The 113,216-nt window shown below is 68.2% G+C and carries 102 protein-coding genes, 3 tRNA genes and 1 riboswitch (2 of these 106 cut by a window edge); of the genes, 43 read left to right on the top strand and 62 right to left on the bottom strand.

What is annotated here, in order from left to right; all coding sequences use genetic code 11:
• The 4 genes from CH42_RS00990 to CH42_RS00975 all read right to left on the bottom strand — a co-directional run.
• Positions 1 to 854 carry the 5' end (the start) of an ABC transporter ATP-binding protein gene (locus CH42_RS00990; protein ID WP_053351335.1) on the bottom strand. Its footprint begins 976 nt before the window's first position, so the window shows 854 of its 1,830 coding nt (coding positions 1-854); its start codon is at positions 852 to 854; its stop codon lies beyond the left edge, outside the window.
• Positions 851 to 2,737 (bottom strand): ABC transporter ATP-binding protein, encoded by a 1,887-nt coding sequence (locus tag CH42_RS00985; RefSeq protein WP_082309208.1) that lies wholly within the window; start codon positions 2,735 to 2,737, stop codon positions 851 to 853. The genes CH42_RS00990 and CH42_RS00985 overlap by 4 nt, the downstream gene beginning before the upstream one ends.
• Positions 2,738 to 3,043: 306 nt before the next feature.
• Positions 3,044 to 4,000, bottom strand: a complete 957-nt coding sequence (locus CH42_RS00980) for a 1,4-dihydroxy-2-naphthoate polyprenyltransferase (protein WP_053351334.1) — start codon at positions 3,998 to 4,000, stop codon at positions 3,044 to 3,046.
• Positions 3,997 to 5,256, bottom strand: a complete 1,260-nt coding sequence (locus CH42_RS00975; protein ID WP_239683893.1) for an AMP-binding protein — start codon at positions 5,254 to 5,256, stop codon at positions 3,997 to 3,999. The genes CH42_RS00980 and CH42_RS00975 overlap by 4 nt, the downstream gene beginning before the upstream one ends.
• A 338-nt stretch (positions 5,257 to 5,594) precedes the next feature.
• On the opposite strand from CH42_RS00975, the gene CH42_RS00970 reads away from it, so the two are divergent.
• Positions 5,595 to 6,293 carry a HutD family protein gene (locus tag CH42_RS00970; RefSeq protein ID WP_053351332.1) on the top strand — a complete coding sequence of 233 codons (699 nt, stop codon included), beginning with the start codon at positions 5,595 to 5,597 and terminating at the stop codon, positions 6,291 to 6,293.
• Positions 6,294 to 6,318: 25 nt separating this feature from the next.
• Here CH42_RS00970 and CH42_RS00965 read toward each other — a convergent pair whose 3' ends face one another.
• Positions 6,319 to 7,233, bottom strand: a complete 915-nt coding sequence (locus tag CH42_RS00965) for a 1,4-dihydroxy-2-naphthoyl-CoA synthase (protein WP_053351331.1) — start codon at positions 7,231 to 7,233, stop codon at positions 6,319 to 6,321.
• Positions 7,234 to 7,311: 78 nt separating this feature from the next.
• On the opposite strand from CH42_RS00965, the gene CH42_RS00960 reads away from it, so the two are divergent.
• Positions 7,312 to 8,331 carry an o-succinylbenzoate synthase gene (locus tag CH42_RS00960; protein WP_053351330.1) on the top strand — a complete coding sequence of 340 codons (1,020 nt, stop codon included), beginning with the start codon at positions 7,312 to 7,314 and terminating at the stop codon, positions 8,329 to 8,331.
• 27 nt (positions 8,332 to 8,358) lie between these two features.
• Here the strand turns inward: CH42_RS00960 and CH42_RS00955 are convergent, their stop codons facing one another.
• The 3 genes from CH42_RS00955 to CH42_RS00945 are packed head-to-tail and all read right to left on the bottom strand — an operon-like array spanning position 8,359 to position 13,830.
• Positions 8,359 to 10,092 (bottom strand): AMP-binding protein, encoded by a 1,734-nt coding sequence (locus CH42_RS00955; protein ID WP_053351329.1) that lies wholly within the window; start codon positions 10,090 to 10,092, stop codon positions 8,359 to 8,361.
• 4 nt (positions 10,093 to 10,096) lie between these two features.
• A complete protein-coding gene (locus tag CH42_RS00950; RefSeq protein WP_053351328.1) occupies positions 10,097 to 13,267 on the bottom strand; it encodes a DUF2207 domain-containing protein in 3,171 nt (1,056 codons plus the stop codon).
• A 35-nt stretch (positions 13,268 to 13,302) separates the two neighbouring features.
• A complete protein-coding gene (locus CH42_RS00945; protein WP_053351327.1) occupies positions 13,303 to 13,830 on the bottom strand; it encodes an adenine phosphoribosyltransferase in 528 nt (175 codons plus the stop codon).
• Positions 13,831 to 13,943: 113 nt separating this feature from the next.
• Between CH42_RS00945 and CH42_RS00940 the strand changes: the two genes are divergently transcribed.
• From CH42_RS00940 to CH42_RS00930, 3 genes are all read left to right on the top strand, one after another.
• Positions 13,944 to 14,017 (top strand) — tRNA-Arg (locus tag CH42_RS00940).
• Positions 14,018 to 14,208: 191 nt separating this feature from the next.
• Positions 14,209 to 14,856, top strand: coding sequence for a hypothetical protein (locus CH42_RS00935; protein ID WP_053351326.1), 648 nt, complete (start codon positions 14,209 to 14,211; stop codon positions 14,854 to 14,856).
• 95 nt (positions 14,857 to 14,951) lie between these two features.
• The gene (locus tag CH42_RS00930) at positions 14,952 to 15,722 is read left to right on the top strand and encodes a GntR family transcriptional regulator (protein ID WP_053351325.1); all 771 of its coding nucleotides are present in this window, start codon (positions 14,952 to 14,954) and stop codon (positions 15,720 to 15,722) included.
• On the opposite strand, the gene bla is transcribed toward CH42_RS00930, so the two are convergent.
• Positions 15,680 to 16,585, bottom strand: a complete 906-nt coding sequence (bla, locus tag CH42_RS00925; RefSeq protein WP_053351324.1) for a class A beta-lactamase — start codon at positions 16,583 to 16,585, stop codon at positions 15,680 to 15,682. The two genes, CH42_RS00930 and bla, sit on opposite strands and share 43 nt — an antisense overlap.
• Before the next feature lie 276 nt (positions 16,586 to 16,861).
• Between bla and CH42_RS00920 the strand changes: the two genes are divergently transcribed.
• Positions 16,862 to 17,071, top strand: a complete 210-nt coding sequence (locus CH42_RS00920; RefSeq protein WP_053351323.1) for an Rv0909 family putative TA system antitoxin — start codon at positions 16,862 to 16,864, stop codon at positions 17,069 to 17,071.
• A 60-nt stretch (positions 17,072 to 17,131) separates the two neighbouring features.
• On the opposite strand, the gene CH42_RS00915 is transcribed toward CH42_RS00920, so the two are convergent.
• Together CH42_RS00915 and CH42_RS00910 are read right to left on the bottom strand one after the other, a co-directional pair.
• Positions 17,132 to 17,815: a hypothetical protein gene (locus CH42_RS00915; protein ID WP_053351322.1), complete on the bottom strand. Its 684-nt coding sequence runs from the start codon at positions 17,813 to 17,815 to the stop codon at positions 17,132 to 17,134.
• The gene (locus CH42_RS00910; RefSeq protein WP_053351321.1) at positions 17,805 to 18,116 is read right to left on the bottom strand and encodes a metalloregulator ArsR/SmtB family transcription factor; all 312 of its coding nucleotides are present in this window, start codon (positions 18,114 to 18,116) and stop codon (positions 17,805 to 17,807) included. The genes CH42_RS00915 and CH42_RS00910 overlap by 11 nt, the downstream gene beginning before the upstream one ends.
• 65 nt (positions 18,117 to 18,181) lie before the next feature.
• Between CH42_RS00910 and CH42_RS00905 the strand changes: the two genes are divergently transcribed.
• Complete coding sequence (locus tag CH42_RS00905; RefSeq protein WP_053351320.1) at positions 18,182 to 19,081, top strand: NAD-dependent epimerase/dehydratase family protein; 900 nt, start codon at positions 18,182 to 18,184, stop codon at positions 19,079 to 19,081.
• A gap of 55 nt (positions 19,082 to 19,136) precedes the next feature.
• Here CH42_RS00905 and CH42_RS00900 read toward each other — a convergent pair whose 3' ends face one another.
• From CH42_RS00900 to CH42_RS00890, 3 genes are all read right to left on the bottom strand, one after another.
• On the bottom strand, positions 19,137 to 20,873 hold the full coding sequence (locus tag CH42_RS00900; RefSeq protein ID WP_053351319.1) for a S1 family peptidase: 1,737 nt from the start codon (positions 20,871 to 20,873) through the stop codon (positions 19,137 to 19,139).
• Between the two features lie 112 nt (positions 20,874 to 20,985).
• Entirely contained in the window at positions 20,986 to 22,614 is a 1,629-nt protein-coding gene (locus CH42_RS17060; protein WP_075205168.1) for a DUF1295 domain-containing protein, read from the bottom strand.
• A gap of 44 nt (positions 22,615 to 22,658) precedes the next feature.
• Entirely contained in the window at positions 22,659 to 24,560 is a 1,902-nt protein-coding gene (locus CH42_RS00890) for an AMP-dependent synthetase/ligase (protein ID WP_053351381.1), read from the bottom strand.
• A gap of 170 nt (positions 24,561 to 24,730) precedes the next feature.
• On the opposite strand from CH42_RS00890, the gene CH42_RS00885 reads away from it, so the two are divergent.
• Complete coding sequence (locus tag CH42_RS00885) at positions 24,731 to 25,099, top strand: hypothetical protein (RefSeq protein ID WP_053351380.1); 369 nt, start codon at positions 24,731 to 24,733, stop codon at positions 25,097 to 25,099.
• Positions 25,100 to 25,141: 42 nt separating this feature from the next.
• Here the strand turns inward: CH42_RS00885 and CH42_RS00880 are convergent, their stop codons facing one another.
• The 4 genes from CH42_RS00880 to CH42_RS00865 are packed head-to-tail and all read right to left on the bottom strand — an operon-like array spanning position 25,142 to position 29,611.
• A complete protein-coding gene (locus tag CH42_RS00880) occupies positions 25,142 to 25,942 on the bottom strand; it encodes an SDR family NAD(P)-dependent oxidoreductase (protein ID WP_053351318.1) in 801 nt (266 codons plus the stop codon).
• Positions 25,939 to 26,835, bottom strand: coding sequence for an SMP-30/gluconolactonase/LRE family protein (locus tag CH42_RS00875; protein WP_053351317.1), 897 nt, complete (start codon positions 26,833 to 26,835; stop codon positions 25,939 to 25,941). Before CH42_RS00875 ends, CH42_RS00880 begins: the two co-directional genes overlap by 4 nt.
• 5 nt (positions 26,836 to 26,840) lie before the next feature.
• On the bottom strand, positions 26,841 to 27,737 hold the full coding sequence (locus CH42_RS00870; protein ID WP_053351316.1) for an SDR family oxidoreductase: 897 nt from the start codon (positions 27,735 to 27,737) through the stop codon (positions 26,841 to 26,843).
• A gap of 44 nt (positions 27,738 to 27,781) precedes the next feature.
• Positions 27,782 to 29,611: a glycoside hydrolase family 15 protein gene (locus tag CH42_RS00865; RefSeq protein WP_053351315.1), complete on the bottom strand. Its 1,830-nt coding sequence runs from the start codon at positions 29,609 to 29,611 to the stop codon at positions 27,782 to 27,784.
• A gap of 163 nt (positions 29,612 to 29,774) precedes the next feature.
• On the opposite strand from CH42_RS00865, the gene CH42_RS00860 reads away from it, so the two are divergent.
• Both CH42_RS00860 and CH42_RS00855 read left to right on the top strand, forming a co-directional pair.
• Positions 29,775 to 30,338 (top strand): TspO/MBR family protein, encoded by a 564-nt coding sequence (locus tag CH42_RS00860; RefSeq protein WP_082309203.1) that lies wholly within the window; start codon positions 29,775 to 29,777, stop codon positions 30,336 to 30,338.
• A 214-nt stretch (positions 30,339 to 30,552) separates the two neighbouring features.
• Positions 30,553 to 31,056, top strand: coding sequence for a CarD family transcriptional regulator (locus CH42_RS00855; protein WP_053351314.1), 504 nt, complete (start codon positions 30,553 to 30,555; stop codon positions 31,054 to 31,056).
• 245 nt (positions 31,057 to 31,301) lie between these two features.
• On the opposite strand, the gene CH42_RS00850 is transcribed toward CH42_RS00855, so the two are convergent.
• Positions 31,302 to 32,159 carry an SDR family oxidoreductase gene (locus CH42_RS00850; protein WP_053351378.1) on the bottom strand — a complete coding sequence of 286 codons (858 nt, stop codon included), beginning with the start codon at positions 32,157 to 32,159 and terminating at the stop codon, positions 31,302 to 31,304.
• Between the two features lie 99 nt (positions 32,160 to 32,258).
• Between CH42_RS00850 and CH42_RS00845 the strand changes: the two genes are divergently transcribed.
• Positions 32,259 to 32,660, top strand: a complete 402-nt coding sequence (locus CH42_RS00845; RefSeq protein ID WP_053351313.1) for a winged helix-turn-helix transcriptional regulator — start codon at positions 32,259 to 32,261, stop codon at positions 32,658 to 32,660.
• Here CH42_RS00845 and CH42_RS00840 read toward each other — a convergent pair.
• From CH42_RS00840 to CH42_RS00830, 3 genes are read right to left on the bottom strand one after another with little or no spacing between them, the layout of a single operon-like run.
• Entirely contained in the window at positions 32,644 to 33,090 is a 447-nt protein-coding gene (locus CH42_RS00840; protein WP_239683892.1) for a GNAT family N-acetyltransferase, read from the bottom strand. The genes CH42_RS00845 and CH42_RS00840 overlap by 17 nt on opposite strands.
• A 5-nt stretch (positions 33,091 to 33,095) precedes the next feature.
• On the bottom strand, positions 33,096 to 33,734 hold the full coding sequence (locus CH42_RS00835) for a DUF1349 domain-containing protein (protein WP_075205167.1): 639 nt from the start codon (positions 33,732 to 33,734) through the stop codon (positions 33,096 to 33,098).
• A 44-nt stretch (positions 33,735 to 33,778) separates the two neighbouring features.
• A complete protein-coding gene (locus CH42_RS00830; RefSeq protein WP_053351312.1) occupies positions 33,779 to 34,510 on the bottom strand; it encodes a TetR/AcrR family transcriptional regulator in 732 nt (243 codons plus the stop codon).
• A gap of 88 nt (positions 34,511 to 34,598) precedes the next feature.
• Between CH42_RS00830 and CH42_RS00825 the strand changes: the two genes are divergently transcribed.
• Positions 34,599 to 35,348: an SDR family oxidoreductase gene (locus CH42_RS00825; RefSeq protein WP_053351311.1), complete on the top strand. Its 750-nt coding sequence runs from the start codon at positions 34,599 to 34,601 to the stop codon at positions 35,346 to 35,348.
• A 207-nt stretch (positions 35,349 to 35,555) separates the two neighbouring features.
• On the opposite strand, the gene CH42_RS00820 is transcribed toward CH42_RS00825, so the two are convergent.
• The 4 genes from CH42_RS00820 to CH42_RS00805 all read right to left on the bottom strand — a co-directional run bounded on the left by CH42_RS00820 (position 35,556) and on the right by CH42_RS00805 (position 37,715).
• Positions 35,556 to 36,407 (bottom strand): aldo/keto reductase, encoded by an 852-nt coding sequence (locus tag CH42_RS00820; protein ID WP_053351310.1) that lies wholly within the window; start codon positions 36,405 to 36,407, stop codon positions 35,556 to 35,558.
• Between the two features lie 59 nt (positions 36,408 to 36,466).
• Positions 36,467 to 37,117 carry a LysE family translocator gene (locus CH42_RS00815; RefSeq protein WP_053351309.1) on the bottom strand — a complete coding sequence of 217 codons (651 nt, stop codon included), beginning with the start codon at positions 37,115 to 37,117 and terminating at the stop codon, positions 36,467 to 36,469.
• A 119-nt stretch (positions 37,118 to 37,236) separates the two neighbouring features.
• Positions 37,237 to 37,539 (bottom strand): hypothetical protein, encoded by a 303-nt coding sequence (locus CH42_RS00810; RefSeq protein WP_053351308.1) that lies wholly within the window; start codon positions 37,537 to 37,539, stop codon positions 37,237 to 37,239.
• On the bottom strand, positions 37,536 to 37,715 hold the full coding sequence (locus CH42_RS00805) for a hypothetical protein (RefSeq protein WP_053351307.1): 180 nt from the start codon (positions 37,713 to 37,715) through the stop codon (positions 37,536 to 37,538). The genes CH42_RS00810 and CH42_RS00805 overlap by 4 nt, the downstream gene beginning before the upstream one ends.
• A 157-nt stretch (positions 37,716 to 37,872) precedes the next feature.
• Here CH42_RS00805 and CH42_RS00800 point away from each other — a divergent pair, with 157 nt between their 5' ends.
• Positions 37,873 to 38,127: a hypothetical protein gene (locus CH42_RS00800; RefSeq protein ID WP_053351306.1), complete on the top strand. Its 255-nt coding sequence runs from the start codon at positions 37,873 to 37,875 to the stop codon at positions 38,125 to 38,127.
• Positions 38,128 to 38,144: 17 nt separating this feature from the next.
• Here CH42_RS00800 and CH42_RS00795 read toward each other — a convergent pair whose 3' ends face one another.
• The 3 genes from CH42_RS00795 to CH42_RS00785 all read right to left on the bottom strand — a co-directional run bounded on the left by CH42_RS00795 (position 38,145) and on the right by CH42_RS00785 (position 40,691).
• Complete coding sequence (locus CH42_RS00795; protein WP_053351305.1) at positions 38,145 to 38,594, bottom strand: DoxX family protein; 450 nt, start codon at positions 38,592 to 38,594, stop codon at positions 38,145 to 38,147.
• Positions 38,595 to 38,802: 208 nt separating this feature from the next.
• The gene (gene alr, locus CH42_RS00790) at positions 38,803 to 39,939 is read right to left on the bottom strand and encodes an alanine racemase (protein ID WP_306455188.1); all 1,137 of its coding nucleotides are present in this window, start codon (positions 39,937 to 39,939) and stop codon (positions 38,803 to 38,805) included.
• A 74-nt stretch (positions 39,940 to 40,013) separates the two neighbouring features.
• Positions 40,014 to 40,691 (bottom strand): ATP-binding cassette domain-containing protein, encoded by a 678-nt coding sequence (locus CH42_RS00785; RefSeq protein WP_075205166.1) that lies wholly within the window; start codon positions 40,689 to 40,691, stop codon positions 40,014 to 40,016.
• A 73-nt stretch (positions 40,692 to 40,764) separates the two neighbouring features.
• Between CH42_RS00785 and aztB the strand changes: the two genes are divergently transcribed.
• From aztB to aztD, 4 genes are read left to right on the top strand one after another with little or no spacing between them, the layout of a single operon-like run.
• Positions 40,765 to 41,652 carry a zinc ABC transporter permease AztB gene (aztB, locus tag CH42_RS00780; protein WP_053351374.1) on the top strand — a complete coding sequence of 296 codons (888 nt, stop codon included), beginning with the start codon at positions 40,765 to 40,767 and terminating at the stop codon, positions 41,650 to 41,652.
• A 5-nt stretch (positions 41,653 to 41,657) separates the two neighbouring features.
• Positions 41,658 to 42,953, top strand: coding sequence for a hypothetical protein (locus CH42_RS00775; protein WP_053351304.1), 1,296 nt, complete (start codon positions 41,658 to 41,660; stop codon positions 42,951 to 42,953).
• Entirely contained in the window at positions 42,950 to 43,918 is a 969-nt protein-coding gene (aztC, locus tag CH42_RS00770; RefSeq protein ID WP_082309202.1) for a zinc ABC transporter substrate-binding protein AztC, read from the top strand. Before CH42_RS00775 ends, aztC begins: the two co-directional genes overlap by 4 nt.
• 41 nt (positions 43,919 to 43,959) lie before the next feature.
• Positions 43,960 to 45,186 carry a zinc metallochaperone AztD gene (gene aztD / locus CH42_RS00765; RefSeq protein ID WP_053351303.1) on the top strand — a complete coding sequence of 409 codons (1,227 nt, stop codon included), beginning with the start codon at positions 43,960 to 43,962 and terminating at the stop codon, positions 45,184 to 45,186.
• A 165-nt stretch (positions 45,187 to 45,351) separates the two neighbouring features.
• On the opposite strand, the gene CH42_RS00760 is transcribed toward aztD, so the two are convergent.
• A complete protein-coding gene (locus CH42_RS00760; RefSeq protein WP_053351302.1) occupies positions 45,352 to 45,951 on the bottom strand; it encodes a MarR family winged helix-turn-helix transcriptional regulator in 600 nt (199 codons plus the stop codon).
• A 72-nt stretch (positions 45,952 to 46,023) separates the two neighbouring features.
• Between CH42_RS00760 and CH42_RS00755 the strand changes: the two genes are divergently transcribed.
• From CH42_RS00755 to CH42_RS00720, 8 genes are all read left to right on the top strand, one after another.
• On the top strand, positions 46,024 to 47,157 hold the full coding sequence (locus CH42_RS00755; RefSeq protein ID WP_053351301.1) for a polyprenyl synthetase family protein: 1,134 nt from the start codon (positions 46,024 to 46,026) through the stop codon (positions 47,155 to 47,157).
• Positions 47,154 to 48,113 (top strand): phytoene/squalene synthase family protein, encoded by a 960-nt coding sequence (locus CH42_RS00750; protein ID WP_053351300.1) that lies wholly within the window; start codon positions 47,154 to 47,156, stop codon positions 48,111 to 48,113. Before CH42_RS00755 ends, CH42_RS00750 begins: the two co-directional genes overlap by 4 nt.
• Positions 48,110 to 49,831, top strand: coding sequence for a phytoene desaturase family protein (gene crtI / locus CH42_RS00745; RefSeq protein ID WP_082309201.1), 1,722 nt, complete (start codon positions 48,110 to 48,112; stop codon positions 49,829 to 49,831). The genes CH42_RS00750 and crtI overlap by 4 nt, the downstream gene beginning before the upstream one ends.
• A 2-nt stretch (positions 49,832 to 49,833) precedes the next feature.
• A complete protein-coding gene (locus CH42_RS00740) occupies positions 49,834 to 50,241 on the top strand; it encodes a lycopene cyclase domain-containing protein (protein ID WP_082309200.1) in 408 nt (135 codons plus the stop codon).
• Entirely contained in the window at positions 50,238 to 50,567 is a 330-nt protein-coding gene (locus CH42_RS00735; protein WP_053351299.1) for a lycopene cyclase domain-containing protein, read from the top strand. Before CH42_RS00740 ends, CH42_RS00735 begins: the two co-directional genes overlap by 4 nt.
• A complete protein-coding gene (locus CH42_RS00730) occupies positions 50,554 to 51,450 on the top strand; it encodes a prenyltransferase (RefSeq protein ID WP_053351298.1) in 897 nt (298 codons plus the stop codon). The genes CH42_RS00735 and CH42_RS00730 overlap by 14 nt, the downstream gene beginning before the upstream one ends.
• A 234-nt stretch (positions 51,451 to 51,684) precedes the next feature.
• A complete protein-coding gene (locus CH42_RS00725; protein WP_082309199.1) occupies positions 51,685 to 52,908 on the top strand; it encodes a glutamate--cysteine ligase in 1,224 nt (407 codons plus the stop codon).
• Positions 52,909 to 52,915: 7 nt separating this feature from the next.
• Positions 52,916 to 53,239: a hypothetical protein gene (locus CH42_RS00720; RefSeq protein ID WP_156322419.1), complete on the top strand. Its 324-nt coding sequence runs from the start codon at positions 52,916 to 52,918 to the stop codon at positions 53,237 to 53,239.
• Here the strand turns inward: CH42_RS00720 and CH42_RS00715 are convergent.
• Complete coding sequence (locus CH42_RS00715) at positions 53,204 to 53,893, bottom strand: GntR family transcriptional regulator (RefSeq protein ID WP_053351296.1); 690 nt, start codon at positions 53,891 to 53,893, stop codon at positions 53,204 to 53,206. The genes CH42_RS00720 and CH42_RS00715 overlap by 36 nt on opposite strands.
• Before the next feature lie 68 nt (positions 53,894 to 53,961).
• Here CH42_RS00715 and CH42_RS00710 point away from each other — a divergent pair, with 68 nt between their 5' ends.
• Positions 53,962 to 55,218, top strand: a complete 1,257-nt coding sequence (locus CH42_RS00710; protein WP_053351295.1) for an MFS transporter — start codon at positions 53,962 to 53,964, stop codon at positions 55,216 to 55,218.
• 78 nt (positions 55,219 to 55,296) lie between these two features.
• Positions 55,297 to 55,632 carry a hypothetical protein gene (locus tag CH42_RS00705; protein WP_053351294.1) on the top strand — a complete coding sequence of 112 codons (336 nt, stop codon included), beginning with the start codon at positions 55,297 to 55,299 and terminating at the stop codon, positions 55,630 to 55,632.
• Between the two features lie 48 nt (positions 55,633 to 55,680).
• Here CH42_RS00705 and CH42_RS00700 read toward each other — a convergent pair whose 3' ends face one another.
• From CH42_RS00700 to CH42_RS00690, 3 genes are all read right to left on the bottom strand, one after another.
• A complete protein-coding gene (locus tag CH42_RS00700; protein WP_053351293.1) occupies positions 55,681 to 56,190 on the bottom strand; it encodes a DUF6328 family protein in 510 nt (169 codons plus the stop codon).
• 70 nt (positions 56,191 to 56,260) lie between these two features.
• Entirely contained in the window at positions 56,261 to 56,932 is a 672-nt protein-coding gene (locus tag CH42_RS00695; RefSeq protein WP_053351292.1) for a response regulator transcription factor, read from the bottom strand.
• Positions 56,929 to 59,433, bottom strand: a complete 2,505-nt coding sequence (locus CH42_RS00690; RefSeq protein ID WP_053351291.1) for a sensor histidine kinase — start codon at positions 59,431 to 59,433, stop codon at positions 56,929 to 56,931. Before CH42_RS00690 ends, CH42_RS00695 begins: the two co-directional genes overlap by 4 nt.
• A gap of 218 nt (positions 59,434 to 59,651) precedes the next feature.
• On the opposite strand from CH42_RS00690, the gene CH42_RS00685 reads away from it, so the two are divergent.
• The 3 genes from CH42_RS00685 (at position 59,652) to CH42_RS00675 (ending at position 62,154) form a co-directional block, all read left to right on the top strand.
• Complete coding sequence (locus tag CH42_RS00685) at positions 59,652 to 59,984, top strand: nuclear transport factor 2 family protein (RefSeq protein WP_053351290.1); 333 nt, start codon at positions 59,652 to 59,654, stop codon at positions 59,982 to 59,984.
• The gene (locus tag CH42_RS00680) at positions 59,981 to 61,156 is read left to right on the top strand and encodes a low temperature requirement protein A (RefSeq protein ID WP_239683891.1); all 1,176 of its coding nucleotides are present in this window, start codon (positions 59,981 to 59,983) and stop codon (positions 61,154 to 61,156) included. The genes CH42_RS00685 and CH42_RS00680 overlap by 4 nt, the downstream gene beginning before the upstream one ends.
• A gap of 338 nt (positions 61,157 to 61,494) precedes the next feature.
• On the top strand, positions 61,495 to 62,154 hold the full coding sequence (locus CH42_RS00675) for a TMEM175 family protein (RefSeq protein WP_053351289.1): 660 nt from the start codon (positions 61,495 to 61,497) through the stop codon (positions 62,152 to 62,154).
• A 43-nt stretch (positions 62,155 to 62,197) separates the two neighbouring features.
• Here the strand turns inward: CH42_RS00675 and CH42_RS00670 are convergent.
• From CH42_RS00670 to CH42_RS00660, 3 genes are all read right to left on the bottom strand, one after another.
• Positions 62,198 to 62,288: transfer RNA gene (locus tag CH42_RS00670), tRNA-Ser, on the bottom strand.
• 96 nt (positions 62,289 to 62,384) lie between these two features.
• Positions 62,385 to 63,770, bottom strand: coding sequence for an LCP family protein (locus CH42_RS00665; RefSeq protein WP_053351288.1), 1,386 nt, complete (start codon positions 63,768 to 63,770; stop codon positions 62,385 to 62,387).
• Between the two features lie 140 nt (positions 63,771 to 63,910).
• Positions 63,911 to 66,541, bottom strand: coding sequence for a LuxR C-terminal-related transcriptional regulator (locus CH42_RS00660; protein ID WP_053351287.1), 2,631 nt, complete (start codon positions 66,539 to 66,541; stop codon positions 63,911 to 63,913).
• Positions 66,542 to 66,652: 111 nt separating this feature from the next.
• Here CH42_RS00660 and CH42_RS00655 point away from each other — a divergent pair, with 111 nt between their 5' ends.
• Complete coding sequence (locus CH42_RS00655; RefSeq protein ID WP_053351286.1) at positions 66,653 to 67,531, top strand: exodeoxyribonuclease III; 879 nt, start codon at positions 66,653 to 66,655, stop codon at positions 67,529 to 67,531.
• A 58-nt stretch (positions 67,532 to 67,589) separates the two neighbouring features.
• Here the strand turns inward: CH42_RS00655 and CH42_RS00650 are convergent, their stop codons facing one another.
• The 8 genes from CH42_RS00650 to CH42_RS00615 all read right to left on the bottom strand — a co-directional run bounded on the left by CH42_RS00650 (position 67,590) and on the right by CH42_RS00615 (position 77,991).
• The gene (locus CH42_RS00650; protein WP_053351285.1) at positions 67,590 to 68,897 is read right to left on the bottom strand and encodes a M20 metallopeptidase family protein; all 1,308 of its coding nucleotides are present in this window, start codon (positions 68,895 to 68,897) and stop codon (positions 67,590 to 67,592) included.
• Positions 68,894 to 69,844, bottom strand: a complete 951-nt coding sequence (locus CH42_RS00645; RefSeq protein ID WP_053351284.1) for an aldo/keto reductase — start codon at positions 69,842 to 69,844, stop codon at positions 68,894 to 68,896. The genes CH42_RS00650 and CH42_RS00645 overlap by 4 nt, the downstream gene beginning before the upstream one ends.
• An 83-nt stretch (positions 69,845 to 69,927) precedes the next feature.
• Entirely contained in the window at positions 69,928 to 71,607 is a 1,680-nt protein-coding gene (locus tag CH42_RS00640; RefSeq protein WP_053351283.1) for an ABC transporter substrate-binding protein, read from the bottom strand.
• A 57-nt stretch (positions 71,608 to 71,664) separates the two neighbouring features.
• Positions 71,665 to 73,437 (bottom strand): dipeptide ABC transporter ATP-binding protein, encoded by a 1,773-nt coding sequence (locus tag CH42_RS00635; RefSeq protein WP_082309198.1) that lies wholly within the window; start codon positions 73,435 to 73,437, stop codon positions 71,665 to 71,667.
• Between the two features lie 2 nt (positions 73,438 to 73,439).
• Positions 73,440 to 74,426: an ABC transporter permease gene (locus tag CH42_RS00630; protein WP_082309197.1), complete on the bottom strand. Its 987-nt coding sequence runs from the start codon at positions 74,424 to 74,426 to the stop codon at positions 73,440 to 73,442.
• Positions 74,426 to 75,424, bottom strand: coding sequence for an ABC transporter permease (locus CH42_RS00625; protein WP_053351282.1), 999 nt, complete (start codon positions 75,422 to 75,424; stop codon positions 74,426 to 74,428). Before CH42_RS00625 ends, CH42_RS00630 begins: the two co-directional genes overlap by 1 nt.
• Positions 75,421 to 76,773, bottom strand: a complete 1,353-nt coding sequence (locus CH42_RS00620; RefSeq protein WP_053351281.1) for an NtaA/DmoA family FMN-dependent monooxygenase — start codon at positions 76,771 to 76,773, stop codon at positions 75,421 to 75,423. The genes CH42_RS00625 and CH42_RS00620 overlap by 4 nt, the downstream gene beginning before the upstream one ends.
• A gap of 54 nt (positions 76,774 to 76,827) precedes the next feature.
• On the bottom strand, positions 76,828 to 77,991 hold the full coding sequence (locus CH42_RS00615; protein WP_053351280.1) for an LLM class flavin-dependent oxidoreductase: 1,164 nt from the start codon (positions 77,989 to 77,991) through the stop codon (positions 76,828 to 76,830).
• A gap of 393 nt (positions 77,992 to 78,384) precedes the next feature.
• Here CH42_RS00615 and CH42_RS00610 point away from each other — a divergent pair, with 393 nt between their 5' ends.
• Positions 78,385 to 79,242 (top strand): exodeoxyribonuclease III, encoded by an 858-nt coding sequence (locus CH42_RS00610; protein WP_053351279.1) that lies wholly within the window; start codon positions 78,385 to 78,387, stop codon positions 79,240 to 79,242.
• Between the two features lie 124 nt (positions 79,243 to 79,366).
• Positions 79,367 to 80,374 (top strand): tryptophan--tRNA ligase, encoded by a 1,008-nt coding sequence (gene trpS, locus CH42_RS00605; RefSeq protein WP_053351278.1) that lies wholly within the window; start codon positions 79,367 to 79,369, stop codon positions 80,372 to 80,374.
• An 83-nt stretch (positions 80,375 to 80,457) separates the two neighbouring features.
• Here trpS and CH42_RS00600 read toward each other — a convergent pair whose 3' ends face one another.
• From CH42_RS00600 to CH42_RS00580, 5 genes are all read right to left on the bottom strand, one after another.
• The gene (locus tag CH42_RS00600) at positions 80,458 to 80,799 is read right to left on the bottom strand and encodes a P-II family nitrogen regulator (RefSeq protein ID WP_053351277.1); all 342 of its coding nucleotides are present in this window, start codon (positions 80,797 to 80,799) and stop codon (positions 80,458 to 80,460) included.
• Between the two features lie 59 nt (positions 80,800 to 80,858).
• Positions 80,859 to 82,130 carry an ammonium transporter gene (locus CH42_RS00595; RefSeq protein ID WP_053351276.1) on the bottom strand — a complete coding sequence of 424 codons (1,272 nt, stop codon included), beginning with the start codon at positions 82,128 to 82,130 and terminating at the stop codon, positions 80,859 to 80,861.
• A gap of 75 nt (positions 82,131 to 82,205) precedes the next feature.
• Positions 82,206 to 83,438, bottom strand: a complete 1,233-nt coding sequence (locus tag CH42_RS00590; RefSeq protein ID WP_053351275.1) for an allantoate amidohydrolase — start codon at positions 83,436 to 83,438, stop codon at positions 82,206 to 82,208.
• Position 83,439: 1 nt separating this feature from the next.
• On the bottom strand, positions 83,440 to 84,618 hold the full coding sequence (locus tag CH42_RS00585) for an FAD-dependent oxidoreductase (protein ID WP_053351274.1): 1,179 nt from the start codon (positions 84,616 to 84,618) through the stop codon (positions 83,440 to 83,442).
• Positions 84,615 to 85,778, bottom strand: coding sequence for a tyramine oxidase subunit B (locus CH42_RS00580; protein ID WP_239683890.1), 1,164 nt, complete (start codon positions 85,776 to 85,778; stop codon positions 84,615 to 84,617). The genes CH42_RS00585 and CH42_RS00580 overlap by 4 nt, the downstream gene beginning before the upstream one ends.
• Before the next feature lie 148 nt (positions 85,779 to 85,926).
• Here CH42_RS00580 and CH42_RS00575 point away from each other — a divergent pair, with 148 nt between their 5' ends.
• Positions 85,927 to 86,856, top strand: a complete 930-nt coding sequence (locus tag CH42_RS00575; RefSeq protein ID WP_053351273.1) for a LysR family transcriptional regulator — start codon at positions 85,927 to 85,929, stop codon at positions 86,854 to 86,856.
• A 39-nt stretch (positions 86,857 to 86,895) separates the two neighbouring features.
• On the opposite strand, the gene CH42_RS00570 is transcribed toward CH42_RS00575, so the two are convergent.
• Entirely contained in the window at positions 86,896 to 87,936 is a 1,041-nt protein-coding gene (locus CH42_RS00570; protein ID WP_053351366.1) for an alcohol dehydrogenase catalytic domain-containing protein, read from the bottom strand.
• Positions 87,937 to 88,047: 111 nt separating this feature from the next.
• Between CH42_RS00570 and CH42_RS00565 the strand changes: the two genes are divergently transcribed.
• From CH42_RS00565 to CH42_RS00535, 7 genes are all read left to right on the top strand, one after another.
• Positions 88,048 to 90,183 carry a DUF2156 domain-containing protein gene (locus CH42_RS00565; RefSeq protein ID WP_053351272.1) on the top strand — a complete coding sequence of 712 codons (2,136 nt, stop codon included), beginning with the start codon at positions 88,048 to 88,050 and terminating at the stop codon, positions 90,181 to 90,183.
• Complete coding sequence (locus CH42_RS00560) at positions 90,176 to 90,913, top strand: DUF1345 domain-containing protein (protein WP_053351365.1); 738 nt, start codon at positions 90,176 to 90,178, stop codon at positions 90,911 to 90,913. The genes CH42_RS00565 and CH42_RS00560 overlap by 8 nt, the downstream gene beginning before the upstream one ends.
• Before the next feature lie 108 nt (positions 90,914 to 91,021).
• Positions 91,022 to 91,163: riboswitch (FMN riboswitch) on the top strand.
• A 59-nt stretch (positions 91,164 to 91,222) separates the two neighbouring features.
• Complete coding sequence (locus tag CH42_RS00555) at positions 91,223 to 92,428, top strand: bifunctional diaminohydroxyphosphoribosylaminopyrimidine deaminase/5-amino-6-(5-phosphoribosylamino)uracil reductase RibD (protein WP_082309195.1); 1,206 nt, start codon at positions 91,223 to 91,225, stop codon at positions 92,426 to 92,428.
• Positions 92,428 to 93,117, top strand: a complete 690-nt coding sequence (locus tag CH42_RS00550; RefSeq protein ID WP_053351271.1) for a riboflavin synthase — start codon at positions 92,428 to 92,430, stop codon at positions 93,115 to 93,117. Before CH42_RS00555 ends, CH42_RS00550 begins: the two co-directional genes overlap by 1 nt.
• Positions 93,114 to 94,409 carry a bifunctional 3,4-dihydroxy-2-butanone-4-phosphate synthase/GTP cyclohydrolase II gene (locus CH42_RS00545; RefSeq protein ID WP_053351270.1) on the top strand — a complete coding sequence of 432 codons (1,296 nt, stop codon included), beginning with the start codon at positions 93,114 to 93,116 and terminating at the stop codon, positions 94,407 to 94,409. The genes CH42_RS00550 and CH42_RS00545 overlap by 4 nt, the downstream gene beginning before the upstream one ends.
• A 46-nt stretch (positions 94,410 to 94,455) precedes the next feature.
• Positions 94,456 to 94,944 (top strand): 6,7-dimethyl-8-ribityllumazine synthase, encoded by a 489-nt coding sequence (ribH, locus tag CH42_RS00540; protein WP_053351269.1) that lies wholly within the window; start codon positions 94,456 to 94,458, stop codon positions 94,942 to 94,944.
• Between the two features lie 205 nt (positions 94,945 to 95,149).
• Positions 95,150 to 97,156: an ABC transporter ATP-binding protein gene (locus tag CH42_RS00535; RefSeq protein WP_053351268.1), complete on the top strand. Its 2,007-nt coding sequence runs from the start codon at positions 95,150 to 95,152 to the stop codon at positions 97,154 to 97,156.
• Between the two features lie 70 nt (positions 97,157 to 97,226).
• Here CH42_RS00535 and CH42_RS00530 read toward each other — a convergent pair whose 3' ends face one another.
• The 3 genes from CH42_RS00530 to CH42_RS00520 form a co-directional block, all read right to left on the bottom strand.
• On the bottom strand, positions 97,227 to 97,874 hold the full coding sequence (locus CH42_RS00530; protein WP_053351267.1) for a hypothetical protein: 648 nt from the start codon (positions 97,872 to 97,874) through the stop codon (positions 97,227 to 97,229).
• Complete coding sequence (locus tag CH42_RS16155; protein WP_053351266.1) at positions 97,871 to 99,520, bottom strand: polysaccharide deacetylase family protein; 1,650 nt, start codon at positions 99,518 to 99,520, stop codon at positions 97,871 to 97,873. The genes CH42_RS00530 and CH42_RS16155 overlap by 4 nt, the downstream gene beginning before the upstream one ends.
• Before the next feature lie 61 nt (positions 99,521 to 99,581).
• The gene (locus CH42_RS00520) at positions 99,582 to 100,721 is read right to left on the bottom strand and encodes an acyltransferase family protein (protein ID WP_053351265.1); all 1,140 of its coding nucleotides are present in this window, start codon (positions 100,719 to 100,721) and stop codon (positions 99,582 to 99,584) included.
• 42 nt (positions 100,722 to 100,763) lie between these two features.
• Here CH42_RS00520 and CH42_RS00515 point away from each other — a divergent pair, with 42 nt between their 5' ends.
• Positions 100,764 to 101,372 (top strand): SOS response-associated peptidase family protein, encoded by a 609-nt coding sequence (locus CH42_RS00515; protein WP_053351264.1) that lies wholly within the window; start codon positions 100,764 to 100,766, stop codon positions 101,370 to 101,372.
• A gap of 32 nt (positions 101,373 to 101,404) precedes the next feature.
• Here CH42_RS00515 and CH42_RS00510 read toward each other — a convergent pair whose 3' ends face one another.
• The 7 genes from CH42_RS00510 to CH42_RS00480 form a co-directional block, all read right to left on the bottom strand.
• On the bottom strand, positions 101,405 to 101,731 hold the full coding sequence (locus CH42_RS00510; protein WP_053351263.1) for a DUF7882 family protein: 327 nt from the start codon (positions 101,729 to 101,731) through the stop codon (positions 101,405 to 101,407).
• Positions 101,732 to 101,804: 73 nt separating this feature from the next.
• Complete coding sequence (locus CH42_RS00505) at positions 101,805 to 102,032, bottom strand: hypothetical protein (RefSeq protein WP_053351262.1); 228 nt, start codon at positions 102,030 to 102,032, stop codon at positions 101,805 to 101,807.
• A 9-nt stretch (positions 102,033 to 102,041) separates the two neighbouring features.
• Positions 102,042 to 102,374 carry a DUF7882 family protein gene (locus tag CH42_RS00500; protein WP_053351261.1) on the bottom strand — a complete coding sequence of 111 codons (333 nt, stop codon included), beginning with the start codon at positions 102,372 to 102,374 and terminating at the stop codon, positions 102,042 to 102,044.
• A 358-nt stretch (positions 102,375 to 102,732) separates the two neighbouring features.
• A tRNA-Thr gene (locus tag CH42_RS00495) sits at positions 102,733 to 102,804 on the bottom strand.
• A gap of 96 nt (positions 102,805 to 102,900) precedes the next feature.
• The gene (locus CH42_RS00490) at positions 102,901 to 104,466 is read right to left on the bottom strand and encodes an alpha/beta hydrolase (RefSeq protein ID WP_053351260.1); all 1,566 of its coding nucleotides are present in this window, start codon (positions 104,464 to 104,466) and stop codon (positions 102,901 to 102,903) included.
• Positions 104,463 to 105,617: a DNA polymerase III subunit delta' gene (locus CH42_RS00485; RefSeq protein ID WP_075205165.1), complete on the bottom strand. Its 1,155-nt coding sequence runs from the start codon at positions 105,615 to 105,617 to the stop codon at positions 104,463 to 104,465. Before CH42_RS00485 ends, CH42_RS00490 begins: the two co-directional genes overlap by 4 nt.
• Positions 105,618 to 105,910: 293 nt before the next feature.
• Positions 105,911 to 106,555 (bottom strand): YigZ family protein, encoded by a 645-nt coding sequence (locus CH42_RS00480; RefSeq protein WP_053351259.1) that lies wholly within the window; start codon positions 106,553 to 106,555, stop codon positions 105,911 to 105,913.
• Positions 106,556 to 106,606: 51 nt separating this feature from the next.
• Between CH42_RS00480 and CH42_RS00475 the strand changes: the two genes are divergently transcribed.
• The gene (locus tag CH42_RS00475; protein ID WP_053351258.1) at positions 106,607 to 106,987 is read left to right on the top strand and encodes an RNA-binding S4 domain-containing protein; all 381 of its coding nucleotides are present in this window, start codon (positions 106,607 to 106,609) and stop codon (positions 106,985 to 106,987) included.
• On the opposite strand, the gene CH42_RS00470 is transcribed toward CH42_RS00475, so the two are convergent.
• Positions 106,984 to 113,216, bottom strand: the 3' portion of a protein-coding gene (locus CH42_RS00470; RefSeq protein WP_162231047.1) for an isopeptide-forming domain-containing fimbrial protein. It continues 5,617 nt past the right edge of the window; 6,233 of the gene's 11,850 nt are visible here — the last part of the coding sequence; the start codon falls outside the window, past its right edge; it ends in the stop codon at positions 106,984 to 106,986. The two genes, CH42_RS00475 and CH42_RS00470, sit on opposite strands and share 4 nt — an antisense overlap.

Below are 113,216 nucleotides of genomic sequence, written 5' to 3'. Positions count from 1 at the left end.
GCAATGGTGATGTTGGCGAGCAGGATCAGCCCCGGGTCGAGCGTGCCGAAGAGTCGAATCACGCGCAGGTTCGCACGCCGGTACTGGTCGGAGACCTCGCCGAAGTCGGCGTCGCCCTTGCGCTCGCGACGGAACGCCTGCACCGCGCGAATGCCCGTCATCGTTTCAACGAACTGCACGATGAGCCGCGCGCTCACGACGCGCGTCGAGCGGAAACCCTTCTGCGATTCGACGACGAACCACCGCATCAGCAGCGCGAGCGGAATGCCCATGAAGAGCAGCACCAGACCGCTCTTCCAGTCGAGCAGGAAGAGCATGACGAGCGTGAAGGTGCCGATGAGCACGGCGTCGACGAGCTCATTCAGGCTGCCGTCCATGAGCTCCTGAATCGATTCGAGGTCGCTCGTCTGCCGCGAGATAATGCGGCCTGACGTATACCCCTCATGGAATTCAAGACTCAGGCGCTGCGTGTGACGGAATATGCGGGTGCGCAGCTCGATCATGACCGCCTGCGTCAGGCGTGCAATCAGCACGACGTACCAGCCGACCAGCAACGAACCGATCGCGCCCGTGACGAGGAACGCGAGTGCCACGCCCACCGCGGGCACCCAGTCGCCGGCCTGCACAGCACGTGGCAGTGCCGTATCGATGCCGTAGGCGATGAGCGACGGACCGATGGCGCGCATCGCCGACGAGATGATGACAACAACGGCCGTCAGCAGAATCAGCCGACGCAGGGGGCGCAGGATCGACCCCAGCAGGCGCAACGATCGCCGGCGAATCGCGCGGCTCTCCGCCTTCGTGTAGGTGTCGCGGTCTTCACCGCTCGTGCCGTGCACGCTCTCGGGGCTCATGGTCGCACCTCCTCGGTGCTGGTGTCGTCGGGGCTGGTCGGGGTTTCGGTGCCGGTATCGATACTGGCGATCAGGTGCCGGTAGTGCTCACTCGTGCGCAGCAGCTCGGAGTGCGTGCCCACGGCATCAATGCGCCCGTCGCGCATCACCGCGACGCGGTCGGCAAGCGCCACCGTCGAGGGGCGATGCGCCACGATTAACGCGGTCGTGTCGGCGAGCACCCGCCGCAGCGCGGCCTCGACGAGGGCCTCGGTATCGACGTCGAGCGCTGAGAGCGGGTCGTCGAGCACGAGCACATCGGGATCGGCGGCGACCACTCGCGCAAGCGCGAGCCGCTGGCGCTGGCCGCCTGACAGGCTCAGCCCTTCTTCGCCGACCTCGGTGTCGAGCCCCTGCGGCAGGTCGTTCACGAAGCCCGCCTGTGCCACGGCGAGCGCATCTTGGAGTACGCGCTCGGACTCGGCGCTGCCGGGTTCGAGATCATGGCGGCCGAGCAGCACGTTCTCACGCACGGACGCCGAGAACAGGATCGGCTCCTCGAATGCGACACCAATGCGTCGGCGCAGTTCTTCGAGTCGCAGTTCGCGCACGTCGATGCCGTCGAGCTCGACCGCACCTGCCGTCACGTCGTACAGACGCGTCGGCAGGGTCGTGATGCTCGTCTTGCCGCTGCCGGTCGACCCGACGAGCGCCAGCGTCTCGCCCGGACGCAGGGCGAGATCGAAGCCGTCGACGAGGTCGCGCTCCTCGGGCGCAGCATCGGGGTAGCGAAAATGCACATTGCGGAATACGAGCTCGCCGCGACCGTGCTCGATGGTCTTCGGATGTTCCGGATCCGTCACCGTCTGCTCGGCGTCGAACACCTCGAACACGCGATCGGTGGCGGTGCGGGTGTCGATGAGGAACGAGAACAGGAAGCCCAGTGACCCCATCGGCCAGCGCAACGCGGCAGCCATCGCGAAGAACGCGACGAGCTCGCCGGTCGTGAGCATGCCGTGGGCCGCGAGCCAGACACCGGTGATGAAGCAGGCGCCCATCGCGAGGATCGGCACGAGCTCATACCAGAACCACAACCCGCCGACCTCGCGCGCCTTGCGCATCTCGGTGTCGCGCAGCGTCTCCGCACGGCGCGTGAACTGCGACAGCGCGTGCCCGCCGCGACCGAATGCCTTCAGCACGCGAATGCCGTGCACACTCTCTTCGACGGAGGTCGCGAGATCGCCGGTCTGATCCTGACTGCGCCGCGAAAGCACACCATAGACCTGTTCGAACCGGTACCCGACCACCCAGATCGGAATCGAGCAGAGGATGAAGACGACACCGAGCGCCCAGTGCCAGCGGAAGAGCAGGCCCATGCCGATGAAGATCGTCAGCAGGTTGACGAGCAGCAGAATCGAGCCGAACGCGAGCCAGCGGCGGATCGAGCTGATGTCTTGCATCATGCGACTCAGCAGCTGGCCCGACTGCCAACGGTCATGGAACGCGACGGGCAGACGCTGCAGACGCTCGTAGAAACCCTGGCGCACGGCGTACTCCACCGACGCAGCGGGGGCGAGCACCAGTCGGCGTCGCAAGAACACGAGCAGCGCTTCGGCGACGCCGAGTGCGAGCACGAAAAGGGTCGCCCAGATGATCTGCACGCGATCTCCCGAGATGATCGGGCCGTCGACCGCCCACTGCAGCACGAGCGGAATGATGAGGCTCGCCACCGCGGCGCCGAGGCCGAGGAAGATGCCGCCGATGAGCTTGGGCAGCGCCGGGCGGGCGAAAGGCAGCAGTCGCGCGAGTGCACGGAGCGTGGAGACGCGGCCAGGATGAGCCTGCGCGGGAGTGGCCCCGGAGTCTTGGGGGTCGGGATGCTGGGATGCAGCGGTGTGATTCATGATGCCTGACGGTGTCGGCGTCACCGATGCACGGGGCGCGAAAGCCCGGGTGCGCGGCAGCGCGAAGACGGATGCGGAAGCTGGGGTGGTGCGGCGGTGTGCGATTCGCTCAGCGCACGAGCCGCGTCGACCTAATGCCCGGACTTCGGGGTGCCCGGAAAGTACGTCGCCGACGGCTGTTCGATGATCGCCATGGGTCGCTCCTCTCCGGGGTCAGGGTTTCCGTCGATCAGCCTAGCCAGGTTGCGCACCTCGGGGCAAGCAGTTCTTGGGCGGCCGGGTGATCCAGCACCGCGTCACCCGAGGTTAGAACGCGAACGCGATGCCGAGCAGCACACCATATGCGAGCGCGGCGAAGCTCGTGAGCTGCAGCACGATGATGAGTTCGCGCGGCGTCTTCGCGGTCAGCGTGATGATGATCGCCGGAATGACGAGCAGCAGCACGAACCACACCAGAATCATGCCCGGCTGGGCGACCGTGTACAGGGCCGGCACGGCGAACGGCAGCACGACGCACACAACGTACAGAATGCGTGACGCGCGATCACCGATGCGTACGGAGAGGGTGCGCTTGCCGGCGAGCTTGTCGGTCGGGATGTCGCGGAGGTTGTTCACGACGAGCACCGCCACCGCGAAGAAACCGACGCCTGCACCGGCGACCCAGGGCTCCTGCACGTCGAGTTCTGTTTGCAGCCAGACCGTGCCGACCGTGGCCACGAGGCCGAAGAAAATGAAGACGACGAGTTCGCCGAGCCCGGCATACCCATAGGGGCGTTTGCCACCGGTGTAAAACCAGGCCGCGACGATGGCGATCGCGCCAAGCGCGAGGAACCACCAGCGCTCGCTGAGCACCACGGCGACGACGCCCGCCACTGCGGCGAGCGCAAAGAAGATCAGGGCGAGGGCGAGCACGCGCTTCGGGTTCACGAGCCCCGAACCGGTGAGACGCGCCGGGCCGACACGGTAGGCGTCGGTGCCGCGGATGCCGTCGGAGTAGTCGTTCGCGTAATTCACGCCGATCTGCAGGAAGACCGCGACCGCCAGTGCGAGGAGCGCGAGTGTCAGATCGAATCCGCGCACCATGTACGCGATGCCCGTGCCTGCCGCAACCGGTGCGACCGCCAGCGGTAGGGTGCGCAGGCGCGCGCCGCCCACCCAGTTGCGCCAGGTGATGCGCGGCGGTCCGCCCGCAGCGGCCTGTCGCTTTGCCGCTTCGCGGGTCGCCGGATTGCCCGAACGTCGTCCATTCTTCGCCGCGTTCACGCCTGATCGTCTCCCCGTCGTACTTCGGAGAAGCTCGCCCGCAGGCGGCCCATCCATTGCTTGATCGCCGCGTGATCGGGCTTGCCACCCGACAGCCGCGGAATCTCTTCCATTTCAGTCGCCCACTCGGGCACCGACGCCGGGCCGAGAGCACCGCGCAGCGCCTCTTGCACCCGCTCAAAACTTACGCGCGCGTCGCGCGGCGCCACAGCCGCATGCTTCGGTCGGCGCGTCGGGTCTGCCGAGCGATCGATCTCGACCACCAGCGACACCCGTTCGCCCCATTCGGGGTGCGGGGCGCTGAGCGCAACCGCGCTCTCCCAGCCCGTCTGGTCGCGCACGACGCGCTCGACCTCATCGAGCGACACGTTGACCCCGCCCGAGATGATCACGCGATCGATGCGCCCCGTGACCGTCAGCATGCCACCGAGCAGCTCACCGGAGTCGCCGGTGCGATACCACCGCACCGGAACACCATCGCGGCCCGCCTCGGTGATAAAGGCGCGATCGGTGAGCTCGGCGTCACCCACGTAACCGAGCGCGAGCGAAGGGCCGGCGAGCTGCACCTCTCCCCCGCGAATGCGCACCCGCGTATCGCCGATCTCGACACCGTCGTACACGCACCCACCCGCGGTCTCGGTCATGCCATAGCTGCGCTTCAGACCGATGCCGAGCGCGTGGGCGCGACTGCGCAGGGCGAGGCTCACGGCCTGCCCACCGACGAGCACCGCATCGAAACGGCGCAGCACGTCGGCGGCTGCGCGATCCGTCTCGATCATGTCGAAGAGCCGTGCGAGCTGCACCGGCACCAGCGAGACGTAGCGGCGCTCGGCGTCAAGGGTTTCGGCGCGCTCCAAGAATGCGGCGGGGTCGAAGTGACCGTCGAAGAACACCGGCTGCGTACCCGCAAGCTCACTGCGCACCAGCATCTGCAGGCCCGAGATCAGGTGCGGAGGCAGCGTGACCAGCCACTGGCCGTGCCCGCCGAATCGCTCGGCCGTCGCCTCGGCGCTCGCGCGCAGCGCGTCGGCGGAGAGCGCAACCGCCTTCGGGGTGCCGCTTGACCCGGATGTACGCACGACCACCGCCGTGCCCTCGGGCAACTCCTGCTGCTGCAGGCTCGCGATCGCGTCGGGATCGGTGCCCGGCGCCACGGGAACAATCGGGGCGCCGCCCGCGAGTGCGTCGGCGAGCCCGGCCATGAGCCAGGCGCGATCTTCAGTCGGGATCGCACGGAGTCCGTGGGGCGCAGTCACCCACTCAGCGTACTCCCGTTCGCTGGGGGTGCGGGGCGGGGTGCCGCCGCTGCTGCCGCCGCCCTTTTCTGCGATCGGGGTAACTTCGGACCAGTGTCGAGGCGGTATTGGTCGCCAACACTGGTCCGAAGTTACCCCGATCGTGCGGAGGCGCGGGGCGGTGGGGCACGAAGGCACGAAGTCGCCGCCGCGCCCTCTCGCCGCGCGCGGCTCACTGCAGCGGGGTCACTTTCGGAGGGTGTTGTGCGCTGCGCACCCTCCGAAAGTGACCCCGCTGCGTGAGTACGGTGAGGGCGATGGGCCGGCCGGCCGGTCGTCGCGCGCGCTAGCGTGGGTGCATGAATGTCAATGCGCGGATCTCGCCCGAGAGGTGGCTCCTCGAGCAGCCGTTCGAACGGCTCACCGCTGCACCGTGGGCCAATGGGCTGGGCGCGACCACCGAGCTCGTCGGCGTGGACAGCTCGCGTGCGGTGCGCCCCGAGCTCGACGCACCGGCCTGGCGTTTGAGTATCGCGGAGTTGCGGGAGCCGGCTGCGTTTTCGCCGCTGCCCGGAGTGCACCGTAATTTCATGTCGGTCGGCGGCGATGTTGTGCTCGTAGTCGACGGGGTGCGACACGAGGTGCCGAGCGGCACCGTGCTGCAGTTCAGCGGCGGCGCCGACGTGATTTTGGTGGCGCTCTCAGTGCCTTGCCACGCCGTCAACCTCATGTCGCGGAGCGACGCAGTGCGCCTCTGGGCGTCGAAGTGTGCGCAGGCTGCACCGATCGCGGAGTCCGCGCACGTCGCGGCATACCCTGCGGCGCGACTCGACGCGACTCAGGCGGCGGATCCGGCCACCCGCCCGACGCACCTGCTCGCGGCCGTCGCACTCCCTGATGCTCAGACCGGCCCCGGAGCCCGGACAGACACCGAGCCCGGAACCGATTCCGAAACCCACGCCAGCACCAGCGCCGCGCGCCGCTTCGACCTGTACGTGCCGAGCCTCGAAACGACCGGGCCGCCACCGTTCCCGGCCGCGGTCGTCGAGCTCGCCTGACCTGACGCGTGCTCGCGCCGGCCAATCAGTAATAGTAGGGAAACGGGCTCCAGTCTGGTTCGCGCTTCTCGAGGAACGAATCACGCCCCTCGACCGCTTCGTCAGTGCCGTACGCGAGGCGCGTCGTCTCGCCGGCAAACAGCTGCTGCCCCACGATGCCGTCATCGACCGCGTTCATCGCGTACTTGAGCATGCGAATCGCAGTCGGCGACTTGCCGAGAATAGTGCGCGCCCAAGCGATACCGGTGCGCTCGAGTTCGGTGTGCGGCACGACCTCGTTCACGGCACCGATCTCACGCGCTCGGTCGGCCGAGTACTCCTCGGCGAGAAAGAAGATTTCGCGAGCGAACTTCTGCCCGACCTGCTTCGCGAAGTAGGCGCTGCCATAGCCCGCATCGAACGACCCCACATCGGCGTCAGTCTGCTTGAACTTGGCGTGCTCGCGACTCGCGATCGTGAGGTCGCACACCACGTTGAGCGAGTGCCCGCCGCCGGCCGCCCACCCTGGCACCAGCGCGATGACCACCTTCGGCATGAAACGAATCAGTCGCTGCACCTCGAGAATGTGCAGACGACCGGCGCGCGCCGCAGCTTCAGGGCCGACCGCGGTCTCGTCTTCGGAGTATTTGTACCCGTCGCGCCCGCGAATGCGCTGGTCACCACCCGAGCAGAACGCCCACCCGCCATCTTTCGGGCTCGGCCCGTTGCCGGTGAGTAGCACGACGCCGACCTTCGGGTTGATGCGGGCCCGCTCAAGCGCATCGGCGAGTTCGTCGACTGTGCGGGGGCGGAAGGCGTTACGTACCTCGGGGCGATCGAACGCCACCCGTGCGATGCGACCGTCAAGGCTCAGGTGCGAGGTGATATCGGTGTAGTGCTCGGCCCCGGGGGCGAGCTGCCATTCGGCCGCGTCGAAGAGTTCGGATACCTGCTGCGTCATGTCTCTACCCTAGGCGGCACCGCCGACATCGGAGCTCGGCATCAGCGGCGCCGTGACCCGAAGTGGCAGGATCGAACCATGAGCGCCAACGCATCCACCCCAGTACTGCCACCACTGGCCGAGGTGCTCGCGGAGGCACGCGTCGTGGCGATCCCGACTCGCACCCGGTTTCGCGGCATCAGTGTGCGCGAGGCCGTGGTGTTCGCGGCGCCGCAGGGCGCGACCGAATTCTCGCCGTTCACCGAGTATGACGACGCCGAGGCGGCACCGTGGCTGGCGGCGGCACTCGACTTCGGTTGGGCCGAGCAGCCGGCCGCCCGGCGAGAGCGCGTCGAGATCAACGCGACCGTGCCGGCCGTCACTGCGGGCGAGGTGCCCGGCATTCTCGCGCGCTTTCCGGGATGCACGACCGCAAAGGTGAAGGTGTCCGAACGCGGGCAGACGCTCGCCGACGATGTCGCCCGAGTAAGCGCCGTGCGTGCAGAGCTCGGACCGAGCGGCCGCGTGCGCGTCGACGCGAACGCCGGCTGGTCGGTCGAATCGGCCGTCACCGCCCTCACACAGTTGGCGCAGTTCGATCTGGATTACGCTGAGCAGCCCTGCGCACAGGTCAACGAATTGGTCGCCGTGCGCGCGCGTTTGAGCGAGCTCGGCATCGACCTGCGCATCGCTGCCGATGAGAGCGTGCGCAAAGCCGAAGATCCTCTCGCGGTGGCCCGAGCCGGCGCTGCGGATCTACTTATCATCAAAGCCCAGCCGCTCGGAGGCGTGCGACGCGCACTGTCGATCGTGCACGAGGCGGGCCTGCCGGTGGTCGTGTCGAGCGCACTCGACACCTCGGCGGGGATCGCCATGGGGGTGCAGCTCGCGGCCGCACTGCCCGATGACCTCCTCGCCGGAGCCTGCGGCCTCGGCACCGTCGCATTGCTCGACGGCGACGTGACGCGCACACCACTCGTGCCGCACAATGGCACGATCGCCGTTGGGAGACCAGTGCTTGACGCGTCACTCATCGAGCGGTTCGGTGCGGCTCCGGATCGCGAGGAGTGGTGGCGCGAGCGCATCACCCGCACCTACGCGCTCCTGACACGCGGCTAATGCTCGCCTGTCTCGGCGACGCGCAGTTCAGCCCTTGAGACCCGGGAAATCCTCTTCGCGCCATTCGCTGTCGATGCGCTCGCCGGCCGCGTGCGCGGCTTCCTCGCGCTGCCGCAACTCGATGCGACGGATCTTGCCCGACGTCGTCTTCGGCAGCTCGAAGAACTCGACGCGGCGCACCCGCATGTACGGAGGCAGCGCCACTCGCGCATGAGCAAGAATCTCGCGCGCGGTCTCCCCTGACGATTCGACCCCTGCGGCGAGCGCGACATACGCCTTGGTGACGTTGAGACGCGTGTCATCAGGAGCGCCGACGACGGCGGCCTCGGCCACGAACGCGTGCTCGATCAACGCGCTCTCGACCTCGAACGGTGAGACTTTGAAGTCGCTCGACTTGAAGATGTCATCGGTGCGGCCAACGAAGGTGAGCACGCCGTTCTCCCCGCGCTGTGCGACATCGCCGGTGTGGAACAGACCGTCGCGCGTCGCTTTCGCGGTCGCCTCGGGGTTACCGAAGTATCCCGGCATCAAATTGACCGGGCGCTGCGGTGCGAGTCGCAGGCAGATCTCGCCTTCCTCAACTTCGGCACCCGTGAGCGGGTCGATGAGGACGGCATCGACACCCGGCAGCGGCTGCCCCATCGCACCGGCGACGATCGGGTCACCGGGAAGATTTCCGATCAGAGCTGTCGTCTCGGTCTGGCCATAACCGTCGCGAATCTCGAGGCCCCACCACTCCTGAATGCGGGCAATGACCTCGGGGTTGAGCGGCTCGCCGGCGGAGACGATCTCGCGCAGCGCACGCGGCTTGAGCTCGAGCTTCTTCTGGATGAGCATGCGCCACACGGTGGGCGGTGCGCAGAATGTGTTGACTCCGACCCGGTCGAGCTCGGAGACCAAGAATTCGGCGTCGAATCGCGCGTAGTTCGCTACGAAGATCGTCGCGCCGACGTGCCACGGGCCGAAGAAGCTCGACCAGGCGTGCTTCGCCCAGCCCGGTGCGCTGATCACGAGGTGGGTGTCGCCGGGCCGCACGCCGAGCCATGACAGCGTCGTGAGGTGGCCGACCGGGTAGCTCGTATGCGAGTGGACGACGATCTTGGGCAGGCTCGTGGTGCCCGAGGTGAAGTACAGGAGAGCTGCGTCCTCGCTCGTGGTCGACTTCGTGACCGGCGCCACGGATGCCGCTGACGATTCCTCGTAGCGCTCCCAGTCGTACAGGCTCGCCCGCTGATCGTCGGTCGCGGCGTCGAGCCCGACGCCGATGCCGCGGTACTCGCCCGGCACGTCGCGGAACTTCACCGCGTCTTCCCCTGAGGCGAAGACCCAGCGCACCGTTCCGCGCGAGACGCGGTCGTCGAGTTCGTGTGCGCCGAGCACGACGGAGGTCGGCAAGATCACGACGCCGATCTTCATGGCGGCAAGCATGATCTCCCAGAGTTCGACGCGGTTGCCGAGCATGAGCATCGCGACGTCGCCGCGCTTGGCGCCGATGCGGGTGAGCCAATTCGCCACTTGATCGGAACGCTGCTTGAGCTGCGCGAACGAACGCTTCAGCTCGCTGCCATCCTGCTCCGCGATCCACAGCGCGGTGGTGTCGTTGTCGCGTGCGATGACATCGAAGACGTCATGAGCCCAGTTGAAGTTGGGGCCGACGTCGGGCCAGGTGAACTCGGCGCGCTGCCGCTGCGGGTCTCCGGCGCTGGAGAGCAGGTGATCCCGTGCGGCGAAGAAGGCGGCCGTGGCATCGATCTCAGTCATTGCTCTATTCTGCTCCCTTGCGCGACTTGGATCGCCCACCGTTCGAAATTTTCGAGCGCGGTTTTCTGACCGCGGCGAGTGACCGGCGGGCCACGATCACGATCTCCGTGGCCACTGCGATCAGCATGACCGCGCCCGCCGCCATCGCCCATCCCCCACGCGAGTCGCTGCCCGAACTCGGCATCACCGTCCAGCAGAAGACGACGCACTGCGCGAGCGCGAGGAGCGGGATCACAACGAACGAAATGGTGCGCAGGCTCGCGGAGGCGGGGCGCGTCTCGGGCGCGCGTCGCCGGCTCCCTCGGCACCATACGATCACCGCGGCACTGGCGAGCAGCACCAGTACAAGCAGTGCGTACACCGTCGCGTAGGGCAGCGCCCGCCCGAGCGCGTACGTCTCAGCCGCGGCGGGCGAGGTGTCGGTGAACGTGCCAGCCGGGAAATCGAACACGGCGCCCAGATCATTCGTAAGCCCTAGGTCGTATCGCGTGAGCGCTCGGTTCACGTCGGGGTCGATGCCCCACGGGCCCGCCGGTGTGTCTTCGAGCAGATCCTCTCGGGTGCGCGACTGCACCTGGTCGGCGTCGAAGGTGGCGACGAGTGCCCCGTCGGCGCGCTCCTGAACTGCGCCGATACGCAGGTCGAGCCGGGTGCGCAGCGCGTCGTCGACGGTGTACTGACTCTCGTGCACCCAGGGCGCTGCCACCAACCCACGTTCAAGTGGGAGCACGTCTTCGTCGCGCTCGAAGTCGCGATCGGGGTCGGAGCCGATCCACCCGCTCTCACGCAGTTCGGGCACCAACTCGGAAGCCACCGTGACCTGCACGCGGAGCGGGCGGATCTGCGCGATGCCCGCGTCGAGATCATCGACATCGCGGTAATAGTCGGTATCGAGGAACGCGTTCCAGGCGTTCCAGCGCACCTGATCTGCGCCGTCGTCTCCCGGAACGCGAACGGCGGCGCTGTCGAGCGTGTACGCGATTTCGATCTCGTGATCGCCGTCAAGCACGTCGGAGAACTGCGTGACCATTGCCACGGTGCGCGTCGCGGGTTGCGATCGCTGCTCGTACGGGGCTGATTCGCCGTCGATCTTCACCGAGTCGAGACGGAATCCGAGCGACTGGTCGTAGCGTTCGGTCGGCCACTCCTTCGCGAACTGCGGTACGCGCGACCCGTTCCCGTCGAATCGCACATTCAGGCGTTCGGTGACTCGCACCTGTGCGCTGCCCTCGGCCGTACGGCTGAGCTCGCCCGCGATCTCGAAGCCCGTGACATCAGTTGAGAACGTGCCGGGGAGGTCGTCGGTGTCGGTCACGAAATCGTGTTCGAATGCGAGCGGTGGCGGCAGCGTCGACACCGCAACGACTGAACCGGCCAAGACCGCTGCGGCCGCAAGTGTCGCGGTAATCGCGACTCCTGAAATGACGTGCTCATTGCGCCACCCGCGCGCAATATCGCGTCGACCTGATTCCTGCGTTGCAAGCTCACCCACCGCGCGACCCGCGCGCCGCGCACTGACAAACGGCAGGGCATAGGGCAGCAGCGCGTCGTCGACGGGGCCGCGCTCGAGCAGCCGCGTCGCGCGCGCCCACACGTCGATCCCCTTGAGCTGCTGCACGGCAAGTGCACCTGCCCGGGTCAGTGGGCGGGGGCGATGCACCACACTCACCGCGACGACCGCCAGCACGGTCGATGCGATCACGAAGAGCGCCGGCCACCAGACGATCGCCAGAATCACCTGATGCGAGAGCTGGCGCAGCACACCCCACTGCACCAGCGTGAGCGCGATCGGCGCGAATGTGAAGAAGTCGCGCACGTAGCTATCGGGCACCCAACGTAGCCCGCTGGTAACTGCGGCATCGGCGGCCCGCCAGCGGGCTGCGCGCTTCACCACAGACGGCAGGTTGCCCCATCGCCCAGACCGTCGCGCGGCTCGCGCAAGGCCGGCAAGCCATGCGTCACGACGCTTCGAAGCAGCCGCCGGCGCTGCGCCGAGCGCCTCGACGAGTTCGGCGTGCCGCACGCGTCCGCGCAACTGCGCCGCGTGATCCGGAGTCATCCCGTCAGGGGGTTCGGCTCGCGGCAGGTACCAGGGTTCACCGGCGCTATCGGCCCACACGATACGTCGGGCCGCGAGAGCGAACAGCACGAGCGCGGCGAGCATTACGAGCGGTACCAGCGGACCGTAAGTCTGCACCCAGTAGAGCGGTGTCGTCGGCGGCTGCACGAATGTGCCATCGGCGAAGCTCGCGGAAAGCGTTGCTTCGGCATTGGGCGGCAACGCTTGGTCGTTCGTAAAGGAGTACACCGTTGCGCCGTCGTCGGTTACCCGATCGGGCGTCAACCAGGTCGACGCGCTGATGAGCCAGGCGATCGAACCGCGCGGGGCACGGACGAGCGCGTCGTTGATCTCGGCCGGCAGGGTCAGCGAGACCTCGACGCCCTTCGTGGCTTGCGGCCACGTCGGTGCGAAGAGCGACCACCGGAAGCGATCGACCACCGCACCCGTCGCCTCATCGACCTCGCTCGTGATGAGGTCGTGCAGTTCATACGACAGCGAAATCTGCTCCGTGCCCGCGAACGGCTCGCCGTCGGTTCGCGTGATGCGCAGTTCCGTGGTGGTCGATTTCGGGGTGACCGAGACGTCGGCCGCCTCGCCGTCGACCGTTGCTCCGGCGACGTCAAGACGCACGTCGTGCCCCTGGAACTCCGTGACGATGACACGCTCGACGCTCGTCTCGGGGCCGTTGCGGAAGTCGGCCTCGTACGACTCGGTGACCCGAGCCTCGAATCTGCCATCGTCGGTGCGACCGACGACGTAGTCGAGCTGCGCGTCACGCGCGACCCAGTCGACCTCGTCGATGTCAGCCGAGTCGATCACGTCATCGAAGCTCATCGGCGGGTTCAGCACCGGGCCGAGCAGCAAGAAGACGCCCGCACCCATGACGAGCACCCAGAAGAATCGCAGTGCGTTGCGCAGGGTCGCATCGCCATTCGCGCGCAACCGCGCTTCAGCCGCGGTGAGCACTCGGGCGAGCCAGCGGAAGAGCGGCGTGTGCTCCGGCTGCGGATCCGGAATGCGCCCCGAATTGAGTAGCTCAGGATCGCTGCCCGCGAGATCGAAGAAATCGGGGGCGGGAAGCGGCGGCTCGCTGCGCCTCGTGCGTCGACTCATCTGCCGATCCTCGCCCTTACCCCCGACATTCGCGTTTAGCTGCGGAACACCGTATGCAGCTCGGGGTCGCCGACGGCTTCGCGGCCGCCGAGACCGTCGATTTCAAACAGCACCGACGTGCCCGCTGCGACGTACCCGAGCCGCTCGATCAGCTCGTGTGCAGCCGCGAGCGTGCCGCCCGTCGCGAGCACGTCGTCGATCAGCAGCACGCGAGTGCCGGGAGCGAAGTCGTCGTGCGCCTCGACCTCGGCGGTGCCGTACTCGAGGGCGTACCCCACGCTGGCCGCCGGCCGAGGCAGCTTGCCGGCTTTGCGGATCGGCATGAGGCCGGTCTGACTCGCGTACGCGGCGGCGCTCGCGAGCAAGAACCCGCGCGCCTCCAGGCCTGCGACGACGTCAAAGGTGCCCGCGAACGGCTCGATCAGCGCGTGCACGGTGGCGCGCTGCGCCTCGGCATCGCCGAGCAGCGGTGTGATGTCGCGGAAGAGGATGCCCGGCGACGGGTAATTCGGAATCTCGCGGATCAGTGCTTCCGCGCGGACGAGTTCAGGGCTCTGTGACACGCGTTCCAGGGTACCGGGCGCTCGCGACACGCGCGGAGGCCTCGCGCGAAGTGGCCTCGATTTCAGTTTCGCGAAACGCTCGTGTAGAGTATTTCGAGTTGGGTAACCAACGGGCGCCCCTAGCTCAGCTGGATAGAGCATCTGACTACGGATCAGAAGGTCAGGGGTTCGAATCCCTTGGGGCGCACACAGGAAAGAAAACCCCGTCGCGAAAGCGGCGGGGTTTTTTGCTGTCTGCACGTTATTCACCCGGTCGAGCGCGTGTGCGCAGAGATGCACCTGCTCCCCCGCTCGGGCACCAATTGGGCACCGCCCAATTGGAAAGCAGCCCTAACCAATTGCGGACGCGTTGACACGCCCCTTGGTACGCTCGGCGGCATGAGCTTCGCGCCGATCTCTTCGCGCTCGCGCAACCTCTCTGCCTGGTTCGCCACGCGCCCCGAAGACTTCGTCGCAGAGCGCTCCCCGAAGCGCACCTGGTTCTGGGGCATCACGGCGGTCGTATTCGCGGTCATCACGGCGATCGTGCTGCTGCATCCGTCCGACATCGTCGAAATGCTGGGTGGCCGCCGCCGCGCGGGCATGGCGATCGCCGGAACGTTCTTCCTGCCACCGGCGATCGCGCTCTTCAGTGTCGTGATGATCTTCGTGGGATCGCGCCGCTGGCGCGTGCGCGGCGGCGGCGTGCTGACGAACCCCTTGATTCACGGGGTCACCGCCGCATTCCCGACCGATCTCGTGGTCGAGGCGATCCGCCGGGGAAGCACCGATCGCGACGGCATCGTCACAGCCTTGACCACCGCGTTCACGCATCCGGGCGACCGACTGCTGATCACGGTGTGGGCGTCGAACACCGACCGGGTGCTCTACGTCGGCGTGCTGCGCGTCGAGGGCAATCGCGTGTGGATCGATGCCGAACCGGTGCGAGTCGGGCCGGATCGCTTCATCGATCTGAAACCGGTCGACCAGGCGGCACTGCACGCGTACGCCGATTCCCTCAGCAAGCCCCATTCACCGCACGCGTGACGCCGCGTTGGTGATGCGCGAAGCGGTCAGATCTTCGAATAGCTCATTGCGCACTACAACGATGCCTTCGATACTGGCACCGTAGAGTGAAGGATATGCCGATCCCCAACGCCTCCAAGCCCAAGATTGCCCGCCGACTCCTCCGCGACGAAGCGCACGATCTGATCCGCGCCGCAATTCTCGACGGCACGCTCGCACCCGGCGAACAGCTCGATGACGCCAGCCTGCAGAACTGGCTCGGGATATCCCGCACCCCAATCCGCGAAGCGATCATCGCGCTCCAGGTCGAAGGTTTCGTCGAAATCGCCGCCCAAACGCACACCCGTGTCGTTGACCCGACCCCTGAAGACGTGATTCACGCGATACAGACTGTGGGCACCGTCTTCGGCGGAGTGCTGCGTACCATCGTGTCTGACCTCGATGACGCAGCACGCGATCAGATCTTCACATTCGTGGAGCGCGCGAAGGCTGCGATCGCCGCGGCCGACGCACGCACACACATGAACGTCACCATCGAGTACTACCGACTCATGATCGAGCGGTGCAAGAACCCCACGCTGAAACTGGTTGCCGATTGGGCAGTGACGTCACTCAGCTTCAAATACAGCATCACTGTCGACCAGCGCGAACCCAATTGGGAGATGCTCACTCACGGATGGGAGCAGATGCACGAGGCAATTCTTGCCGGCGATGCGGTTGCGGCTGAGCTCGCGTGCGAAGACATGCACTTGCTCCCCCGCCCAGGCGCCGCATGGGCACCGCCGACATGGCGATCGGAGAAAGAGAGCGCCGGGACGAAGCTCTCACCTATCTTCCGCCCTACTCAGTCAGCGAACAGCGCCTCGGCGACGTCAGCGAGCAACTGATCATCGTATTTTTCTTTGGGATCGCGCTTCGTGGTGAGCACCGACACGATGACCGGGTCCTGACCGTGTTGGGTAATGACTGCGATGTCGTTGCGCATACCTGCCGCGCCGCCTGATTTGTCCGCGACAGTCCACCCGGCGGGGACACCGGCCCGCAGTAGGGTGTCTCCGGTCGCGTTGCCACTCATCCATTCAACGAGGAGATCTTGATCTGCGCTTTCGCGCCCAAGCGAGGTCACGACCTGAGCAAGTGTGGAGGTCATCGAGGCCGGGGTTGAGGTGTTCGCGGTGTCACCATCGACGATGTCGTTTACAAACGGCTCGTACGAGGCAAATTCGGTCGCCTGATCGCCTTGATCTCGAAGCCACTGCTGAAACGCATCCGGGCCGCCAAGTTTCTCAAGAACGAGATTGAAGGCGAGGTTGTCACTGGTGCGCACTGTCGCCTCCGCGAGTTCTTGCACACTCATCCTTTCGCCGACGTGCTCTCCAGTAACCGGGGCGTATCCAGCATCGTCTACCTGCTCCTGCGTCCAGGTGACCTGCTCACCGCGGCTCTCCCCGGTCACCCGCTCCAAGAAGAATGCTGCGAGCAGAGCCTTGATACTTGAGGCGTACCCGAATCTGTGATCTTCATTGAAACCCACGACTTGATCAGTGAGCGTATCCAGGGCAAACAAGCCGATGCGCGCCCCGTACTGACCCTGAAGTCGATTGAGTCTCTGCGAAAGTGTTCGTTGATCCACGATGCGGTTCGTTTGCTGCTGCTCAGCGGATGCCACTGGTGCCGATGCAGATGCGGCGTGGGTTTCTGGCGCACAAGCGGTGGTGGCGAGCAGAGCAGCGCCCGCAATCGTGAGCAAGATGTTTCGTGTCGCAGTGTTCAATCTCATGGCGTAAAACACTAGAACACTTGCATGAAGCAATGCCCCACATCAACACTGGGTGATTTCACGTTCGCTGGCCACAAAGCGACCTGTCGCCGAAGCCGCTGCGGGCGGATTTCATATTGCCCCTCCCAATACCTCAGAGGCATTCGAGCACCCGTGGAGCGATTCAACGCTTTACGCAGGGCCACCTGTCGCGAGAAAATACTCGCAGGAGCGGCGCCCGGTCGCCCGGGGACGAAGGAGCAGCATATGGGTATCGAAGATCTCACCGCAAAGGCCAAGGAATTCCTCAGCGACGGAAAAGTCGCCGACGCGCTCAAGAGCGAGCAGGCCGAAGACATCAGCGACAAGCTGCTCGACGGTGTCGCAGGCGCCGCGAACAAGGTGACCGGCGGCAAGTTCGAGGGCCAGATTCAGGACGCGCGCGATGCGGCCGACAAGGCCATCGGCAACGAGTAGGTACTCGAACTGCGACCTCACTGAGGCCCCCGGCAGTGTTTCGCCGGGGGCCTCAGTGCGTCACTCTGCCGCGATGCGTCGCATGATCGGGTCGATCACCCACCGCGCCGGCGAACCCATCGTCTCCCCCAGCGCATCGAATGCGTCGTCGCGGTGCGCGAAATACCCGAAGTCTGCTCGAACGTATCGCGACAGATCGAACTCGCCGCCACCCGATCGGCCATCCCAGTCGACAGCGCAGCGCCCGGCCGCCTCGAACAGGGTTTCGGCGCCGCGATTCGTGAACGCGCCGCCGCCTCGGCACCCGATCGACCCGAAGAGCTCGGAGGCCGCACTCCAGCCATTGATCGCGAACTCGGGCCAGACGAGCAGAATGCGCTTCGGCAGCACGAAGGCGACGCGCGGAAATCGGGGATACCAGAACGTCCGGTCCACGTGCAGCGCACGCACGCGGGTGGCGACACCGAGTGAACGGGCAACGCCCTCAAGAATCGCGAGACGCTGGCTGCAAGAGCCGTATCCGCGCGCGAGAGTGCGCGACGCCGGTGTGCGCTCTGACAGCGCATACACCGCACGGGTCTGCGTGCGAATAAGGGCGTGCGCCGCTTCGAGCACGGCGGCAGGATCACCCGATGTCGCTGACACTTGCGCACGCTCGGTGATCCCGCGCATCACGGGCGCACGGTAGTCGAGGATCGCCGTGGCCTCGAGCGAACCGGCTTCGATAGCGGTGTCAGTTCGCACGACGCTTGCGCACCTCACGCAGCACGATCTGCTCTGGGCAGACGGTCGAGAGGAAGTCGCCAACGGAAAGCGCGAGGCGCTCGCCGACCAACGAGTACAGAATGCGGTTCGCGTCTCGTCGCTCGGTCACGAGCCCGGCCTGGCGCAGCACCGACAGGTGACGTGAAATCGTGGGGCCCGTGGCACTGAACCTCGCGGCGATCTCCCCCGCAGCCAGTTCGCCATCTTTCAGGTCTTGCAAAATCTGGCGCCGCGTCGGGTGCGCGAGCGCCGCGAAGATATCCGTCGCCGTATCCGCCATATTTGCAATATAGCATAATTGCGAAATAGGGTGACGGTATCACCCGCTCACCGTCAGGAGTCACCATGCGCATCGCCATCACCGGAGGCACCGGCTTCGTGGGCCGGCACCTGGCCGAGCGGCTCGATCCCGAGCACACCGTCATCGTCTCGCGCCGCACCGGCGTCGCTATCGATGACGTCGACGCGCTCACCGAAGCATTCACGGGCCGCGACGCGGTCGCGCACTGCGCGGGCATCAACCGCGAGATCGGGGATCAGACGTACGAGCGCGTGCACGTCGACGGCACGCGCGCCGTAAACGAGGCCGCCCGTCGCGCCGGGGTGCAGCGCATCGTTCTGCTGAGCTTTCTGCGCGCGCGCCCGGGCAGCGAATCGCCCTACCACGAGACGAAGTGGACGGCCGAAGAGCTTGTGCGCGCCTCGGGCCTGGAGTACACGATTCTCAAGGCGGGCATGATCTACGGCCCCGGCGACCACCTCGTCGACCACGTGAGCCGATCGGTGCGCACATTGCCCGTATTCACGACGGTCGGGCTGCGCGAGCGCACGGTGCGCCCGGTGCCGGTCGCCGACATGGTCGACGTGCTGCTCGCCGCCCTCGAGGGGCGCATCGCCGAACCGACGATCACGGTGCGCGGCGTCGACGAGCTCCGGTTCAGCCAGGCCGTGCGCCGCATTGCTGCCGTCGCGGGCCGCCGCATCATCGTGTTGCCCGCACCAGTCTGGGCGATCCGGGGTGTCGCACAACTCACCGAGTGGCTGATGGTCACCCCGCTCCTCGCGAAAGCGCAGGCGCAGATGCTCGCCGAGGGCGTCAGCGAGGCGGCTCCCCCCGCACCCGATGCGGCCCCCGAGATTCGCCCGCACCGCCCATTCAGCGATGCCCGCATTCGTGAGGCCCTTCCCCGCGGCAGATTCGGGCTGAGCGACCTGCGGGTCGCCCGCCGCCCACGAACACGCTGAGGCCTCGGCGCAGTCGCCGAACCCTCAGCGCGTTGGTGAGCATGCTTGCAGGCGCCTACTCAGCGACACGGCGCCCACGCGACCGAGCGATCCACACCCCGCCCGCGATCGCACCCGCGAGCGCCAGCAGCACCAGCCCAGCCGCCAACACCCCCTGGATCTGCGACCCACCTGTCGCCGCGAGCTCAGTCAGACCGCTGTCCGTCGCAACCACGTCGCCACTGCCCGGCTGTACGCTTTCCGAAGTGGAGGTCGCACCCGTGACTGCGCAGTTCGCGGCCGACTGGTCGAGTACTGAACCGGCCGCGAGGCAGGCATTCACTCCGGCCACCTGCTGACCGTAGCCACGGCCATCGAACACCGTTGTGGTACCGTCTGCGGCAACCTCGCACGGGTTGTTATCGGTGCACGACTCCCCGTCTCGATTGTGCGTATTGAGCACTGCCGCCAGCGTGTGTCCGTCGGAGGCGACCAGCGCGGCGCCTGACTGCCCGGGAAATTGCAGGCATTCGTCGCTCTGCGCAAAACGAAGAGACTGCTCCATGGTGTACGAGCCCTCGCGGAGCTGCGGAACAATTGCCTCGATCTCGCAGGTCTGCCCGGTGCCATTCTTCAGCGACAAGGAAACACCCGCTTCGACGGGTGAGGTTGCCAAAGACAGCACACGCCCTCCCTGACGTTCGATCTCGTCATAGCTCTGGTCGAGACGCAGCACGGCAACGTCGGTACCGGTCATCGTGGCGTAGATCACCCGGTCAGCGTGCGCCGGGAAAATACCGTAGCCACCGCCGTCGAGAAACATGAGCGAGTTCTCACCCGTGGGCTGGTCCACGAGCGCGGTGCCCGGTTCAGGAAACGCGAGATCCGCACCAAACATCTGCACGCAGTGACCATTGGTCAGCAACATCGCCGGGTCACTCCCGACCGAGGCCGCGCTGCGCACGACCGATCCCATGCACCCGTCAAAGTCTGGGTAACCCGCCATGTCCGGAACGACATCGTCATCGACCAAGCTCGCGGAGTCGCGCATGGTCGCGCGCACCCAGTCGGCGTGAATCGTGATGTCGGTGTAGACGCCGGCGATGGTTGGGTCGTTGGCCGGCCCTGAGAGCACACCCGCCAATTTCCATTCTCCGTCTTCTTGCACGAGCAACGGGCCGCCAGAGTCAGCATTCCCGGTGTGAGCACCCGCGCTGGCGCCGACGCAGAGCTCTGCGTCTTCCAGCAGTGACTCCGGGCAGTCTGCGAGCGGACGAATCACCCCGTCACCTTCGCGCAACTGCGCCGGGTAGCACTCGGGGCCATTGCTGAACTCATCACAGGTGCTGCCCCAGCCAAGGAAACGTACCGGCGTTCCCACGAGCGGCGTCTTCGAGGCCAACGCGATCGGCTCCACGTCAACCGCGTCACGCAGCTGCAGCAGCATCAGATCCTTACCGAACGGGAGCCCGGTCGTGAGACGGAAGAACCGCTGCACCGGAACTTCCGTGCCTCCGTGAGTCACGTCCGTGGACCCCACTTGCACGGTCCACCCTTGCGGTGACCCGTTGGCGGCGTGGTTGTTCTTGAGGCAGTGCGCCGCGGTCACCGCCCAGGTCGCGTCGATCACCGATACCCCGCACCCGTTGCCCCCGGCGCCGGGCGGCACCGGGTAGCCGGGCTTGTAGGCACCCATGAACGGGTAGGGTTCGGTGGCTTCGGTGCCACCGGCCACCGCGAACGCGGGTTGAGCGGTCAGCAGCACCACGGCACACAACGCCGCGGTCGTCACAGTACGGAACAGAATCTTCATGCGGTGAAGTGTATAAATACTGATGTTTCAAAAACGTATGCTCCGCAAATACACCTGCGACGGCGCGCAATGACGCACCCGCCCTACGAGCGAAGGCCCACGAGCCCCAGCTTCACTCCGCGCCGAAGAACTCCTCGAGCGCCGCGGTGATCTGTGTACGCGCCGCATCATCCGAGATCGTCGGCTCGCCATCGCCCGACTGCTCACCATACGCCCCGAACTGGGCGTGCACCCCGCCGTCGATCGCGACGAACTCGGTCGCGCCGGGCAGACCGGCGGCCGACGCCTCGATCTTTTCGGGGGTCGCCAGGCCGTCGTTCGTGCCCGAGATTGAGAGCACCGGCAGGTCATCGCGCGCGGCGAGTGCGTCGCCCGAGCAGTAGGAGGCCAGCAGCACGAGGCTGTCGACGGCATCGCGATCCGCATCGGCGTACATGCACGCCTTCACCCCGCCCATGCTGTGCCCGCCCACCGACCAGCTCGTCACCTCGGGTGCGAGGCCGGTGAAGTCGGCCAGCGGTCGCGTTTCGAAGAGCGGCAGATTGAGCAGCGACTGCGTGATCACTACCGTCGTGCCAGCGGCGACAGTGTCGCGGAAGGTCGCCTCGTACGCCTCGGGCACGACCTTGGCGCCCGCGAAGAACACGAGCCCCCGCCCGTTGGCCTCGCCAGTCGGCGTCATCACGATGGGTCCGCCCGCCTGCGAGACGTCCACGCGGTCGTCTTGACTCACTGCGGCGAGCGCCTGCGGCTCGGCCTGATAGGTCTGCTCCGCCCAGATGACGAAGCCGACCACCGCGACCAGCACGAGCGACAGCACTGCGGCACCCAGGGCACCGAGTACGCGACGCGCACGGCTGCGATCGGCTGCGCCCCGGCGCCCGGGAATGAGCGCGGGCGTGCGCGCGCGGTAGGCCTGGTAGTCGGGGTCGTCACCCCACTTGCGCTGCGCCTTCTCCTCGAGCAGCGGAATGCCGCTCACCTTCGTGAGCAACAGAATGACGAAGAGCGGGGAGAGGATCGCGATCCACTGCCAGCCGCGCAGCGCCGGGGCCGCGATGACGAGCACGCCGACCCAGAGCACGATCTCGCCGAGGTAGTTCGGGTGTCGCACGACCGACCACAGACCGGTCGAGATAAACCGACCGTCGTTGGCGGGGTCGGCCTTGAAGCGACTCTTCTGGGCATCCGCGATGACCTCGATCACGAACCCGAGCGCCCAGATGCCGAGCCCGATCCAGGTGCTCGCGCCCACGGCCGCGGCGTGCTCAGAGGTGATGGCGATCCAGGCCGCCGCCGCGGTGAGGCTCACCCAGGCGCCCTGCACCGTCCAGACCGAGAGGAACCGCACGGGCGAGGTCTTGATCTCATCGAAGCGATCGTCGGCGCCGCTGCGCCGCACGCGCATAAAGAGGAAACTGCCGAGTCGCACCGCCCAGATCACGACGACCGCGGTGAGCAGCACTGACCTCACGTCGAACGATGGAGCCAGGAACAGCAGCCCGACCGTCACCACGATGTACGTCAGGCTGCCGGTCAGGTCGAAGAATCGCTCGGTGCGGCGGGCCATCGCGGGCACGAAGGCGATCCACTGCACCACGAACGCCGCGGCGACGGCGATCGCGAAGCCCGGCAGCGGCCCGATCGACCAGCTGCCCTGACTGCCGGCGAACGCGAGCAGCGCTCCCAACACGAGAGCGGCGGCGATGAGGATCACCGAGCGTGCAATGGGCCGAGACATATCAGGTCCTGTTCGTCAGCTGGGGGCAGCGGGGTCGGGTGGAGTCAGGCGTACTGCGCGTCGATCACCGGCGCAGCGGCGGCGAGCAGCGCGGAACGCTTGAGCTTCATCGTGGGAGTGATGAGCTCTGGGGCGCGGTCTTCGCCGATCACGAGCAGCGACCAGGTCTGTACCCGTTCGCCGGGCGACACCGCCGCGTTCGCCGGGTCGATGGCCTCGGCGATCTCGGCGCGCAGCCGATCGTCGGCGACCGCTGCGAGGCCGGCATCGGCGAGCTGCGCGGGGCGTTGATGGCCGTGTTCGTCGCACCAGGCCTGCACGGCCTCGGTGTCGAGCACGATCAGCCCCGTGAGATACGGGCGGTCAGTGCCGACGAGCACCGCGTGCGCGACGAGCGGGTGCATCTCGACGGCGCGCTCCCAGCGCTCGGGCGACACCGTGCGGCCGGTCGAGGTGACGATCGTCTGCCCCATCCGCCCACGCAGCGTGAGCGCTCCATCGCTACCGAGCTCGCCCAGGTCTCCGGTGCGGAAGAAGCCATCGACGAAGGCCGCAGCTGTGTGCTCGGGGTTGCGGTAGCCGGCGAAGACCCCGACGCCGCGAGCGAGCACCTCGCCCTCGGCCGAGATACGCACCTCATTGCCCGGCAACGGGGTGCCGACGCTACCAGCGACGAGCGACCCCGGTCGGCCGCCGGTGAGCGGGGCCGTGGTTTCGGTAAGACCGTAGCCCTCGATAATCGGCACGCCGATACCGCGGAAGAACTGCGCGAGCTCGGGCCGCAGCGTCGCGGCCCCCGAGAGCAGGTAGTCGATGCGTCCGCCCATGAGCGCGCGCAGCCGGCCGAAGAAGATGCGATCGAAGACGGCACGGCGGGCGCGCAACCGCAGGCCGGGGCGTGCGTGGGCGTCGCGATCCCGCGCCTCCATCGCCTCGCCCCACGACTCTGCCGTGCGCACGGCGGCCCGCCAGACGGGGGCGAGGCGTTTCTCTCGGGCCGCCTTCGCCGCCGCCGCTTGAATCTTCTCGAGCACCCGCGGCACCACCACAAGGAACGTCGGCCGCAGCACCGACAGCGCCTGCACGACCTCCTTGGGATCGGCGAGGTGCGCCACCCGCATGCCGTTCGCGATGCAGATGAGCTGCAGTGCGCGACCGAGCACGTGCGTGAGCGGCAGGAACAGGATCGTATTGCCCCGATCGTGCACCACTTCCGTGTACGCCTCGGCCGTGTTGAGCACCTGGCCGACCAGGTTGCGGTGCGTGATCTGCGCCCCCTTGGGGTCGCCCGTCGTACCCGACGTGTAGACGATCGTCGCGATGTCGTCGAGGGCGGCGGCGGTGCGGCGCTCTTCCAGCTGTGCATCGGAGACGCTCTCGCCCTGTTCGATGAGGTGCGAGAGCGGGGCCGCTTGCTCGGCCGGGTCGGCTTGCGCGTGAGCCTCGTCGGCGTCGACGTCACTCGATGTGCGGAGCGCCCAGGTGCGCAGTTCGACTCCGGCCTCGGCCGCAGCCCCGCGCAGACGCGCATCGAGCACCGCGTCACCGACGAACGCGGCGACCGGTCGCGCGTCCGCGAGCACCGCGGTGAGCTGCGAGTGCGCTGCGGTGTCGTAGACGGGCACCACGACGGCACCAGCAGTCGCCGCCGCGAGGTCGGCCACCGCCCAGAGGTACTGCGTCGGCGCCATGATCAGCACCGCGTCACCCGCCTGCACCCCACTTACGATCAAGCCCTTCGCGACGCGCCTCACCTGCTCGGCGAACTCCGCCGTCGTGACGGGCACCCACGGGGCGTCGAGCGGCGTGCCGGGCTCGCGCACCTCGAACGCCACGTGATCGGGGGCGGTGTCGAGTCTCCGCTGCAGCAGGTCGGTGACGTTGCGCACGACATCGATATCGACGACCGCAGGGGTCTCTGCTGCATATCGTTGCACGGTCGTCATGCCGGTACCCACTCCCCCGAACCGCGCACGAGCAAGTTGCTCAGTTTGTGAGGTTCTTCTCACGAAAGTATCACAGATATTGACCGAATGCGCTCGGCGCGCGAATATCTCGAAGCATCGTGCAACGCAACGCCCTTCTCACCACCGACGCCCTCTGCGAGAGTCGCCGCATGAGAAGCATCACCTACGCCGGCGAGACCGTCGTCACCACCGACGACGTTGCATCAGCCCTGGTCGAACTCACCGCCGCCATCGCCCGCAACGGCCGCGCCGAAGCCGTCGAAATCCCGATCGTCACCGACGATCATGAACACACCGACGTCGCCGAGCTCGTCATCGGGGTCGGCAACGACGTGCTGTCAGTGCCGGCGGCGTGGGACTCGAACGAGGAACCCGATTTCTCGCAGCAGGCCGCCGCGCTGAGAAACCATATCGACTACCCCCAGCCGGTCGCGGGCGGCTCGATCACCGAAGAATTCACGTCGCTCGATTGGGATCTGGAGCTCGGCGACACCGACAGCGGCGCTCGGGGCCACTGAAGGCGGGCCGGTCGGCCCGCCTTCAGCGCTGCAGACGCAACCTCAGATGGTTGCCACTGAACCCGAATCGACGCGATAGTTGGATCCGTTCACAAACGACGCACGATCCGAGCAGAGGAACGTGACGACGTTCGCCACTTCCTCGGGCTCCCCACGGCGACCGAGCTCCATGTACGGCCGCTCGTCATCGAGGAACGATTCGATCGCTTCATCGAAGCTGACGCCAAGCTCGTCCGAGCGCTTCTCCATCATGCGATCCGTCATCGGCGTGTGAATGAATGCCGGTGACACGCAATTCACCAGCAACCCCTCGTCGGCATAGGAGCGCGAGAGCCCTTTCGCGAGCGCCAGAATGCCCGCCTTCGCCGCACAGTAAGGCAGCTCGTCGTCGTACGGCTGCACCGCGTCTTCGGAGGCGAGGAACACCAGGCGACCCCACCCGCCGGAGCGCAGCGCCGGCAAGAATTCGCGCACCAGACGCACCGGCCCGAGCAGATCGACCTCGACGGTCGACACCCACCCGTCGTCGTCGATCTCGTGAAACTTACCCTGCGCGCCGGTGATGCCCGCCGACTGCACCAGGATGTCGATGCTGCCTACCGCAGCTTCGACCTGTTCGCGCAGCGACTCGAGATCGTCGAGGCTCGTGATGTCGGCGGCGAACGCGTGCAGCGCGTCGGGTGCTGCGTCGAGCTTCGCCGCAGCAGCGTTGAGGTCGTCGGCGTCGTGATCGGTGATGACCACCCGCACGCCCTCTTCGAGCAGCTGCTTCGCGGTGTGCCAGCCGATACCCGACGCACCCCCGGTGACGAGTGCCGTCTTGCCCGTAATTCCCAGATTCATGATGCGTGTCCTTTCGTCGTTCCGAATGTGTGCACCGGCCGACCGTGCTCGTCGGGGTCGACATCGATGCGGTAGATCGCCCCTGATTCGGGCGCATCTTGCAACTGCTGCTCCGTGAGGTTCTCGCGCGCCGAACCAATCAGCAGGGTGGTGAGCTCAGGCCCCGCGAACGCCACCGAGGTGATGTTCGGGCTCGGGATCGGCACCGACTCGAGCAGCGCGCCGTCGCGGGCCCACCGCACAACTCGGCTCTCGCCATAGAGGCCGTTCCAGAACGTGCCGTCTGCGGCGAGCGCGAGCCCGTCGTGCGCGCGGCCCGTGATGTGCGGCGCGAGTTCGCCGAGGTCCCCGTTCGGGCCGTAGATACCGCGATAGATCGTCGAGGTGGAGGTGTCGGTGACGAACATGGTGCGTCCGTCGTCCGACCACTCAAGGCCGTTGGCGACGCCGAAGCCACCGCGCAGTGCTCGCGCGTCTCCGTCGGCGCTCACCGCCCAAAGGTCGGCGTCGGGTGCTTCTCCGATCAGGCCCATGCCTCCCACGACGAATCTGCCGAACGGGTCGACCTTCCCCTCGTTGAGGCGCATGCCGAATCTGCGGTGCGGCAATCGGGCAACGACCCGCTCGATGAGCCCATCGGAGCCGAGCAGTACGACCGAATCTTCGAGAGCCGCAACGTAGCGACCGCTCGACGCCGGTTGCACGGCCGACACGGGCGGTGGCAGTGACACCACGCGATCCTCGCTGCCGTCAACGGCACCATCGAGGCGACCCCGGTGCAGCAGCCCCGCGGTGATGTCGACCCACACGACTTCACTGGTACGCGCGTCCCACCAGAGACTCTCGACCAAGATCGCCCGCGTCGAGCGGAACACCTGCACCTCGCGCGTCATCACGATCAGGGGGTCGGCATGCCGCCATTGACGTTGAGTGTCTCGCCCGCCACATAGCTGGACTCGGCCGACGCGAGAAACACGTACGCAGGCGCGAGCTCCGCAGGCTGCCCCATGCGACCGAGCGGCGTCTCGTGGCCAAACTCGGCGATCTTGTCTTGCGGCTGCCCGTCGCTGGGCTGCAGCGGCGTCCAGATCGGGCCGGGCGCGACGGCGTTCACGCGGATACCCTTGGGGGCGAGCTGATCGGCGAGCCCCTTCGTGAAGGCGTTGATGGTCGCCTTCGTGGAGGCGTAATCGACCAGAATGCCCGACGGCGAGTAGGCCTGGATCGAGGTCGTGTTGATGATCGCCGACCCTGGGGCGAGATGGGGCAGCGCAGCCTTGGTGATCCAGAACATCGCGTACACGTTCGTCTTAAAGGTGTCGTCGAACTGCTCGTCGGTCAGATCGGTGAGCGACTCCTGGAACACCTGCTTGCCGCCATTGTTCACGAGGATGTCGAGGCCTCCGAGCTGGGAAACCGTGTCGGCCACGAGCGACCGGCAGTACGATGCATCTCGCAGGTCGCCGGGCAGGGTCGCGACCTGCACGCCGGCTTCGCGAAGAATGCCGGCGATGCGCTGGGCATCGGGTTCCTCCTCCGGGAGGTAGGAGATCGCCACATCGGCGCCCTCGCGGGCGAAGGCGATCGCCGTGGCGGCGCCGATTCCCGAGTCCCCGCCGGTGATGAGGGCCTTACGCCCCTGGAGGCGCCCGGACCCGCGGTAGCTCTCCTCTCCAAGATCGGCCTTCGGCGTGAGGTCGGCGTCGAGCCCGGGCTCGGCGAGGTGCTGCCGCTGCGGCTTGATATCGGCGTAAAGCTCTGCCGGGTTGACGAAGGTGTACTGGTCACGTGACATGGTGCGTCCTTTCGTTGCGGTGGGTGGTCATCGGGCTCGCGACGTCATCGTCCGTCGAGCAGTTCTGTCGGCACGAGATCACGGATGGTCATCACCGCTCCGAGAAACGCGAGGTGACTGAGCGCCTGCGGAGTGTTGCCCCAGGCAGTGCCGTCGGCGGCGTCGATCATCTCCGCGTAAATTCCGACGTCATTCGAGCGGTTGACGAGCTCATCCATGAGTTCCAGGGCTTCGTCATGACGGCCGACGCAGGCGAGCGCTTCGACGCGCCAGAAGGCGCACGCGACAAAGGTGCGCTCCTCGCGGTGCGCGCCGCTGTAGCGATAGAGCAGCGGGCCTGCGCCGAGTTCGTCGCTCAGCGCATCGATCGTCGATGACATGCGCTCGCCGCGGTCGAACCCGCTCGGCGCGTGCAAGAGCACCGACGCATCGAGTTCGTCACTGCCAGCGTAAAAACGGTAGGCCCCTCGGCGATCCGACCAGCCGTGCTCGTCGATCCACTGCCGAATGCGATGCTGCTCCGCGCGCCAGCGACCCGCACTGCCCGGAATCGCCCCGGCCTCGGCGAGCGCTGCTGCATCCTCGAGCGCCTGCCAGCACCCCATCTTCGACGAAACGTACTGGCGCTGCTCACCGAGCTCCCACATGCCCGAATCAGGGTTGCGCCACAGGTCGCACGTGCGATCAGCCACCCCCGCCAGCATGCGCGCGGTCGCTACATCGAGCACGTTGCCCGCGTCGACATAGGTGCGGCAGATCGAGATCAGGTCGCCGTACACCCCGAGCTGCAGCTGCTCATTCGCCGGATTGCCGGTGACGACCGGCCCGATACCTCGCCAGCCAGCGACGTCGTGCTCCGATGGTTCGGGCACCAGGTCACCGTCGAGTGTGTACATGACATGCAGTTCGGGGCCGTGCTCACGGATCGTCCGCAGCATCCAGGACAGTGCCGCCTGCGTCTCCTCGCGCAACCCGAAGCGCACCAGCGCCGTGGCGGTGTAGGCCAGGTCGCGCACCCAGGCAAACCGGTAGTCCCAGTTCTTGCCGCCCTCGGGGTTTTCGGGCAGCGAGGTCGTCGCGGCCGCAGCGATTGCCCCCGTCGGGCTGAAAATCAGTAGTTTCAGTGCGAGCGCGTTCCGCTGCATCCGTTCCGCGTACGGCCCCTCATACGAAAAGACCTCCGACCAGTGCCGCCAGTTCTCGACGGTGCGGTCGATGCCAAGGTCGACGTTGTGCGGGTCAGGAAAGTGGAGCGGTTCGTCGTGCGTGGCCGCGAGGGCGACGAGGTGGCGGGATCCTGCGCGCGCGACAAATGTTCCGGTGAGTTCGGGCCCGGTCCCGCCGTCGGGGTCCGGATCAGCCGGGCCGTGTTCAAACCCGACGACAGTGAACGCAGTCGCGCCGCTGCGCACCACGTGACCGTGCACTGTCGGTTCGATCCAGGGAGCCGCAGAGCGCAGGGAGGCGCCGGGGTTCACGCGCCACCGCATGGGCACCTCGCCCGTCACGCCCTCGATGCGGCGTGCGAGTTCTGCCCAGGGCAGACGGCCCGCGACGCCCGACACCATCGCGTCGGTCACGCGCACGCTGCCCGTCGAGGTCGTGAAGGTGGTTTCGAGCACGTTCGTGTTCGGCACGTAGCGCCGCTCGCTCGTGATCTCTGCGGGAGGAGCATCCGGGGAGAGCTCGAAGCAGCCGCCGGTTTCGTGGTCGAGCAGCCGCGCGAACACCGGAACGTTCGTCAGATTCGGCAACGGCAGCCAGTCGATACGGCCATTCGAGCCAATGAGCGCCACGGTGCGGCCGTCGCCAATCGGGGCGTACGACTCGATTCCGGGCTGCTCGCTCGACGGGTGCGGTGTACTGCGTGCCATGCATCCATGCTCGAACCGTTGCGCCACTCGCGTCAGTGGCTTGCGCCTCGCCCCGCTTGGGCGTTATGGCGAGACCTCTCGTCTCGTCCCCCTCGCTGGCGCCGCGCAAGCCGCACGCGCAACCCCCTGGCCGTTTGCCCTCAGGGCACGGCAGCATGGAAACATGAGCTCGATTTCGGCATCCTCCGCAGCAGCCCATCACCCGGCCCACATGGCACCGCCGGCACCAGCGCGTCAGGTCTTCGCCGCCGCCCTGTTCCTCATCATCGTCGCTGCCGTCGCATTCGGTGGCTCGCTCGCATCCACCGACAACGTCGACGGTTGGTATGCGGGTGCCGAGAAAGTCGCGTGGAATCCGCCGAACGCGGTCTTCGGCCCGACCTGGACGCTGCTGTACGCGCTGCTCGCGCTCGCCGGCTTTCTCATCTGGCGCTCGGGCTTTCGCGAGGGCGAACCGAACGCCGCGCGCAACGCGTTGGCGCTGTTCGTGACGCAGCTCGCTCTGAACGCGATGTGGACACCGGCGTTCTTCGCGGGCTACCCGGCGATCGGGCCGGCGGCCTGGTGGATCGCCGCAGTCATTATCGTCGCCCTCATCGTGGTCGTCATCGCGCTCGCGGTCTCGGCCCGGCGCTGGTCACGCGTTGCCGCCTGGATCATGCTGCCGTACCTAGCCTGGTTATGCTTCGCGACGAGCCTCAATATTGGCATCATCGTTCTCAACTGAGCGGGTGATCCTACCCCTTCATCATCGGTTTTCAGCGCATTTTTGCATCACGGATTGGGCAAATCGCCCGTGATCGGGTAAAATTAGTAGGAAGTGCAAGTTCACCGGCCAAATTCGGCGCTTTTCGCCCGGCTTTCGCGCCCGAACGCACTCGTCGAGACCGTGCGGCAGCCAGCCCACGAGTCCGCACACGACAGCGTCTGAGGAGATCACTATGCAGCAGTCTCACGTCGTGGGACACACCCTCGTGTACCCGCACCACGGTGCGGTGACGATCACTGCGATCGAGGTGAAGAAGATCGGCGGCGTCGAGCGCACCTGGCTCACGCTGCAGCCGCTGCTCAACGAGCTGTCGATCCAGATTCCCGCCGATCAGCTGAACGAGATCGGTGTGCGCGAGCTCATCGATAGCGACGGCATCGCAGAGTTGATCGACATCCTTCAAGAGGAGTTCATTGAGGAGCCGGGCAACTGGTCACGCCGCTTCAAGGCCAACGGCGAGAAGCTCGCCTCGGGCAGCGTGCACCGCGTCGGCGAGGTCGTGCGCGACCTGTGGCGCCGCAGCCAGGGCGCCAAGCTCTCGACCGGCGAGAAGGCCATGTACCAGCGCGCCAGCGGCATCCTCGTCACCGAGTTCGCGCTCGCTCGCGGCATTGCCGAGGCCGACGCGCACGAAGAGGTCGAGAAGATCCTCGCCGGCGAGAAGATCGCCGTCTGATCGAGACCCCATCCGGCGGGTGAACCGCCGAAGACCGAACGGGCCGTCCGCGAGAAATCGCGGACGGCCCGTTCGGTGTTTCTGGGCGCGCGCCGGGCGCGAGGCCCAATGCGCGATTTCGCTTCCGACACCGATTCAACGAAACGCAGACACTTACTGGCTCAGCCTGTATGCGTTTCGTTGAATCGGTGCGCGGGGAGCATGGTGCGCGGGGTGCAGCGTGCACGAACCCGCGCGGCACAGGTTCAGCCCGCGTAGGCTGCGTGCAGCGCCTCGACGAGCGGCGTCGTCGGGCGCCCGATGAGGTCGGCGAGCGTGCGATCCGCCGACTCGAGATCGCCCTGCGCGATGCCCGCGTCGAGCGCCGTCAAGAACCCGACGGTGCCGGCGTCGAGCCCGGCGCCCTCGAGCGCGGCCTGGTACTCGGCTGCGGGCAGCTCCTGGTGCGCGACCGGCTTGCCCAGCACTTCGCCGATGGCTGCGGCAAGCTCGTCGTAGGTGAACGACTCACCGGCGAGCTCGTAGGTCTTACCGATGTGCGCGTCGCCGATCAGGGCAACGGCCGCAGCCTCTGCGTAGTCCCGGCGCGCAGCAGCCGACACGAGACCGCCCTGCGTCGCCGAGATCAGCGTGCCCGTCGCCTCGGCTGCCCCGAAGTTGCCCAGGTAGTTCTCGATGTACCAATCGTTGCGCAGCAGCGTCGCGGGAACTCCCGAAGCGGCGATGGCCTGCTCCGTGGCGAGGTGCTCGGCCGCGAGGGGCAGCGAGCTCGACTCGACGTTCGCGAGGCTCGTGTAGGCGAGCTGCGCGACTCCCGCAGCAGCCGCTGCGTCGATCACGGTCTGGTGCTGCGGCACGCGCTTGCCGACTTCACTGCCCGAGATGAGCAGCACGCGGTCGACGCCGGCAAACGCGGCGGTCACGGTTGCGGCGTCGTCGTAGTCGAGCGGCACGACGCTGATGCCGCGATCGGCAAGGTCCGCCGCCTTCGACGGGGTGCGCACGCCGGCGACGATCTGGTCAGCGGCGACGCCCTTCGCGAGGAGCGCGTCGATGACGAGGCGGCCGAGCTGGCCGTTGGCTGCGGTGATAAGAGTGGTCACGGTGTTCCCTTCGATGGTGGCTTCGTTCGGGTGCAGCGCGATCCTGCCCCTGCGCATTCCCGAGTGACGGTACCCACTTTGCGGTAAGGTACTAGCGAGATGGTGAGTTATGCGGAAATCCGGGCGACTGGCGCCTTCGATCCGGCGTGCTCCACGCGGGTCGTGCTCGATCACGTGATGAGCCGCTGGGGCGTGCTGGTGCTGTGCACGCTGTCTGACGGCACGCATCGCTGGGGCGAGTTGCGCCGCGAGGTCGAGGGCATCAGCGAGAAGATGCTCGCATCGACCCTGCGTCAGTTGGTCGCCGACGGCATCGTGCACCGCGAATCACTGCCCACCGTGCCCCCGCACGTCGAGTACTGCCTGACCGAGCGCGGTCACGAGCTCATGGAGCGCATGCTGCCGCTCATCGGCTGGATCGCCGATCGAGCCGACGAAATCGTGGGCACCCCGGCTCAGCGACTGGGCGCCGCGGCCGCACCCGTCACCGCTCGCGCGTGAAGTAGACGCGCTCGAAGCCGTGCTCGGTGCGCTGCCCGGTCTCGACGAAACCCCGCTTCGGGTAATACGCGAGATTCTCGGTCATCGCGGCATTCGTGTACAGCCTGAGTTCGGGCAGCCCGAGTCGCTCCGCCTCGGCGTCGGCGTCGGCGAGCAGCGCACCGCCGATGCCCTGCCCGTGGGCCTCAGGGTCAACCGCGACGTTCTCGACCAGCAGGTGGTCGGGGTGCGGCACCGTCACGAGCAGCCCGACGATTCGTTCGTGCAGGATCGCCACGCGCACCCGGCCCTCACCGATCAGGGCAGCGTAGTCGCTCGACATCGGTGCCGGCTCTCGGCCGATGCGCGGCACGTACGGCGCGTAGGCGCGACGCACGAGCGCCGTCAGGTCTTCGGCCTCGTCGGCTGATGCGGCACGAATCTCGAGCACGGCGCTCAGCTCCCGTCGCGCAGGTCGTGCAGCGTTTCGGCGGCGAAGCGAATCTCGTCGAATCGCACCGCGCACCCGGCACCCGTGGGCGACTGCACGAGGAAGCCGAGCTGCGGGCAGGCGGCGACACGATGCTCGGCGTCACCGTGCCCGGCGCGCTGGGGCGGGTCGAGGCGGAACACCCGCACGAACTCCCATTGCGCTCCGTCGCGCGAGGCGTGCATGGCGAAGACGGTGTCGATCCGGGAGATGCGCAACCACAGCTCATCAGACTCGGCATCGAAGGCATTCGCGTCGTCGGAGACACCGCGGGTCACGACGCTCACCGCGAGCCGCTGACCGGTCGGCGAGTACTCGAAGCAGAGTTTTGCCCAGTGCGCGTCATCGAACCAGACCAGTAGCACGCCGGCGTCGAATGTGGAAGCGAAATCAACGGTGACCCGCGCGGAGAACTGGAAGTCGCCCGCAGGCGCGGCAAAGCGGGCCATCGGCGCCGTGCTCGAACTGGATCGGCCGAAGGGGTCGACGATGAGATCGGTGTGCGCGGGCGCTGCAGCGGCAAGCGTTGACCCGTTCCACGACCACTCCGTGCGACCGTCGGCGGTCACCTCACCCGGCAGCCCGTAGATGGAATATGCGGTCATGAGATCCTTTCGGGGCCGAGCCGCGGCGATACGGCGATGCGGGATCAGCCTGCCAGCGACTCCTGAGAACTCGCATCTGCGATTCGCTCGAGCATCTCGGCGAGCAGCATCCGCTCGCCCGGCGTCAGCACCTCGCCGAGGCGCGACAATCCGGCGAGCAGCGCGGCTGCGTGCGCGGCGCCGGTCGGCGCAGTCGACGCGGTCGCTCCGACGACTGCATCGGCGGTGGTGATGCCGGCGAACACGGCGTCGCGCACGCGGTGCGAGATCGCGGGATCGCGATCCGCCACCGCCTGACCGATCAACCGCAGCGTCACCCCCGTGCCCGCCGCTTCGATCATGCCCGAGGCCGTCTCGGGGCTCACGCGCAGCGACCCGACCTCGGCGACACGGGTGGTGAGCATCAGGAGGCGAGCGTGCGCGGCTGCCGTGACCTCGGAACTGTGGCCCGGGTGGGGGTCGGCGTACGTCAGGAGGTAGTGGTGCGGATGCTCGAGGCCGTAGTTCACGTGCAGGTCCCAGCCGGTGCGCAGATCGGCGAGCGGATCATCGCTCAGCCGCTGCGCCCGCTTCTGCGCCAGGTAGCCTTCGAAGGCGCGCGCCGCGACGGCCCCCAGCAGCCCCTGCATATCGCCGAACTGCCGGTAGATCGCCGGCGCCTGCACCCCCGCCGCTTCTGCGACGGCGCGGGTCGTGACCGCTTCACGGCCACCCGCGCGCAGCAGCGCGTCGGCAGCATCGAGCATGCGATCGCGGGCATCGCTTCGAGAGGTCATGAATCAATGCTACCAGAATTGCGATAGCGCTCTTCATGAAAGCGTGTTATGTTATCGGCGATAACACTTTTGCGAGAGCGGAGAATCCATGCATCTCACCGGACACACCATCCTGATCGTCGGCGGCACCTCGGGCATCGGCCTCGAGCTCGCACTGCGCCTGCGCGACGCCGGCAACTCGATCATCATCTCGGGCCGTCGCACCGAGCGCCTCGCGGCGATCGAAGCCGAACACGGCATCCCCGGTATCGCCGCTGACGTGGCCGACGCGGGGTCGATCCGGAACCTGCGCGACACTGCGATCGAGCGCTTCCCCGCCCTCGACACCGTGGTGACCATGTCGGGCATTATGCAGCGCGAACTCGTGCTCGAGCCGGGCGCGCTCGAAATCGCCGAACGCACCATCGAGACCAACCTGCTGGGCACGATCCGCCTCGTTGAGGCATTTCTGCCTCACCTGCTGAGCCGCCCGCGTGCGGCGATCCTCACCGTCTCATCGGGGCTCGCGTTCGTACCGCGCGCCGACACCCCCACCTATTCGGCGACCAAGGCCGCCGTGCACTCATACACGGAATCGCTGCGCGAGCAGCTGCGCGACACCTCGGTGCAGGTCATCGAGCTGGTGCCGCCGCTGACCGCGACCGAGCTCACTCCCGGTCAGCTCGAGAACCCTGCGGCGATGCCCCTCGTCGAGTACGTTGCGGAGTCGATCGCACTCCTCGACGCCGACCCCGACATCACCGAGGTGCTCGTCGAGCGCGTCAAGCCGCAGCGCTTCGCCGAGGTCGACGGCACCTACGCGCAGATCTTCGCGCGGATCGCCGGGCGCGCGGTGTAGGTGCTGGGCTGGTGCTAGGTGCGGGTCGATGCCCGCACCCCCGCCGGGCCCCCACGCCCGACGCCCGCGCCGGGCCCTGAGCCCCGCACCAACCCCATACGCCGAGTGCACCCCTTTTGCGCGAGCGCACCCCTGAGTGAGGTGTGCACTCGAGAGAAATGGGTGCACTCGAGGCAGAGGTGAGGCCGACCCCAGGCCGAGCGCCGGCTACTGTTCCTCGTGCGTGCGCGGGTCGGCGTCGAACAGGCGCCCGTCGGGCCTGCCGAGCGCGGTGATCGCGGCCACCTCGGCATCGTCGAGTGCGATCTCGACCGCTGCGAGGTTCTCGCGCTGTCGATCGAGGCTCTGCGACCGCGGAATCGACACGACCCCGCGCGCCGCGTGCCAGGCCAGCACGATCTGCACGGGGGTCGCGCCACGTTCGGCCGCGATGCGCTGAATCACGGGCTCGTCGAGCACGGCGCCCGCCCGCCCGATCGGGCTCCACGCCTCGGTGATGATGCCGAGCTCGCGGTGCAGCTCAACCGCGTCGACCTGCGGAAAGTAGGGGTGCACTTCAAGCTGGTTAAAGACCGGGCGCACCCCGGTCTCCGCTTCGATGCGCTCGAGATGTTCGGGGAGAAAGTTCGAGACGCCGATCTGGTCGACGACTCCCCGCTCGCGGGAGTCGACGAGCCCCTGCCACGCGTCGACGTACTGGCCCTGCACTGGATTCGGCCAGTGGATCAGGTGCAGCCCGATCGCGTCGACGCCGAGGCGCGCGCGGCTCTCTTCGACGCTGTGCTGGTTCCACGGTGCCTCATGGTGGCGTCCGGGCAGCTTCGAGGTCACAATGACCCCGGCCCCGTCATCAGCACCGTCGCCCGCCGCGAGACGGACCCCACGACCGACAGCGCCCTCGTTCTCGTAGTTGAAGGCAGTGTCGACGAGCCGATAGCCCGCCCCGATCGCCCCGGCGACCGCGTCGGCCCCCGCGTCGCCGTTGAGCTTGTACGTGCCGAGCCCGATGGGCGGTAGAACGAAACCGTTGTGGGCTGTGAACCGTGCGTGTGGTGCCATGCTGCGGGTGCTCCTTCGATCGAGGGTTCCGACCCTCTGTCTAGCACGGCGGGTGGACGCTACGCCAGGAACTTGCTTCGGGTGTCGAACGCCAGCTTGATTCCGAACAGCACCAGGAACGACCCGGCCACGCGGTCGACGATGCGGATCGCGCGGGCGTTCGCGAGCCAGCGCCGTGCCACGCTCGCCGCGCCGATGATGAGCGCGAACCACGCGAGGCTGATCGCCACGTGCACCCCCGCCAGCAGTAGCCCGCCTTCAAGCGCCGGCATGCCCGCCGGAATGAACTGCGGAATCGTCGCGATGTAGAAGACACCGACCTTCGGGTTCAACAGATTCGTCGTGATGCCGGCGGCGAAGGATCGCCAGGGCGACACCGCGGTCGGCGCGTCCGCGGTGAACGCCGTGTGCGATCCCGAGCGCAGGCTCTGCACGATCAGGTTCACGCCGAGATACAGCAGGTAGGCGGTACCCGCCGCCGCGACAACGAGATACGCGGTGCGCGACGCGGCGAGTAGCGCCGTGGCCCCGAGTGCCGCAGCCGCACCCCAGATGAGCGCCCCAAGCCCGATGCCGAGCGCGGTGCTCACGGCATGACGCACACCCCGAGTCAGGGACGCCCGCAGCACGAGCGTAGTGTCGATGCCCGGAATCACGGTCAGCACCACGGCGACCGCCGCGAAACCGATCAGTGCCTGTGTCAGCGTCATGCGCCCTCCCGTCGTGCAGCGCCGCGCAATGCGCGACCACACCAGTATCGTGCAGCCGGGGCCGCGGCCTCGCCTGATCGGCACCTTCGGCGGCAAAACCGTGCGGAATGTCGACGCATTCAGTACCCCTCCGCACGGTCTTCGAGGGCGCAGGCCAGTTCGAGGTACGACACGGCACGCACGATGTCTCCGCACTTGAGCGAGGCGTCGGCGTGGGCGATCGCCGACGCGACCGCACGCCGCTGGTTGCGTCGCAGGCGCCGCAACGTGAGGTCGGTGTGCCCCGCGGCGTGGGCGACCTCCAACTGCCAGCGCTCGGCGGGCGTTGCGGGCGCGTCACGGCGCCGATACCGCTCGGCGAGCTTCAGCTCCGCGCGATCGCGATCGCGATCGACGCGGCCGGGCCCGATCCGGTCGCTCACGCGGCGCCCCGCATCCCGGCGCTCGTCGCACGAGCTGAACCGCATTCCGGCCCGGGTGCGCGACCGGGCGGCGGGCCGCCCCGGCTGGTCTCGAACTGCAGGGTCGCCATGACGATCGCGCTGACCAGCGCGACGCCGACGACTCCGATGACGAGCACGATCTCTCTGCACCGCATGGGAGCTCCTCTGGTTCCACGCCGCCCGAATCAACGGCGTGCCCAGTTCACCCCGATCGCGGGTTTCCTCGCCTTATCGGCATCGGATAAGGAACCGAAACCGCCGCCGCGCCTACCGTCGGCAGCAGCCGCATTTCACTGTCGAAAGGACGACGCGATGATCCCTCATGACGACCGGCCCGCCACCCCTTCGGAGGCCCTACAGATCGCACTGACGCACGAATCCCGGGTCTCCGGCTGCAATCTCGATTGGATTCGCGAACGTCAATCGCCGGGCACCCGCTCAGCGCTCGATCATGCGCTGGCCGAATTCGCTGCGGGTGATCTGCGGCTCGCGCAGGAGTACGTGCGTCTGGCGTGTGAACTCAGCCGCCAGGCATCTCAGCACGCAGATGAGACTGCCCCCGGCTGAGCTCACGGACGCATGCGCTAGGCCACCCAGGCCGGAATGCGGCCCCGCAGCACCGCTCCGTCGAGCGAGATGCGCCCGGCGCCCGCAAACGCCAGCCCGAGTGCCGCTGCGCCGAGCAGGGCGACGAATTCGTAGCCGCCCTCGCCGACCCAGAACCCAGCCTGTGCGTGCACGAGAGCGATTGCGACGACCATATCGATGGCGAGCAGGATCGCGACGAGTCGGGTGAACAGGCCTGCAATGAGCAGGATGCCGCCGCCGAACTCCAAGAACGCGACCAGGGGTGCCGTGATCTCGGGAAGCGGAGCGCCAATGCTGCCGAACGATTCGACGGTACCCGCCAGCGTGTATTCGAAGAGCTTCTGCGCGCCGTGCGCGGTGAACACGACTCCGAGCGCGATACGAATGACGAGAATGCCCCAGGAGACTGAGGTGGCGTTGGCCGTCGAGGCGGACTGTCGGGGCATGAGTGAAGCTCACTTTCTGTGCGTCGGCAGGTGACCACTCCACGCTAGGAGCGTCACGCCGCGTGACACTGTGACTTCTGAACTCTGCGACAGCCCTCGGTGGGCTTCTGGTATCTCGCGCGCGACGCGCGGAGCCTGCGGCCCGCGATGCGCAGGGCGAATCAGCACACGCAGCGGACCAGCGTGAGACGGATCTGTCAGCGCGAGATCAGTACGCGCCGGAGCGCACGTAGCCGCGGGGCACGCGCGAGCCAATGCTCGTGAGCACTTCCCACGAGATCGTGCCGGCCGCATCGGCCCACTCGCGAGCGTTCGGCCGCCAGCCCAGCGATGGCCCGAAGAGCAGCACCTCATCGCCTTCGGCGACGTCGCGCGGGTGGTCGCCGAGGTCGATCACGAACTGATCCATGCAGACCCGACCCACACTCGGGTAGCGGGAGTCGCCGATCACGACGTCGAATTTGCCCGACATGATGCGTGGCACCCCGTCGGCGTACCCCAACGGCACGAGGCCGAGGGTGGTGTCATGCGGCGCGGTCCAGGTGTGCCCGTACGACACCCCGTCGCCCGATTGCACGCGTTTCATGAGGGTCAGCGGAGCCTTCAGCGTCATCGCGGGCGTCAGGCGCTCCGAGGGTTCGTCGAACGGCGAGTAGCCGTACATCGCGAGCCCCGGGCGCAGCACATCGAGGTGCAGATCGGGTCGTGCGAGTGCGGTGCCCGAGTTGCCGAGGTGCATCTGCTGCACGGCGATCCCGTGCTGGGTGAACTGCGCACGGGCGTCGAGCAACCGCTCGAGCTGCAGACTATTCAACGGGTGGTCGGGCACATCGGCGTGCGACAGGTGGCTGAACAGGCCGTGCACGCGCACCGCCCCCTCCGCGACGAGCGCGCCGAGGTCACGCAGCAATTCGGGCAGTTCGGCGTCGGTCACACCATTGCGACTGAGCCCGGTATCGACCTTCACATCGATCTCGGCGGGCCGCCCGACTTCGCGCGCCGCAGCGGCGACGGCGGCGAGCTGGCGCGGCGAGTTCACCCCGAGTCGCACATTGGCCGAGATCGCCTCGGCGTACCCGCTGGTCGACAGCCAACTCAGCACCGGCGCGGTAATGCCGGCCGCCCGCAGCGCCAAAGCTTCGGGAATCGTGGCGACGCCGAGCGATGTCGCACCGGCGGCGAGCGCGGCGCGGCCGACCTCGATGGCGCCGTGGCCGTAGCCGTCAGCCTTGACGACGGCCATGAGATCGGCCGTCGGCGCGAGCTCAGTGAGCACGCGGATGTTTGCGGCGATGGCGTCGAGGTCGACTTCGGCTACGGGTTCGGTGACCATCGGATTCGCCACACCTCTTCTCTCTGCTGCTTCGCCCCGGCCTTAGCCATATTGGCGAAGCTGCAGAGCGTTCGGCCGCTGCAGGCTCAACCGAGCGTGTGCTCCAGTCTAGGCGGCACTGCCATGGCACTTGCGCTGCGCGTCTCGACGAGGCACCCGCTCTCGAGGCGCAGCACGACGTCGGCGCTGGCGATCGCGTCGGGGTCATGCGTCACGCACACGACTGCGGCACCGCGCGCGGCCTCCGCCTCGAGCAGGCGCTGGGTGCGCTCGCGGCTGGCGGTGTCGAGCCCGGTCGCCGGCTCGTCGAGGCAGAAGATGTCGGCACCCCCGGCGATGCCCTGGGCCAGGAGCGCGCGCTGCCGCTGCCCGCCGGAGAGCGCCGAGAACGGGCGATCCACCAGGTCGGCGAGCGCAACCCGGTCGAGGGCCGCGGCGACCCTCGTGCGCCGATCGCGGCCGCCGGTGCGGCCCCTCCCCCAGGTGCCCATTGCGACGACCTCGCCCACGGTGATCGGCAGCGCATCAGGTGCGGCGATGCGCTGCACCACGAGCGCCACCGAGCCGGCGCGGGTGATCGTGCCGCGGGTGGCCGGGCGCACGCCGGCGAGCACTTCGAGCAGGGTGGATTTGCCGGCACCGTTCGGGCCCATGATCACGGTCACCGCGCCTCGGGCGATGCGGACCGTGATGTCGTTCAGAATGGGGCGCCCGTCGATGCTGACGTGCACCTGCTCGGCGATGATCTGGTCGGAAATGGGCATAGATCGAGTCTACCTCGTTTTGATAATGATTCTCATTTATGAATAGGATGGCCGAGTGCTCACCTCCGCCCTCGTGCCGCCGGCCGCTGCCGCCTCGCCGTTCGCCGCATTCTTCGCCGCGTTCTCGGCGGACTTCGTGCTGCGCGCCCTGCTCGGCGGCGCCCTCGTCGCCGTGATCTGCGGGGTGGTCGGCACGTGGGTGGTCATCCGCGGCATGGCGTTTCTCGGAGAGGCACTCGGACACGGCATGCTCCCCGGAGTGGCGCTCGCCACGGTGATCGGCGCCCCCGCGATCGCCGGCGCGGCCGTCAGTGCCGTCGCGATGAGCGCCCTCATCGGCTGGTTGCAGCGGCGCGGCCGCCTCTCGGCCGACACCACGATCGGCCTGCTCTTCGTCGCGATGCTCTCACTCGGCGTCATCATCGTGTCGCACTCCCGCAGCTTCGCGACCGATGCGACGGCGATGCTCTTCGGCGACATCCTCGCCATTCGCAGCGGCGATCTCTGGCTGCTCGCCGGCGCCGCCGCGGTCACGGTCACCGTCGCGGCGCTGTTTCACCGGCGGTTCGTGGCGGCCACGTTCGATCCGAGGATCGCCACCGCGCTCGGCCTGCGCCCCGACCTCGCACACACCGTGCTCGTCGGGCTCGTGACGCTCGCAGTCGTCGCTTCGTACCAGGCCGTCGGCTCGTTGCTGGTCGTTGGGCTGCTGCTCGCACCGGCGGTCGCCGCAGGCCCGTGGACCCGACGCATCAGCTCGCGCATGTGCCTCGCGGCCGTGTTCGGCGTCTTCGCCGTCGCGGCCGGCCTGTTGGCGTCATGGCACTTCGCGACCGCTGCCGGTGCATCGATCGCGGGAGCGTCGATCCTGCTCGCCGCGCTCTCCGGCGGCCTCGCCCGCGCCGTGCGCGCACGACCACGCACCCATGAGCCGCACGTTCACTTCACCCGCACTCCATGAAAGGCATGATGATCCCGCTCCGCCCCCGCCCGCTCGCCATCACCGGCGCCGCGCTCGCCGCGCTGCTGCTGGTTGGCTGCGCCGCATCTGCGACGCCGCACACCGGCACCGCAACAACCGAACCGTCAGGCCCAGCCGAATCCGACGCCGACACGGCCCCCGGGCACGGCGCCGTCGCGGGTGCCGCCGAGGCTCCCGAACCGCCGCTGCACCTCGTCGCGATCGACCGCTCCGGTGAGGTCGCGATGCTCGACCTGCTCGACGGCACGGAGACGACGCTGGATCGCGTGCGGGCTCCGCAGCGCGTCACCACCGATGGCAGATACGCGTTCGTCGCCGACGATTCGGGCGTCGACGTGATCGACAGTGGGGCGTGGACGTGGGATCACGTCGACCACTTCCACTACTACCGCGCCGCCGCGGGTGCGCCGGGCAGCATCGCCGGCGACGGGATCGCCACCGTTGCGACCGGCATGCTCGCGACCGCCGGGGGCACCGGTCTCTTCTTCCCCGAGTCCGGGGAAGCCGTGCTGCTCGACAATGCGGCGCTCGCGTCGGGCGAGATCGTCGAGACCCTGCGTCTCGACGTCGGCCCCCATCGTGGCATCATCGCACCCCTGGGGACCGGAGCCGTGGTGAGCACCCCCGACGAGCCGCGCGGCTCGGCCGAGACCCCGGCCGCATCGCTGCGCGCCGTCGACGCCGAAGGCACCGACCTCGCGACGATCGACTGCCCCGCGGCAGCCGGCACCATCACGACCCGCATCGCCGTCGTCGTCGGGTGCGCCGACGGCGCCGTGCTCGCGACCGCAAGCCCCGATGGCGCGGTCGACCTCGAGAAAGTTGCGTACCCGAGCGGCGCCGCCGCGCCCGCGACCGAATTCTCGGCGCGCAAGGGGCGGCCCACTGTGGCCGGCCTCGGCACCGACTCGGGCGTCTGGCTGCTCGACACCCGCGAGCGGTCATGGACCTGGGTCGGCACAGCTGAACGTCCGATCGCCGCGACCGCGGTCGACGACGAAGCGGAGCGCATCGTCACCCTGACCCCGGCCGGCGCAGTCGCCGTGCTCGACGCTACGGGCGCAAGCCTCGGTGTCTCGTCGCCACTCGTCAGCGGCCTGTCGACGGCCTCGTCTGCCTCCGCCGCGGAGGTCTCGCTCACCGTCGACGCCCAGCGCGCCTACGTCAACGACCCCGCGTCGGGCGACGTCTTCGAAATCGACTACGCCGACGGCGCGCGCGTCGCTCGCACGCTGACCCCCGCGGTCGACGCCGCCTTCCTCGTGGAGACGGGGCGATGAGGGGCTCGGCGCGCGGGCGCACCGGCTTGCGTGGGCGCGCCGCCCTCACGGTGCTCGGCGTCGGGGCGCTACTCGCAGCGGCCGCGACCGCCGGCTGCAGCAGTACGGCCGCGACAGGCGACGACAGTGACGCGCGTGCCCACGTCGTCGTCACGACGAACATCCTCGGCGACATCGTTGGCGAAGTGCTGGGCGATCAGGCCGAGATCACAACACTGATGCAGCCGAACGCCGACCCGCACTCGTTCGAGATCTCGGCGCCTGAGGCAGCGCTGCTCGGCGACGCCGACCTCGTCGTCTCAAGCGGGCTCGGGCTCGAAGAAGGCCTGCAGCAGCATCTCGACCGCGCAGCCGAGGCTGGCGCCGAGCAGTTCGTCGCGGGCGACGCCATCACCGCCTTGCCCTACGCCTCCGGAGACGCGGCGGGCACCCCCGACCCGCACTTCTGGACCGATCCGAACACCGTCATCGACGTCGTCGACGCGCTCGAGCAGCGTGCCGCGTCGCTCCCCGGCATCGATCGCTCTGAGCTCAGTGCTTCGGCCGACGCCTATCGGGTGTCGCTGACGGCGCTCGACGCCGAGATGACGCAGGCGTTCGCGGCGATCCCGCAGGATCACCGGGCCCTCGTCACGAACCATCACGTCTTCGGGTACCTCGCCGAGCGCTACGACTTCCGCATCGTCGGCGCCGTGATTCCCGGTGGCACGACACTCGCCGCCCCGAGCGCCGCCGACCTGCAGCACCTGAGCGACGCCATCACCGAAGCGGGGGTCTCCACGATCTTCGCCGAGTCATCGCAGCCCGACCGCCTCGTGCAGGTGCTCGCAAGCGAAGCCGATCTCGACGTGGCGGTCGAAGAACTCTTCACCGAATCGCTCACGCAACCGGGCGGCGGCGCCGAGTCCTACCTCGAGATGATGCGCGCCAACACTGAGCGCATCGCCACCGGGCTCTCCCCCTGACCTCACCAGTAACACCACACCACAGAAAGCAGGACACCACCATGACCCGACGACACCTCCGATTCGGGGCTCCCGCAGCGCTGCTCGGGCTCGCGCTTCTCGCGACCGGCTGCTCGGCCAGCACTGCCGGTGACGCCGCGGCCGACGACGCCTCACCCAGCGCCTCGAGCAGCGCCGAGGGGGCGCACGGCGACGACCGCCGCGTCGCCGTCTCGTACAACGGCGGCATCGCCGTGCTCGACGCCGACACCCTCGACGTCATCGAGGAGTTCGACAGCGAGGAGTTCACCCGTCTGAACGCCGCCGGCGATGGCCGCCACCTCTTCGTCACCACCTCCCAGGGGTTCCAGCTGCTCGACACCGCGGAGCCCGCCCTCACCGACCTGGTCGTCGAGGCCTCGGCAGCGGGCCACGTCGTGCGCCACGGCGGCAAGACCGTGCTGTTCGACGACGGCGCCGGCGAAACTACGGTCTTCGACACGCATGACCTGGCGCACGCCGACGGCGCGCTGCCCGAGGCGGTCACGTACACTGCCGAGCACCCGCACCACGGGGTCTCGATCGAACTCGAAGACGGCACGCTGCTGACCACCGTCGGCGACGAAACCGCGCGCACCGGGGCGGTCGCACTGGAGCCCCACGACGACCACTGGCACGAGATCACCTCGAGCGACCAGTGCCCGGGCATCCACGGCGAGGGCACCGCGGCCGACGAGGCCGTCATCTTCGGCTGCGAAGACGGTGCGCTGCTCTTCGCGGACGGCACCTTCACGAAGCTCGATGCGCCCGACGCTTACGGCCGCATGGGTAACGCTTACGTCTCAGAGACCAGCCCGATCGTGGTCGGCGACTACAAGACGGACCCCGACGCCGAGGGCTACCTGCTGAGCGCCGTTACGCTGATCAACACGGCGACCGAACAGTTCGAGGTCGTCGACCTGCCCGAGAACGTGCGATTCACCTACCGTGATGTCACCCGCGGGGCCGACGATCTCGCCTACATTCTGTCGACCGACGGATCGATCCACGTGCTCGACCCCGAGACGGGCAAGCTCGTGAACGAGTTCCCCGTCATCGACGCTTGGGAAGGGCCCGCCGAGTGGCAGGATGCGCACCCCACGATCGTCGGCGACGGCGACACAGCGTACCTGACCGACCCCGCAGCCAACGCCGTGCACGCGGTCGATCTGCGCAGCGGCAAGATCACCGCGACCGCCGAGCTCGACCACACGCCGAACGAGTTCGCGGTCGCGCTCGGCGAGCACTGATCGGGCGGCGCCGGCCTCGGCCGTAATGGCTCAACCCCAGCCCTGAATCGGTGTCAATTTGTGTCGCAGTGTGAGTCCAAATCGGGCACCGCGCAGCACACAGTGACACCGATTCGGTGGTTGCCGGCAGTCAGGCAAAGCGAAGCGGCGCAGCAGGCGCGGCGGTTAACCGGCCGCTTCTGCCGCCTCGGCCCATTCGACGCCGCTGATGTCGATTTCTCGGGTCATGTCGCGCAAGAAGTGCTCGACGACCGCGCGCTCCTCTGACGTGAGTCGGGCCGCCGCGTTGAAGCGATTCGCCTGCTGCTGGCCGACGGTGCGCTTGGCTGCGTCGTGGGTGTCGGGAGTGATGCGGATCACGAGCGCTCGGCGATCCTCGGGATGCCGCTCTCGCGAAATGTGCCCGCCGCGCTCAAGACGGTCGAGCAGTTTCGTCGTCGAGGCGCTCGAGATGCCGAGGTGCGCGGCGATCGCGCCCGGCGTCGGGAGCACGTCGGTGTTGCCGGCGACGATGAGAAAGTGCAGCGCGCGCATGTCGACGCTACTCAGCTTCATGTACTTGAGCGAGGCCTCCGAGAGGCGTTCTTCGGCATCGCGCAACTGGCGCAGCGCGTCCATGAGGTGCGCGATCTCTTCGAAATCGCGGGGTGCGAGCCCGGCGCTGTCGACGAGCTCAGACCGCGGATCGGTGTGGTCGACACGATAGAGCGCGGCCGGGCTCCCCTCGGTGCCGCGCTCCACAACAACCCGCTTGTCTTTCGCCACAGGAGAATATTATCCTGAAGTTGATCACTCGCTAAGTGAGTAATCAAAATTTCTACACGAGCGGGGGACGACGTGGTCAGGCAACGAGAGGTGCGCACGGTACTCACCGCCCCCGATCCCCCCACCGATCTCGACCGCGTGCACGCCCGCCTCGACGATTTCTTCGCCACCCGCGTACGCGAAGCCGAGGCATACCACCCGGCCTACGCCCGACTGTGGAAGATCTGCGGCGAGCGCACCGCTGGCGGCAAGCGCATCCGCCCGCGACTCATGCTCGACATCGCGGAGGCGCTGGGGTCGAGCCCCGAGGGCTCCCCCGCCGACCCCGACGCCGCAATCGATATCGCTGCGGCGATCGAGCTGCTGCACGCGTCGTTCCTCTTGCACGACGACGTCTTCGACGGCGATCTCACCCGCCGGGGCGCCCCCAACCTGATCGGCGTACTGGCGGCAGACACCCCCGCGCACATCGCCGCGTCTCCCATCGCGACCACCGATGCGCAGCGTCTGCATTGGGCTCGCAGCTGCGGCATTCTGATGGGCGATCTGCTGCTCGCCGAGGTGCACCAGATTTTCGCGCGCGTCGACGTCGCGATCGAGGCGCGCACGCAGTTACTCGATCTGCTCGCGCACGCAATCACTGAATCCGTCGTGGGTGAACAACTCGACATCGGGCTCGAAGACCGCACGATCATCGCCGACACCGCAACGGTGCTCGAGATGTGCCGACTGAAGACCGCGACGTACACGTTCGAGTTGCCGTTGCGCGCGGCGGCAATTCTCACCGGAGTGACCTCGCCCACGACCCACGCCGCACTCAGCGCGGCCGGCGCGCACCTGGGGCTCGCGTTTCAACTGCAAGACGACCTGCTCTCGACTTTCGGTGATCCTGCCGAGCACGGCAAAGACGCGTTCTCCGACCTACGCGAGGGCAAAGAGACTGCGGTCATCGCGGCCGCACGTATGACGACCGCTTGGCCCGAGATCGAGCCCGCGTTCGGCACCGGGCAGCTCGAGCGCGCCGCCGGCCTGCGTCTGCAGGAATTGCTGCGCGAGTGCGGCGCCGAGCAGTTCGTGCAGCGACTGATCGACGATCAGACGCGTGCGCTGCACGAGACGCTCGCGGATCAGGCGAACGGCGTGCCCGACGCGGCGCGACGCAGTCTGCTCGCCCTCGCCGACCGACTCGAGGGCCGGCGCGCATGAAGCCGCAGAGCCCCCTAGATCGCTACTCGCGCTCGGCAATGCGCGCGTCGGCGGTCGTGATTCGCAGCTATTCGACCTCGTTCGGGGCGGCGACGCGGCTGCTGGGCGCGCGCCACCGCGCGCACGTGCGCAACATCTATGCGCTCGTGCGCGTCGCCGACGAATTGGTCGATGGCGTCACCGACGGAGCCGGTCTCAGCGCCGAGGCGCAGCGCGATGCGCTCGATCGCTTGGAAGACGAGGTCGGCCGCGCCGTCGCAACCGGCTACTCGAGCGATCTGATCGTGCACGCGTTCGCCCAGACGGCTCGGGCCGCCCGCATCGACGCGTCGCTCACCGCCCCCTTCTTCGCGTCAATGCGCGCCGACCTGCTGGTGCCGATCGCTCCCGCGAACGAGCACCCCGTCGCGAACTCGACCGAGCACCCTGCGGCGAGCGCATCAGAGGATGCCCCGCACCGCGTGCGCGGCTTCGACGCTGAGCAGCACGGCACCTACGTGTACGGATCGGCGGAGGTCGTCGGCCTCATGTGTCTGCGGGTGTTCACGCGCGAGCAGCAGCTCGACGCACTGCAGCAGCACCGACTCGAACGCGGAGCGCGCAGCCTGGGCGCCGCATTTCAGAACGTCAACTTCTTGCGCGACCTCGCCGACGACACCGAGCGACTTGGGCGCAACTACCTCGGCTCGGGCGATCGGCTCACCGATGCCGACCGTGTCGACTGGCTGCGTCGCATCGACGCCGAGCTCGCCGACGCCCGCGCCGTGCTGCCACTCCTGCCGAAAGACGCACGCACGGCCGTGAGGTGCGCACTCGATCTCTTCGCCTGCCTGAGTCGCCGGATCGCCCGAACGTCGATCGATGAACTGTACGCCCGCCGGGTGCGCGTTCCCGACTGGCAGAAGTCCGAGATCATCGCTCGCGCCATTGCTCGCACCGCGGTGGAAACGCGATGAGCACCGCCAGCCGTCGCGCCGACGGCACTGGCTCGAACCCCAACACCGACCAGAGCACCGAAACCGGCGCCGGCACCCGCACTGTGGTGATCGGTGCGGGCATCGCCGGCCTCGCGACCGCTGCGCTGCTGGCCCGCGAAGGCCACACGGTGACCGTGTTCGAGCGCGGTTCGCGCGTCGGCGGTCGCGCGGGCTCATTCGCCCGCGACGGGTTCCGGTTCGACACGGGCCCCTCGTGGTATCTCATGCCCGACGTCTTCGACCACTTCTTCGCAATGCTCGGCACGAGCACCGCCGAACAGCTCGACCTGCGGGTGCTCGACCCGGGCTACCGCGTCTTCAGCGAGCCGGCGGCACCGGCGACAGCACCGGCACCAATCCCGGCGCCCGTGACGATCCCGGCCGGGCGAGCAGCGGCCCGCGCGTTGTTCGAGCGGCTCGAGCCCGGGAGCGGGCCGGCGTTCGACGCCTACCTCGATTCGGCGACCGAGACCACCGCGATGGCCGAGCGCTACTTTCTCTACAACCCGTTCACGCGCTGGCGCACGCTCGGCGCCCCGCCTGTGCTGCGCGCACTGCCCCGGCTCGCGCGACTGCTCGGCACGTCGCTGCGATCCTTCGCCGCGCAGCGCTTCACCCACCCCGTGCTGCGCCAGATTCTCGGCTACCCCGCCGTGTTCCTCGGCACGAACCCGAAAGACGCGCCGGCGATGTACCACCTCATGAGCGCACTCGACCTCGATGAGGGCGTGCGCTATCCGATGGGCGGGTTCGCGCACCTCGTCGAGCGCCTCGCCGTGCTCGCCCGCGAGGCGGGGGCAGAGATCGTGCTGGGGGCCGACGTCACCGAGATCGAGGTGGCGCGCGGCGGATCCGCCCAAACTTACTCGGCGACCGCGGTGCACTGGCGCGACGCCGACGGTGATGCGCACCGCCTCCCCGCCGATGTCGTCGTCTCGGGCGCCGACCTGCACCACACCGAAACGGAGTTGCTGCCCGAGGCCGCGCGCAGTTACCCCGAACGGTGGTGGCAGCGCCAGGTGAGCGGCCCGGGTGCCGTGCTGGTGCTGCTCGGCGTTCGGGGCGACCTGCCTGAGCTGCCGCACCACTCGCTGTTTTTCACCCGAGACTGGGATCGCAATTTCGACGACATCTTCGGATCGGCACCGCGCATTCCCGACCCGGCCTCGATCTACGTGTGCAAGCCGAGCGCAACCGACCCTGGCGTCGCACCCGCGGGGCATGAGAACCTCTTCGTACTCGTCCCCGTACCGGCTGATCCGGGCATCGGCCACGGCGGACCCGACGGCACCGGTGATGAGGCCGTCGAGCGAACGGCCGACGCCGCCATCGCGCAGATCGCGGCGTGGGCCGGGGTGCCCGATCTCGGCGAGCGCGTCGTCGTGCGGCAGACGATCGGGCCGCGCGATTTCGTCGACGACTACCACTCGTGGAGCGGGGGCATGCTCGGTCCGGCGCACGTGCTGCGGCAGAGCGCGATGTTCCGAGCGCAGAACCGTTCGAAGCGGGTCGCGAATCTGCTTTACGCCGGTGCGACGACTGCACCTGGCGTCGGCATTCCGATGTGCCTCATCAGCGCAGAGCTCGTGCTGAAGCATCTCCGCGGCGACCACTCGGCGGGGCCGCTGCCCGAGCCCAGTCAGCGGTCGGCTGCGACCGCAGCTCGCAACGGCGCCACCGTCGAGGAACAGGCCTGACCATGGCGTTGCTCTATCTCGGCTCCCTGCTCGCCACGATCGGGTGCATGCTGCTGCTCGACTGGCGGTTCCGCCTCTTCTTCTGGCGCGACTGGCGCGCGGCCGCGCTGGTGCTGGTGCTCGGCGTCGGGTTTCTCCTCGCCTGGGATCTCTGGGGCATCGCGAGCGGCGTCTTCCGCCTCGGGGAGAGCCGCGGCATGACGGGAGTGCTCATCGCGCACGAGCTGCCGATCGAAGAGCCCGTCTTCCTCGCGTTCCTCGTGCTGTGCACGATGGTCGCGTTCACCGGTGCGCTGCGCCTGCTCAACGTGCGAGGTGGTCGCGCACGTCGCCGACACGAACCTCAGGCACCCGGCAGCGAAAGCGGCAGCGGCAGCGACCGCGATCCCGAGAAACACGGTGACGCGTGACGTACGCCCTCATCAGCATCCCGTTCATGCTGCTCGCGCTCGCGGTCGCCCTTGCGCTGACCCCGTGGCGCGACCGACCAGCCGCGCGACGTCTCTGGGCCGGCATCGGTGTGGCGGCCGCGGCGCTCGCGATCCTGACCGCCGTCTTCGACTCGCTGATGATCGCGTCCGATCTCTTCACCTACGGCGACGGACACACGCTGGGGCCCACCATCGGGCTCGTTCCCGTGGAAGACTTCTGCTATCCGATCGCCACCGCGCTGCTCGCTCCGGCCATCTGGTTCCGCCTGACCGCACGCAAGGAGCGCCGCGATGCCGACGACTGAGACCTCCGGCTGGAACGCGCACCTGCTGCGCCAGGCGTTCGTCGCTTCGCGCCCGGTGAGCTGGATCAACACCGCCTACCCCTTCGCCGCGGCGATGCTGCTCACGACCCGCGAGGTCGATTGGGTGCTCATCGTCGGAGCGTTCTACTACCTGATCCCATACAACCTCGCGATGTACGGCATCAACGATGTCTTCGACTACGCGTCCGACATCAACAATCCCCGCAAGGGCGGCATCGAGGGTGCACTGCTCGCCCCGCGTTACCACCGGCCGATGCTGTGGCTCGCGCTGCTCACGAACGCGCCGTTTCTGATCGTGCTCGCTGCCGCGGGCGGCCCGGCCGCCTGGATGCCGCTCGCCGTCAGCACCTTCGCGGTGGTAGCGTACTCGGCGCCGGTGCTGCGCTTCAAAGAGCGTCCGTTCCTCGACTCTGCGACCTCAAGCACGCACTTCGTGAGCCCGGCCGTCGTCGGCCTCAGCATCGCGGGGGCGCAGTTCACCCCGCAGCTGTGGCTCGTGCTGCTGGCCTTCTTCTGCTGGGGCATGGCAGCGCACGCCTTCGGTGCGGTGCAAGACGTGGTGCCGGATCGCGAGGCCCGCATCGGCTCCATCGCGACGGTGCTGGGCGCCGCCGTCACCGTGCGCCTCGCCCTCGGGCTGTGGGCGCTCGCGGGCGTGCTCATGCTGTTCACGCCGTTCCCCGGGCCGCTCGCCGCCATCGTCGCGCTGCCGTACCTCGCGAACTGCGCGCCGCACTGGCGCATCTCTGACGCCGACTCGGGCCGCACCAATCGCGCGTGGCGCCGCTTCATCTGGCTGAACTACGGGTCCGGAGCGCTGGTGACGATGATCCTGATCCTCTGGTGGCTGCAGACCCACTGAAAGCCATACGGAAGCAGGGTCAGTTCGTCAAGGGCATTATCGCGATCGGCGCGTCGTCGTAATCTGATCTCGCGGCCAGCTCCTGATTTCGGGTGATCTGGTCGAGGGGGAACGGGGAACAGGGAGTGCGGTGATTCACCTACCGCGCTGGTTCGCCGCGCTCCCGCGGTCGACGTCGATTGCGGAAGCCGCGCTGAGTCGCGTGCTTGCCGCTGGAGTGAGAGAGGGAGCGGCATGGATCACCCATCATCACACCACAGCAAAGCGCTCGCCATCGCTGCAGCGCATGGGCACGGTGAGGCCCCGCGCACGCTGGGCGTGGAAGAAGAACTCTTGCTCGTCGACCCCCGCTCCGGTCGCATCGCGCCGGCGATCGAACTCGTGCTCGCGGCAGCCGCGGCAGCCGATGTCCGCGCCCTCGTACCCGAGGCGCATGACCTCACCCGGCTTGAGCGCGAGGCAAAGCGCGAGCAAGTTGAGGCCATCTCTGTGCCCCACACGTCGCTCGACACGCTCGAACGGAGCGTGGCTCTCGGGCGGGCCCTCGCCGATGTTGCCGCTCGGCAGATCGGACTTCGCGCCGTCGCTATGGGAACGAGTGCAACGGTTTCGCAGACACAGCTCACCGCATCGAAACGGTACGCGGCCATCGCGGAGCAATTCCAATCGACGATGCGCGAGCAGCTCACCTGCGGCCTGCACGTGCACGTAGGCGTGGCTGACGACGACGAAGGCGTCGCGGTACTCGATCGCATTCGCCCCTGGTTGCCGCTCGTGCTCGCATTGAGCGCCAACTCGCCGATGTGGGGCGGCGAAGATAGCGGCTATGCCAGTCAGCGATACCAGGTGTGGAGTCGGTGGCCTACTGCCGGGCCAACCGATATTTTCGGGAGCCCCGCCGCCTATCACCGCGCGGTCGACGCGCTGCTGGCGACGGGTGTTCCGCTCGACGACGGCATGGTGTACTTCGACGCGCGACTGAGTGCGAGATTCCCAACTGTCGAGGTGCGGGTCGCAGATGTCTGCCTGGAGGCAGCGCATTCCGTGGCGATCGCCGGAATCGTGCGCGCACTCGTGTCGACGGCGGCCCAAGAATGGAAGTCGGGCTTTTCTCCCGACCCGATGCCCACTACCGTAGTCCGCCTCGCCATGTGGTCGGCGAGTCGGCACGGCGTCACCGGCCCACTCCTGAACCCGATTCTGGGGCAGCCCTGCGAACCACGCGTCGCGATCGATGCCCTGCTCGCTCACATCGCACCCGCACTCGCCGCGACCAACGACCTGCACCGCGTCACCGCGATGGTCGATGAGGTATTCGCCTCAGGTTCGGGAGCCGAGCGACAGCGCCGCATCATGCGCGAGCGGCGCAGTGCCCGTGCGCTCGTCACCGACGCCATCGAGCGTACGCACCGCCCTGTCTCTCCGACGTCCCCGTTTCTCGATGCACTGCCGATCTGAGACCGCCATGACTTCACACTCTCCCGAGTCCGCACCTCTTGCTGCGGAGATGACTCCCGCTGCGTTAACGCTCGCACCCGCCTCGCCCGTCAGCGCGGGCGACGCAGTCTCCGCAGGCGCACCCACGGGCATCTCCGCGCAGGTGCCGCAGGAGACGCCTCCTCCGCAATCGCTGAAGCTGGCGGGCATCGCTGCGTTTTTCGGATTGCAGCAGCGACGACGCACCGAATCTTCCCGTGCCACACCGCACGACGACCCCTACGCCTCGTATCTGCGCTGGAGCGGCGGCAGCGTCTCAGCTCTCGACGATCGCGAATCCCCGGCCGCGTAAGCGCGCCCGCTCGTCGGCGAGAAACCCGACGAGCCGCTCGCGCGTGCCCGCCGTGTGCGCGGCAATGAGTGCGGTCGCGGCGTCGGCGTCGCGCGCCGACACCGCGTCGAAGATGGCGCGATGGTCGTCGCGCACGTGGGCGCGGGATTCGGGCGTGCGCACCACCAGCCAGCGAGGCCGGGCAAGACGCGTGAGGGTCGACGCGACGGCGTCGGTCAAGAAGAGGTTGCCGGTGAGCTCGGCGAGCGCGAGGTGGAAGGCGCTGCCGCTCTCGAGCCACGATGCCGGGTCGTCGGCGTGGTGCTCGGTGATGAGCGTGGGTTCGAGTTCAGCGATTTCGGCGTCGGTGGCGCGCTCGATGACGCGCTGCACGACACCGATTTCGACGATCTCGCGGTACTCCATCACCGCCCGCACTTCCGACAGGTCGATCGGCGCGACCACCCATCCGCGCCCCTCGCGACGGGTCAGGCCCTCGACCTCGAGCCGCATGAGCGCGGCGCGGATCGGCGTGCGTGACGCGCGCAGCGCCTGCTCGAGCCCGCGCTCCGAGAGGCGCTCGCCCGGCATGAGGTCGAATTCGAGAATCGACCGGCGCAGCTCCGCGTAGGCGTTGCTGCCTGCGGCGATCGTATCGGCGACGGCGTCAGTCATGCGTCCATCGTGCCATACCGGCGTGGTATACCATTGCGGTGTTCCATACGCATCACGAAGGAGCTCGCATGAGCCTCACGGCATCGGCCCCACAGCCCGCAGCATCCGACGCGGCGGCGCGCTCAACCCGCGTGCCCGCGAAATCATGGATGATGCTCGCTCTGGCGCTCCTCGCGCAGGCGGCCGCGACCATGCTCATCACCGCTCCCGTCTACCTCATTCCGATGCTGCACCTCGAGCAGGGCATTCCACTTGCCGCCGCCGGCACGCTCGCCGCGGCACCCACCGCCGGCATGGTGCTCACCGCGGTGCTCTGGGGTGCCGCGGCCGATCGGTTCGGTGAACGCTGGGTCATCGCCGGCGGTCTCGGCCTCACCGCCCTCGCGGCATTTCTCGCAGCCAGCTCATCGGGCCTCGTGCCACTCGCTCTGGCCCTCGTGCTCGGCGGTGCTGCCGGCGCCAGCACGAACGCCGCCAGCGGGCGTGTGGTCGTCGGCTGGTTCCCCCGGCACCGGCGCGGTCTGGCAATGGGCATTCGCCAGATGTCGCAGCCGCTCGGCACAGCGGCGGCGGCATTCGTCGTGCCCCCGTTCGCCACTGCCGCCGGAATCAGTGGCGTCTTCATACTCATCGGCGCGCTGCTCGCCGTCATTACCGTTGCGTGCGCCATCGGTGTTCGCAATCCGCCCCGACCGGTCGTGGTTCCCCGCGCTCCCGGCGATCCGGCACCCGAGAGCACCAACCCGTACCGCACCAGCAGCTTCCTGGTACGCATTCACGCCGTCTCCGTGCTGCTCGTGCTGCCCCAGTTCGCGCTCTCCACCTTCGGCATGGTGTGGCTCATCAGCGGTCTCGGCTGGAGCGCGACCGCAGCCGGCGTGCTCATGGGCGCGGCGCAGTTCATCGGCGCCGTCGGGCGCATCGTCGTCGGAGCGATCAGCGACCGCGTCGGCGACCGCGTGCGCGTGCTGCGCTGGGTCGCGCTCTCGGGCATCGCGGTGATGGGCGCGCTCGCCGTCATCGGCGCCTGGCACGACTTCACCGGAGGGGTCATCATCGGCGGGTGCGTGCTCATCATCGCGACCGTGGTGAGCGTCGCCGATAATGGGCTCGCCTACACCTCGGTCGCCGAAGCCGCCGGCAGCGGGTGGGCCGGGCGCGCGCTCGGCATTCAGAACACCGGTCAGTTCATCGCCTCGTCAGCGGTCGGGCCCGGCCTCGGCGCGGCGATCGCACTGCTCGGGTATCCGTGGGTCTTCGCGCTCGTCGCAATCGCCCCGCTTGTCGCCTACCCGCTGATTCCGAAGCAGGATCGCCACGCCTAACAGCCTGCCCGCACCCGGGCAAGCCCGCTGTGCGAGCGCTCTGCGGCGCGTATCGTGTCGCGCGAAGGAGGATTCCCCATGAACACATCGCAGCACGATTCCGGGACACCGCACTCCAACGATGCCCAACCGTCAGCCGCCTCACCCGAGTCGGTAGCGCACTCGGTGCCCGAGGCAGCAGAGCGAGTTGGGCAGACTGGCCCTGACGCGGCTGATCCGCCGCGTGCCGGTGCCACTGAATCGCAGGACAGCACGAACGGCGTCCCCGACAGCGATACCGAGCTCGATGCCGACGAAGGCGCCGATGCGTTCGAGACTACCGAAGAGGCCGAGGCAGGCGCGCGAGATACAGAGGCCCATTCTGACGCGCCGCGAGACGATCTGCCGCACATCAACGTCGATACACCCGACTGAGCTCGATTTGGTGTGGGCCTGGCAGCTGCCAGCGTTCGCACCGCCAGATCAGGCCGCGTCGCCCGGCCCCCGGCGATCCGGAACGCCTTCGCGACGCAGCACCCACCGAGGCAGCACGCTCCACAGGGCGATCACGATGAGCACGCCGAGTGCGAGCGCGACAATTCCTGCGACGCGCCCCACCGCAAAGTCGAAGACCAGGCCAGTCACTCCCGCAGCGAGCAGCGCAAGCACGACGAGGTCGGCGATGAGCAGCCGCCCACCCAACCGCACGATCTCGGGCTTGCGGCCACGCCCGAAGTAGGTGCGATGCAGACTTACCGGAGCGAGCCCGAGCACCGCCGCGACTCCAGCGAGCCCCACGAGTGCGAGATACCACATCAGCTGAAACGAGTCGAGATCATGGAAGCGGGGCTGAAACGCGACCGCGAGGAGGAAGCCGCCGAGAATTTGCGTGCCCGTCTGTGCGACGCGCAACTCTTGCAGAATTTCGTTCCAGTTGCGGTCAGCGCGCTGATTCTCGGTCTCAATGCGTCCGTCACCGTCCAGGTCTTCCATGGGGAAAATCTAGCGCTCCCAGCATCATGAGCGCCCGGGCTTGACGCCGGTGAGGAGAGGGCTCCACTCATCAGAAGGCGGGGTCGATGTACCCCTCGCTCCAGGCGATGCGCCCCAAATCGAGTTTCGAGCGCACCGGCAGCCCGGCGTCGGAGTACTTACGCTTCACCCGATCGAGGTACTGCTTCGCCGTCTCACGGCCGATGTTCATCGCCGCGGCCACCTGCTCCACGGTGAGACCCGATGCGTAGAGCACCAGCGCGCGCTCCTCTTGCAGACTCAGCTTTGGGCGTTCAGGATCACCGGCAATGATGCCCGCAAGCTCCGTGGTCATCCACTCTTCCCCGCGCAGTACCGCGCGAACCGCGGCCAGAATGTCGCTCTCGGAGTCGCGCTTGCCCACGATGCCGGTGACTCCGGCGCGCACGATGCCGCGCACCAACGGCGGCGACGCCAGCGCCGACAGCACGACGATCTTGAGGCCGGCCGCGAGCAGTTGCTCGACGAGCGCGACGTCGACGCTGGGCTGGCGGTCGACCATGAGGTCGAGCACGAGCAGGTGCGGTCGCTGCTCACGGGGCGCATCGCGCACCCACGCGACGAACTCGGGGGCGGACGCCGCACTGAACACGACGGCAAACTCGGGCTGCGATGCGAGCAGCTCCTCGGTGCGCACGCGCTGCAGCACATGGTCTTCGACGAGAGCGACCCGGCAGATGTTCTGGGGAACTTGCGTGTTCATCGTGCACCTCGGTACTCGGTCGACCGTTCACCGGTCACGCCGCATTCGCCGAGGCGTTGTTCGCCAGTGTATGTCAGCTCAAGCAGGTCGAGCGGACCGAGTCGCTCGTGACGCGCCTCGACGCCATCGGCGACGGTCGCGAGCGCGGGCCCCAGCAGCGTCAGTTGCATCCCGGACTGCACCGGGAACAGGGTGGCGACCAATCGCTCACTCGCGGGTGTCTCGGCAATGACCTGGCTCAACGCGTCCACGATGCGGTCGGCGGTGGGGGCATCGGGGGCATCGGCACCGCCCATGCGGAACTCGAGATCGACGCCCCGCCGCCTGGCACGGTGCAGCCCCGCCATCAGCCCACCACCCAGGTGCACGAGTTCTGGGCCGATTTGGAGGAGTTGCCGCAAGTATCGCTCTTCGTTGGCGCAAGCCAGCTGCGTTTCAGCCGCTTCGGCGTCGCGGCCGCCCGCGAGCTGCTCGAGCAGCACCACCGCGTCGTCGAGCCCGGCCGAGACCCAGCGCCGATAGCTGGCTTGCGCAGCGAGCTCTTTCTCGCGACGCAGTGCTGCGGCGAAAACGCGCCGGCGGGCGCGGGCCGCGGCTTCAGCCCGCGACACGACCAGTGTCTGAAAGGCGAACCAGACCACCGAAAACCCGAGGCCGACCACTCCGGCCACCGCCGTGATTTTCGCGGCGACCGCATCCGTGGGCAGCATTGCGCAGGCAACGATGACCACCAGGGCTACGCCGGCCGCTGCCGCCCAACCGGCCTCCCGCCGACTCGGCGCGCAGGCAAGGTAGAGCACCGTCGGACCGGTTGCTGCGAGCGCCTGCCAGTGCACCGGGGCGGTTGTGCCGAAGCCGGTTGCCGCTGCCGAGAGCACGAACACGACTCCGGCGGCAATCAGCAGCGACACGCGCATCGCCGGGCCCCGATCGAATCCGAAGTACTGCGCCGCCCACCAGCACGCGAGCATCAGCGCGATCATCGGTATCAGCGCAAACCCCAAATTTGTGCCTCCGCCGATCGTCAACACGATACTCACCCCGGCGACACCGAGCCCCCAGTACCCTGCCGCCCGGCGCGACAGAGCTGCGACCGGCGCCGCCTCCACCGGGGGTTCCGCCGCACCGTAACCCGCAGCGTAACCCGCGTCGGAATCAGCAGGAATAGGCACGTCGAGCCGCACGCATGTGCCGCGCCCCGGTGCGCTCTCGACGCGTGCGTCGAACCCGGCATCATGCGCACGGCCGACGATCGACCCCGCGATGCCGCGCACGGCGGTGCGCGGCTCGAACGAACCGTCCGGGCCGGGCACCGCCGCCGCTCCGTCGTCACCACCGGCGTGCAACGATTCGCCCACAAAGCCCCGACCTCTGTCGCACACCTCGACAACGAGCCTGCTGGCCGGCGCATCGCCATCCACATCCGTCGTGATGCGCACCCGCGCGAGCTCTGCACCGGAGTGCTTCGCCGCATTCGACAATGCCTCGCGCACGCACCCCACGATCGCGCCGATCGTGCGGGCGCCGCAGCGCTGCTCGATGGCGACGAGCTCAGCGTCGACGATACCCGAGCGTTCAATCGGCAGCCCGGGCAGCCCAAAGATGTCGAGCAGGCCGAGTGTGCCGAGCGTCGCCTCGGACCCGCGCAGCGCCTCGAGCATTTGTACGTCGCGCGCGCACTGCTCGCGCACCCGAGCGGGGTCGACCAGGCCGGCCGTGCCATTCGCGATGGCGCCGAGCGTATTGATGGCGGTGTCGTGCAGCACCCGCGACTGCTCGGCGATGGTCTGACTCGCGTGCCGCGTCACCTCGAAACGCTGCTCCGCTCGCTCCTCGGCCGCGGCGGCGAGATCGACGTCTCGCGACAGCGCGACCAGAGCGGGAAGCCCCAGCCGCATCGCGACCACGATCGACAGTTGCGTCACCGAGATCGCGATCGGAAACTGCACTCCCCACTCGGGCAGCCCGATGCCCATCGCGCACGATATCACCGCCGCAGATCCGAGTACCACGACGAATACCGACCGACCCAGCATCGTCAGTGCGGCAATGCAGCTCGCAAAGTTGATCTGCCAACAGGCGGCGAACGCCAGTGTCGAGTCGATGTTGCCGCTCGCAAAATACCCCCCGAGCGCGAGCGCCATCATGCCGAGCGGCACGATCGCACCCGGGATACGACGCCGCAGCGAGAGCAGTGCGACCGCGGCGAGCACGATCTGCGCGATCGCGAGCACGATCCCGTCGGCACCGAGTGTCGTCAGCGTTGCGGCCGCCATCACCAACTGCCACCCTGCGGCGGTTGCGAGCACCACTTGACGTATCGCACCGATCACCGATGCCGTGGCCCACCCGTCGCCGATGTGATCTCGCTGCTGGCCGAGATCATCGCGCCGCTTACCGCTTCCGCTGTGCCCCTCGCGGCTTTCCTCGCGCCGCTCACCACGCACACCCGGCGACGGACGCAGGTCAGCCAGCAAGAGCGAGCGCAGGCGAGTGAACATGGTGGCCCTCGTGAATCGAGTCGGGGATGCGACGGGCAGCCGATCGTGTCGCGAGACTATCGCAGGCCTCAGACATCCAGAGTCGACGAATGACCCCCACGCCGGGGTCACCTCGGCGGGCTGCCCGACACAGGCATCTGCGTGAACGGCAGGCGATCCTACAATTGATCATCCACACGAGCATTCGCCGGCGGGCGAACCAGAAATAGGAGTGCGCGATGAGCGAGGTGCAGGTTCCCCGGGCAGTGCAACGGGTGGTCGATGCGATCAACGACGCCGACACCGACGCGTTCGTCGTGGCGTTCACGGCAAACGGATACGTCGACGACTGGGGGCGCGTGCTGCGCGGAGCGACGGGCGTGCGGCAGTGGGCGGAATCCGACGCGATCGGTGCAGGGGCGCATATGACGGTGCTCGAGGCCGATACCGAGGGCGACGTCACCGAGATCCGCTTCACCTGGACCAGCCAGGTCTTCACGGGCGAGTCGACCGCGTTCGTCACGCTCGCCGACGACCGCATCGCCGCGTTCCAGATTCCTCCGCACGCATGAGTTCCGCAGTGCTCAGCCGGTTCGGCCTCATCCGCATGTCGGGGCGCGATCCTCACGAGCGCCACCGCGTCGCCAGCCCGCTCGAGCTTTTCTTCGACCTCGTCTTCGTCATCGCGGTCTCCCAGGCATCGCAAAACCTGCATCACGGCATCGTCGAGGGTCACGCTGCAGCCACCACGCTGTCGTACGCCATGATCTTCTTCGCGATCTGGTGGGCGTGGATGAACTTCACGTGGTTCGCCTCGGCGTTCGACACCGACGACTGGCTCTACCGGGTGACCACGATCGTGCAGATGGGCGGCGTGCTCGTGCTCGCCGCCGGCGTGCACGACGCGATGGCCGAGGGCGAGTGGGCGACCGTGACGTGGGGCTACGTCATCATGCGACTCGCCATGGTCGGGCAGTGGGTGCGGCTTGCCGTCTCTGACCCGCAGTTGCGCTCGGTCGCCGTGCGCTACGCCATCGGCATCACGGTGGTGCAGGCGATCTGGGTCGCGCGCATCGCCTTCGCCGCCGACGTGCAGTTCTGGACGTTCTGGCCCGCGATGGTGTTTGAAGTGCTCGTGCCCGTGTGGGCGGAACGTGCCCGCAACACTCCGTGGCACCCGCACCACATCGCTGAGCGCTACAGCCTATTCGTGCTCATCTTGCTCGGCGAAAGCCTGCTCGCCTCGGCGAACGCCATCATCGACGCGATCAATGAGGGCGAGCACATCGAGGGCATCGTCGGGCTCGCGGCAGCCGGCCTCGTGCTGGCCGCCGGCGTATGGTGGATGTACTTCTCGCACGAATACGGCGACCGTCTCGACTCGGCACGCACCGGCTTCGGGTTCGGATACGCGCACTACCTGCTGTTCGCGGCCGTCGGCGCGATCTCAGCGGGCATCGAAGTCGAACTCGATCTCCTCTCGCACGCCTCTGACCATCTCAACGCGGCGACGGCGTCGCTCGCTCTCGCGGTGCCCGTCGCGGTGTTCATGTTCGTCGTCTGGTTGGTCCTGCTGCGCACACGACTCTCGGTTACCGCGTCGACCGTCTTTCTCATCGCCGCGGTCGGGGTACTCGCCTCGGCGCTGCTGCCCGTCGTCACCGTCGTCGGATCGGCGGCATGCGCCGTCATCGCAGTGGTCGCGCTTGAGACGCACCGATCCCGCGCCGCGCAGGTGGGCTGACCGACCGCGCACTGCGGTTCTGGCGCCGGCCCGACCCTTCCCCTTCCCCCAAGGCTCAGCGCGGTCCCGCCCCCGCGCCGTCCTCGAGCACCGCGCCTGAACTCGCAGCGCTCCTGGCGCGCCCGCCCCCTCCCCGCGAATGCACCCCTTTTGCGCGAGCGCACGTGTAAATCACCGGCACTCTCGAGACACATGGGTGCGTTCGTGGAAAGGGGAGGGTGGCGCCGCACGCAGCGCGCGGGCAGCACCGGTCCGTTCAAGTGCGGCGCCGGCGCGCTCGAGCGTGGCGCCGGCACCAGCACCAGCACCAGCGGCAACGCCCGAGTAGCATTACCCGCGTGAGCACCGAAGCAGAGCACACGAGCCGTGACGGCTACGCGGCGGAACGCCCGAAGGCCTTCATCGACGCCGTCGTGGCGATCGCGATGACCTTGCTGATCTTACCGCTCATGGAGAGCGTCAGCGAGATCAGCGCGTCGAACGGCACTGCGATGGAGTGGGCGTTCGAGCACAGCGATCTCATCGTGAGCTTCGTGCTCAGCTTCGTCATCATCGCCATGTTCTGGCTGAACCATCACCGCCTCTTCAACGCTGTCGATCGTCTCACCAACGCAGCGCTCTGGCTGTTGGTCGCGTGGATGCTCACCATCGTCTGGCTGCCCGTCGCGACGGCGATCTCGGGGCACCTGTCGGCGAACGATGCCTCCGCAAAGGTGATCTACGTGGGCAGCATGATGCTCACCGCGCTGCTGTCATTCGCGGTGCGCACCTATCTGGCACGGCACGCCGAGCTGCATCGCGCGACCCCCGAGCAGCTGCGCAGCGGCATGGCGGTCGACCTCACGCTCGCGTTCCTCTTCGGCATTGCCCTGCTGGTCGCCGTGATGTTTCCACGCATCGGCTACTTCTCGATGCTCGTCATGTTTGCGAACCCGTTCGTGCAGCGCGCCTTCGAGCGCGTGCTGCCATTGCCCCGCTCACGACCGCGTCGCGGGTAGCAAAAAGCCCCCACCGAAGCAGGGGCTTTTCGTGTTGTTCAACTGGCGGAGACGGGGGGATTTGAACCCCCGGTCGAGTTAACCCCGACCCTTCATTAGCAGTGAAGTCCGTTCGGCCGCTCCGGCACGTCTCCATACGCGAACAACGTCACCCATTCTAACCGGAGGATGCGGCCCGGTGGAAATCGGGGTGGATCGCTGCGCGCGGCGACGATCCCCCCGATTCTCGATCAGTAGACCGTGCGACCCGCCGAGCAGATCGACTTGTCGGCGGTGACACCCGTGACATTGTCCGAGAGCGCCGTGCCGGTGCCGTCGGCGGTGCCGCTCGCGCCAGCGCTCGAGTCGTCGACCGCACCCGTCGCGCCCGCACTCGAATCGTCGACGGGTGCGGTGCCGTCGGCGGTCGCGCTGGAGTCGTCAACCGGCATACCCGTGTTGGGGTCGATCGGCAGACCCGTGGTCGGGTCGATCGTCGTGCCATCTGTCGCGGTGCCCGAACCATCGGCGGCGGCAGCTGCGTCAGCGGCAGTTCCGCCCTCGACCTCAACGCCCTCGCCCAGGCTATCGACCGAGAACGGCTGACCCGCCTTGATGAGCTCGAACAGCGCATCGCCGCTCGCGTAGTCGGGCGTCAGGCGACCCTCTTGGTAGGGATGGTCAAACGACGGGTACTGCACGAAGTTGATGTGCGACAGGTCGATGTCTTTCACCGTGTTGGCGACCTGCTGCATGAACTGCACGCTCGCCATGCCTTTGGAGAGCGTCATGTTCTCGACCGCCGCTTTCGCGAGGCCGTAGACCTTCACCGGGTCCGAGAGCGTGTCTGCACTCTTCAGCTTTTGCACCAGCGCCGACATGAAGACCTGCTGATTGCTGATGCGGCTCGTATCGCCGCCGTTGCCGACGCCGTGGCGGGTGCGCAAGAACTGCAGCGCCTCAACACCGACCAGTGTGTTCTCGCCGGCGGCCAGATCAAGGTCGGTATATTCGTCTTGAATCGGCTGCGCAAGGCAGACATCGACGCCGCCGATTGCGTTCGATACCCCGACGACCCCGTCAAAGGTGATGAGCGCGGCATTCGGCACATCCATACCGGTGAGTTCGCTGATCGTCGAGGCCACGCAGGGCAGCCCCTCGGAGAGCGTGGAGTTGAGCTGCTGCTCGCTCATGGCGGGGTATTCCTCACCATTCGGGCCCGTGCAGCCGGGAATCGCGAGCATGAGGTCACGAGGGAAGCTCACGACGGTCGCGTTCTGGTGATCCGCCGACACGTGCAGCAGCATCGTGACGTCGTTCAGTTCGCCTTCTTCACCGTCTTCGATCGCCGACTGCCCGGCGCGCGAATCAGAGCCGACGAGCAGCACGGTGAGTTCACCGTCGAGCGCCTGATCGCCGACGCCCACTCCGTCTGCCTCGTTGCCGAGATCGACGGTGTCGATGTTCTGTACGAGGCCCCACACGGCGTATGCGGCGGTGGCGACGCCGCTCAGACCGAGCACGATCGCGGCGGTGACGAGCACGCGAAGCGCGTTGCCCCACGAGCTCGAACGACGCAGCTTGCCGTGGCGCACGAACGACTGGCGTTCGAGCGTTGCAGCAGGTTTCTTCATCATTCAGCTTCCCGAGAGTCACACGGGTCGCGCGAATCGCTCCCGACAATAACGATTCAATGTACTCGACGCGTCTGGGCGAGTCCTGGAGACGACGACCAGGATCGCGAACGCTGCGCGAAGTGTCAGCGCGTCAGCGCCTGTCAGCGCTTGTCGGAGTGCATCGACGCGCGATTGCGCAGCATCCACTCTTGCAGTTCATCGCGGTTCTCGACGCCGATCTTGCGGAACGCGTTCGAGAGATGGGTCTCGACCGTGCGCGGCGAGATCGTGAGTCGCTCCGCGATGAAGCGGCTCGTGTGCCCGAGCCCGGCGAGGAGCACGATCTCGCGCTCGCGCTGGGTGAGGTTCGGGCCCGGGGTGATCGGAATCCACACGCCGAGGTTGGCGAGCAAGCGAATTTCGGGCTCATCGGATTCCGACGGTCGACCGGTGACTCCGCGCCCGATGCGCACGAGGTGCGCGATGAACGCGCTGGCGAGGTCGTCGTCGATGTGCCCGGCGAGCTCGTGCGCACGCTCGAGCCCACTGGCACTCACGGAGCCGGTTTCCACGGCGTGCAGGTGCCGCGACAGCAGTTCGGTGAATGGCAACTGCTCTTTCGCCGCCCACTCGGCCAGACGCACCGCTTCATCTGCGGTGGTCGGGTCGCGCAACCAGTGACGCGCACGCAGCGCGAGAATGCGCCGGTGCCCGCTCAGCACCATGGCGAGCCCGGGCCCCGGGTATTCCGAGGCGACGATCGCACGGATCGCCGTATCTCGCTCGCCCAGAACCGCGAGCGCAAGCGCAAGCGCGGCCTGCAGCAGGGGCGCGAGCCCGTAGGGGTCGCTCTGCGCGAATCGGTTCAGTTGTTGCTCCGCCGCGAGTACGGCTTCCGACCAACGGCCCTCTTGCACACTGAGCAGCACCCCGCAGGTCTCGACGAGGCCCGAGTACTGCGATTCGCCGTGCACGTCGGTCGCGGCCTCATTGACGAGGCCCTCGTAGACACGATGTGCGCTCTCGCGGCTGCCGCTCGTCCAGAAGCCCATCAGCCAGGCGAACCCCTGCAAGTCGACCATGTCACCGCGCGCGCGAGGCCCGAGCTGATTGAGGGTGCGCGAGTGCGACGTACTCTGCACAGCTTCGTCGAGCGCCCCCTGCTGCTCAAGAATCAGCGCTGCCAGCGCTCGGCTCGGAGCACGCACCCATTCCGTGCGCAGGTCGTGCGAGATCTGCTCCGGGGGCAGTACCTCGGCGGCGTCGCGCAGACGCCCGGTGTGCGCGAGCAGGTGCACGCGGGTTGCATCGATCATCTCCGTCGCCTGCCAGGTCGGGTACGCATCGCGCAGCGCTTCGAGTTCGGCGAGTGCCGCATCGGCGTCTGCGCCGTCGTGCACGCGCTCGCGCAGCAGCGTCGAGTGCAGCGAGACCGCGAGCGTGCCAGGCATCTGCTCGACCAGTTCGTCGACGGCGAGAATCTCGGTGACGCGATCCACGATACGCATGCGTGACGCGTCTTCGCCGAGCAACCGGCTGAGGCGCAGGGCGTGCAGCGCTGCCGAACCGGCCTGCAGCCCGTTCGCCTCAGAGCGAAAGGCGATAACTTGAGCGAGACGCAGCATGAGCCGCGGGTCACCCCCGTGCACCATCGCCTCGAACGCGCTCCAGAGCCATTCGAACGGCACCTGGCGATCTGCGGCGACGCCGAACACCACGATGCGGGTGAGCCGTTCGATATCGAAACGCGGGTCGGGCATGCCCGGGTCGTCACTCAGCAGTTCGTAGAGCCGGTCATTCAGCTCGATGCGCCGTATCGGCGACATTCCCGCGCGAATCGATGCGCCGAGCAGCGAGTGGCCGGTCTCCAGCGATGAGCTGCCGCCTCGAGGGCGGGAAAGTACCATGCCGCGCTCGAAGAGCGCGGTCAGCACTGCAGCATCGATGGTGCGCAGCAGCACGGTTTCGACCACCGGCTCGGCCTGCGCGATGAATTCGAGCGCACGCCACTCTTCAGCGGTGCACGACGATGCGAGCATTTCGGCGTAGTCGCCGGTGATCAGCTCGTCTCGCGACGCCACCCAGGCCGTGCCTCGGCTGCGCTTGAGTTCGCCGTTGCGGTCGGCGGCGAGCGCGATGACCGCGAGCGCGTAGCCGTTGCCGCGCGATGCGTCGTACCAGCGCCGAAGTGTGCCCGAGTCGATGCTGTCGACGCCGAGCAGCGACGCGAGGAACGACGCCGCCTCGTCGAGTTCGAGCGGTGCCACTGAGATTCGGCGCACCTGGGTGCTCAAACCGATGCGCTCGAGGGCGCTCGTAAGTTTGCGAGCCGTCGCGATGATCCGGTAGCGCCGCGAGCGCGCGAGTGCGTCGAGCAAGCTGAGATCGTGCGGCGCGTACTCGTCGACGTTCAGCGCAACGAGTAGCACCGATCGCTCGGGGTAGCGGCCGCGAAGATCGCGCTCCAACACCTGCAAGGCGAGCTGAGTGTCGACCGGTGATCCGCCCCACGTATCGCCGCCGGCGCCGGATGTCATCGTCTCGGCGCTGAACACCGACATAAGGCCGTCGCCGGGGTGCGGGGCACGGGACAGCACGTGCACCGACGTCGCCGGTTCGTCAGCGGCGATCTCCTCAGCAGCGCGCTCGGCGAGGTAGGCCTTGCCGTTGCCCGAATCGCCGAGCAGCGTGACGAACACTCCGGCTTCGCGGGCCGCGGTGACGACTTCGCCAATGCGCGAGCGCGGCACCGCGACGGACGGCAGGTTCGGACTCGGTTCTGCAACAGCCATGTACCGACCTCCTCCCCAGCGGGAATCGTGTTCACCAGTGTAACTGCCCTGAGCGCGGACTTCGGACCAGTGTCCAAATCTGCGCGTGACTCGGCCGGTAGGATTTCGGGCATGCGCATCGCCACCTGGAACGTCAATTCGATCCGCACTCGATTCGGCCGGGTGGTCGACTGGCTCGTGCGCGAAGACATCGACGTGCTGGCGATGCAAGAGATCAAATGCCGCCCCGAGCAGTTCCCTATCGAGGCCTTCGAGCAGGCCGGGTACACGGTCGAGATTCACGGCCTCAACCAGTGGAACGGCGTCGCCATCGCGAGCCGCCACGAAATGACCGATGTCGCGCGCGAATTCACTGAGATGCCCGGCTTCGGCAAGCCCGTCAAGGGCCAGGAAGACGTGCAGGGCACCGGCCCGAACGGCCTGCCGCTCGAGGCGCGGGCGCTCGGGGTCACCGTGGGCGATCTGCGCCTGTGGAGCCTCTACGTGCCCAACGGCCGCTCGCTCGACGACCCCCATTTCGCGTACAAGCTCGCCTGGTTGGAGGCGCTGCGCGAAGACACGCGGGCGTGGCTCGATGAGGATCCCCAGCTGCCGATCGCGCTTATGGGCGACTGGAACATCGCGCCGTTCGACAGCGACATGGCCGACCCGTCGTTCCGCGTCGGCGCATCGACGCACGTGTCGCCCGAGGAGCGCTCCATGTTCGCCTCGTTCGAGGAGCTCGTCACCGACGTGGTGCGCCCGATCGTGCCCGAGGGGTTCACGTTCTGGGATTACCAGGCGGGCAAGTTCCCGAAAGATCAGGGCATGCGCATCGACTTCATCATGGGGTCACCCGCCTTTGCCGACGCGGTGACCGGCGCGACGATCGAACGCGAGGAGCGCAAGGGCGACGCCCCGAGCGACCACGTGCCCGTCGTCTGCGAGATCGATGTCGACCTGCTGGGCGGCACCTTCGAAGACGAGTACGACCGCCCGATGGTGTTCTAGGAACTCCGGCGCGACCGGCTGGCGGGAGCCGGAACCCGGCGCCGGCACCCGCCCCCATTCAGCCGGCGCCCGGGCCGAGAAAGCGCAGAGCCACCGCGGTGAGCGCCCGCGCTCCGCGCCGCAGCCCCACCTCGGGGTCGGGCGCAAACGTCGGCGAGTGCCCGCGGCGCGCCTCCTCGGGGTGGGCGGCGTCGGGCGACACCCCCGCGTCGAAGTGCCAGTAGGCCGAGGCTGCCCCCCAGTAGGTCGCGAACTCGCCGAAGTCCTCGGCACCGAGAATCGCGGGAATCTCGGCGTAGCTCCCCGCACCGAACTCTGCTTCGAGCGACTGCACGGCAGCGTCGAGCGCATCGGGATCGTTGACGTTGAGGGGAAACGTGCGGTGCTGGTCGATGACGAGTTCCGTGACCCCCTCGGCGGCGGCGAGGCCCTCGGTGACGCGCAGGATCTCGTGCTCGATGCGATCCAGCACCTCCGTGTCGAAGGCACGCGCCGCCACAGTGATCGTCACCTCGTCAGGGATGATGTTCGCCTCGGTGCCGCCGCGCACCACGGTCGGCACGACCACCGCGCGTTCCTCAGTCGAGAGCACCGTCGCGGGGATCGCGTGCAGCCGGGAGACGAGCTGCGCGGCGAACAGCAGCGGATTCACGGTGAGGTGCGGCACCGACCCGTGGCCGCCGGGTCCGCGCGCGGTGATGTTCCACGCGCGCACGGCCGCCATGTACGTGCCCGGCCGGCTCGTGAACAGCGCCGGCGGGCGCCCGCCCGTGTGCTGCCCAAGCACGACGTCAGGGCGCGGCAGCCCCTCGAGCACCCCCGTGTCTCGGATGCGCCGCGCGCCGTTGCCGAGCTCCTCGGCGGGCTGGGCGAGCAGCACGACGGTGCCGCTCCAGGCATCGAGATCATCTGAGAGCAGTCGCGCGGCGGCGAGCAGCGCCGTCGTGTTGAAGTCGTGCCCACACGCGTGCATCGCCGGGGCGCGGGTCTCTCCGCCCAAGCCCGCACCGCCCGCGTCACTCGCCGATTCACTCGCGTACGGCACCCCGCTCGCCTCGCGAATCGGCAACGCATCGATGTCGGCGCGCAACGCCACCACCGGACCCTCCCCGTTGCGCAGCACCGCGACGAGCCCGGTGGCTCCCTCAGGGCGGCGCACCTCGAAGCCGGTGCCGACGAGCGCCTCGGCGATGCGGTCGGTCGTGCGAAACTCGTGGTGGCCCACCTCGGGATGGCAGTGCAGGTCGGCGAAGAACGCGAAGAGTTCGGGATACAGCGCCTCGACCCGGGCGGCGAGCGGAGTCTGCACTCCGCTCGCCACCGCGGTGCCGGTCTCAGTCGAGGCGACCACAGTCGATTCGGTCACGCGACCGGCTGCAGCTCGGTAATGCGGCTGAGCCGCTCGACGTCGGCGGCGTCGAGGGTGAGCTGCGCGACGGGCAGCAGCTGCTCCAGCTGGTCGAGTGTTCGCGCTCCGGCGAGCGGCACCACGATCGTCGGCTGCGCCGCAACCCAGGCGAGCCCGATCGCGGCTTGCGTGGTCTCGTACCGCGCGGCGAGCTCGTCGAGCACGGGCAGCAGCGTCTCCCCGTATTCGGCGAGGTACGAGGTGGCGATGCCCGAGTGGGTGCTGGCTTCGAACTCCTGGCCGGGGCGGTACTTGCCCGCCAGGAAGCCCTTGGCGAGCGACCGGAACGGCAGGTTCACGAGCCCGTGCTCGCTCGCCACGTCGCGGGTGCCGCGCTCGTAGGGTTCGCGGTTAACGAGACTGTACTCGTCTTGGATCACGGTGAACTCCGTCCACCCGTGCTCGCGCGAGATCTCGAGCGCGCGCTGCAGTCGCTCAGCCGAGAAGTTCGAGGCGCCGATGTGGCGCACCTTCCCCGCCTGCACGAGCTCATGCAGGGTTTCGAGCGGCTGTTCGAGCGGGGTCTCCTCGTCGTCGCGGTGCAGGTAGAGCACGTCGACGTAGTCGGTCTGCAGGCGCTGCAGCGATGCGTCGAGCGCCGCACGTATGTTCTCGGGGGTGAAGGTGCGGTACGGCTCGAGCGCGCCGACCTTCGTCGCGATGATCTGCTCGTCGCGGTTGCCTCGCTGCGCGAGCCAGCTGCCGATGATGCGTTCGGATTCGCCGCCCGAGTTGCCCTCGATCCACGCCGAGTACACATCGGCTGTGTCGATGAAGTTGCCGCCGACCTCGCGATAGCGATCGAGGATCGCATGCGAGGTCGGCTCATCGGCGGTGTGGCCGAAGGGGTTGCCGCCGAGCTGCAGTCCGAAGACGTCGAGTCCGGTCTTTCCGAGTACTGGCATGGTCAGTTCCTTTCAATGATGCGGTGATGCGGTGGTGTGCCGCCGCGGTGATGATGGTGGCGCCGGATCAGGCCCCCGAAGCGTTACGCGTCGGCGTTCTTCCACAGGTCGTAGGCGTAGGGAATCGCGGCGCCGCCGAGCTTGAGCCCCTCGATGTCGTCGCCGTACGCGTAGGGGCGCGAGATCGGGTACAGCGGCAGTTCGAGGCCCTCGGTGATCACGTACGACTGGATGTCGTGGTAGATCTGCTCGCGCTTGTCGCCGTCGGGAGTCTCGGCGCCCTCGTTGAGCAGTGTCTCGAGTTTGTCGTCGGTCGGCCACGAGAAGCTGTATCCCCACGGCGGCACGAACTCCTGCGCCCACACGGTGCGGGCGATGTCGGCCTCGGCACGGAAGTAGCTGTGGATCTGCACGTCGTACTCGCCGGCGTTGATGCGCTCGTTCCAGATTGCACGGTCGAGCTGTTCGTACTGGATGTCCCAGCCCGCCTCGAGGCCTGCCTGCTGCAGCGCCTGGACGAGGTTCAGCACATCTTGCGAGGGCTCAGGGAACGAGAGCAGGCGCACGGTGAGCGTCTTGCCGTCTTTCTCGCGGATGCCATCGGCGTTCTTCTCCGACCACCCCGCGTCGTCGAGCAGCTGATTGGCCTTCTTGATGTCGTAGCCGTACAGCTTGCCGACCTCGGCGTCGTAGTACTGCGAGTTGGGCGTGAACGCGCCGCCGGTCTGCGCCTTGACGGCGCCGTAGAAGGTCGAGTCGATGAGGGTCTCGACGTCGAACGAGCTCTGGAAGGCCGTGCGCACGTTCTTGTCGGCGAAGATGCCCGACTTCAGGTTGAGGGCGAGGCCGTTGCCCACGCCGCCCGGCTGGTAGTCGGTGAACGTGACCCCGTCAGTATTCTCGAGCGTGTCGTACTGCGAGTAGGTGACGTTGTTGATGAGGTCGAACTCACCCGACGCCACACCGTTCACGCGCACCGACGATTCGGGCACGTACGAGAAAGTGACCTGGTCGAGGTAGGCGGCGCCGTGGTCCTTGGGTTCGGGGGCCCACGCGTAGTCGTCGCGCTTGTCGAGCGTCCACGACTGGCCGGGGGTCAGGTCGGCGAGCACGTAGGGGCCCGATCCGACGACGGAGTTCGCGGTGTCGGCGCCGGCTTCCTCGAGGTACTCCGGCGACTGGATGCCGAGGTAGGGCAGGCTGAGCCCCTGCAAGAAGGAGGTGAGCGGCTCGCTAAGCGTCACCTTCGCGGTGAACTCGTCGACGACCTCGGTAGAGACGTAGGGCCCGAGCAGCGACTTCGCGTACGACGACAGGGTGTCGGGGTTCGCGATGCGGTCGAAGTTGACTTTGACGGCCTCTGCGTTCAAGGGCGTTCCGTCACTGAACGTGACGTCGTCACGAAGGTGGAAGGTGTACTCGGTGCCGTCGTCGGAGATGTCCCAGCTCTTCGCAAGCCAGGGTGCGAACGTGTAGTCGTCGTTCTGGAAGACGAGGGAGTCGACCACCTGGCCGGTGATCCACGAGTTTCCGGGCGAGAGCGACGGGTCGAGCGTGTCGGTGGTCGCACCGACGGCGTAGGTGATGGATCCGCCGGCCTGGGGCTCGCTCGAGGCCTCGGCGGCGTCGGCGGAGGGTCCCTGCTGCGTGACGATGATGGCGCCGACGGCGAGCGCGGCGACCACGGCGATCGCTCCGCCGATGATCAGCCCGCGCCGGGAGCGGCGCTCGGGCGTGATCTCGAATTCGGTTGGGTCAGACATGACTTCCTTTCTGAAGTGGTGTGATGCGGCGAAGTGACTCGGGCGAGGCCGAGACACTCACTCCGCTGAGCGGGTGCGCTCTCGCGCGCGGCCGAGCTTCGGCACGGCGTCGAGCAGGCGACGGGTGTACGGGTGTTGCGGGTCTTGGTAAATGTCGACGACGTCGCCGGTCTCAACGACCTGCCCGTCTTTCAGTACGAGCACGCGATCGGACACGTGGTAGATCACGCCGAGGTCGTGCGACACGAATACGACCGAGGTGCCGAAGTCGCGGCGCACGTCGTGCAGCAGATCGAGCACCTGTGCCTGCACCGAGACGTCGAGTGCCGAGACCGGTTCGTCGCAGACGAGAATGCGGGGGTCGGCGGCGAGCGCGCGTGCGATCGCGACGCGCTGCCGTTGACCGCCCGACAGGCTTCGCGGCGAGGCGGCGAGCATGCGGGTCGAGAGTCCGACCGCATCGCCGAGTTCCGCAGCCCGGGCGCGGGCAGCGGCGCCGCGGAGTCCGGAGACGCGGGCGCCGTCGGCGATGAGGCGGAGGGCGGTGTAGCGCGGGTCGAATGAACCGAGCGGATCCTGCGGCACGAGCTGCAGTTCGTGGCGACGGTCGCGTCTGGCACGCTCGGCGAGTGGCGCCCAGGGGGTGCCATCGAGCTCGACGGTGCCGGAGTCGGGGCGCTGCAGGCCGAGAATGGTGCGCAGCAGGGTCGTTTTGCCCGACCCTGATTCACCGACGACGCCGAGCGTCTCCCCTGCGTGCAGCTCGAATGAGACTTCGTCGAGGGCGACGCGACGCCCACCGGTGCCGGTCGGGAACGCGACCGAGAGGCGGTCTCCGCGCAGCAGGGGCGCTGCTCCGGCGGGCGGTTCCGGATCCGCCACCGCCGCCGTACTCACCGTCGCACCGGCTGCTCCCGGCGACAGCCGCCTGCCGCGCGCTTCGGCGGTGGGCACCGCCAGCAGCAGCTTCTGCGTGTAGGGGTGTCGCGGGTCGCCGAGTACCTCGGCGGTCTCGCCCGCCTCGACGACGACCCCGTTCTCGAGCACCGACACGGTGTCGGCGATTTCGGCGACGAGGGAGAGGTCGTGGCTGATCAGCAGCAGCCCCACCTCGTCTCGCACGGCGGTGCGCATCAGTTCGAGGATTTCGCGCTGAATGGTGGTGTCGAGTGCGGTGGTGGGTTCGTCGGCAATGATGAGTCGCGGTTGCCGAGCGATCGCGGTCGCGATGAGCACGCGCTGACGCAGCCCGCCCGAGAGCTGGAACGAGTGCTGGTCGATGCGGCTCTCGGGGTCGGGGATGCCGACGCTCGCGAGCAGGGCTGCGATCTGTGCGCGACGTTCCGCGCTCAGCACGAGGCTGGTATCACCGAGCGCCTCGGCAACCTCCTTGCCGACGGTGCGCAGCGGGTCGAGCGACTGCAGCGCGTCTTGGAGCACGAGCCCGATCTGCTTGCCCCGCACCGCGCGCCAGTGGTGCGCGCCGAAGCGCAGCACGTCGTTGCCTCGGTACGACAGCTCCTGGGCCCGAACGCGGGCGTCGCGCCCGTTCAGCCCGACGAGCGAGCGCGCCGAGACGCTCTTGCCCGATCCCGACTCCCCGACGAGGGCGTGCACGCGGCCCGGCCACACGTCGAACGAGATGCCGCGCACAGCCGAGTGCGTGACCCCGCGCGACCGGAAATCGACGCGCAGGTCAGAGACCCGGGCGAGCGGTGTCGCCACCGCGTCCGCGGCTCCCCCGCGTGCGCCCGTGGCGGTACCGTCGGCAGTCGCTTCGTCGGCCCCGAGGCGCGTGGGGTGCTCCGCGAGCACTGCGGTTTCAGTCATGGTCAGACTCCCGTTCCCTGATAGCGGTGCTGCAGGCGGCGGCCGACAACGGTGATGAGGCACACGGTGCCGAGCACGGCGAGACCTGGGAATACGGCGACCCACCAGCCGAGGTTGAAGTAGTCGCGGCTCTCGGCGAGCACGGCGCCCCACTCGGGGGCGGGAGGCTGCGGACCGAGCCCGAGGAACGATAGGCCGGCGGCGTTGAGAATCGCGGTGCCGGTGCCAATCGTCGCCAGCACGACGACGGGGCCGATCGTGTTGGGCACGATGTGCTTGCCGACGCGGTGCCAGAAGCCGAGGCCCTGCGTCACCGCACTCTCGACCCAGCCGCTGTGCTGCAGCGCCCGCACCTGCACGCGCACCACGCGTGCGAAGCGCGGAATCGCGGCGATGCCGATGGCGATGATGATGTTGAGCGGTCCGGGCCCGACAATCGCGATGACGACGAGGGCGAGCAGAATCTCGGGAACGGCGTTCACCACATCGAGCAGGCGAACGATGAACTCGTCGGCCGCGCGCGGCGCGATGCCCGCGAGGGTGCCGAGCACGGTGCCGATGATCGCGGCCAGGAGCGTGGCGCCGACGCCGATCGACAGCGAGTAGCGGGCACCGTAGATGAGTCGCGAGAGCACATCGCGGCCGATCGGGTCGGTGCCGAGCAGATGCGCGGCGCTCGGTGCCTGCAGCGTCGCCTGCGTATCGGCGGCAAGCGGCGGGTAGGGCGCGAGCCACCCCGGAACGGCGACCGCGGCGGCGAGCAGGGCGAGCAGCAGGCCCAGAGCGATCACCCCGGCGAGGTGCGCGATCCGGCGCCAGCGCGGTGCGGTGCCGGGCCCGACCGCGACCTCAGCGGCCGCGGCATCGGCGACGGTGCGCGCGAGCGTCGGCGGCGCGGTCGGCGTTGAACTCGCGACGGTGCCCGAAGCGGCGGGGGCGGCGGGCGCAACGGTGCGGGTCTCGGTGTCGAGCAGGGTCGAGGCGGTCATCAGACGGCCCTCCGTTCGGCGTGGGCGGTGCGCGGATCGAGCAGGGTCTGCAGCAGGTCAGTGATCGTGCTCACGATCACGTAGACGGTGGCCGAGACGAGCACCACCGCGAGCACCACCGGCAGGTCGCGGCGCACGATCGCCTGCAGGGCGATGGATCCGAGGCCCGCACGACCGAAGACGCTTTCCGTCAGCACGGCGCCGCCGAGTAGCCCGCCGATCACGAGGCCCGCGACGTTGAGCGCCGGCCCGGCCGCGTGGCGCAGGATGTGCACGTACCGCACACGGGTGTCGCTGGTGCCACGCGCTCGCGCCGAGAGCACGAAGGGTTCGGACTCCGCGCGATCCGCCCCCTCGCGAATCACCTGCGCGAGCATCGCCGCGATCGGCAGTCCAAGCGCGAACGCGGGCAGCACCAGGCTCTGCCAGCCGTCGTCGCCCCAGATCGGGAACCAGCGCAGCCCGAATCCGAAGATGGTCAGCAAGATGATGCCAAGCCAGAACGTCGGCGTCGACACGAGCACGAGCTCGAGCGCCTGCGCGATGAAGCGCGGCACCGGGCGGGTGCGCGAGGTGCCGAGCCCGACGAAGAGCGCGATCACGATCGCGACCACCGCTGCGGCGAGCGCGAGCTGCGCGGTGGGGGCGAAGCCGACCGCGAGCACCTCGCTCACCGGCTTTCGCTGCACGTACGACAGGCCGAAGTCGCCGAACGGCAGCCCCGACAGGTAGTCGAGGTAGCGAATCCAGATCGGCTGATCCAACCCGTACTGCGCAATCACGGCCTGCCGCGTCGCCTCGTCGATAACCGCGTTCTCGCCCAGCACGGCAGATACCGGATCACCGCCCGCGAGCTCCATCACCACGAAGGTGAGCGACGCGGTGACGAACAGCACGAGCACGAGCGAGATGAGGGAGCGGGCGATGCGCCACGCGACCCGAGCAGCGGTGCCCGCACTCGCGCCGAGGCCGACGCGGGTCAGTACGGCCGCGCTCACGCGGGCACCCGCTCGCGCGCGCGTCCGATCGGAGCCTCGGGCTCCGGGATGCCGTAGTGCCCACGCAGGGTGGTCGCCTCGTATGCCTCGCGGAAGAGGCCGCGCTCGCGCAGGATCGGCACGACGCCGTCCACGAGCGCGTCGAGCTGATCGGGCACCAGTGGCGGCATCAGCGTGAAACCGTCGGCGGCGCCCGCGGCGAACCAGGTTTCGAGCTCGCCGGCGAACTGCTCGACCGAGCCCACGAACTCGCGGTGGATCGACCCGCCGCTCACGCGCAGCAGCGCCTCGCGCACCGTGTAGTCACCGGCCTGCAGCGTGGCCCGCAGCTCGGCGTAGGTGCGAATCGAGTTCGTTGCCTCCGCCACGTCCGGCAACAGGTGTGCCGGGAAGGGTGCATCGAGATCGAACCCCGACAGGTCGACGAACAACCGCTTCTCGGCCTCCGGCAGAAGCGCGGCGACGTCGATACCGGCCTCGATCTCGCGCTTCACGCGACGGGCCTCCTCCTCGGTGCCGGCAACGAAGGGCACCACCCCGGGAGCAATGGCGATGTGCTCCGGATCTCGGCCGTACGACGCCGCGGTCTCCTTGAACTCCCGCAGGAAGGCGCGCGACGACTCGAGCGACCCCGCGTTCGCGTACACGAGTTCGGCGTAGCGCGCGCCCAGGCGGATGCCGGCCCCGGAGCCGCCGGCCTGCACCTGCACCGGCCGACCCTGCGGGCTCGGCGGCACGTTGAGCGCCCCCTCGACCGAGAAGATCTCGCCTGCGTGCTCGATGCGGTGCACGCTGCCCGGACGCACTTGCTGACGCTGCTCGGGCATCACGTCGACCGCGCCGCGCTCCCAGCTATGCCAGAGTTGCTGCACCACCGCGATGAACTCGTCGGCTCGCTTGTATCGCACCTCGTGCGCGAGATGGGCGTCGAGCCCGAAGTTGCGGGCGGCGTCGAGGTTCGACGTGGTCACCGCGTTCCAGCCCGCACGGCCGCCGCTGATCAGGTCGAGCGACGCCACGAAGCGGGCCAGGTTGTACGGCTCGTTGAACGTTGTCGAGGCGGTCGGGATCAGCCCGATGTGCGACGTGCGCGCTGCCAAGGCGGCCAGCAGCGTAATCGGCTCGAACGGGTTGCCGAGGTAGGCACCCGCGCCCGCGCCGAGGGCCGGGGCGTCGGCGAACAGCAGCGCGTCGAACGTGCCGCGCTCCGCTGTCTCGGCGATGCGCACGTAGTGCTCGAGGTCGCGCGGATCGAGGCCCTGCGCAGACGGGTGCAGCCAGGCGCCGCCATGGGTGCCGAAACCAGAGACCAGCAGATTGAGGTGCACCTGACGGGGTGAGGAGGTCACGATGACGGTCCTTTCGGGGAAGTTGTGGGTGGGGTGCGGGCGCGGCGGTATCGCTCAGGCGGCCGCGAGCACCGGGGCCGGCCGCGGTGAGGGCTCGGTGAGTGGTTCGTTCGCGACGATCTCGCCCGAGCGGCCCGTCGCGGCCCGATGTGCCAGCTCTTCGCGCACGAGCGGCAGCAGGTACCGGCCGTAGTCGATGACGTCGTTCAGGTTGTCGTAGCCGCGAATCGAGAACAGTTCGGCGCCGAGGTCGACGTAGTCGAGAATCGCCGCCGCCACCGTCTCGGGTGTGCCGACGAGCGCCGTCGAGGCGCCCGCCGCGTTCGTCGCCGCAGCGGGCGAGGTCCAGAGGGCGCGGTCGTGCAGGTCGCCCCGGGCCGCGATGTCGAGGAGGCGCTGCGATCCGACGTTCTCGGGGGTGCCGTTCGCGCGTTCGGGGCGGGGCGATGCCCCCGCGGCCGGCCCGGTGAGGGCGCCAAGCACGCGCTCCGCCTTCTCCCACGCCAGCGCCTCGGTCGGCGCGATGATCGGGCGGAACGTCACCCACGTACGCGGCCGCGTCGTGCGCCCTGCCGCGTCGGCCGCCGCCGCGATCCGGTCGATCTGCTCCTGCGTCTCGGCGAGCGGCTCGCCCCAGAGTCCGAAGATGTCGGCGAGCGCTCCGCCGACGCGGTAGGCGTCGGCGGAGGATCCTCCGACCGATATCGGAATCGTGCCGTGTACGGGGCGCACGCGGTTCGAGAACCCCGTGAACCGGTAGTGCTCGCCGTCCCAGTCGAACGGCTCGTCCGACTCCCACGCCCGTCGGAGGATGCGAATGTACTCCTCCGTGCGGTCGTAGCGGGCCTCCTTCGAGAGGAAGTCGCCCTCGCGGGCCTGCTCGATCGCGTTGCCGCCCGAGATGAAGTGCACGACGGCGCGGCCGCCGCTCACCTGGTCGAGCGTCGCGAGGGTCTTCGCCGCGTACGTCGGGTGGATGTTGTTCGGGCGCAGCGCGATGATCGGCCGCACACGCTCCGTGTACTGCGCCAGCGTCGCCCCCGTAATGAATGGGTCGAACGACGACGATCCGTATGGCTGCAGCGTGTAGTCGAACCCGGCGTCCTCAACGGCTCGGGCGTAGCGGATCAGGTAATCGCGGTCGATCTGCGCGTTCGGAATCGGCGCGAGTTCGGTCGACGCGTTCGGGTACGTCAGGCTGATGAATTCGACCGGCATGGGGTGCACCTCTCCTGGAGCATCGGGTGTTCTACGTGAAACATCACGGTGCCCGAGGGCTCGCGGGAGCGTCCAATATCCAGCAGTAATGGGGCCGCATCGACGACCCTGATGATCGGCGACGCCGTGCGCAGATCGGCGCGATGACAGGGATCTCCCGGTGCGCACGACCGCACGGGTGCGACGTGCTTCGGTGCGGTGCGCGTCGTCGCGTTACGGGATGCAACGAACTGTGACGCGGCGGCACTGGTCTGGGGAGCGTGTGAGCAACGGCCGCGGCCTTCCGTCGCGGCGGCGAACCTCGTGCACACGGTGCAGTCGCAGGTGCGGGATCCGCACGACGAAATTTCTCCGGCGCGACCGGCGGGGCCTTGCCGAAGTAGACTGGCGGGCATGGCTGAAACCTTGCGTCTCGCATCCGTCAACGTCAACGGCATCCGGGCCGCGTACCGGAAGGGCATGGGCGACTGGCTCGAGGCACGCGGCGTCGACGTGCTCGCCCTGCAAGAGGTGCGCGCCGATGATGCCCACCTCACCGAGCTGCTCGGCGAGGGTTGGCACTTTCTGCACGACCCCTGCCAGATCAAGGGCCGCGCCGGCGTCGCCATCGCAAGCCGCGTTCCCGCCACCGCCCACCGCGTGGGCCTCGGCGCACTCGACGCCCAGGAGCAGATCCAGTCGTCGGGTCGCTGGATCGAAGCAGACTTCGATCTCGGTGGCACCCCCTTCACGGTCATCAGCAACTACACGCACTCGGGCGAGGTCGATACGCCGCGCCAGGAGGCGAAGTGGGCGTTCCTCGACGCGATGAGTGAGCGCATGCGCGAGCTCTCGGCCGAGCGCGAGCTCGTCGCAATCGTCGGCGACTTCAACGTGGGGCACCGCGAGCTCGACATCAAGAACTGGAAGGGCAACGTGAAGCGCGCCGGGTTCCTGCCGCGCGAGCGTTCCTACTTCGACCGGTTCTTCGGGGCTGAAGGCGAGACCATCACCGGTGTCGACGGCACCGAGGGCGCCGGCTACGGCTGGGTCGACGTCGGGCGCCGCTTCCACGGCGAGGTCGACGGCCCGTACACGTGGTGGTCGAACCGCGGCCAGGCGTTCGACAACGACACGGGTTGGCGCATCGACTACCAGGTCGTCACGACGGCGCTCGCCGAGCGCGTCGAGCACTACACGGTCGACCGGGCCGAGTCGTACGACGCCCGCTGGTCGGATCACGCCGCCACCGTCGTCGACTACCGCGCCTAGGCCCACTCCTCGGCGCTCGGGCCGGCTGCCGTGACACACGGCTCGCCCGCCTCGCAGACCGGGACCGTGCGCGCACGGCGATCCCGCACCGCTCTTCTCGATTTCACACCCGCAAGGAACTCCCATGAGTGACACCACCAAGCCCGTGCTCTTCTCGGGCATGCAGCCGTCGAGCGACTCGCTGCAGCTCGGCAACTACATCGGGGCCCTGAGCCAGTGGACGCAGATGCAAGAAGACTTCGACGCGTTCTTCTGCGTCGTGAACCTGCACGCGATCACGGTGCCGCAAGATCCGGCCGAGCTGGTCGCCCGCACGCGTCGCACCGCAGCCCAGTACATTGCCGCCGGCATCGACCCCGAGAAGTCGACGCTGTTCGTGCAGTCACAGGTGCCCGCGCACGCCGAGCTCGCCTGGGTGCTCAACACCGTCACCGGCTTCGGCGAAGCCAGCCGCATGACGCAGTTCAAGGACAAGTCGCAGAAGAACGGCGCCGACGCGTCGTCGGTGGGGCTGTTCACGTACCCGATCCTGATGGCCGCCGACATCCTGCTGTACCAGGCCGCCAACGTACCGGTGGGCGAAGATCAGCGCCAGCACGTCGAGCTCACCCGCGACCTCGCCGCGCGCTTCAACTCGCGCTTCGGCGAGACGTTCGTGGTGCCCGAGGCTCAGATCCCGAAGGGCACGGCGAAGATCTACGACCTGCAGGTGCCCACCGCGAAGATGTCGAAGTCGGCCGAGAGCGAAGCCGGCCTCATCAAGGTGCTCGACCCCGCAAACGTCACGAAGAAGAAGATCATGCGGGCCGTCACCGACGCCGACGGCGAGATCCGCTTCGACCGCGAGGCCAAGCCCGGCGTCGCGAACCTGCTCACCATCTATTCCGTGCTCAGCGGGCGCACGATCCCCTCGCTCGAAGAGGAGTACGCGGGCCGCGGGTACGGCGACCTGAAGAAGGGCCTGGTCGAGGTCGTCGAAGAGAGCCTCGCGCCCGTGCGCACGCGCACTGAAGAGTTGCTGGCGGATCCCGCAGAGCTCGATCGCCTGCTCGCCCGAGCCGCCGATCGCGCGAACGAGGTCGCGAACCGCACGCTCGACCTCGTCTACGAGCGCATCGGGCTGATCCGGTAGCTCCAGCCGGCTTCGCAACTCACGAACGTACGAAACCCCCGCAACCGCTGCGGGGGTTTCGTGCCTTCGGGCCCGGCGTCCCCCTACTTCGTCGCGTCTTCCCCGGTCTCGCCGGTGCGCACGCGAATCACCTGGAGCACGTCAGTGACCCAGATCTTGCCGTCGCCGATCGAGCCGGTGCGCGCGGCGTCTTGAATCGCGGTCAGCGCGGGTTCGAGCACGTCATCGGCGACCACGATCTCGATGTACAGCTTCGGAAGAAAGTCGACTTTGACCTTCTGCGAGCGATAGACCTCGACCTTGCCGGTCTGGGTGCCATGCCCCTTCGCATCCGAGATCGTCATGCCCTTCACGCCGACTTCGGCGAGGGCGAGCTTCACGGGTTCGAGGGCACTGGTTTGCAGCACTGCGGTGATGAGCTTCATGATGCGTATCCTTTCAAGGTTTCAGGCAGGAGCGGAGCGGGTGCGAGCGCATGCGCGACTCACGGCCGCGTATCGTCGAACTCGTACGCGGTCTCGACGTGCAGTGAGGTGTCGAGGCCCGCGCGCTCCTCACCGTCGGGCACGCGGAGCCCGACGGTGACCTTGAGCACGAACGCGATGATCGCCGTGACGATGAACGTGTAGGCGAAGACCGCGCCGACCGCGGTGAGCTGCGCGCCGAGCAGTTCCCAACCGCCGCCGAAGAAGATGCCGGTCGCCCCCGCAGGCGAGCTGGGGTCGGCGATGAACGCGATCGCGATCGTGCCGAAGATGCCGGGGAACATGTGGATCGCCACCGCGTCGAGCGCGTCGTCGTAGCCGAGCTTCTCTTTCAGGCCGAGCGTCGCGAACGCGACGATGCCTGCGAGGAAGCCGATGCCGAGCGCACCGAGCGGCGACACCGAATTCGCGGCCGGGGTGATGCCGACGAGACCGCCAAGCACGCCCGAGATCGCGCCGAGCGAAGTGGCCGCCTTGCGCACGATCCGCTCGATCACGAGCCAGCCGAGCAGACCGGCGCACGCGGCGACGAGGGTGTTGGTGAGGGCGACGCCCGCGCTGTCGTTGATGCCGCCCGACGACCCGCCGTTGAAGCCGTACCAGCCGACGAGCAGCAGGCCGCCGCCGAGCACCGCGATGGGCAGGTTGCCGGGCCGGCCGACGTGCGGGAAGTCGCGGCGCTTGCCGAGGAAGAGCGCGAGCACGAGCGCGGCGACGCCGGCGTTCATGTGCACGGCGGTGCCGCCGGCGAAGTCGATGGCGTGCACCTTGTTGGCGATCCACCCGCCGATCGTCGATCCATCGGCCGCGTCGAACGCGAACACCCAGTGCGCCACGGGGAAGTAGACGAGCGTCGCCCACAGGCCGCTGAAGATCAGCCACGTCGAGAACTTCATGCGCCCCTCGACGGCGCCGCCGATGATGCCGACGGTGAGGCCGGCGAAGATCAGTTGGAAGACGGCGATGAGAATCGCGGGCACTGCCCCCTCAGGCGTTTCGGCGCCGAGCAGCTCGCCGATGCCGATCAGGCCCGCCGGGTTGCCGATGATGCCCGCCCCGCCGACCGAGTCGCCGAGCGTCAGGCCGTAGCCGACGAGCACCCACAGCACGGCGGTCACGGCGAAGCCGCCGAAGACGATCATGATGGTGTTCAGGATGTTCTTGGTGCGCGAGAGGCCGCCGTAGTAGAGCGCGAGCCCGGGCAGCATGAGGGTGACGGCGACGGTGGCGGTGAGCATCCACGCCGTGTTCACTTGCGAGGTGATATCCATATCGGTCCTTTCGGGGGCGGTTTCGGGAGGGGAAAGCACTGCGGGCGAGCCCGGCTGGGGCCCGCCCGCAGGGGGTTAGTACGTCAGGAGCGAGTGCAACACGTCGGTGAGGGCTTCGACTCCCGCGTCGACGTCGGCGGGCGCGGAGGTCTCGGCCGGGGTGTGGGAGGCGCCGGTCGGATTGCGCACGAAGAGCATCGCGGTCGGAATCGCCGCGGCGAGCACCCCGGCGTCGTGGCCGGCGCCGGTGTCGAGCACCGGAGCGGCCGGCAGCACCGTCCGCAGATGCGCGCGCAGCTTCGGGTCGAAATCGACGGTGGGCGAGAACGACTGCTCCTCGACCCGCACGGTGCACCCCTCGGTCTCGGCGGCGCGCTGCACATCGGCGCGAATCTCGGCGACGATGCGACGCACCGATGCTTCGTCGCGGTGCCGCACGTCGAGCCAGGTTTCGGCACGCGAGGCGATGACGTTGGTGCCGCCGGGCACGACGGCGATACGACCGACCGTGCCGCGGGCGTCGGGCACGGCGAGCGTACGCTCGCGGGTGCTCCGGATCATCTCAGCCGCGACCACCACCGGGTCTTGGCGATCGCTCATGCGCGTCGCCCCGGCGTGATCACCGCGACCCTCGATGATCACGTGCCAGCGGCCGTGTCCGAGAATCGCCCCGGCGAGCGCGACCGGCTGCCCGAGATCTTCGAGCCCGCGGCCCTGTTCCACGTGTAACTCCACGAACGCCGCGATGCGGGCGAGACGCTCGGGGTCGGGGCCGATGCGATCCGGATCGAACCCGGCCGCAGTCGCGGCCTGGGCATAGCTCACACCCGCCTCATCGGTCAGCTCGCGCACGCGGCTCGGCGGGGTCACCCCGACGAGCAGGCGCGACCCGAGGCACGCGACGCCGAAGCGGCTGCCTTCCTCCTCGGGAAACACCGCGACGGCGAGGGGACGCTGCGGAGCGACACCGCGCTCGTGCAGGCGGTCGACTGCGGCGAGGCCGCTCACAACTCCCAGCGGGCCGTCGAAGTTGCCGCCGCCCGGCACGGAGTCGAGGTGCGAGCCGGTGACGATGGCACCGCTGCGGTCACCGCCCGGCACGTCCCACCACGCCCAGATGATGCCGTTGCCGTCGGTCTCGAGCGCGAGCCCACGATCGGCTGCGTGACGCGCGAACCAGGTGCGCAGTTCGAGTTCGGGTGCGGAGAAGACCGGGCGCGTGTAGCCGCCGCGCACCGGGTCGGTGCCGATGTCGGCGATCTCTGCCAAGAGCGCGTTCGCGTCGCCGGGCGTCGTGATGGCGCCCATCTCACACCCCCGCAAATCGCTGACCGGTGGCGCGGAAACGCTCGTGCGGCACCTGCGAGCCCGCGACCAGATCGGCCACGAGTTCACCGAGCAACGGGGCGAATTTCGCGCCCTGACCCGAGCACGGCGAGAGAATCGTGATGCCCTCGGCCCGGTCGATGATCATGTCTTCGCCCGGCACGTTCGTGAACAGGCACGTGGTCTCTTCGTACGATTCGGGGATCAGTCCAGGAGTGAAATCACGCACGAACTGCACGATGCGGTCGCGGTTCGCCGGATCGATCTGACCATCCTGATCGCGCGCCGATCTGATCGCCCGCCCGCCGTTGTACTCCGCGATCTTCTGCCCGCGGAAGCCGGCGTCACGACCGCCCGGCAGGCTGTATGTCTGCATCTCTTCGCCCTTGTAGATAAACGTCGGCCACGAGGTCGAGCCGTACGCGGCGGTCTCGCCGCGGTGCAGAATGTCGCGGTACGGGAAGTGGTAGGCGTTCTCCTGGCGCACGTCGAACTGCGGCATCGCGTCGGCGAATCCGGTTGGCAGATCGAGATCGCCGAGCAGCGCGGGCAGCCATCCGCCGGCGGCCACGATGACCTGTTCGGCGTGCACCGTATCACCGCGCGTCGAGGTCACGACGTACCCGGCTCCGCCCGGCTTGACCCGCACCTGCGCCGCCTCCCAGCCGATGTAGACCTGCGCGCCCGCGCCCTGGGCGAGGTCGAGCATCGCCTTCACCGAGGCTTCCGCATCGAGCACTCCGGCGCCCGGATGCCACAGCGCCTCGGTGTCGAAGCGCAGCTGCGGCCAGCGCGCCTCGGCCGAGACCGCACTGATGAGTTCGTGCTCGATACCGGCTGCCTCGAGCACTGCGGCGAGACCGCGCGGGTTGCGCACCGCGCCGAAGTCGAGCGCGCCGCTCGGGGTGATGAGTCGCTTGCCGCTTGCGGCCTCGAGCTCATCCCACCCCGGCTTCGATCGCACCACCAAGTCGGTGTAAAACGCATCGGGGTAGGCGTAGCGGAAGATGCGCGCGGAGCCGTGCGAACTGCCCTGTGCCGAAGCGGGGATGTCGCGCTCGAGCACGATGACCTCGGCACCGGTCTGGGCGAGACGCCACGCGGTCGCGGCGCCGCTCAGCCCCGCGCCGATGATGACGTAGGTTGCAGATTCGGAGGTCATGCGAGATCCGGTGCTTCCCAGAGGTTGAGCTTCGTGCCGATGCCGAGCTCCACCGCATTCTCGTACACGGTCTTGGCCCAGGCCACGTCTTCGACGCCCATGCCGCCGACGCTGAAGAGCACCGGCTGCTCGTCGAACTCGCGCCCCTGCGCGGTGCCGTCGAAGACATCACCGATGTTGACGACGCGCGACTCGTCGAGCTTGCCGGCGTCGATGAGATCTTGCCAGTAGAGACCGATCATGCCGAACGCCGTCTCGTGCGAGGGTGCCGGGTACTCCTCTGCCCACGCCTCGTAGATCTTCTTCGCGTCGGCGATGAGCCGCGCCTTACCCGACACCGTGTAGGCCTCGTCCATCTTGAGGTTCGCCGGCAGGCTCAAGAATGCACCCGGCTTGATCCAGTCGCCATCGATGTAGGGGTAGTTCTCGGAGCCGACGAGCCCGGTCACGGCCTCAGAGACGATGTCGGAGTCGCGCACTGCGGCCTCGGCCGTCTCAGCGATCTCGATGGTCGTGAACTGCGGGTAGTGCAGCTTCACGTAGTCGGCGAACGCCTCCGACGATTCCTTGCGGCGCCCATTGATGCGGATCGTATCGAGCGAGGGCCGCGCGGTGGTCATGGCATGCAGCGCGCTTTTGTTCATCGCGCCCGGGCCGATGATGCCGAGCGACTTCGCGTTGATCGGCGCGAGCTTCTTCGCTGCCGCACCCGGCACGGCCGCCGTGCGGTACGCGCTCTCGAGGTTGCCCGACATGATGGCAAAGGGGGCGCCCGTCTCTTTGTCGTTCAGCACGATGAGGTGGATCGAGCGCGGCAGCCCCTGCTCGCGGTTGTCGATGTTGGATCCGTACCACTTCACCCCGGCCGCATCGAAGCGCCCGCCGAGGTACGCGGCCATCGCCATGAACCGGCGGTCGGCGGCGTCGAGCGGCATCCCGGGGAACGGTGACGACTGCGGAAAGCTGATCTGCGCACCGTGCGAGTTGGCCGAGTTGCCGGCCATACGGTAGTCGCCCTTGGCAACCAGCACGAGCACCTCTTCCATGACCTCCATGCAGCGCTCCATGTCTTTCACCCCCGCGGCGATGACCTCTGGCTCGCTGAGATAGAGCATGTCGATGCGCGTACTGGGGGCGGCCTGCGGGGTCAGTGCGGTCACGGTGAACTCCTTCGAATCCGGGTCGGTGCAACCCAGAAAAGCCAGGTTTCATCCCCCAGTCAAATACCCTTTTGACCGGGAATTCATACCGTTTCGCTCGTAATCAACCGGTAACGGAATGGGAACATTCGCGGCGTATCGTGACCCCATGGAACTCCGTCAGCTGCGCTACTTCTTGGCCGTATCAGACGAGCTCCATTTCGGCCGCGCGGCCGAACAGCTGCACATGTCGCAGCCCCCGCTGAGCCTGCAGATCTCGCGCCTCGAACACGAGCTCGGCGTCACCCTGTTCGAACGCTCGACGCGCAGTGTGCGCCTCACCGCCGCCGGTCGACACCTGCAAACGCGGGCCCGTGCAGTACTTGCCGAACTCGACGAGGTGCGCGGCGAGCTGCGCGACTTCACCGACGGACTCACCGGCACGTTGCGCGTCGGCTTCGTCAGCTCGGCGAACTCGACCGTGCTGCCGGGAGTGGCCCGTCGGTTCCGCGCGGAACGCCCCGGCGTCACGCTCGAGCTCGTGCCCCTCACCTCGTCCGAGCAACTCGAGCGGTTGCGCGACGGCTCGCTCGATGTGGCGATCGTGCGCGACGAGGCCCCCGGGGTGAGCGGCCGTGCAGCGTCGGCGATCCGCACCGAGGTCGTCTACGAAGAGCGCCTCGTCGCCTGCCTCCCCCGCACGCATCCGCTGGCCTCCGCGCAGGAGGTCACCGCGCACGACATCAGTGCCGTGCCGATGATCACCTACCCTCGCGCGATGATGTCAGGGTTCGTGGATCGCGTCACCCAGGTTCTCGGCGAGGCGGGCAGCGTCGCCCGTGTCGCCGAGGAGGTCGTGCATCAGGAGACCGCGATCGGCTTCGTCGCCGCCGGGGTCGGCACGAGCATTCTTCCCGAGTCGATCGGGCAGCTCGTGCCTCCGACGATCGTGACGGTGCCGCTTGCGGGCTCACCGACCACGCAGTTGCTGGCCGCACGGCGCGTGCGCAGCGATCACGGTGCAGCGATCCGCGCATTCCTCGCGTGCCTGCGCGCATCGGCAGCGGAGTTGCGGGCGCCGACGGCTGCGGCGGCCTGAGCGCACGCAGGATCGCCGGGCGCCCGCAGCAGTCGCCTGCTAGGGCACGAGCACCGCGCGCCCCTGCACACGCCCGTGGTGCAGGTCGTCGAATGCTTGCACCGCGTCGTCGAGCGAGTAGCGCACCACCTCGACGCCGATCTTGCCGGCGCGTGCGAGCGCGACCGCCTGGCGCATATCCGACCGGGTGCCGCCGTACGCGCGCTCGATGTTGACGCCCCACGGAAGTGGGGTGCCGCTGCCGGCGACATAACTGAACGCGCCCTCACCGAGCCCGACGAATCGGATCGCCCCGCCGCCGCGCACCACGGCGAGCGCCAGGTCGACGGTGGGCTGCACGCCGACGAAATCGAAGACGACATCGGCGCCGACGCCCCGGGTCTCCGCGAGAATGCGCGCAGCAGCGTCGCCGTTGCTCGGCAGTGCGAGGTCGGCGCCGTGCGACTCGGCGAAGGCGAGCTTCTCGGTGTCGGTATCGAGCGCGATGATGCGTGCACCGGTCGTCGCGGCGAGAATCTGCAGCGCCATGTGACCGAGGCCGCCAAGCCCGATCGTCACGACGGTGGAATCGCCGGTCATGCGATCCCGCACCGTATTGATGGCGTGCATGGGGGTGAGCGCCGCATCGGCGAGCGGCGCCGCGGCGACGAGGTCGAGGTCGCCGATCGGATCGAGGTGGTGCGACTTCACAGCGATGTAGTCGGCCATGCCGCCGGGGCTGCCGATGCCGGGCGACAGCGGCGCGAGGGCCTCGCGCGGGTACACCGTCTCGCACTGGTTGTCGCGACCCGCGAGGCATTCGCGGCACTGCCCGCAGGCGAGAATGAGGGCGACGAGCGCGCGATCCCCCACCTGCCAGCCCCGCACGTCGGCGCCGAGCTGCTCGACCGTTCCCGAGACCTCGTGCCCGAGCGTGCTGCCGATGAGCGGGTTGTCGTCGCCGAAGCCGATGATCGCGATGTCGGAGTGGCAGAGCCCCGCACCACCGACCTTCAGCAGCACCTCATCGGGCGCGATCTCGGGTACTGGCTTGTCATGGATCTCGACGGTGTTGTTTCTGACGTACGTTACGGCGCGCATCACCACTCCAGTTCCGGCCGCGGCAGCCCGCGACCTCGCGTTGCAGACGGGCGGAGTTCCCGCCCGGAATCAACGCTAGCCGCCTCACACCGCGATCTCTAGACTGAGTCCATGACTGCCGCCGAGGCCCCAGCGAGACCCGACGTACGCACTCCGAACCGGGTCATCGCGGTTGCGCGCCGCACACCATTCACCATCGCGTTCATCCTCGCGCTCCTGATTGTCGGCATCTCGACGGGCACCCTGTGGCAGCCGACGGTCGATCAGCCCTGGTACGCCGATGTCGCCACCGGGCTCCCCGCATTCCAAGAGGGCCGCTGGTGGACGATCTTCACCTCGCCGTTCTTCGTGGATCACCCGCTCGTCTACCTGACGCTTCTCCCGCTCGTCGTCGGCGGCCTCGGCTGGGCCGAATGGTGCTTCGGCGCACTGCGCACCGCGGCCCTCGCGCTCGGCGGGCACGTGCTGGGCGTGCTCGGCGCCGCCGGCATCCTGCTGCTCGTCTCTCAGACGGGCTGGGTGTGGGCGGTGCGACTCTCGAACGATCTCGACGTCGGTCCGTCGTGCGCGGCGTTCACCGCCCTGGTGTTCGCGATCGCGACGCTCCCGGCCCCGTGGCGCCTGCGCGCCCGCATCGCGATCGGCCTGTGGGTCGGCATTTCGGTGCTCTACCTCGGCGAGCTCTACGATCTGGAGCACGCAGTGGCGATGACGGTCGGCCTCGTTGCGAGCGGCTGGCTGCCCGCCTTCCGCCACCCAGCGGGGCGGCCCACGCAGCGCGAGTGGCGCCTCATCGGGCTCTCGGGTCTCATCGCAGTCGGCGTGATCCAGATCATCGACCTCGTCGTTCCGTTCGACGGCCCCCTCGGCTCGAACCAGCCCGCGGCGTCGTTCGTCGACGTCGCGATCGACATCGTGGTCATCGCGCTGATCGCCAACGGCATTCGCAAGGGCTATCGAGTGGCCTGGATCGCGGCGCTCGTGCTCGGCCTCTTCAACCTGGCGACCGCGATCCTCGGCTTCATCCTGATTCCGACCGCGGTCGCGGCCGGCGCAATCGACTCGCCGCGCGAACTCTTCGCACTGCTGCTCGCCCCTGCCCTACTGTGGCTCGCCATCGTCGTGTTCCTCATCGTGAGCCGCAGCGCGTTCCGCGTGCGCCTGCGGCAGTCGCGCCGCAAACTCGCCGCCGAGCCGCTGACCCGCGACCAGCTCATCGACCGACTTGAGCAGTTCGGCGGCGGCACGATCTCGTGGATGACCACGTGGGAGGCGAACCAGCGCATCGCCGCGGGCGAGGGCGCGATCGCCTATCAGGCGCACGCGGGCGTCGCCATCGTTCTCGGCGACCCGATCGTGCCCGATACCGAGCGCGCCGACGCGCTCGAGCAGTTCGCGCACACGACGCAGCAGGCCGGGCTGATCCCGTGCGCCTTCTCGGCCAGCGCGGCCTCGGCCGCCGCGAAGCCGGCCGGGTGGCGCTCCGTCGTCGTGGCCGAAGACACCATCGTCGATCTTCCCGGGCTCGCGTTCACCGGCAAGGCCTGGGGCGCCGTGCGCACCGCGATCAATCGGGCGGGCCGCGAAGACATCTCGTTCCGCATGGTCACCCTCGCCGACGAGCCGTGGAACGTGCTCGCGCAGGTTCGGGCGATTTCGGAGCAGTGGGCGGGCGACAAGGGGCTCCCCGAGATGAAGTTCACGCTCGGCACGGTCGAGGAGGCGCTCGATCGCGATGTGCGCGTGGGCCTCGCCGTCGACCCCGAGGGCAACCTCCACGGGGTCACCTCGTGGTTGCCCGTGTACGGGCCGGCCGCCGCCGACTCCGGCGAGCCCCGCATCGTCGGGTGGACCCTCGATCTCATGCGCCGCCGTGACGGCGGCTTCGGCCCGGTCATGGAGTTCTTGATCGCCTCCTCGGCCAAGCACTTCTCTGATGAGGGGTTCGACTTCGTCTCGCTGTCGGGGGCGCCGCTGGTGCGGCCGTCGGCGGCCGAGGCGGGCCCGGTCGATCAGGTGCTGGATCAGCTCGGCGGTCTGCTCGAACCCCTCTACGGCTTCTCCTCGCTCCATCGCTTCAAGCAGAAGTTCAATCCGCGATCCGAGTCGCTGCATCTGCTCTTCAGGGACGAGGGCGACCTGCCTCGCATCGGCATCGCGCTGACGCGGGCCTACCTGCCCGACGCGTCGATGCGCGACCTCGTGTCGTCGGCGGCCGCCGGTGCGTCGGGTTCGGGCCATGACTGAGCCGGCTGCGGCGAGCGCCGCGGTCTCGGCACGGGCATCGCGGGGTGCCCGCGCATCGACCGCGTTCTCCGTCACCAACGAGATCGGCGGCCTGCTCGTGCAGCTGCTGCTCGTGTGGGTGGGCGCCTCGGTCGTGTGGGGCACCGATGACGAAGCGACGTCGACGGTGCAGCTCATCGTGTGGTGCATCATCGCGTCGCTCTACCTGGGCGCGACGATTGTGGCGCTCAACGTACTCGTGCGGGTCGACCGGCCCGACCCCGCCGCGGTGCGCATCATCGTCGGCCACCCGATCACCCGCGCGCTGTCGACGATCGTGACGTTCGGCGCGAGCGCGATCGGTCTCGTCGTCGCGCTCGACCTCATCTCAGAACTCGGCCTCGGCACGCATGAGCCGATCGCTGAATTCTCCGCGGTCTGGGCCATGCTGCTGTCGTGGGCGATCTTCAACTGGGGGTTCGCCCGCATCTACTACTCGAGGTACCACCGTGCGGCAGAGCCCACGCTGGTGTTCCCCGGCACCCCCGAGCCCCGGTTGGTCGACTTCGTGTACCTCGCGTTCACCAACGCGACGACGTTTGCGGTCTCCGACGTGCAGATCACGAGCACCCGCATGCGTTGGACCATCGTGTGGCACACCTCGATGGCGTTCTTCTTCAACGCGCTCATCATCGTGCTCACCATGAACGTGATCGCGAGCGGCAAGCTGCTCGCCGATCTGTTCGACTGATCCCGCTCTCGACCCCATCGACCCCACGCAATGTTGCGCCGTGTTGCGCCCCGGGCGAAATCAATGCGACCGCATTCACGCTTCGTGTCGATGCGGACTACGATGATGATCGTGTTCCGGGGTCGGTGTGATTCCGAACCGGCGGTGACAGTCCGCGAGCGTCGTACCCACGATGTTGAATCGGTGAAATTCCGATACCGACGGTGATGGACGCCTCACGGCGTTCGAGTCCGGATGAGAGGAACGCGCGGGTGACGGGCGTCCGTCGACCCTGCGCACCCGGCACGCAGTGGAGAACGGCGGACCGGGATGCTCGATCAGAGCCTCATCGAGGACGGCATGCGGCGTGGGCTGACGATCGCCCACCGCGGCCCCTCTGACACCCCGAATCCGCAGGTCGGGTGCGTGCTGCTCGACCCCGAGGGGCGCATCGTCGCCGAGGGCTGGCACCGCGGCGCCGGCACCCCCCACGCTGAGGTCGACGCGATCGCGCACCTCCCGGCAGAGTGGCGATCCCGCACCCGCGAACTGACCGCCGTCGTCACCCTTGAGCCCTGCAACCACACCGGCCGCACCGGCCCCTGCGCCGTCGCGCTCGTCGAGCTCGGCGTGGGCGCGGTCGCGTACGCGCTCTCCGATCCGGGCCAGGCCTCATCGGGAGGCGCTGACACGCTTCGCAACGCCGGCATCGAGGTGCGTGGCGACGTGCTGCCCGGTGAGGCGCGCGCGCTGCTCGGGCCGTGGTTGGCGGCGCAGGGCGGAGCCGGCACTCCCGTCACTGCCACCGATGCCGCCCCCGAACCGACGGACGACCTTGCCACCACACGGCCGCGCGTCATCGTCAAGTGGGCGCAGACCCTCGACGGGCGCGCTGCGGCGACCGACGGGTCGAGCCAGTGGATCACCGGGCCCGAAGCCCGCGCCGACGTGCACGTGCGCCGCGCCGCGGCCGACGCGATCCTGATCGGCACCGGCACGCTGCTCGCCGACGACCCGACGCTCACGGCACGCGACGCGCAGGGTGATCTGCTGGTGCCCGCGGCGGATCAACCGGTCCCGGTGGTGCTCGGCCATCGCGCGATCCCCGAGGCCGCGCGCCTGCGGCAGCACCCGGCGCTGGCGGCGCACGGTCTCGCGGCGCCGATCCAGCTCACCGGTGATGACCTCGCCGCCGATCTTGCGGCCCTCGCGGCGCGCGGCATCCGCAGCGTCTTCGTCGAGGGTGGGCCCGCGGTCGCGAGCGCGCTGCTCACCGCCGGGCTCGCCGACGAGGTGCTCGTCTATGTCGCCCCCGCGCTGCTCGGCGGGCCGAAGCTCGCAATCGGCGACCTCGGCATCCCGAGCATCGACGCGATCGCTCGCCTGTCAGACGCGACCACGACGGCGCTCGGCGACGATCTGCTCGTCACCGCCCGACTCGCGGCCCGCCCCGATACTGCACCGCACACCGACACTGCACTGCCCACCGACACTGCACCCCACGCCGCTCGCGGCATCTCCACGGAAGGATCCTGATGTTCACTGGACTCATCGAAGAAATCGGCGAGATCGTCTCCGTGGAACCGGTCGACGACTCACTGCGGCTCGTCGTGGCGGGCCCGACCGTCACCAGCGACGCGGCGCACGGCGCCTCGATCGCCGTCTCCGGCGTCTGCCTCACCGTGATCGATCGCGGTGAAACCCCCGACGGCCGTGCGACCTTCACCGCCGACGTGATGGCGCAGTCGATCAAGATGTCGACGATCGGCGACGTCGCCCCCGGCACCCGGGTCAACCTCGAGCGCGCCGTACGCGTCGACACGCGCCTCGGCGGCCACATCGTGCAGGGCCACGTTGACGGCACGGCCACGCTCATCTCGGCGACTGAGCACGAGGCCTGGCGCGTGCTGCGGTTCTCGCTCGACGCCGCGCTCGCCCCCCTGCTCGTCGACAAGGGCTCGGTCACCCTCTCGGGCGTCTCGCTCACCGTCTCGTCGATCTCGGCGGAGTCGGAGCCCGAGCAGTGGTTCGAGGTGTCGCTGATTCCCGAGACGCTCGTCGCCACGATCCTCGGCGGCCTGCAGCCCGGCGACCGGGTGAACGTCGAGACTGACATCCTCGCCCGCCACGTCGCCCGCATGCTGCGCCTCGGCGTCGGCCCTACGGCCGTCGACCTCGACTCCGCTTCCGAGCTGTCCGCCACCACCGAAGGAACCCGCGCATGAGCACCACCGAGTCCGCACCCCCGCGCACGCCCGGCATCTCCACCATCGAAGAGGCCGTCGCCGCGATCCGCGAGGGCCGCCCGGTCATCGTCGCCGACAATGAGGATCGCGAGAACGAGGGCGACATCATCATCTCGGCGGAGCTCGCATCGGCCGAGTGGATCGCCTGGACCGTGCGCTGGTCGTCGGGCCTGCTCTGCGCCCCGATGACCAACGCCATCGCCGACGAGCTCGAGCTGCCGATGATGGTGTCGCGCAATGAAGACGTGCGCGGCACCGCGTACACCGTGACCGTCGATGCGGCGCACGGCGTCACCACCGGCATCAGCGCGAGCGACCGCTCCACGACGCTGCGCGCGCTCGCGAACCCGAACGCCGTGCCGACCGACGTGCGCCGCCCCGGCCACGTGCTGCCGCTGCGCGCGGTCGACGGGGGCGTGCGCGCCCGCGACGGGCACACCGAGGCCAGCGTCGAGCTCATGCAGCTCGCGGGCCTGCGCCCGGTCGCCGCAATTGCCGAGATCGTCGCCGAAGACGGCGAGATGATGCGTCTGCCCGAGCTCATCCAGCTCGGCGCGCGCGAGGGCGTGCCGGTGATCACCATCGAGCAGCTCATCGCCTACCTGAACACGCACGACCCCGAGGGCGCCCCCGCGGCCGAAGAGCAGATCCGACGCGGGGTGAGCCTGCGCGCCGACACCCTGCTGCCGACCGAGCACGGCGAGTTCCGCGCGATGGCCTACCGCGACCGCCGCGCCGGCATCGACCACGTCGCATTGGTCGCCCCGCTCCCCGATGGCTCGCTGCCCAGCGGTCAGGCGCTCGTGCGCGTGCACTCCGAGTGCATCACGGGCGAAGCCTTCGGGTCGCTGAAGTGCGAGTGCGGGCCGCAGCTCGACGCCGCACTCGATCGCGTGCACGAGGTCGGCGGCGTCGTGATCTACCTGCGCGGTCACGAGGGGCGTGGCATCGGACTCGCGAACAAGCTCCGCGCGTACCAGCTGCAGGAGCAGGGCGTCGATACGCTCGACGCCAACCTGCAGCTCGGATTCCCCGCCGACGCCCGCGACTACATCGCCGCGGCCGAGATCCTCGCCGACCTCGGCATCGACCACGTGCGCCTGCTCACGAACAACCCCGAGAAGGTCGCGCAGCTCGAAGCACACGGCATCACCGTCACCGAGCGCGTACCGCTGCTCATCGGCGTGACCGAGCAGAACCTCAACTACCTCGCCGCCAAGCGCGACCGCATGGGGCACCAGCTGCCCGAGAACGTGCGCGACAGCCAGTAGGCTCGGCGATCCTGCACCCCACCCACCCCTTTCGAAGGAGCACCACATGAGCGGAGCCGGAGCCCCGGATCTCACCGTCGACGCCACCGGCCTGCGGGTCGCCATCATCGGCGGCAGCTGGCACGCCGAGATCATGGATCACCTCGTCGCGGGCGCGCAGCAGTCGGTCTCGGCCGCCGGTGCCGAGCACGAGACGTTCACTGTGGCAGGCGGGTTCGAGCTGCCCCTCGCGGCGCAGATCGCGCTCACCCCGCGCGAATCGGGCGGCGGCGGGTTCGACGCTGCGGTCTGCCTCGGCATCGTGATCCGCGGCGGCACCCCGCACTTCGAGTACATCAGCTCGTCGGTGACCGACGGCCTGACGCGCGTGCAGCTCGACACCGGCAAGCCCGTCGGCTTCGGCGTGCTCACCACCGACACCGAGCAGCAGGCGATCGACCGCTCGGGCCGCCCCGGAGCCCCGGAGTCGAAGGGCCGCGAGGCCGCCGAAGCCGCACTGCACCTCGCCATGCAACTGCGCGCCATCACGGCGTAGCGGCGGCGCCGCCCCACCCGCACTTCTGCGATCGGGGTAACTTCGGACCGGTGTTTCGGCGCTTCTCGGCGCCCACACTGGTCCGAAGTTGCCCCAATCCGGTTGGGGGCGGGCAGTGAGGGCGGTTGGGAGCGGTCGGTGGGACAGCTGGGGGCGGCGGAGCAGCACGGCGGATCACCCAGCCCCGAGCGCGTAGGCTGGGCGGGTGACCGGGTCAGCAGCACCAGCAGCTTCTTCTTCAGCCGACAGCACTTCGGGCGGCGGCCCCGGGCCCCGCACGCGCGGCCGACGCGGGGGCGCTGACGCGACGGACCAGACGCCCCGCGGCCCGCGCGCGTCAATCCGCCAGCTGATCCCGTACCTCTTCGAGCAGCGCCGCCTGCTCGTCATCGCTCTCGTACTCGGCCTCGTCGCCGCGGTCGCGTCGCTCGTGCAGCCGCCAATGCTCGGCCAGATCATCACGCGGGTGCAAGAAGGTCTGCCGCTCGGCGGCTTCCTGGCGGCACTCACGGCGATCGTGGTCGTCGGCGCCGTGCTCAGCGGCCTGCAGCATTACGTGCTGCAGCGCATGGGCGAGGGTGTGGTGCTCACCAGCCGCAAGCGCCTCATCGCGAAGATTCTGCACCTGCCGATCTCGCAGTTCGACCGCCGCCGCACGGGCGACCTCGTCTCGCGCGTCGGCAGCGACACGACGCTGCTGCGCGCCGTACTCACCCAGGGGCTCGTCGAGGCGATCAGCGGCCTCCTCATCTTCGTGGGTGCGCTCGTCGGGATGCTCGTGATCGATCCGGCACTGTTCGGGATCACCTTCAGCGTCATCGCCGTCGCGCTCGTCGTGGTGGTCGCCGTGTCGTCGCGCATTCGCCCGGCCGTGGCTCGGGCGCAAGAGAAGGTGGGCGACCTCGCCGCGCAGGTGGATCGTTCCATCTCGTCGATCCGCACCATTCGGGCCGCCGGCGCGGCCGACCGCGAGCAGGCGGCGACCGAGCGCGACGCGACCGAGGCGTACGTGCTCGGCGTGAAGGTCGCCCGCATCTCGGCGTTCATCGTGCCGGTGTCGTTCCTCGCGCTGCAGCTGTCATTCCTGGTGGTGCTCGGGCTCGGCGGCTACCGCGTCGCCACCGGTGCCATCACCATCGCGCAGCTCGTGACCTTCATCATCTTCCTATTCTTGATGGTCACCCCGCTCGGCCAGGCGTTCGGCGCGATCGCCGCGATCAACCAGGCGCTCGGCGCGCTGGGCCGCATCCAAGAGATCGCGGGCCTTGAGACCGAGACCGAGCACGACGCCGAGCGATCCCCCGCCGGCCGCCTCGTGCCCCTCGATGAGGCATGCGACGACACCGCCCCCGCCATCGAGCTGCGCGACGTGCACTTCACGTATCGCTCCGCCGCCCCTGAGCGCGCCGACGCCCGCGAGCTCGTGCGAGGCGGCCGCGGTTCGCGTCGCGACGCCGAAGCCGCGCCCGCCGACCTCATCGAGACCGACGTGCTGCGCGGCGTGAGCTTCACCGTGCCTCGCGGGTCGCGGGTTGCGCTCGTCGGGCCGTCGGGCGCGGGCAAGTCGACGATCTTGGGCCTCGTGGAACGGTTCTACGATCCCGAATCGGGCGTCGTCGCTCTGCACGGTGCCGACATCCGGTCGCTCGACCGCGCCGAGCTGCGCCGTCAGTTCGGCTACGTCGAGCAAGACGCGCCCGTGCTCGCGGGCACGCTGCGCGAGAACCTGCTGCTCGCCGCCCCCGACGCGACCGACGCCGCGTGCGAGCGGGTGCTGCGCGCGGTGAACCTTGGTGGGTTGCTGGATCGCGCCGGCTCCTGGCAGTCCGGCCCCGCGAGCAGCGGGCTCGCCGGGGCGCTCGACCTGCCCGTCGGCGAGAACGGCGTGATGCTGTCGGGCGGCGAGAAGCAGCGCCTGGCCATCGCGCGCGCACTGCTCACCGCTCCGCCGATCCTGCTGCTCGACGAGTCGACCGCGAGCCTCGACGGTGTGAACGAACGCCTCATGCGCGAGGCGCTCGACGCGGTGTCGACCGGCCGCACGCTCATCGTGATCGCGCACCGCCTCTCGACCGTGATCGACTCCGACAAAATCGTGGTGCTCGACGAAGGCCGCGTGATCGGCGAGGGCACCCACGAGCAACTGGTCGAAAACACACCGCTGTACCGCGAGCTCGCACAGCACCAGCTGCTGGTGCCCGAAGACGACTGAGCGCCGGTCACGGGCGGCGGATCGGGCGGCGGTTCCGGCCCGGGCGGCGGTGGCGCGCGGCGCGCTGCGCTCAGTCTGCGAGCGCGACGCTCTCGAGCAGCTCGCTCAGCGCGGGACGGTACCCGTCGATATCCGCGCCGTTCGTTCGGGCGAGCACCCCGACGGTCTGGCCCGGCTCAGCCTCGTCGCTCGGCATCAGCATCGCGAAGACGACGGTGTCGCCGTCGAAGTGCGTGAGGCGAAGGCCCGAGGCGAGTTGCTCGCTGCGTCGGTGGTCATCGCCGAGGTCGGCCTGTTCCTCCGACCCGCGCGCCGCCCCGAACTCGGCACGGACCGCGCCGGGCGTCGTCTCCGCGGTTTCGAGCAGTTCCACCGCCAGCACCCCGTCGGGCGACGTGAGCACGACGCCGGTTTGCGCACCGAACACGACCGACCAGTCGAGCAGCGGCGGCAGCGGCGGCCACGAGATGAGTTCGCGCACGAGTGGCCGCACCACCCACCCCTCGGGTGCGATCAGCGCGGCGTCGCCTCCGAGATCGATCGATTCCGATCCGTCTGCGACGCGCTCCTGCAGGTGTGCGACGTGCGCCGGGGCGAGCGTGGCTCCGTAGCCGACGAGCACGACGACGAACGCGAGGGCTGAGAGCAGCAGCGCGCGGGGCCAGCGTCGCGCGCGACGCGGCTCGGGTGTTGCCTGCGTCGTCGGCGCGGCGCTCATCGTCCGAACACCTTGCCGTTCGGCAGCGAACCGCCGAACATCGTGCTCACCGTCACCGGGGTCAGCCCCCGATCGCGCAGACCGCGCATCACCGGCCCGACCGCCTCGACGCTGTCTCCGTGCGTGTCATGGAAGAGGATGATGTCTCCGGGCTTCGCCACATCGGCCGACCGGGCGACGAGCTCGTCGACCCCCGGGTCCTTCCAGTCGAGCGTATCGATCGTCCAGAGCACCGCGGGTTGCTGCACCGCGCGCAGCACTGCGTCGTTCACCGCACCGTAGGGCGGGCGGTACGTACGCACGGGAGCCCCCACGAGGTCGCTCAGAATGCGTTCGGCATCGAGCACTTCGGCACGCGCGGCGCGGGGCTTCAGCGTGGTCAGGTCGGTGTGGGTCATCGTGTGGCTGCCGATCTCGAAGCCGGTGGCGGCAGCGGCGCGCACGAGATCCGGCTGCTGCTGCGCTGCTGGTCCGAGCATGTAGAACGTGGCCGGTGCGCGCTCGGCGCGCAGACTGTCGAGCAGCTGCTGGGTGTGCGACGACGGGCCGTCGTCATAGGTGACGGCGACGCAGGCGACGAGCGCGCAGTCGACCGGAAGATCGGCTCGCCACTCGGGCAGGCCCGAGAACGGGGTGCCGCGCCTGGCGAACAACGACTCCGCGGTATCGCTATCCCACTCGTCGAGCACCTCGGCGTCGATGGTCACCGGAATGGGCTCGGTCGCGGGTTCGACGCCCAATTGTTCGAGTTCGGGTGAGGTGAGGCCTGCAGGCATCACGAAGGTCGCCCCGCCTTCGGGGGTGTACCCCGCAGTCTCGAGCGCACGCTGTGCGAGCTCGAGCTGCGCGGCGTCGGGTTCGGCGAGCGGCGCGGCGCTCAGCGCCCCGGCGTCACGGCGCAGGGACTCCGCGACACGCGTCCAGAGATCGGCCGCCGCTGCCGGCTCCCACAGTGCCGCGCTCTCGGTGAGCGTGTCGGTGGCGACATCGATGAAGAAGGTGCGCGTACGGTCGGCGGTCACATCGGTCGGCGTGCCCACGACCGTGCGAAACGAGACCCCGACCACGGAGTAGAACGCCGAGGTGATTTCACAGACGACGGCGCTGCCCGTGCCGCCCGCGGGGCCGGTGCGCTCGTCGGAGAGCACCTGCGCGGCAGGCCACGTGAGCGCACCGGCGATGCAGCCGCGATCTCCCAGGCCCGCGGAGGCCGGAAACACCTCGGGAACGTAGGTGGCGCCGGTGCTCGAAATTGCCTCGGTGAGCAACCCGCGCACCCGGGCGTTGAAGGCCGCTGCACCGGCGATCTCGATGTATCGCGCCTGCAGGTGGATGCCGTCGTTGCGGATGCGCCCCGATGTCGCCCCCGGCCCGACGGTGTCTTGCAGGGAGAGCGCGCTCTCCGTCGCGACGGGAGCCGTATCAGTCGATGCTGCGGTGGCGGCGGTCGTCTCGATCGTCACCGCACCCGTTGCGCGATCCTGCCACTGCGGCGGCTGCCACGCATGATCGACGGGAATCGACGCGCAACCGACCAGCGTCGCGGTCCCCGCGGCCAGCAGGGCCACGAGCACACCCCGGCGAGCTCGGAGGCGCTGTCGCCACAGCGACATCCCCGACTGCGACGCAGATCGTGCCTGCACCATGCCAGATCCCTCTCGCTCAGGTCATCCATAGCTGATGCTGAGCCTACCGGTTCTGTGCCGGTCAGTCCCCCTTGATTCTGCCGTTCTGGCGCTCGCCCTCGTCGCGCCGCTTCAGCATCCAATCGATGTTCGGAGTCAGCACCCACGAGAACAGGCGTTCGACCGGGGCGAGTGCGAGCAGCGCTGCCAGGGCGATCGACATGACGATGAGGATCGCGATACCGGCCTCCCCGAGCGAGCCGATGGCATCGATCACGCCGAGTTGCCGCAGCCCCCAGACAGCTGGGCCGTGCAGCAGGTACACCGACAGGGTGCGCGCACCCCACGCCGTGGTCAATCGCTTGCGCCGGGAGGTCACTCCGAGCAGCGCGAACGTCATGGCTGCCGCGAGCGCCAGGAGGCCGGCGGCGACGGCGATGCCTCCGAGCGTCGTCTCGATCCACAGGTGCGGTTCCCAGTCACCGATGGGGGCGTTCTCGAATTTCCAGGCGTACCCGTCGCGCCACGTCAACCAATCGTCGACACCCCAGAACGATTGCAGCCCCGGGATCAGGGCGAGTGCGGCCGCCACGGCTCCGAGCAGCGCCCACGACGCCGCGCGCACCCATCGTGCGGGCCTGGCAAACCAGTCTCCGTCGAGCCATCCGCGCTCTCGGGCGAGCCACCCGGCGACGAAGAACGGAAGAAACGTGAGCGTGCGCGCGGCCGAGAAGTCGGAGTTGATGACCGGAATCGCACCGCCCACGAGCGCGAGACCGATCGACCACAGCAGCGGATGACGCAGTTGCGAGATGTAGGGCAAAATGATGCGCATCGTCACCAGTGTGACCAAGAACCACAGCGTCCACGACGGCGAGACGAGGAACGAATCACCCGGCGCGCTGTCCCAGGCCACGAAGTCGATGGCCGCCCAGATCGCCTCCCACATGATCCAGAGCACCACCAGCTGCACGGTCGATCGCACCGTCTTCGCCGACGCGTTTGCACGCGAGAAGTAGCCGCTCAGCAGAATCATCGCGGGCATGTGGAAGAGGTAGATGTAGGTGTAGATGCCGTAGGCGAGCGGGGTGTCGCCCCGCACCGTCGAGATCATGTGGCCGATGACCACCAGGACGATCAGCGAGAACCGCGCGTTGTCCCAGAAGGCGACGCGAGGCTGCTTTCCGGGTTTCGTCGGGAGAACTGCCGTCGAAGCACTCATAACTTCTAGGCTAAGCGACGTCTTGAGGCGTAGCCTGACTACATGTGCGCGTCGTATGGACTCAGCGGGTCGCTTCCCCTCGATCTCGATCCGCTGAGCGAGCCCGAGAACGCTGCGCTGATCGATGCCTGGATCGAGCAGCGGTCGACGGGCGCGAAGATCACCGGCAAGAACGCCCGCAATCTCAACCCCGTGATTCGCGCCGATGCCGTCGGCGAGCGCTCCGTGCAGCTCGCCTGGTGGTGGCTCTGGCTCGACGCGAGTGGGCCCGTGAAATTCTCCGCGTTCAATTCGCGTGACGACAAGCTGCTGCGCTCATGGAAGCGCCCGTTTCAGCACCGGGCGATCCTGCCCGCCACCTGGTACGTGGAGAAGCAGGGCCGCTTCCGGCTGCCCGGCGATGAGGCCTTCGGCATCGCCGCACTGACCTCGACCGTCGCTCTCGACGACGGCTCCGAGCTCATCTCGTACTCGATGGTCACTCGCGACGCCGTTGGTGAAGCCGCCGAGGTGTGGCCGCGCATGCCGCTCGTGCTGCCGCGCGATTTCCATGACGATTGGCTCGACCCGGATCGCCCAGGAGATGCCGCGCTGGTCGCCGAGTCGCAGCTCGCCTCCGAAGAGATCTCACGCGAACTCACGGCGCAGTAGCGCCTCCGCGTTCACGGTCTCACGCACCGCGCCTAGATCAAGTCGGGCGCACGCTTCGCGTACTTCTCCGCTTCCTCTTCGCTGACGACGACCAGACCGCGCTGCGTGTGTGAGAGCGCGGCGAGCGCGCGGATCCACACGGGATTCAGTTCGATCCGATCTCCGCCGAGCCGAAAGGCCACGGTGACGTGCGGCGACAGCCACACCGACACTCGGCCGCTTCCCTCATCCGCGGTCTTCGTCCAGCTCAGGAAGAACCCTTCCTGCTTGAGCAGTTTCTGACCGATCACGGTCTTCAGGTGCGCGAGCAGCCGATCTTCGAACGCATACTCGTGATTGCCGTGTATCAAGTACCCCATACGGCTCAGACTGGCAGTGGAGAAAGTTCTGACCAGTGGTTGACTGAGGATACTGTTACTGGTATGTCTTTCGTCAGGCCGCAGCGAATAATTGGTCTGCGTATCGCAGCGGCCGTTCGTTCGCCGAGTCGAACTCGGGAAGCCGGGGCTGAATGAGCTCATCGAAAGATGGCTCATCGGCACCGTACGGGTTCTCGAAATCACCGCTCGCGAATGGGTGGTTCTGGAGCTCATAATCCCACGCAGCGCGCAAACGTTCACGGAGTTTCCGAACGTCAGGGTTTTCGACGATATTACTCATGGCCTTCTCCTACGCCGCCAGAACGGGGTTACGCTTTGCCCATTTCAGGGCGTCCATCTCAGTGAGCACAACGAGCCCGCGCGAGCTGTGCGAGATCGCGAGGAGTGCTCGGAGCCAGTCTTGGTTGAGTTCTGGCTGTTTCCCGCCCGAGAAGCGGAACGCAATCGGTGAGTGCTCTGAGATCCAGAGCTCGTAGCGGCCGCTCCCCTTCGCGATGGGAAGTGACCAACTCAGGAAGAACGGTTCTCTCCGGCTGAGCTTTTGGCCGATCACCACTTTGAGGTGGGCCAATGTGCGGTCTTCGAACTCGTATTCACGGTTTCCGTGTGTGATGTACCCCATGCCGAAAAGTATGACACAAGTTGTGCAATTCAGGAAACAATTCACTGCTTGGGTTAATTATTGTGTCTTCCATAATCTTGAGAACCATGGCAGGATCTTTTATCGTCCAGCCTCGATCGTCCTTGTGTACCCCATACACCGTCGAGGCTCGGGACGCGTCGATTCGCACAGATGAGACACCCTGCCCCCTCGTTTCCACACCCGGGCGAGGGGGCAGCTCATGTCCGGAGTCCAGCTCACCCGTAGACCTGACCCAGGAGACGCGACTCGCTGGCCCCTTTCGGGAACTGTCGGTGATGCGGCCACGAAACGAAAAGGCCGCCCACCCAATCGGGCGGACGGCCTTTGTTTCCAACGGAGCCGACTCCGGGATTTGAACCCGGGACCTGTTCTTTACGAGGGAACTGCTCTACCCCTGAGCTAAGTCGGCGCGGTGCGAAATCTCTCTCGCACACGAGAAATCACTTTAGCACGATGTGGGGCACTGTTTGCACATCGACGACGCGCTCGCCCACGTCGTCACCGGTTAGCGGCACTGCGGATCCGCGCTCGGCGTCGCACCGGTGAGGAAGTAGTCGTCAATCACCCCGTTGATGCAGGAGTTATTGCCGTAAGCCGTGTGCCCCTCGCCATTGAACGTGACGAGCACTCCACTGTCGAGCTGATCTGCCAGCGACTCCGCCCAGCGATAGGGCGTTGCCGGGTCACCCGTCGTGCCGACGACCAGAATCGGGTCGGCACCCGCCGCCTCGACAGATCCGCGTTCCGCTGCCGGCGCTTCGGGCCACGAGGCGCAGAAGAGGTCACCGTACCCCTGGTATCGCCCGATGGTCGGTGCGATCTCGTTCAACTCCGCCGCTTCTGCGCGCATCACCGCGGGGTCGGTGTTGCCCGCGGGGTAGTCAAGGCAGTTGATCGCCGAGAACGCCTCGGTCGAATTCGTGAGATATTCGCCGTTCTCGCGATCGTAGTAGAAATCTGCGAGCGACAGCCCGATGTCGGCGTTGCCCTCGGCGACTGACGAGAACAGCTGGTCGAGGTATCCCCAGTTGCTCTGCGAATAGAGTGGGGTGATGATAGCGGTGATCATCGTGGACACCGAGAATTCGCGACCGTCTGACCCCCGCAGCGGGGCGGCTTCAACGCGATCGAGGAGCGCACTGATCTGCGCCATGCCGATGTCGACCGGACCATTGAGCGGGCAGTCGTCGCGCGTCAGGCAATCCGTCGCGTACGCGCGCAGCGCCTGCTCGAAGCCCCGCGTCTGCTCGCGCACGACGTCACCGATACTGGTAGACGGATCCATTGCCCCGTCGAGCACGAGCCTGCCGACGTGTTCGGGGTAGGCATCCGCGTACCGTGCACCGATGTACGTGCCATAGGAATAGCCGAGGTAGTTGAGCTTCGGGTCGCCCGCGATGGCGCGGAGCATGTCGAGGTCTTGCACCGTTTCTGCGGTGCTCACATGCCCCAGCAGGTCACCGGTGCGCTGCAGGCAGGCCTGGCCGAATTCGGTGCTCATCTGCTTCGATGCCGCGATCCACTCGTCGCTGCCGACCTCGATATCGGCTGTACCCTCATCACCGAAGAGATAGTCGTCCATGCCCGCGGCGTCGAGACACGTTACGGGGCTCGATTGGCCGACTCCGCGCGGATCCCAGGCGATCACGTCGTACTGTTGCTGCACGTCGTTCTGCACTGCGCCGCCGACACCGCCCGACAGGTACTCGACGCCCGATGCACCCGGCCCGCCGGGGTTCACGAAGAGCGAACCGAGCGCCGAACCGCCGAGCGCCGGCTGCTTCACCAGGCTGAGCGTGATGGTCTCACCGGCCGGATCGGCCCAGTCGAGCGGCGCGTTGACGACGGCGCACTGCAACCCGTTCTGGCACGCCACCCATTCGGGTTGCTGCGCGCCGAACCCGGCGACCGTGCGCTCAGGAATTGACGGAAGTTGGGGTGTGCGCTGCAGCGCGCCCTGAATCAGGGCACTGATCGGCGCACAGCCGCTGAGCGCCAGCGCGGCCGCAGCAGTCAAGGCCACCGCAGCGAGCGCCCGGCCGGCGCGCCCCTGGCGTCGTCGCGCGCTCATCGCGCACCCTCGAGCGTGCGCGAATCTGCCGTGCTCTGCAGCGCAAACAGAGCCTCGAGCACCAGACCCGGTGTGATGCCGCGCTTCAGCCGATCGCGCGCCGCCTCGACGGCCGCGACCACCGAGAGCGAGCGCTCTGCGCCCCAGCGGGCCGCGAGTTCGCGGATCGCTGCCTCATGCTCGCGGTTCACGAGTTCTGGCTCGGCGTCGAGCGCGACCAGCAGTACATCGCGGAACAGCGAGAGCAAGTCGGTCAGAATACGGTCGATCCCGTCGCGCAGACTGCGCGTGGCGCGCCGCTTCTGGTCTTCCTCGAGGGCCCGGATCTGCGACCGCATCTGCGGAGGAATCGCCGCCCCCGGCGCCAGGCCGAGGCCGCGCATCGCCTCCTCGCGCTCACGCGCGTCGAGCTCCTCGGTGATCGCCGCCGCGTCGGCCTCGGCCACTTTGACCAGTGCAGCGGCGGCGCGCATGGCGTCTCCGAGCGTCTGGATGCCGAGTGCGATCTCGATCGTGCGCTCGCGGCGCTGCATCGCATCGGGATCGCTCGCGAGTCGGCGCGCCATGCCGATGTGGCTCTGCGCGAGCCGCGCCGCGCGCTCCGCCGCCTCAGCGTTGATGCCGTCGCGCTCATGCAGCAGACGCGCAATGTCGGTCGGGCTCGGCGTGACCAGGCGTAGCGAGCGCGCTCGAGACCGGATCGTGGGGAGCAGATCGGCCTCGCTCGGTGCACACAGCACCCAGATGGTGCGCTCGGGCGGCTCTTCCAGTGCTTTCAGCAGCACATTCGACGTGCGCTCGGGCATGCGGTCGGCATCTTCGATCACGATCACCCGGTAGCGCCCCTCGGCGGGCGAGTAGTGCGCCGTCGTGACGATTTCGCGAGCCGCCTTGATATCGATGAGCAGCTTCTGCGTGGTGAGCACGCCGAGATCGGGGTGCGTTCGCGCGCGCACCTGCTCGAACACGGAATCGCGGTCGTGGCCGCGCGCAATGAGCGCGGCGGCGAACCGGAAGGCCAGATTCGACCGACCTGACCCCGGCGGGCCAGTGATGAGCCAGGCGTGCGCCGGAACCGCGTCGGGTGCCGATGCCGCGTCGAGCATGCGCACAGCATCGGGCTGACCCACGATTTCTGCCCAGTAGTCCACCCCGAAAGCGTATCGCGCCCCTCCGACAACGCGAGGTCGAAGTCCCGACGCACAGATTCCTGGACTCAGTCTCGCCAGCGGGTGAATCCTCGGGTGAATCCGAGGTGAATCACACCCACGGTCGGCACACGACGCATAAGCTCTTCAGTGGTTGAAGATTCGTTCCCCCGAGTTCAAACCATCTCCCGCAACGGTACTTCCCCTACCACGCGGGAGGCATGCCCCCGGACCTGTCCCCCAGGCTACCGGGGGCTTTTTCGTGCCCGAGACGTGCAACAGGCGCGCGCCCTCGACTACCGCGCAGCGCCGACCGGGCGTTCCAGGTCGACGTACTCGGCGGCACCCGTCTCGAGTTCGGCCGAACCGGCACTCACCTCGGCGGCGAGTGCGGCGAGCCTAGACACCTCGTCTTCAGCGAGCGCGAAGCGCTGCGCCACGCGATCGGTGTACTCGGCCGAGCCGATCCCGTACCCGCGACGACGCGCCTCGGCCTCGATCTGCGGCGCGATGTCGTAGGCGCAGTGCACGGTGACGGATCGTCGCAGCCCGCGCGGCTGACGTCGCGCCCGCTGCGTGGCGCTCGCGACGCTCGAGCGATACGCGCGGGTCAGGCCACCTGCCCCCAGCAGCACACCGCCGAAGTAGCGAGTGACGACAGCGACGACGTCACTGAGCCCCGCCGAAACCAGCGCATCGAGCATGGGAGCGCCCGCCGTACCGCTGGGCTCACCGTCGTCGTTCGAGCGCTGCACACGCCCGTCTGGCCCCAGCACGAACGCTGAGCAATGGTGGCGGGCGCGCGGATGCTCGGCGCGTACCCGGGCGATCACCTCGCGTGCTTCGGCCTCATCGGCGACGCGTTCGAGCCGCACCAGAAACCGGGAGCGCGAGATCTCCTGCTCGGCGTCCACGGCCGTGACGATCGTCTCGTACTCCATAGCCCCTCGATCTCATGCAGCGCCCCGACAGCGCCGACTACGATCGAGTCTATGGCGGGCGAGAGCGTACGGGTAGACACCTGGGTCTGGGGCGTGCGCCTCGCAAAGACCCGCAGCCAGGCGACGACGGCGTGCCGCGCCGGCCACGTCCGTGTCAACGGTGTGACCGCGAAGGCCGCCCAGCCGGTGCGCATCGGCGACGAGGTGCGCGTGCGTCAGCACGGCTTCGACACGATCTACCGCGCGACCGGCCTGCCCGTGCGCCGGGGCAGCGCTGCCGAAGCGGCGAAGCACTTCGAAGATCTCACGCCGCCCCCGCCGCCTCGCGTCGAGCGGCCCGCCGAAATCATTCGGGATCGCGGCGCGGGCCGACCGACCAAGCGCGAACGGCGCGAGATCGATCGGCTCCGAGGCCGGGAGTCCGACGACTAGGCGGTCGTCACCTCAGCGGCGGCTCGACCACGACGGCGGCGAGCGAGCATCAGGGCGACCGCTCCACCGACCAGGAGGAGCAAGGCTGCCAGCGCAGCCAGGGGTGCCGCGTCGCCTCCCGTCGTCGCCAGCCCGTCAGCGGCGCGCACCTCGACGGTGGCGTCGTCGGTCAACCGAGCTCCATCGGTCTGCGTGGTCTGACTCGATACGGTGACCGTGTTCGTCACCGATGGGTAGGCCCCCTGATCCACGTGCACGAACAGCGTGAACTCCGCGCGCTCGCCCACCTGCAACCCGTGCTCGATCGTCCAGGCAACGCGCTGTCCGTCGACGGAGACCTCGGCAGACGGCGACGAAGCGAACCGCAGCCCATCGGGCAGTTGATCGATCACCGTGATCGGGCCGGGGTCCGCAGTGGGGCCCTGGTTCTCGACGGTGATGCGGTATTCGCCCGTTCCGCCGACCTGGAAGTCGCCCACCGCGGTCTTCTCAACCACGAGCGTCGCTACGGGGTCGATGACCACGGTCGCGTCGGCGACGTTGTTCGCCGGGTTCGCGTCGTCGTCCGAACGCACCGATGCGACATTCGTGACGCCCTGGGCTGAGAAGAGCGTGTCGTCCACGCGCACCTGCAGGTCGACCGCAATGGTGTCGTCCACGGCGAGGCTCGCCCCACCGTCGACCGGCGTCCACGTCAACCGCTCGGCGCCCGACACGGCTTCAATGCGCGGTTCAGTCGATTGCACGTCGCCAGACGCCACGGCAACCCGCGCGCTGCCAGGCACGTAGTGCAGGCCGGTCGGCAGCGCGTCCACGATGTCGATGGGGCCGCGAGAGACGCTCGGGCCCTCGTTGGAGACGAGCAGACGGTAGGCGATCGTGCCCCCAGCGTTCACGCGATCCTGATCGCTCGTCTTCACGATCGACAGGTCGGCGCTCGCCGACTGATCGCTCGAATCGACTGCCTCGGCTGGATCCACGGCGTTCTCAGCGGTCGCCTCAGCCGTATTTACCAGCGGCTGGGTGACGTCAAGGGCGGGATCCGTCGAGTACGTGACGACGAATGAGCGTGCGTGCTCCTGGCCGACCTGCTGGGTACCCGAGAGCTCGAACGTGTCCCACGCCGCGTTCGTCGCGCCCGTCTCATCCGCCCCACCCGCGGTGCGTGACCACTCTCCGGTCTCGCTGACGAATGACTGGTAGGTCAGCCCGGCCGGCACACGGTCAACGACCCGCACGGCACGGGCATCGGCCGGCCCCTCGTTCAGCGCGGTGAAGCGATACGAGACCTCCGTGCCGGGAACTACTCGATCGGTCTCCGCGGCTCCGATCCAGACCCCGTTCTGCTGCACGACGCGGTGCTTTGCGAGCGAGATTGCGGTCGCGTCGCCGGGCGAGGTGATCTGCACCCCGTTCTGGTTGTTCTCGGTGTTCGGGTCGGGGGTGCCGCCCGCGTCGACCGCGGCCGTATTCGTGATCGTGCCACTGGTCCACGCCGGATCGACGACCGCCGTCAACTCGATATCCGGCGTCGCTCCCACAAGGATCGACGCACCGAGATACGTCCACGTCACCGTGTCACCTGCGGTCGCGGCGCTCCAGCCTCCGTCGTTCGACACCGTCGCGTGCCACAAGTCGTTCGACGGATCCGAAGCGAGTGCACGAATTCCTGCGGGCAACGTGTCGGTCACGGTGATGGGCGTCGCGTCAGAGCTCACCGAGATCGACGGTCCGAGATTACGGGGTTCGATGACCCAGGTCACCGTCTTGCCCGCCGAAATGTCGTCGACTGACGTCTGCACGCGCTTGGTGAGTGCGAGATCGGCTGATCCGTCAACGTCCACGGCATCGGTATCGATGTCGTTCAACGGGTTGTGGTCGTCAGGGCCGGCAACGGTCGCCGTATTCACCGCCGACGTGCTCTGCTCGTAGGAAGCATCGATCAGCGCGTCGAAACGCACGACGATCTGTGCCCCAGGCGCGAGGGTCGCATCAGCGGTCGTGTTCACCCAGGTGAGTCCGCGTCCGTCGACGACGGGTGCGAATGGCACCGGTTCGGAGTCGTCGATCGAGATCGTCGACGAGTCTGCGACGTAGCTCAGGCCTTCAGGCAACACGTCGCTGATGTCGATCGAGGGGCTCGAGACGCTCGGACCGTGATTCTCGACGACCAGCTCGTACGTCACCGTCTCGCCCGCGATCGCGGCCCCCGCTTCGGGCACGACGTGCGTCTTCGTGATCTCGAGATCAGCGCTGCGCGTCGACGCGATGTGATCGTCGTCGCGTGCACGACCCGGATCGCCGTCGCCGACGACCCAGTTGGTCGCCGTCGCCTCCACGGAGTTGGTGAACGAATCGCCGTTCGGCATGGCCGGGTCGGTGCGATAGGTGACCACGAACGATCGCGCCGCGTCCGCGCCCACCTGCTGCGAGCCGCTCAGCGAGAACGTATCCCAGTCGGGTCGGGTGCCGGCGCTGCTGGTGCCGCCCGCCGTGTGCGCCCAGTCACTCACGCCCTCGGACTCGTGGGAGCGGTAGCTCAGCCCCTCGGGCACTTCATCCACGACGCTCACGTCGCGGGCGTCCGCGGGCCCGTCATTCACGACGGTGACGCGGTAGCTCACATCATCGCCGGGCTGGAAGACGGGCACGGGATCCTGATCGACGGCGGTCACCCACGCATCGTCGACGCGCACGACGCGCGTCTTATCGACGCGCAGCGACGTGTCGTCACCGGGAGCGACCGTCACCTGATCGACGTTGTTCGGCTGATCGGGGTCGACCGTCTTTCCGGCCACGATATCGACCGAGTTGGTGATGTCGCCGCTGGTCCAGCCCGCGTCGATGTCGCCCGCAATGCGAATATCGAATCGGGTGAGCGTGGGGTCGGCGAGTGCATCGGTGCCGACCGGGAACTCCGAGACGCTCGGGTCCAGTGTCCAGGTCACGACATCTCCGGCGCGCGCCGGGAACGTCGAGGGGGCACCGGCTCGCGTCACGGTGGCGGTCCAGAGTTCGGTCGACGGATCGGCGACACCGTGAATGCCCGCAGGCAGACGGTCGATGAGCGTGATCGGGTCGGCCGACGAGTTCAGCGATACCGATGGGCCGGCGTTGCGCGGCGCGATGATCCACGTCAGCGGCTTACCGGCGGTCACCGCCTCGTCGAGGATGGTGTTCTCGACCGACTTGCGCACCTGCAGGTCGGCGAGCGGCACGACCGTCACCTGATCATCGTCTTCCGCAGCGCGCGGATCGTCGGTGTCGGGTACGACCTGAGCCGAGTTCGTCACCTCATCGGCAGTGCCGATCTCCACCGTGACGGTTGCCGTCAGGCGCGCAGTCGGCACAGCTTCACCGGGCAGCACGGTACGCGCGTACGCGGCCACAACGGTCGTGGAGCCGTCTGCGTGCTCCGTCGCCGAGTCAAACGCCCAACCGTCGCCCGACAGCGTGCCATCGACATAGCTGAGACCGGCGGGCAGCGTGTCCGTCAGCGTCACACCGTAGACCGCCGACGGGCCCTCGTTGGTCGCGTCGAACACGAAGGTGACTTCGTCGCCGATGCGGTACGCGTCGCTTTCCGTGGCAACGTGCGATTTCTCGAATCCGAGTTCCGCAGTGCGTACGAGCGCGATGTCGGCCGAGGCCTCGTTCGAATGGGGGTCGTCCACGGGCTCCGCTGTGGCCGAAGCCACCACGGCAGTATTCGTGATCGTGCCCGAGAGTGTCGAGGCGAGCTGCGCCTCGAACTCGATGACCGGAGCCACGCCGCGGTCTGGGTCGCCAGCGGTGTCGGCTGCGAGGCCCGATGCGAGTGTGAACGTGACGATCTGCGGGGTGGCGGGGTCTGCCTCCGTCGCCGAGACCTGCCACTCGCCAGCCTGCGTGAGCGACGCGGGCACCGTCACGCCCAGTGGCAGCGTGTCGGTCACGACGACCGGCCCCGCGGCGTCACTCGCGCCGTAGTTGTGAGCCTGCAACCGGAACCAGACCGAGGTGCCGGCCACCCCGGTACCCGGGTCGACGGTCTTGCCGCCGGCCCCGTCGATGACCATCTTTTCGAGACCGAGATCTGCCTCGGCGCGCACCGTGATCGCTGCCTCGTCGTCGGAATGCGAGCCCGCGGTGTCGCTCCAGGTCACCGTTGCGGTGTTCACCAGCTCGGTGCCGTCGAGCACGGTCGGTGCGATCGCCGCCGTCACGGTGACGACCGTGGGCGATCCGACCGCGAGCAGACCATTGGCATCGGTGTATTCGCACTGGGCGCTCTGCGACCCGGCGTTCGATGCGCTGCAATCCCAGCCATCGCCGGAGATCGATACGAGCGACATGCCCGACGGCAGCGCATCGGCGACCATCGCCGGAGCGGCCGAGGGCCCATCGTTCGTGACGGTGAGCTCGTACTGCATCTCGCCACCGGCGATGCCGGTCTCGGCAGCTGCGCGCTTCTCGATGCGCATCGTGGCCTCACGCACGATATCGACGGTATCGGTGGCGACGTCATTGCCCGGGTCGGTGTCGTCGTCGCTCTGCACGCTCGCCGTATTCACGAGCGACTGCGCACCGAGCGTCGGGTCGGCGGTCACCGAGAAGGTGATAATCGCGGTCCCCGAGTTCGGCAGATCGGCGTTCGAGGTGAGGTTCCTCCACGACAACGTCTGGCCCTCCACAGTGGGTTCGAATGCCGTCGTCGCGCCGCCGAAGGCGAGTTGCGCGCCACCGGCATAGCTCAGACCCACGGGCAGCTCGTCGACCACGTCGATCTCGGCCGAGGCGTCGCTCGGCCCCTCGTTCGTCACGGTGAGCACATAGGTGAACGTGGAACCGGCTGCCGCCGCAGTCGCACCGTCGGGGAGCACGTGCGACTTCGCGATCGAGAGATCGGCGTTGCGCTCGGCGTCGCTGACGCTGCTCGCATCGGGGTCGTTCGTCGAGTTATCGGCGTGCGCCGTCACGGTATTCGTGATCTGCGCGCCGTTGATCGATGTCGACGCCGTGTCGTACGTCACGACGAAGCCGACCGTCGTGCCGGGCGCCTGGGTGCCGTTGAGCGTGAAGGTGTCGGCGCTCGAGTCGTGCGCGTCGGTCCAGGCGGTCTCGTCGAGCCCTTCGTGGCTCGCGTAGGTCAGGCCCGCAGGCCGCTGATCGACGGCGTGCACGTTGCGAGCGTCGGCCGGGCCGTGGTTCGCGATGCGCACCAGGTAGCTCACGGGAGAGCCGGGCACGTAGGGCTCGCTCTCGGTGGCCGGGCGCCAGTCGCCGTCATCATTCACGACTCGCGTCTTGGTCACGGCGAGCGTGGTGCTGTCGTCGGGGGTGACGCTGACCTCCGCGCTGTTATTCGCGGTTGCGTTCGCGGGCTCGGGCGTCGCGCCCGGGTGCACGGTCGCGACGTTCACGAGCTCACCGGTGTGCGCGGTGAGGATCGTTCCCGTCAGCGTCACCTGCGAGGATGCGCCGAGGGGCAGCGTCGCTCCGGTGTAGGTCCAGGTGAGCTCGGTGCCCGGATCGACCCCACCCTCCGGCAGCGGACTGCCATCGGCGAGCGAGACAGTCCAGTCGCTCGTGCTCGTCGCGGTCACTCCCGTCACGCCCTCGGGCACCGTGTCCGTGATCGTGATCGGTGCGCCGGTCGTCGCGGCGGAGACCGACGGCCCATTGTTACGCACCGTGATGCCCCAGGTCACCGGGGAGCCGACGACAACGGTCGACGAATTCACCGTCTTGGCGATGGCGAGATCGGCCACGGGCGTGAGCTCTCGGCTCGCGTCATCCGTGTTGTTGCCGAGGTTCGACGGGTTCTCGTACGTGCGGCCCGTGACGGTCGCCGTGTTCGCGAGCTGATCCACCGTCGCGGTCGCAGTCGCAGCAATGTCCACATTCGCGGTCAGCACGATCCGATCGGCCGATCCGGTTTTGAGGAACGTCGAGCGTGTTCCCACCGTCAGCTTTCCCGCGCCGTCGGTCGCGACCGCCAACGGGGTACCGACCACGTCAGTACTTCCGGAGTAGTACCGAGCGGTGAACGCGCCCGTCGTGACACCGACCGGTTGTGTCACCGTATCGGAGATCACGAAGGGGCCGTAGCCGTCACTCGTGCCAGCATTCTTCACCGTGATGCGCCACTGCGGCTGCGCGTACGCGGTCGAGGCACTCGCGCCCGGGATCCACGCTCCAGCTTCTGCATCGAACTGCGCAGCTCCACTCTCGGTGACGCCACCGATCG

This window comes from Leucobacter musarum subsp. musarum (assembly GCF_001273845.1).
Classification (GTDB): Bacteria; Actinomycetota; Actinomycetes; order Actinomycetales; family Microbacteriaceae; genus Leucobacter; species Leucobacter musarum.
The sequence above is the reverse complement of the archived record's forward strand: the minus strand, read 5'-3'. Positions and strand labels throughout refer to the sequence as shown.

Bases quoted from the DNA above. Each gene is read 5' to 3' on its own strand.
- CH42_RS00530 (WP_053351267.1), bottom strand. From the start codon at position 97,874: ATGAGCGCCGCGCCGACGACGCAGGCAACACCCGAGCCGCGTCGCGCG.
- CH42_RS00565 (WP_053351272.1), top strand. From the start codon at position 88,048: ATGACTGCCGCCGAGGCCCCAGCGAGACCCGACGTACGCACTCCGAAC.
- CH42_RS00825 (WP_053351311.1), top strand. From the start codon at position 34,599: ATGCATCTCACCGGACACACCATCCTGATCGTCGGCGGCACCTCGGGC.
- crtI (WP_082309201.1), top strand. From the start codon at position 48,110: ATGAGCACCGCCAGCCGTCGCGCCGACGGCACTGGCTCGAACCCCAAC.
- CH42_RS00480 (WP_053351259.1), bottom strand. From the start codon at position 106,555: ATGGAGTACGAGACGATCGTCACGGCCGTGGACGCCGAGCAGGAGATC.
- trpS (WP_053351278.1), top strand. From the start codon at position 79,367: ATGAGTGACACCACCAAGCCCGTGCTCTTCTCGGGCATGCAGCCGTCG.
- CH42_RS16155 (WP_053351266.1), bottom strand. From the start codon at position 99,520: ATGGTGCAGGCACGATCTGCGTCGCAGTCGGGGATGTCGCTGTGGCGA.
- CH42_RS00660 (WP_053351287.1), bottom strand. From the start codon at position 66,541: ATGGCTGTTGCAGAACCGAGTCCGAACCTGCCGTCCGTCGCGGTGCCG.
- CH42_RS00820 (WP_053351310.1), bottom strand. From the start codon at position 36,407: ATGGCACCACACGCACGGTTCACAGCCCACAACGGTTTCGTTCTACCG.
- CH42_RS00970 (WP_053351332.1), top strand. From the start codon at position 5,595: ATGAATGTCAATGCGCGGATCTCGCCCGAGAGGTGGCTCCTCGAGCAG.
- CH42_RS00815 (WP_053351309.1), bottom strand. From the start codon at position 37,117: ATGACGCTGACACAGGCACTGATCGGTTTCGCGGCGGTCGCCGTGGTG.
- CH42_RS00830 (WP_053351312.1), bottom strand. From the start codon at position 34,510: ATGACCTCTCGAAGCGATGCCCGCGATCGCATGCTCGATGCTGCCGAC.
- CH42_RS00685 (WP_053351290.1), top strand. From the start codon at position 59,652: ATGAGCGAGGTGCAGGTTCCCCGGGCAGTGCAACGGGTGGTCGATGCG.
- CH42_RS00665 (WP_053351288.1), bottom strand. From the start codon at position 63,770: ATGATGAAGAAACCTGCTGCAACGCTCGAACGCCAGTCGTTCGTGCGC.
- CH42_RS00640 (WP_053351283.1), bottom strand. From the start codon at position 71,607: ATGTCTGACCCAACCGAATTCGAGATCACGCCCGAGCGCCGCTCCCGG.
- CH42_RS00705 (WP_053351294.1), top strand. From the start codon at position 55,297: ATGAACACATCGCAGCACGATTCCGGGACACCGCACTCCAACGATGCC.
- CH42_RS00795 (WP_053351305.1), bottom strand. From the start codon at position 38,594: ATGCCCCGACAGTCCGCCTCGACGGCCAACGCCACCTCAGTCTCCTGG.
- CH42_RS00715 (WP_053351296.1), bottom strand. From the start codon at position 53,893: ATGACTGACGCCGTCGCCGATACGATCGCCGCAGGCAGCAACGCCTAC.
- CH42_RS00955 (WP_053351329.1), bottom strand. From the start codon at position 10,092: ATGACTGAGATCGATGCCACGGCCGCCTTCTTCGCCGCACGGGATCAC.
- CH42_RS00860 (WP_082309203.1), top strand. From the start codon at position 29,775: ATGAGCTCGATTTCGGCATCCTCCGCAGCAGCCCATCACCCGGCCCAC.
- CH42_RS00935 (WP_053351326.1), top strand. From the start codon at position 14,209: ATGAGCTTCGCGCCGATCTCTTCGCGCTCGCGCAACCTCTCTGCCTGG.
- CH42_RS00510 (WP_053351263.1), bottom strand. From the start codon at position 101,731: ATGGGGTACTTGATACACGGCAATCACGAGTATGCGTTCGAAGATCGG.
- aztC (WP_082309202.1), top strand. From the start codon at position 42,950: ATGAGGGGCTCGGCGCGCGGGCGCACCGGCTTGCGTGGGCGCGCCGCC.
- CH42_RS00590 (WP_053351275.1), bottom strand. From the start codon at position 83,438: ATGGGCGCCATCACGACGCCCGGCGACGCGAACGCGCTCTTGGCAGAG.
- CH42_RS00610 (WP_053351279.1), top strand. From the start codon at position 78,385: ATGGCTGAAACCTTGCGTCTCGCATCCGTCAACGTCAACGGCATCCGG.
- CH42_RS00835 (WP_075205167.1), bottom strand. From the start codon at position 33,734: ATGACCGCATATTCCATCTACGGGCTGCCGGGTGAGGTGACCGCCGAC.
- CH42_RS00630 (WP_082309197.1), bottom strand. From the start codon at position 74,426: ATGACCGCCTCGACCCTGCTCGACACCGAGACCCGCACCGTTGCGCCC.
- CH42_RS00750 (WP_053351300.1), top strand. From the start codon at position 47,154: ATGAAGCCGCAGAGCCCCCTAGATCGCTACTCGCGCTCGGCAATGCGC.
- CH42_RS00555 (WP_082309195.1), top strand. From the start codon at position 91,223: ATGCTCGATCAGAGCCTCATCGAGGACGGCATGCGGCGTGGGCTGACG.
- CH42_RS00855 (WP_053351314.1), top strand. From the start codon at position 30,553: ATGCAGCAGTCTCACGTCGTGGGACACACCCTCGTGTACCCGCACCAC.
- CH42_RS00550 (WP_053351271.1), top strand. From the start codon at position 92,428: ATGTTCACTGGACTCATCGAAGAAATCGGCGAGATCGTCTCCGTGGAA.
- CH42_RS00700 (WP_053351293.1), bottom strand. From the start codon at position 56,190: ATGGAAGACCTGGACGGTGACGGACGCATTGAGACCGAGAATCAGCGC.
- CH42_RS00890 (WP_053351381.1), bottom strand. From the start codon at position 24,560: ATGACGACCGTGCAACGATATGCAGCAGAGACCCCTGCGGTCGTCGAT.
- CH42_RS00900 (WP_053351319.1), bottom strand. From the start codon at position 20,873: ATGAAGATTCTGTTCCGTACTGTGACGACCGCGGCGTTGTGTGCCGTG.
- CH42_RS00905 (WP_053351320.1), top strand. From the start codon at position 18,182: ATGCGCATCGCCATCACCGGAGGCACCGGCTTCGTGGGCCGGCACCTG.
- CH42_RS00880 (WP_053351318.1), bottom strand. From the start codon at position 25,942: ATGAATCTGGGAATTACGGGCAAGACGGCACTCGTCACCGGGGGTGCG.
- CH42_RS00920 (WP_053351323.1), top strand. From the start codon at position 16,862: ATGGGTATCGAAGATCTCACCGCAAAGGCCAAGGAATTCCTCAGCGAC.
- CH42_RS00725 (WP_082309199.1), top strand. From the start codon at position 51,685: ATGGATCACCCATCATCACACCACAGCAAAGCGCTCGCCATCGCTGCA.
- CH42_RS00505 (WP_053351262.1), bottom strand. From the start codon at position 102,032: ATGAGTAATATCGTCGAAAACCCTGACGTTCGGAAACTCCGTGAACGT.
- CH42_RS00595 (WP_053351276.1), bottom strand. From the start codon at position 82,130: ATGGATATCACCTCGCAAGTGAACACGGCGTGGATGCTCACCGCCACC.
- CH42_RS00695 (WP_053351292.1), bottom strand. From the start codon at position 56,932: ATGAACACGCAAGTTCCCCAGAACATCTGCCGGGTCGCTCTCGTCGAA.
- CH42_RS00690 (WP_053351291.1), bottom strand. From the start codon at position 59,433: ATGTTCACTCGCCTGCGCTCGCTCTTGCTGGCTGACCTGCGTCCGTCG.
- CH42_RS00845 (WP_053351313.1), top strand. From the start codon at position 32,259: ATGGTGAGTTATGCGGAAATCCGGGCGACTGGCGCCTTCGATCCGGCG.
- CH42_RS00740 (WP_082309200.1), top strand. From the start codon at position 49,834: ATGGCGTTGCTCTATCTCGGCTCCCTGCTCGCCACGATCGGGTGCATG.
- CH42_RS00875 (WP_053351317.1), bottom strand. From the start codon at position 26,835: ATGACGCGCGAGGTGCAGGTGTTCCGCTCGACGCGGGCGATCTTGGTC.
- CH42_RS00930 (WP_053351325.1), top strand. From the start codon at position 14,952: ATGCCGATCCCCAACGCCTCCAAGCCCAAGATTGCCCGCCGACTCCTC.
- CH42_RS00575 (WP_053351273.1), top strand. From the start codon at position 85,927: ATGGAACTCCGTCAGCTGCGCTACTTCTTGGCCGTATCAGACGAGCTC.
- CH42_RS00680 (WP_239683891.1), top strand. From the start codon at position 59,981: ATGAGTTCCGCAGTGCTCAGCCGGTTCGGCCTCATCCGCATGTCGGGG.
- CH42_RS00500 (WP_053351261.1), bottom strand. From the start codon at position 102,374: ATGGGGTACATCACACACGGAAACCGTGAATACGAGTTCGAAGACCGC.
- CH42_RS00985 (WP_082309208.1), bottom strand. From the start codon at position 2,737: ATGAATCACACCGCTGCATCCCAGCATCCCGACCCCCAAGACTCCGGG.
- CH42_RS00560 (WP_053351365.1), top strand. From the start codon at position 90,176: ATGACTGAGCCGGCTGCGGCGAGCGCCGCGGTCTCGGCACGGGCATCG.
- CH42_RS00800 (WP_053351306.1), top strand. From the start codon at position 37,873: ATGATCCCTCATGACGACCGGCCCGCCACCCCTTCGGAGGCCCTACAG.
- CH42_RS00635 (WP_082309198.1), bottom strand. From the start codon at position 73,437: ATGACTGAAACCGCAGTGCTCGCGGAGCACCCCACGCGCCTCGGGGCC.
- CH42_RS00805 (WP_053351307.1), bottom strand. From the start codon at position 37,715: ATGCGGTGCAGAGAGATCGTGCTCGTCATCGGAGTCGTCGGCGTCGCG.
- CH42_RS00965 (WP_053351331.1), bottom strand. From the start codon at position 7,233: ATGACGCAGCAGGTATCCGAACTCTTCGACGCGGCCGAATGGCAGCTC.
- aztD (WP_053351303.1), top strand. From the start codon at position 43,960: ATGACCCGACGACACCTCCGATTCGGGGCTCCCGCAGCGCTGCTCGGG.
- CH42_RS00870 (WP_053351316.1), bottom strand. From the start codon at position 27,737: ATGTCACGTGACCAGTACACCTTCGTCAACCCGGCAGAGCTTTACGCC.
- ribH (WP_053351269.1), top strand. From the start codon at position 94,456: ATGAGCGGAGCCGGAGCCCCGGATCTCACCGTCGACGCCACCGGCCTG.
- CH42_RS00960 (WP_053351330.1), top strand. From the start codon at position 7,312: ATGAGCGCCAACGCATCCACCCCAGTACTGCCACCACTGGCCGAGGTG.
- CH42_RS00730 (WP_053351298.1), top strand. From the start codon at position 50,554: ATGCCGACGACTGAGACCTCCGGCTGGAACGCGCACCTGCTGCGCCAG.
- CH42_RS17060 (WP_075205168.1), bottom strand. From the start codon at position 22,614: ATGTCTCGGCCCATTGCACGCTCGGTGATCCTCATCGCCGCCGCTCTC.
- CH42_RS00515 (WP_053351264.1), top strand. From the start codon at position 100,764: ATGTGCGCGTCGTATGGACTCAGCGGGTCGCTTCCCCTCGATCTCGAT.
- CH42_RS00775 (WP_053351304.1), top strand. From the start codon at position 41,658: ATGATGATCCCGCTCCGCCCCCGCCCGCTCGCCATCACCGGCGCCGCG.
- CH42_RS00910 (WP_053351321.1), bottom strand. From the start codon at position 18,116: ATGGCGGATACGGCGACGGATATCTTCGCGGCGCTCGCGCACCCGACG.
- CH42_RS00520 (WP_053351265.1), bottom strand. From the start codon at position 100,721: ATGAGTGCTTCGACGGCAGTTCTCCCGACGAAACCCGGAAAGCAGCCT.
- CH42_RS00600 (WP_053351277.1), bottom strand. From the start codon at position 80,799: ATGAAGCTCATCACCGCAGTGCTGCAAACCAGTGCCCTCGAACCCGTG.
- CH42_RS00570 (WP_053351366.1), bottom strand. From the start codon at position 87,936: ATGCGCGCCGTAACGTACGTCAGAAACAACACCGTCGAGATCCATGAC.
- CH42_RS00720 (WP_156322419.1), top strand. From the start codon at position 52,916: ATGACTTCACACTCTCCCGAGTCCGCACCTCTTGCTGCGGAGATGACT.
- CH42_RS00545 (WP_053351270.1), top strand. From the start codon at position 93,114: ATGAGCACCACCGAGTCCGCACCCCCGCGCACGCCCGGCATCTCCACC.
- CH42_RS00615 (WP_053351280.1), bottom strand. From the start codon at position 77,991: ATGCCGGTCGAATTCATCAGCCTGACGTACCCGAACGCGTCGACCGAA.
- CH42_RS00585 (WP_053351274.1), bottom strand. From the start codon at position 84,618: ATGACCTCCGAATCTGCAACCTACGTCATCATCGGCGCGGGGCTGAGC.
- CH42_RS00885 (WP_053351380.1), top strand. From the start codon at position 24,731: ATGAGAAGCATCACCTACGCCGGCGAGACCGTCGTCACCACCGACGAC.
- CH42_RS00785 (WP_075205166.1), bottom strand. From the start codon at position 40,691: ATGCCCATTTCCGACCAGATCATCGCCGAGCAGGTGCACGTCAGCATC.
- CH42_RS00950 (WP_053351328.1), bottom strand. From the start codon at position 13,267: ATGAGTCGACGCACGAGGCGCAGCGAGCCGCCGCTTCCCGCCCCCGAT.
- CH42_RS00865 (WP_053351315.1), bottom strand. From the start codon at position 29,611: ATGGCACGCAGTACACCGCACCCGTCGAGCGAGCAGCCCGGAATCGAG.
- CH42_RS00710 (WP_053351295.1), top strand. From the start codon at position 53,962: ATGAGCCTCACGGCATCGGCCCCACAGCCCGCAGCATCCGACGCGGCG.
- CH42_RS00475 (WP_053351258.1), top strand. From the start codon at position 106,607: ATGGCGGGCGAGAGCGTACGGGTAGACACCTGGGTCTGGGGCGTGCGC.
- CH42_RS00490 (WP_053351260.1), bottom strand. From the start codon at position 104,466: ATGAGCGCGCGACGACGCCAGGGGCGCGCCGGCCGGGCGCTCGCTGCG.
- CH42_RS00645 (WP_053351284.1), bottom strand. From the start codon at position 69,844: ATGCCAGTACTCGGAAAGACCGGACTCGACGTCTTCGGACTGCAGCTC.
- CH42_RS00655 (WP_053351286.1), top strand. From the start codon at position 66,653: ATGCGCATCGCCACCTGGAACGTCAATTCGATCCGCACTCGATTCGGC.